General features: G+C 46.4%; 94 protein-coding genes, 1 other RNA gene, 1 pseudogene and 1 other annotated feature (1 of these 97 running past the window's edge). Of the genes and pseudogenes, 64 read left to right on the top strand and 32 right to left on the bottom strand.

The window, feature by feature from the left end; all coding sequences use genetic code 11:
- The first annotated feature begins 316 nt into the window (after nucleotides 1–316).
- From ACQKPA_RS13005 to metG, 5 genes are all read left to right on the top strand, one after another.
- On the top strand, nucleotides 317–1,306 hold the full coding sequence (locus ACQKPA_RS13005; RefSeq protein WP_071219527.1) for a 2-keto-3-deoxygluconate permease: 990 nt from the start codon (nucleotides 317–319) through the stop codon (nucleotides 1,304–1,306).
- Nucleotides 1,307–1,321: 15 nt separating this feature from the next.
- Complete coding sequence (locus ACQKPA_RS13000; protein ID WP_427492763.1) at nucleotides 1,322–2,623, top strand: four-carbon acid sugar kinase family protein; 1,302 nt, start codon at nucleotides 1,322–1,324, stop codon at nucleotides 2,621–2,623.
- Nucleotides 2,620–3,624, top strand: coding sequence for a 4-hydroxythreonine-4-phosphate dehydrogenase PdxA (gene pdxA / locus ACQKPA_RS12995; RefSeq protein WP_427492761.1), 1,005 nt, complete (start codon nucleotides 2,620–2,622; stop codon nucleotides 3,622–3,624). Before ACQKPA_RS13000 ends, pdxA begins: the two co-directional genes overlap by 4 nt.
- A 993-nt stretch (nucleotides 3,625–4,617) precedes the next feature.
- Nucleotides 4,618–8,430, top strand: a complete 3,813-nt coding sequence (locus ACQKPA_RS12990) for an Ig-like domain-containing protein (protein ID WP_427492759.1) — start codon at nucleotides 4,618–4,620, stop codon at nucleotides 8,428–8,430.
- Between the two features lie 119 nt (nucleotides 8,431–8,549).
- Nucleotides 8,550–8,819: a binding site (T-box leader), on the top strand.
- 46 nt (nucleotides 8,820–8,865) lie between these two features.
- Complete coding sequence (metG, locus tag ACQKPA_RS12985; RefSeq protein WP_427492757.1) at nucleotides 8,866–10,506, top strand: methionine--tRNA ligase; 1,641 nt, start codon at nucleotides 8,866–8,868, stop codon at nucleotides 10,504–10,506.
- Between the two features lie 1,272 nt (nucleotides 10,507–11,778).
- Here the strand turns inward: metG and ACQKPA_RS12980 are convergent.
- Both ACQKPA_RS12980 and ACQKPA_RS12975 read right to left on the bottom strand, forming a co-directional pair.
- Entirely contained in the window at nucleotides 11,779–12,633 is an 855-nt protein-coding gene (locus tag ACQKPA_RS12980; RefSeq protein ID WP_427492755.1) for an alpha/beta fold hydrolase, read from the bottom strand.
- 357 nt (nucleotides 12,634–12,990) lie between these two features.
- Nucleotides 12,991–14,109 (bottom strand): ATP-binding protein, encoded by a 1,119-nt coding sequence (locus tag ACQKPA_RS12975; RefSeq protein ID WP_427492753.1) that lies wholly within the window; start codon nucleotides 14,107–14,109, stop codon nucleotides 12,991–12,993.
- 164 nt (nucleotides 14,110–14,273) lie between these two features.
- Here ACQKPA_RS12975 and ACQKPA_RS12970 point away from each other — a divergent pair, with 164 nt between their 5' ends.
- A complete protein-coding gene (locus ACQKPA_RS12970; RefSeq protein WP_427492751.1) occupies nucleotides 14,274–15,227 on the top strand; it encodes a GNAT family N-acetyltransferase in 954 nt (317 codons plus the stop codon).
- 188 nt (nucleotides 15,228–15,415) lie between these two features.
- On the opposite strand, the gene ACQKPA_RS12965 is transcribed toward ACQKPA_RS12970, so the two are convergent.
- Together ACQKPA_RS12965 and ACQKPA_RS12960 are read right to left on the bottom strand one after the other, a co-directional pair.
- Nucleotides 15,416–16,474, bottom strand: coding sequence for a hypothetical protein (locus ACQKPA_RS12965; protein WP_427492750.1), 1,059 nt, complete (start codon nucleotides 16,472–16,474; stop codon nucleotides 15,416–15,418).
- A gap of 313 nt (nucleotides 16,475–16,787) precedes the next feature.
- Nucleotides 16,788–17,552, bottom strand: coding sequence for a DeoR/GlpR family DNA-binding transcription regulator (locus ACQKPA_RS12960; protein ID WP_427492807.1), 765 nt, complete (start codon nucleotides 17,550–17,552; stop codon nucleotides 16,788–16,790).
- Between the two features lie 252 nt (nucleotides 17,553–17,804).
- Here ACQKPA_RS12960 and ACQKPA_RS12955 point away from each other — a divergent pair, with 252 nt between their 5' ends.
- The 5 genes from ACQKPA_RS12955 (at nucleotide 17,805) to phnX (ending at nucleotide 23,356) form a co-directional block, all read left to right on the top strand.
- The gene (locus ACQKPA_RS12955; protein WP_427492748.1) at nucleotides 17,805–18,557 is read left to right on the top strand and encodes an ABC transporter ATP-binding protein; all 753 of its coding nucleotides are present in this window, start codon (nucleotides 17,805–17,807) and stop codon (nucleotides 18,555–18,557) included.
- Nucleotides 18,550–20,166: an ABC transporter permease subunit gene (locus ACQKPA_RS12950; RefSeq protein ID WP_427492746.1), complete on the top strand. Its 1,617-nt coding sequence runs from the start codon at nucleotides 18,550–18,552 to the stop codon at nucleotides 20,164–20,166. Before ACQKPA_RS12955 ends, ACQKPA_RS12950 begins: the two co-directional genes overlap by 8 nt.
- Nucleotides 20,167–20,427: 261 nt before the next feature.
- Nucleotides 20,428–21,423: an extracellular solute-binding protein gene (locus tag ACQKPA_RS12945; RefSeq protein WP_427492744.1), complete on the top strand. Its 996-nt coding sequence runs from the start codon at nucleotides 20,428–20,430 to the stop codon at nucleotides 21,421–21,423.
- A 23-nt stretch (nucleotides 21,424–21,446) separates the two neighbouring features.
- The gene (phnW, locus tag ACQKPA_RS12940) at nucleotides 21,447–22,541 is read left to right on the top strand and encodes a 2-aminoethylphosphonate--pyruvate transaminase (protein ID WP_427492742.1); all 1,095 of its coding nucleotides are present in this window, start codon (nucleotides 21,447–21,449) and stop codon (nucleotides 22,539–22,541) included.
- Nucleotides 22,538–23,356, top strand: a complete 819-nt coding sequence (gene phnX / locus ACQKPA_RS12935) for a phosphonoacetaldehyde hydrolase (protein WP_427492740.1) — start codon at nucleotides 22,538–22,540, stop codon at nucleotides 23,354–23,356. The genes phnW and phnX overlap by 4 nt, the downstream gene beginning before the upstream one ends.
- A gap of 429 nt (nucleotides 23,357–23,785) precedes the next feature.
- Here the strand turns inward: phnX and ACQKPA_RS12930 are convergent, their stop codons facing one another.
- On the bottom strand, nucleotides 23,786–24,439 hold the full coding sequence (locus tag ACQKPA_RS12930) for an alpha/beta fold hydrolase (RefSeq protein ID WP_427492738.1): 654 nt from the start codon (nucleotides 24,437–24,439) through the stop codon (nucleotides 23,786–23,788).
- 173 nt (nucleotides 24,440–24,612) lie between these two features.
- On the opposite strand from ACQKPA_RS12930, the gene ACQKPA_RS12925 reads away from it, so the two are divergent.
- On the top strand, nucleotides 24,613–25,086 hold the full coding sequence (locus tag ACQKPA_RS12925; RefSeq protein ID WP_427492736.1) for an Lrp/AsnC family transcriptional regulator: 474 nt from the start codon (nucleotides 24,613–24,615) through the stop codon (nucleotides 25,084–25,086).
- A gap of 152 nt (nucleotides 25,087–25,238) precedes the next feature.
- Here ACQKPA_RS12925 and ACQKPA_RS12920 read toward each other — a convergent pair whose 3' ends face one another.
- The gene (locus ACQKPA_RS12920) at nucleotides 25,239–26,186 is read right to left on the bottom strand and encodes an alpha/beta hydrolase (protein WP_427492734.1); all 948 of its coding nucleotides are present in this window, start codon (nucleotides 26,184–26,186) and stop codon (nucleotides 25,239–25,241) included.
- A 214-nt stretch (nucleotides 26,187–26,400) separates the two neighbouring features.
- On the opposite strand from ACQKPA_RS12920, the gene ACQKPA_RS12915 reads away from it, so the two are divergent.
- Complete coding sequence (locus tag ACQKPA_RS12915) at nucleotides 26,401–26,844, top strand: DUF3888 domain-containing protein (protein ID WP_427492732.1); 444 nt, start codon at nucleotides 26,401–26,403, stop codon at nucleotides 26,842–26,844.
- Between the two features lie 138 nt (nucleotides 26,845–26,982).
- On the opposite strand, the gene ACQKPA_RS12910 is transcribed toward ACQKPA_RS12915, so the two are convergent.
- Nucleotides 26,983–28,731: a M28 family peptidase gene (locus ACQKPA_RS12910; protein ID WP_427492730.1), complete on the bottom strand. Its 1,749-nt coding sequence runs from the start codon at nucleotides 28,729–28,731 to the stop codon at nucleotides 26,983–26,985.
- 167 nt (nucleotides 28,732–28,898) lie between these two features.
- Nucleotides 28,899–29,660, bottom strand: a complete 762-nt coding sequence (locus ACQKPA_RS12905) for a kanamycin nucleotidyltransferase C-terminal domain-containing protein (RefSeq protein ID WP_427492728.1) — start codon at nucleotides 29,658–29,660, stop codon at nucleotides 28,899–28,901.
- 192 nt (nucleotides 29,661–29,852) lie between these two features.
- Here ACQKPA_RS12905 and ACQKPA_RS12900 point away from each other — a divergent pair, with 192 nt between their 5' ends.
- Nucleotides 29,853–30,566, top strand: coding sequence for an SAM-dependent methyltransferase (locus ACQKPA_RS12900; protein WP_427492726.1), 714 nt, complete (start codon nucleotides 29,853–29,855; stop codon nucleotides 30,564–30,566).
- Nucleotides 30,567–30,664: 98 nt separating this feature from the next.
- Here the strand turns inward: ACQKPA_RS12900 and ACQKPA_RS12895 are convergent, their stop codons facing one another.
- A complete protein-coding gene (locus ACQKPA_RS12895; RefSeq protein ID WP_427492724.1) occupies nucleotides 30,665–30,844 on the bottom strand; it encodes a GyrI-like domain-containing protein in 180 nt (59 codons plus the stop codon).
- A 191-nt stretch (nucleotides 30,845–31,035) separates the two neighbouring features.
- Between ACQKPA_RS12895 and ACQKPA_RS12890 the strand changes: the two genes are divergently transcribed.
- Nucleotides 31,036–31,632 (top strand): TetR family transcriptional regulator, encoded by a 597-nt coding sequence (locus tag ACQKPA_RS12890; RefSeq protein WP_427492805.1) that lies wholly within the window; start codon nucleotides 31,036–31,038, stop codon nucleotides 31,630–31,632.
- Nucleotides 31,633–31,942: 310 nt separating this feature from the next.
- Entirely contained in the window at nucleotides 31,943–32,686 is a 744-nt protein-coding gene (locus tag ACQKPA_RS12885; protein WP_427492722.1) for an SDR family oxidoreductase, read from the top strand.
- 169 nt (nucleotides 32,687–32,855) lie between these two features.
- On the opposite strand, the gene ACQKPA_RS12880 is transcribed toward ACQKPA_RS12885, so the two are convergent.
- Nucleotides 32,856–33,434 carry a TIGR00730 family Rossman fold protein gene (locus ACQKPA_RS12880; protein ID WP_427492720.1) on the bottom strand — a complete coding sequence of 193 codons (579 nt, stop codon included), beginning with the start codon at nucleotides 33,432–33,434 and terminating at the stop codon, nucleotides 32,856–32,858.
- Between the two features lie 218 nt (nucleotides 33,435–33,652).
- On the opposite strand from ACQKPA_RS12880, the gene ACQKPA_RS12875 reads away from it, so the two are divergent.
- Entirely contained in the window at nucleotides 33,653–33,970 is a 318-nt protein-coding gene (locus ACQKPA_RS12875; RefSeq protein ID WP_127596058.1) for a MazG nucleotide pyrophosphohydrolase domain-containing protein, read from the top strand.
- Nucleotides 33,971–34,149: 179 nt separating this feature from the next.
- Here the strand turns inward: ACQKPA_RS12875 and ACQKPA_RS12870 are convergent, their stop codons facing one another.
- From ACQKPA_RS12870 to ACQKPA_RS12860, 3 genes are all read right to left on the bottom strand, one after another.
- Nucleotides 34,150–35,127 carry an electron transfer flavoprotein subunit alpha/FixB family protein gene (locus ACQKPA_RS12870; RefSeq protein ID WP_427492718.1) on the bottom strand — a complete coding sequence of 326 codons (978 nt, stop codon included), beginning with the start codon at nucleotides 35,125–35,127 and terminating at the stop codon, nucleotides 34,150–34,152.
- A 267-nt stretch (nucleotides 35,128–35,394) separates the two neighbouring features.
- Nucleotides 35,395–36,162: an electron transfer flavoprotein subunit beta/FixA family protein gene (locus ACQKPA_RS12865; RefSeq protein WP_427492716.1), complete on the bottom strand. Its 768-nt coding sequence runs from the start codon at nucleotides 36,160–36,162 to the stop codon at nucleotides 35,395–35,397.
- A gap of 37 nt (nucleotides 36,163–36,199) precedes the next feature.
- Entirely contained in the window at nucleotides 36,200–36,790 is a 591-nt protein-coding gene (locus tag ACQKPA_RS12860; protein ID WP_100539665.1) for a TetR/AcrR family transcriptional regulator, read from the bottom strand.
- A 468-nt stretch (nucleotides 36,791–37,258) separates the two neighbouring features.
- Between ACQKPA_RS12860 and ACQKPA_RS12855 the strand changes: the two genes are divergently transcribed.
- The 13 genes from ACQKPA_RS12855 to ACQKPA_RS12795 all read left to right on the top strand — a co-directional run bounded on the left by ACQKPA_RS12855 (nucleotide 37,259) and on the right by ACQKPA_RS12795 (nucleotide 57,667).
- A complete protein-coding gene (locus tag ACQKPA_RS12855) occupies nucleotides 37,259–39,439 on the top strand; it encodes a (Fe-S)-binding protein (RefSeq protein WP_427492714.1) in 2,181 nt (726 codons plus the stop codon).
- The gene (locus ACQKPA_RS12850; protein WP_427492712.1) at nucleotides 39,436–41,877 is read left to right on the top strand and encodes a 3-hydroxyacyl-CoA dehydrogenase NAD-binding domain-containing protein; all 2,442 of its coding nucleotides are present in this window, start codon (nucleotides 39,436–39,438) and stop codon (nucleotides 41,875–41,877) included. The genes ACQKPA_RS12855 and ACQKPA_RS12850 overlap by 4 nt, the downstream gene beginning before the upstream one ends.
- A gap of 231 nt (nucleotides 41,878–42,108) precedes the next feature.
- The gene (locus ACQKPA_RS12845; protein ID WP_427492803.1) at nucleotides 42,109–43,299 is read left to right on the top strand and encodes an acetyl-CoA C-acyltransferase; all 1,191 of its coding nucleotides are present in this window, start codon (nucleotides 42,109–42,111) and stop codon (nucleotides 43,297–43,299) included.
- Nucleotides 43,300–44,078: 779 nt separating this feature from the next.
- Entirely contained in the window at nucleotides 44,079–45,869 is a 1,791-nt protein-coding gene (locus ACQKPA_RS12840) for an acyl-CoA dehydrogenase family protein (RefSeq protein WP_427492711.1), read from the top strand.
- A 101-nt stretch (nucleotides 45,870–45,970) separates the two neighbouring features.
- Complete coding sequence (locus tag ACQKPA_RS12835) at nucleotides 45,971–47,647, top strand: long-chain-fatty-acid--CoA ligase (RefSeq protein ID WP_427492709.1); 1,677 nt, start codon at nucleotides 45,971–45,973, stop codon at nucleotides 47,645–47,647.
- Between the two features lie 97 nt (nucleotides 47,648–47,744).
- Nucleotides 47,745–48,194, top strand: coding sequence for a PaaI family thioesterase (locus tag ACQKPA_RS12830; RefSeq protein ID WP_216535041.1), 450 nt, complete (start codon nucleotides 47,745–47,747; stop codon nucleotides 48,192–48,194).
- 116 nt (nucleotides 48,195–48,310) lie between these two features.
- Nucleotides 48,311–48,889, top strand: coding sequence for a hypothetical protein (locus ACQKPA_RS12825; protein ID WP_427492707.1), 579 nt, complete (start codon nucleotides 48,311–48,313; stop codon nucleotides 48,887–48,889).
- Between the two features lie 146 nt (nucleotides 48,890–49,035).
- Nucleotides 49,036–49,266: a preprotein translocase subunit SecG gene (gene secG, locus ACQKPA_RS12820; protein ID WP_009593367.1), complete on the top strand. Its 231-nt coding sequence runs from the start codon at nucleotides 49,036–49,038 to the stop codon at nucleotides 49,264–49,266.
- Nucleotides 49,267–49,462: 196 nt separating this feature from the next.
- Nucleotides 49,463–52,099 carry a ribonuclease R gene (gene rnr, locus ACQKPA_RS12815; RefSeq protein WP_427492801.1) on the top strand — a complete coding sequence of 879 codons (2,637 nt, stop codon included), beginning with the start codon at nucleotides 49,463–49,465 and terminating at the stop codon, nucleotides 52,097–52,099.
- Nucleotides 52,100–52,249: 150 nt separating this feature from the next.
- On the top strand, nucleotides 52,250–52,729 hold the full coding sequence (smpB, locus tag ACQKPA_RS12810) for an SsrA-binding protein SmpB (RefSeq protein WP_023966984.1): 480 nt from the start codon (nucleotides 52,250–52,252) through the stop codon (nucleotides 52,727–52,729).
- 311 nt (nucleotides 52,730–53,040) lie between these two features.
- Nucleotides 53,041–53,405, top strand: a transfer-messenger RNA (tmRNA) gene (ssrA, locus tag ACQKPA_RS12805).
- A gap of 552 nt (nucleotides 53,406–53,957) precedes the next feature.
- On the top strand, nucleotides 53,958–55,628 hold the full coding sequence (locus ACQKPA_RS12800) for a reverse transcriptase domain-containing protein (RefSeq protein ID WP_427492704.1): 1,671 nt from the start codon (nucleotides 53,958–53,960) through the stop codon (nucleotides 55,626–55,628).
- Nucleotides 55,629–56,110: 482 nt separating this feature from the next.
- Nucleotides 56,111–57,667, top strand: a complete 1,557-nt coding sequence (locus ACQKPA_RS12795; protein WP_427492702.1) for a TIR domain-containing protein — start codon at nucleotides 56,111–56,113, stop codon at nucleotides 57,665–57,667.
- 318 nt (nucleotides 57,668–57,985) lie between these two features.
- Here ACQKPA_RS12795 and ACQKPA_RS12790 read toward each other — a convergent pair whose 3' ends face one another.
- Together ACQKPA_RS12790 and ACQKPA_RS12785 are read right to left on the bottom strand one after the other, a co-directional pair.
- Nucleotides 57,986–61,432: a restriction endonuclease gene (locus ACQKPA_RS12790; protein ID WP_427492700.1), complete on the bottom strand. Its 3,447-nt coding sequence runs from the start codon at nucleotides 61,430–61,432 to the stop codon at nucleotides 57,986–57,988.
- A gap of 98 nt (nucleotides 61,433–61,530) precedes the next feature.
- Nucleotides 61,531–61,767: a helix-turn-helix domain-containing protein gene (locus ACQKPA_RS12785; protein ID WP_012818502.1), complete on the bottom strand. Its 237-nt coding sequence runs from the start codon at nucleotides 61,765–61,767 to the stop codon at nucleotides 61,531–61,533.
- Between the two features lie 150 nt (nucleotides 61,768–61,917).
- On the opposite strand from ACQKPA_RS12785, the gene ACQKPA_RS12780 reads away from it, so the two are divergent.
- Entirely contained in the window at nucleotides 61,918–62,184 is a 267-nt protein-coding gene (locus tag ACQKPA_RS12780) for a DUF6809 family protein (protein WP_427492698.1), read from the top strand.
- Nucleotides 62,185–62,451: 267 nt separating this feature from the next.
- Here the strand turns inward: ACQKPA_RS12780 and ACQKPA_RS12775 are convergent, their stop codons facing one another.
- Entirely contained in the window at nucleotides 62,452–63,243 is a 792-nt protein-coding gene (locus tag ACQKPA_RS12775) for a nucleotidyltransferase domain-containing protein (RefSeq protein ID WP_427492696.1), read from the bottom strand.
- Nucleotides 63,244–63,500: 257 nt separating this feature from the next.
- On the opposite strand from ACQKPA_RS12775, the gene ACQKPA_RS12770 reads away from it, so the two are divergent.
- Both ACQKPA_RS12770 and ACQKPA_RS12765 read left to right on the top strand, forming a co-directional pair.
- Nucleotides 63,501–63,956: an HNH endonuclease gene (locus tag ACQKPA_RS12770; protein ID WP_427492694.1), complete on the top strand. Its 456-nt coding sequence runs from the start codon at nucleotides 63,501–63,503 to the stop codon at nucleotides 63,954–63,956.
- Between the two features lie 377 nt (nucleotides 63,957–64,333).
- Nucleotides 64,334–65,128, top strand: coding sequence for a sensor domain-containing protein (locus ACQKPA_RS12765; protein ID WP_427492692.1), 795 nt, complete (start codon nucleotides 64,334–64,336; stop codon nucleotides 65,126–65,128).
- 73 nt (nucleotides 65,129–65,201) lie between these two features.
- On the opposite strand, the gene nikE is transcribed toward ACQKPA_RS12765, so the two are convergent.
- The 7 genes from nikE to ACQKPA_RS12730 all read right to left on the bottom strand — a co-directional run bounded on the left by nikE (nucleotide 65,202) and on the right by ACQKPA_RS12730 (nucleotide 72,071).
- Nucleotides 65,202–66,002, bottom strand: a complete 801-nt coding sequence (gene nikE / locus ACQKPA_RS12760; RefSeq protein ID WP_427492799.1) for a nickel import ATP-binding protein NikE — start codon at nucleotides 66,000–66,002, stop codon at nucleotides 65,202–65,204.
- A gap of 34 nt (nucleotides 66,003–66,036) precedes the next feature.
- Nucleotides 66,037–66,870 (bottom strand): nickel import ATP-binding protein NikD, encoded by an 834-nt coding sequence (gene nikD / locus ACQKPA_RS12755; RefSeq protein WP_427492690.1) that lies wholly within the window; start codon nucleotides 66,868–66,870, stop codon nucleotides 66,037–66,039.
- 14 nt (nucleotides 66,871–66,884) lie between these two features.
- Entirely contained in the window at nucleotides 66,885–67,718 is an 834-nt protein-coding gene (gene nikC, locus ACQKPA_RS12750) for a nickel ABC transporter permease subunit NikC (protein WP_427492688.1), read from the bottom strand.
- Nucleotides 67,715–68,659 (bottom strand): nickel ABC transporter permease subunit NikB, encoded by a 945-nt coding sequence (gene nikB, locus ACQKPA_RS12745; RefSeq protein ID WP_427492686.1) that lies wholly within the window; start codon nucleotides 68,657–68,659, stop codon nucleotides 67,715–67,717. Before nikB ends, nikC begins: the two co-directional genes overlap by 4 nt.
- A gap of 16 nt (nucleotides 68,660–68,675) precedes the next feature.
- The gene (nikA, locus tag ACQKPA_RS12740) at nucleotides 68,676–70,316 is read right to left on the bottom strand and encodes a nickel ABC transporter substrate-binding protein (RefSeq protein ID WP_427492684.1); all 1,641 of its coding nucleotides are present in this window, start codon (nucleotides 70,314–70,316) and stop codon (nucleotides 68,676–68,678) included.
- A 241-nt stretch (nucleotides 70,317–70,557) separates the two neighbouring features.
- Nucleotides 70,558–70,767 carry a zincin-like metallopeptidase domain-containing protein gene (locus ACQKPA_RS12735; RefSeq protein WP_427492798.1) on the bottom strand — a complete coding sequence of 70 codons (210 nt, stop codon included), beginning with the start codon at nucleotides 70,765–70,767 and terminating at the stop codon, nucleotides 70,558–70,560.
- Between the two features lie 830 nt (nucleotides 70,768–71,597).
- Nucleotides 71,598–72,071, bottom strand: a complete 474-nt coding sequence (locus tag ACQKPA_RS12730; protein ID WP_427492682.1) for a hypothetical protein — start codon at nucleotides 72,069–72,071, stop codon at nucleotides 71,598–71,600.
- A 495-nt stretch (nucleotides 72,072–72,566) separates the two neighbouring features.
- On the opposite strand from ACQKPA_RS12730, the gene ACQKPA_RS12725 reads away from it, so the two are divergent.
- A complete protein-coding gene (locus ACQKPA_RS12725) occupies nucleotides 72,567–72,935 on the top strand; it encodes a hypothetical protein (RefSeq protein WP_427492680.1) in 369 nt (122 codons plus the stop codon).
- Nucleotides 72,936–72,982: 47 nt separating this feature from the next.
- Here ACQKPA_RS12725 and ACQKPA_RS12720 read toward each other — a convergent pair whose 3' ends face one another.
- The gene (locus tag ACQKPA_RS12720) at nucleotides 72,983–74,101 is read right to left on the bottom strand and encodes an amidase domain-containing protein (protein WP_427492678.1); all 1,119 of its coding nucleotides are present in this window, start codon (nucleotides 74,099–74,101) and stop codon (nucleotides 72,983–72,985) included.
- A gap of 994 nt (nucleotides 74,102–75,095) precedes the next feature.
- On the opposite strand from ACQKPA_RS12720, the pseudogene ACQKPA_RS12715 reads away from it, so the two are divergent.
- The 3 genes and pseudogenes from ACQKPA_RS12715 (at nucleotide 75,096) to ACQKPA_RS12705 (ending at nucleotide 78,396) form a co-directional block, all read left to right on the top strand.
- Nucleotides 75,096–76,021: pseudogene (locus tag ACQKPA_RS12715) on the top strand (DUF438 domain-containing protein).
- A gap of 421 nt (nucleotides 76,022–76,442) precedes the next feature.
- Complete coding sequence (locus tag ACQKPA_RS12710) at nucleotides 76,443–76,916, top strand: DUF5381 family protein (protein ID WP_427492676.1); 474 nt, start codon at nucleotides 76,443–76,445, stop codon at nucleotides 76,914–76,916.
- A 226-nt stretch (nucleotides 76,917–77,142) separates the two neighbouring features.
- Entirely contained in the window at nucleotides 77,143–78,396 is a 1,254-nt protein-coding gene (locus tag ACQKPA_RS12705; protein ID WP_427492674.1) for a mechanosensitive ion channel family protein, read from the top strand.
- A gap of 137 nt (nucleotides 78,397–78,533) precedes the next feature.
- Here ACQKPA_RS12705 and ACQKPA_RS12700 read toward each other — a convergent pair whose 3' ends face one another.
- From ACQKPA_RS12700 to ACQKPA_RS12690, 3 genes are all read right to left on the bottom strand, one after another.
- Nucleotides 78,534–79,082 carry a cysteine hydrolase family protein gene (locus ACQKPA_RS12700; protein WP_427492672.1) on the bottom strand — a complete coding sequence of 183 codons (549 nt, stop codon included), beginning with the start codon at nucleotides 79,080–79,082 and terminating at the stop codon, nucleotides 78,534–78,536.
- A 108-nt stretch (nucleotides 79,083–79,190) separates the two neighbouring features.
- A complete protein-coding gene (locus ACQKPA_RS12695; protein ID WP_427492670.1) occupies nucleotides 79,191–79,556 on the bottom strand; it encodes a winged helix-turn-helix transcriptional regulator in 366 nt (121 codons plus the stop codon).
- 156 nt (nucleotides 79,557–79,712) lie between these two features.
- Nucleotides 79,713–79,889, bottom strand: coding sequence for a hypothetical protein (locus ACQKPA_RS12690; protein ID WP_181469815.1), 177 nt, complete (start codon nucleotides 79,887–79,889; stop codon nucleotides 79,713–79,715).
- A gap of 317 nt (nucleotides 79,890–80,206) precedes the next feature.
- Between ACQKPA_RS12690 and ACQKPA_RS12685 the strand changes: the two genes are divergently transcribed.
- On the top strand, nucleotides 80,207–80,428 hold the full coding sequence (locus tag ACQKPA_RS12685; protein WP_427492668.1) for a hypothetical protein: 222 nt from the start codon (nucleotides 80,207–80,209) through the stop codon (nucleotides 80,426–80,428).
- A gap of 284 nt (nucleotides 80,429–80,712) precedes the next feature.
- Here ACQKPA_RS12685 and ACQKPA_RS12680 read toward each other — a convergent pair whose 3' ends face one another.
- From ACQKPA_RS12680 to ACQKPA_RS12665, 4 genes are all read right to left on the bottom strand, one after another.
- Nucleotides 80,713–81,636, bottom strand: coding sequence for an aldolase (locus ACQKPA_RS12680; protein ID WP_427492666.1), 924 nt, complete (start codon nucleotides 81,634–81,636; stop codon nucleotides 80,713–80,715).
- A gap of 102 nt (nucleotides 81,637–81,738) precedes the next feature.
- The gene (locus ACQKPA_RS12675) at nucleotides 81,739–81,864 is read right to left on the bottom strand and encodes a paeninodin family lasso peptide (RefSeq protein WP_427492664.1); all 126 of its coding nucleotides are present in this window, start codon (nucleotides 81,862–81,864) and stop codon (nucleotides 81,739–81,741) included.
- A gap of 16 nt (nucleotides 81,865–81,880) precedes the next feature.
- On the bottom strand, nucleotides 81,881–83,830 hold the full coding sequence (locus ACQKPA_RS12670) for an asparagine synthase-related protein (RefSeq protein WP_427492662.1): 1,950 nt from the start codon (nucleotides 83,828–83,830) through the stop codon (nucleotides 81,881–81,883).
- Nucleotides 83,831–83,980: 150 nt separating this feature from the next.
- Entirely contained in the window at nucleotides 83,981–84,394 is a 414-nt protein-coding gene (locus ACQKPA_RS12665) for a VanZ family protein (protein WP_427492660.1), read from the bottom strand.
- Nucleotides 84,395–84,915: 521 nt separating this feature from the next.
- On the opposite strand from ACQKPA_RS12665, the gene ACQKPA_RS12660 reads away from it, so the two are divergent.
- The 15 genes from ACQKPA_RS12660 (at nucleotide 84,916) to ACQKPA_RS12590 (ending at nucleotide 101,428) form a co-directional block, all read left to right on the top strand.
- Nucleotides 84,916–85,668, top strand: a complete 753-nt coding sequence (locus ACQKPA_RS12660) for a YveK family protein (RefSeq protein WP_427492658.1) — start codon at nucleotides 84,916–84,918, stop codon at nucleotides 85,666–85,668.
- Nucleotides 85,649–86,290 (top strand): CpsD/CapB family tyrosine-protein kinase, encoded by a 642-nt coding sequence (locus tag ACQKPA_RS12655; RefSeq protein ID WP_427492656.1) that lies wholly within the window; start codon nucleotides 85,649–85,651, stop codon nucleotides 86,288–86,290. Before ACQKPA_RS12660 ends, ACQKPA_RS12655 begins: the two co-directional genes overlap by 20 nt.
- Nucleotides 86,291–86,565: 275 nt before the next feature.
- Nucleotides 86,566–87,456 (top strand): UTP--glucose-1-phosphate uridylyltransferase GalU, encoded by an 891-nt coding sequence (gene galU / locus ACQKPA_RS12650; RefSeq protein ID WP_427492796.1) that lies wholly within the window; start codon nucleotides 86,566–86,568, stop codon nucleotides 87,454–87,456.
- 13 nt (nucleotides 87,457–87,469) lie between these two features.
- Nucleotides 87,470–88,168, top strand: a complete 699-nt coding sequence (locus ACQKPA_RS12645) for a sugar transferase (RefSeq protein ID WP_427492654.1) — start codon at nucleotides 87,470–87,472, stop codon at nucleotides 88,166–88,168.
- A 24-nt stretch (nucleotides 88,169–88,192) separates the two neighbouring features.
- Entirely contained in the window at nucleotides 88,193–89,131 is a 939-nt protein-coding gene (locus tag ACQKPA_RS12640; protein WP_427492652.1) for a GDP-L-fucose synthase family protein, read from the top strand.
- A 25-nt stretch (nucleotides 89,132–89,156) separates the two neighbouring features.
- Nucleotides 89,157–90,149 carry a GDP-mannose 4,6-dehydratase gene (gene gmd, locus ACQKPA_RS12635; protein ID WP_427492650.1) on the top strand — a complete coding sequence of 331 codons (993 nt, stop codon included), beginning with the start codon at nucleotides 89,157–89,159 and terminating at the stop codon, nucleotides 90,147–90,149.
- Nucleotides 90,150–90,212: 63 nt separating this feature from the next.
- Nucleotides 90,213–91,565 carry an oligosaccharide flippase family protein gene (locus ACQKPA_RS12630; protein WP_427492649.1) on the top strand — a complete coding sequence of 451 codons (1,353 nt, stop codon included), beginning with the start codon at nucleotides 90,213–90,215 and terminating at the stop codon, nucleotides 91,563–91,565.
- Nucleotides 91,566–91,903: 338 nt separating this feature from the next.
- On the top strand, nucleotides 91,904–93,067 hold the full coding sequence (locus tag ACQKPA_RS12625) for a hypothetical protein (protein ID WP_427492648.1): 1,164 nt from the start codon (nucleotides 91,904–91,906) through the stop codon (nucleotides 93,065–93,067).
- Between the two features lie 46 nt (nucleotides 93,068–93,113).
- Nucleotides 93,114–94,244 (top strand): glycosyltransferase family 4 protein, encoded by a 1,131-nt coding sequence (locus ACQKPA_RS12620; protein ID WP_427492647.1) that lies wholly within the window; start codon nucleotides 93,114–93,116, stop codon nucleotides 94,242–94,244.
- A 12-nt stretch (nucleotides 94,245–94,256) separates the two neighbouring features.
- Nucleotides 94,257–95,447 carry a glycosyltransferase family 4 protein gene (locus ACQKPA_RS12615; protein WP_427492644.1) on the top strand — a complete coding sequence of 397 codons (1,191 nt, stop codon included), beginning with the start codon at nucleotides 94,257–94,259 and terminating at the stop codon, nucleotides 95,445–95,447.
- On the top strand, nucleotides 95,437–96,030 hold the full coding sequence (locus ACQKPA_RS12610) for a WcaF family extracellular polysaccharide biosynthesis acetyltransferase (protein ID WP_427492642.1): 594 nt from the start codon (nucleotides 95,437–95,439) through the stop codon (nucleotides 96,028–96,030). The genes ACQKPA_RS12615 and ACQKPA_RS12610 overlap by 11 nt, the downstream gene beginning before the upstream one ends.
- On the top strand, nucleotides 96,027–97,262 hold the full coding sequence (locus ACQKPA_RS12605; protein WP_427492640.1) for a glycosyltransferase family 4 protein: 1,236 nt from the start codon (nucleotides 96,027–96,029) through the stop codon (nucleotides 97,260–97,262). Before ACQKPA_RS12610 ends, ACQKPA_RS12605 begins: the two co-directional genes overlap by 4 nt.
- 27 nt (nucleotides 97,263–97,289) lie before the next feature.
- On the top strand, nucleotides 97,290–98,675 hold the full coding sequence (locus ACQKPA_RS12600) for a sugar phosphate nucleotidyltransferase (RefSeq protein ID WP_427492638.1): 1,386 nt from the start codon (nucleotides 97,290–97,292) through the stop codon (nucleotides 98,673–98,675).
- Between the two features lie 241 nt (nucleotides 98,676–98,916).
- Complete coding sequence (locus tag ACQKPA_RS12595) at nucleotides 98,917–100,254, top strand: UDP-glucose dehydrogenase family protein (RefSeq protein WP_427492636.1); 1,338 nt, start codon at nucleotides 98,917–98,919, stop codon at nucleotides 100,252–100,254.
- Nucleotides 100,255–100,273: 19 nt separating this feature from the next.
- Nucleotides 100,274–101,428: a nucleotidyltransferase domain-containing protein gene (locus tag ACQKPA_RS12590; RefSeq protein WP_427492634.1), complete on the top strand. Its 1,155-nt coding sequence runs from the start codon at nucleotides 100,274–100,276 to the stop codon at nucleotides 101,426–101,428.
- Between the two features lie 102 nt (nucleotides 101,429–101,530).
- Here ACQKPA_RS12590 and ACQKPA_RS12585 read toward each other — a convergent pair whose 3' ends face one another.
- Complete coding sequence (locus tag ACQKPA_RS12585; RefSeq protein WP_427492632.1) at nucleotides 101,531–103,078, bottom strand: hypothetical protein; 1,548 nt, start codon at nucleotides 103,076–103,078, stop codon at nucleotides 101,531–101,533.
- 382 nt (nucleotides 103,079–103,460) lie between these two features.
- On the opposite strand from ACQKPA_RS12585, the gene ACQKPA_RS12580 reads away from it, so the two are divergent.
- From ACQKPA_RS12580 to ACQKPA_RS12530, 11 genes are all read left to right on the top strand, one after another.
- Nucleotides 103,461–103,757 (top strand): lasso peptide biosynthesis PqqD family chaperone, encoded by a 297-nt coding sequence (locus ACQKPA_RS12580; RefSeq protein WP_427492630.1) that lies wholly within the window; start codon nucleotides 103,461–103,463, stop codon nucleotides 103,755–103,757.
- A gap of 2 nt (nucleotides 103,758–103,759) precedes the next feature.
- Entirely contained in the window at nucleotides 103,760–104,263 is a 504-nt protein-coding gene (locus ACQKPA_RS12575; RefSeq protein ID WP_427492628.1) for a lasso peptide biosynthesis B2 protein, read from the top strand.
- Nucleotides 104,260–106,065, top strand: a complete 1,806-nt coding sequence (locus ACQKPA_RS12570) for an ABC transporter ATP-binding protein (RefSeq protein ID WP_427492626.1) — start codon at nucleotides 104,260–104,262, stop codon at nucleotides 106,063–106,065. Before ACQKPA_RS12575 ends, ACQKPA_RS12570 begins: the two co-directional genes overlap by 4 nt.
- Before the next feature lie 330 nt (nucleotides 106,066–106,395).
- The gene (locus ACQKPA_RS12565) at nucleotides 106,396–106,596 is read left to right on the top strand and encodes a cold-shock protein (RefSeq protein WP_127594040.1); all 201 of its coding nucleotides are present in this window, start codon (nucleotides 106,396–106,398) and stop codon (nucleotides 106,594–106,596) included.
- 100 nt (nucleotides 106,597–106,696) lie between these two features.
- A complete protein-coding gene (locus ACQKPA_RS12560; RefSeq protein WP_100539735.1) occupies nucleotides 106,697–106,939 on the top strand; it encodes a cold-shock protein in 243 nt (80 codons plus the stop codon).
- Between the two features lie 67 nt (nucleotides 106,940–107,006).
- Complete coding sequence (locus ACQKPA_RS12555; RefSeq protein WP_427492623.1) at nucleotides 107,007–107,234, top strand: helix-turn-helix domain-containing protein; 228 nt, start codon at nucleotides 107,007–107,009, stop codon at nucleotides 107,232–107,234.
- Between the two features lie 352 nt (nucleotides 107,235–107,586).
- Nucleotides 107,587–108,045, top strand: coding sequence for an Hsp20/alpha crystallin family protein (locus ACQKPA_RS12550; RefSeq protein WP_427492794.1), 459 nt, complete (start codon nucleotides 107,587–107,589; stop codon nucleotides 108,043–108,045).
- Between the two features lie 156 nt (nucleotides 108,046–108,201).
- Nucleotides 108,202–108,906, top strand: coding sequence for a PspA/IM30 family protein (locus ACQKPA_RS12545; protein WP_427492621.1), 705 nt, complete (start codon nucleotides 108,202–108,204; stop codon nucleotides 108,904–108,906).
- 27 nt (nucleotides 108,907–108,933) lie between these two features.
- The gene (locus tag ACQKPA_RS12540; RefSeq protein ID WP_427492619.1) at nucleotides 108,934–109,965 is read left to right on the top strand and encodes a TFIIB-type zinc ribbon-containing protein; all 1,032 of its coding nucleotides are present in this window, start codon (nucleotides 108,934–108,936) and stop codon (nucleotides 109,963–109,965) included.
- On the top strand, nucleotides 109,962–110,762 hold the full coding sequence (locus tag ACQKPA_RS12535; RefSeq protein ID WP_427492617.1) for a TPM domain-containing protein: 801 nt from the start codon (nucleotides 109,962–109,964) through the stop codon (nucleotides 110,760–110,762). The genes ACQKPA_RS12540 and ACQKPA_RS12535 overlap by 4 nt, the downstream gene beginning before the upstream one ends.
- 21 nt (nucleotides 110,763–110,783) lie before the next feature.
- Nucleotides 110,784–111,758, top strand: partial view of an SPFH domain-containing protein gene (locus ACQKPA_RS12530; protein WP_427492615.1) — the 5' portion only. The gene runs 75 nt beyond the window's last position; only the first 975 of its 1,050 coding nucleotides appear in the window; its start codon is at nucleotides 110,784–110,786; the stop codon falls past the right edge of the window.

Genomic DNA, 111,758 nt, shown 5'->3' with positions numbered 1-111,758 from the left:
CGGATTTGTGGTCAGGCTAGCGTCTTTAGGCGCAGTTTGGCAACAGGGGGTTATACCCCAAGAGCAAACCACCCGTTGGACGGGTGGTCATGATTTTGCGCTCAATAGTTCCCTCTGTTTCGGCAGATATTAGGATAAAGAGGGATATATTTCAATAAGCTAGAGCCAACGCAACGATAAATTGTTTAAATTTGCAACAATTAATCTTTAATTTGTTGCAAATTTAATTGTATGCACTTACAATAAACCCTGCAAGCGATTTCAATACGAAATCACTGTTTAATATTGAAACAATTATTAGAGGGGTGTTACAATAATGAAGATTAAAGCGACGTTGGATCGGATTCCTGGAGGTATGATGGTGGTGCCGTTGCTTATTGCAGCAGTCATCAATACCTTTGCACCGGATCTGCTTCGGATCGGGAATTTTACGGAGTCTTTATTTGTAAACGGTTCAAGCACATTGATCGCGCTGTTTCTTCTCTGTACGGGGGCACAGATTAACGTCAAGTCCTTTGGCGTATCCGTCGGAAAAGGGGCTACACTGCTTGTCACGAAGTGGGTGGTCGGCGCAGCATTCGGACTGATCGCTTACCTGTTTGCCGGAGAGAACGGATTGTGGCTGGGTCTGGCGCCAATTGCCGTCATTGCGGCAATGACCAACAGTAATGGGGGATTGTTCGTTGCTTTGGTAGGCCAATACGGCAGTAAGGAAGACCGTGCTGCATATTCGCTGCTTGCCCTAAATGACGGACCTTTCCTCACCATGGTTGCGTTATCGATCTTCGGTGCCATGGGATTCGTGGACGGCATGTTCTCCTTTGTGTCCTTTATCTCGGTTCTTCTTCCGATTATTGTAGGGATGGTGCTGGGTAACCTGGATGAGGAGATGCGCAAGTTTTTGGATAAAGGCAGCTCCATGCTGATCCCGTTCTTTGCCTTTGCGCTCGGGATGGGCATTGATTTCGGAGCGATCGTGGATGGCGGCTTGTCGGGTATTATTCTTGGACTGCTGACGGTTTTCGTTACAGGTACCGCAGGATACTTTGTGTTTAAAGCGTTGAAATGGAATCCGATCGTGGGGGCGGCGGAAGGTTCCACAGCCGGTAATGCCGTGGCTACGCCTGCTGCGATCGGGGCGGCGAATGCATCCTTTGCGGCATTTACCGATATCGCGACGGTTCAGGTTGCAGCGTCCGTGGTAACGACCGCCATCCTGCTTCCTTTATATGTCGGATTTTTAGTGAAGCGTCTAGAAAAGAAAGGGCACTCATTTGATACAAATACAGCAGATGCCGAATCATAGAAGGTGTGATGAAATGTGATAAAACAAATTGGAATCATCGCGGACGATCTGACCGGTGCGAATGACTCGGGTGTACAATTGGCGAAGAAGGGGCTTGTTTCCACCGTCGTCTTCGATCATCGCCATTACCGTCAGGACACCCGTGCCGAAGTGTTGATCGTGGATACGGATAGCAGGTCGAAACGCAGCGTGGACGCCTATGAAGCGGCGTATGAAGCCGCTCAATTCCTTGAAGAGCAGGGCTGCCGCCACATCTACAAGAAACTGGACTCGACCTTGCGCGGGAATGTTGCAGAGGAATTGCGGGCGGTGCAGAAGGTATTCCGGCCGGACCTAGTGCTGATCGCCCCGGCTTTTCCCAAAATGAACCGCACGACGGTACAGGGACATCACTATGTTCAAGGTGTACTGATCACCGAGACGGAGTTTGCCAAGGATCCCAAAACGCCCGTCATGGAAAGCTATATCCCGAAGCTGCTGCAGAAGGAAGGAGAGCCTGAGGCGGTACTGGTTTCATCAAGTCAAGTGCGGCAGCCCGCCGCGCAATTTCTGCCATGGCTCCAATCCAAGCTGGCCGAAGGTCAAACCTGGTTTGTATGCGATAGTGAGACGGAAGCGGATTTACAGGCGATATCGGCATTGTTTTCACAGCTGGACAAGAAGATTCTGTGGGCCGGTTCTGCCGGATTAATCGAATACTTGCCGGAGGCGCTGTCCCTGACCTCCTTGGAGGAGGGGAGCCAAGACTGGGCCCAGGCGGATAAAGCGCTGATCGTATCAGGAAGCTTGTCCCAAACGACCCGGCGGCAGCTTCGTGCCGTCGAGGACATGACCAGCTCGTTGATGCTGGAGATCGATCCGGCCGCGCTGATTCGCGAAACTTACGACACAGAAGATGTCCTGCAGCAAATCGCTCAGGATATGGACAAGCGCTACTTGGTCCTGTATGTGGACGCTTCGGAAGAAAACCGCAGACTTGCAAAAGAAGCAGGGGATGAGCGGGGATTATCTTCAACCGAGGTAAGCGAAGCGATCTCGCTGGGACTCGGAAGAATGACAAAAGCCGTTTTGCAGGCATACGCTGAGATCCAAGGGTTGGTATTAACCGGCGGGGATACGGCTAAGGCTATCTGTATGGAACTTGGCATGGGAGAAATGCAGCTGTATTCGGAAGTAGAGCCCGGCCTGCCGTTCGGAAGGCTTCAGGGCATGGGAAATAGCTACTGGACCGTCACCAAAGCCGGGGGCTTCGGGAATGATCAATCCCTGGTAGATTCCCTGCACTATATAACAAATAAGAAAAAGGTGAGAACATGAGCCAGCATAAACCGGTTATCGGGATTACAATGGGAGACGCCGCAGGCGTAGGTCCTGAAATTATACTCAAGAGCCTCATGAATGAGGAGATGTATCATATCAGTCACCCGGTTGTAATCGGGGACGTGAAGATATTGGAGCGGGCAAAGTCCTTCGTGGGCAGTGACTTGGCTATCGAAGCGATTACTGCCGATGAGTTGGAGCAGGTTGACTACCGTTTTGGCACGGTTCATGTGCTTGATCTGGATTTGCTGCCGGCGGACTTGCCGATTGGACGAGTTGCCCCCGAGGCCGGCCACGCCGCGTTCAAATTTTTGGAGACGGCCATCGAATTGGCCAAGGACCATAAAATTCAGGCCATATGTACCGCTCCGCTGAATAAGGAGGCTCTTCATAAAGGAGGCCACAAATATCCGGGCCATACGGAGATTCTGGCGGATTTGACCGGAACCACGGATTACTCCATGATGCTGTCCGCGCCGAATCTGAAGGTTATTCACGTGACGACCCATGTCGGCATCATCGATGCCGTCCGGTCCATTCATCCTGAGCGCGTGTACCATGTCATTAAGCTTGCTCATGAGACACTGCAGAAGTCCGGCATCGCCGCTCCGCGGATTGCCGTTTGCGGAATTAATCCTCATGCGGGCGAGAACGGACTGTTCGGATATGGCGAAGAGGAAGAGAAAGTCATACCGGGCGTCGAGAAGGCGCAGGCCGAAGGAATCCAGGTCGTAGGCCCGCTGCCGGCCGATACGCTGTTCTTCCGGACGGTTCGCGGTGACTTTGACATTGTAGTGGCCATGTATCACGATCAGGGACATGGTCCCGTCAAAGTGCTCGGCTTGGACGCAGGCGTCAACATTACCGTTGGCCTTCCGATTATCCGCACCAGTGTCGATCACGGTACGGCGTTCGACATTGCCGGTCAAGGCATCGCCGACGAGAAAAGCTTGATGGAAGCCATCCGTCAGGCGGCGGAACTGGCGCCTAAAGCGTAATGATGTTGTTGTTTGGCGGGGCATAGCTGCTGCCATTATCTTTTTATCGAAGTGACTGCAGAAGATTCCGCAGGAATCAGCTGTCATAACAAAAAGATGACTCCACCTGTGGGGTCATCTTTTTTATTGTTCCATTTTTCGCTAACATGAAAAACTCGATCAACAGTATGAAGGGGAAGGTTGTTTTGGTGATATTTAGGAATAGAATAGCCGGCTGCCGTGAAATAATCGTGGCTTTTAAAAAAAACAAAATCAGCATCGTGCCTGAGACTCATTGAGCTATGCATGGTCCTTTAGTCCGTTTAGCTCAACATGTATCTTTAGTAATGTTTTTTATAAATAGAAGCTTAGAGAACTAGTAGTATCGAAATGAAATGATAGGTCCCAGGAAGGGCGAGATTGGTATAATATGGCTGTTTTTTTCGTATGGGAAGGACATGTGTAGAAGGATGTCGTATTCCCAGACCATAAATCTTTCTTAGTCGGTTACCGCGGCAAGTCTTTTTTTGGAATAGCGTTTCAACAGAATGGCTTACCTATCACGGTAACTCGCTAGCTTAACTGCCAGAGGGAGAGGGGTGATCATCCGAGTACAACTAACAGCTTGAAATGAATCTAGGACATCTGCTGATGTTTTGGTTCATGGCAATTAACGCGTTACATAATGATGCTAAAGGAGACCTCGTTACATAGACAAGCGAAGTTATTCTTAAAGAGATCATGCAGAATTTTTGAAAAAGGTTAGATTGTGTAAGGAATGGGGTGAAAACGTCGAATGTGCGCAGTTTTCGTTATAACAAGAAGGCGGGAAGCTAGTTGTCTTTCTCTTAACTTGCAACCAGCAATACTTATGCCTTTGACCGCGCACCCGCCATACTGCAGCCTTCACGGTTCGCGATATGAATATGTATGTATGGTTTAATCGACGGATGAATTCATTTGACAGCATCGGAAGGGCTCCAAAGCCTTCCCATTGAAGATAGGGAGGAAACAATGAAGAGAAAACCGATAATCAATCGGCGGTTTAAGTATTTGATGGCTGTTTTCATCATTTTGTTCGGTCAGCTTCTGCCAATGTACCCTCAACAGGCTGAGGCGGCTGCGGATAACTGGCTGAATTTTAAATTTGATGAATTCTCCCAAAATACTTTCACTCAATCGTTTGCCAAGAATGGGTCAGCCGAAGTGCCCCAGGGGCAGAACTTTATTCGATTGACACCGCCGACGACAGTACAAAGCGGAGCCGTATTTACCAATACCGCGCTGTGTCCTAGAGACAATTATTCATTCAGTACAGCCTTTTCATTTAGAATGAGTAATGCAAGTTCTACTGGTCCAAGCGATGGATTGACCTTCACGCTCCAGACTGGCACAACCAGCCAGCATCGAGATGGAGGCGGCTTGGGATATTACGGCATTAGTCCGAGTTTTGCCGTTAAATATGACACGTTTCTGAACACCGTTTATAACGATCCTTCTGCGAACTCCGTTGGACTTGCATTAAATGGAGACGTAGTGAACAAGCCAGGCTGGTATACCGAATTGAACCAGTATAATTCGGTGAATAACACCAACTATGTATTATCTAACGGAACCCAGTACTATACGTGGATCGATTACAATAGTTCAGTTCAGAAGGTTCAGGTATATCTGGGCACTTCACCGGATCGGGTTAATGCCAGCAAGGTTTTAGAAGTAGATGACATCGATCTTAGTTCGATATTTGGCGGCAAATCGATTCATGCCGGTTTTACAGGATCAACTGGGGCTCCGAATTACGAGACTCATGATATCCATAGCTGGTATTTTGTGAATGCATACGCACCGATTGAAACTCTCAATCCGAATAATACTTACAAAGTGAACGAGCCGCCAACCGTGCCGGGGAATTCAAAAATCACGGCGGTAAATACACCTGTCTCGGGACAAGTGAACGGCACGGATCCGGATGGAGATCCATTGACGTACGCCAAAGGCGCGACAGCTCCTAAGAACGGAACTGTGACGGTTAATGCAGACGGAAATTGGACGTATACGCCAGCACAAGACTTTATCGGTACCGATAGCTTCACCGTTATCGCCAATGACGGCAAATGCGCCACTGCCGAAGCTACGATTGACGTTGAAGTATTGGACTTGGTTCCGCCAACGACTCCGCAACCGCCTAATGTATGCGGGCCAAGAGTTGCATTAATTAACGGTAGTTTTGAGCAGCCGGAAGCAAGAAATGTTGGCGATAAGGGTTCTCCAGGAGCCGAGCACGCTTGGATGTATTTTTACGAACACGAAGTTCCGGGCTGGCAGACTACAGCGACAGATGACTTTATACAAATTATGCAAAACTCCAATGAATTTCTGGGACCGAACTTGGGTGGGAATGGGCAAACAATTCCTGTTGTTGCCGCAGATGGAAAGCAATTTGCCGAGTTGAACGCAAATCAACCTGCCATGTTATACCAGGATGTGAAGACAAACCCGGGTCAAACCATTTATTGGAGGCTGGCTCATCGTGGTGAATTTGGTGTTGATACTATGCAGCTCCGAATCGGCTCACCCGACATATCGCCAGATGTTATGCCGATTATTCAACGGATGGACAGCACTAACAATAAATGGACATATTATACTGGCACCTATACAGTTCCGGATGGACAGACTGTAACAAGATTTGGGTTTGAAGCTGTCCAAAGTTCAAATGGGAATCTTATGTGGGGGAATTTGATTGATGACATCTTCCTCGGCACAGAGCCTTGTGGAGTTGCCACCAAATCGGTATCTCCGATCGACAATGTACAAGAAGGAGATACCTTAACTTATTCGGTGAACTTTAAAAACGAGGGCGGCGACGAAACGGGCAACACCGTATTTACGGACAACATCCCTGACGGAACCGAATACGTCCCTGGCTCTTTAGAGATTGTATCGGGTCCAAATACAGGGACGCTGACCGATGTGAGCGGCGATGACCCGGGAGAGTTTCTCGCAAGCGAAAATCAGGTAGTTGTTCGTTTAGGCAACGGAGCGAACGGAAGCCAAGCAGGCAGAATCCCCAACACTGCCGTCTTGCCTGAAGGAACTACAGTCCAATTCAAAGTAAAGGTTCTCTCGAAATACAAAACGACTGAGGTCGCCAATCAAGCGATCGTAGAATACGATAATTTGCTTTCAGGGAATCATGAAACCCGGAAATCGAATGACGTTAAGGTGAATGTGAATCGTCCACCGATTACACCGGATTACGAAGAAACGACATGGAAAAACACAACCGTAACCGGTAGCGTGTACGGAGTGGATGCAAACGGCGATTCACTGACGTTTACCAAAGGAACCGACCCTGGAAATGGTACGGTGACCGTCAATCCGGACGGAACGTGGACGTATACTCCTGATCCGGATTTTGTTGGTGAAGATACCTTTACAGTTATAGTCAGCGATGGCAAAGGTGGAACCTCCACCTCAACGGTGAAGGTGAACGTAAATGAGCCTCCGAATCAGCCGCCGGTGACCGAAAATTACGACGTAACGACGGAGAAGGATGCATCGGTAACTGGCAGCGTCTATGGGACCGATCCGGATGGGGACACGCTTACGTACGCCATCGAAAGTAATCCGAAGCATGGTTCGGTGATCGTCAATCCGGACGGAACGTGGGAGTATGTGCCGGATCCGGGATATGTCGGACCGGATATCTTTACGGTCACGGTAAGCGACGGCAAGGGAGGAGTTACGACATCAACGGTAACCGTGAACGTAACGGACAAACCGAATAAGCCTCCAATAGCATCGGATGAAAACGTAACGACGGAAAAAGATACATCCGTAACGGGTGATGTTTATGGTACGGATCCGGATGGAGATCCTCTGACGTATATTCCAGGCAAGCAGCCGGGTAACGGAACCGTCATTGTGAAGCCAGACGGAAGCTGGATCTATACCCCAGATCCAGGCTTTGTCGGCGAGGATAGATTCACTGTCATCGTGGATGACGGCAAAGGTGGTAAAACTGAGGTTGAGATTATCGTTGACGTGACCGATACAACGACTCCGCCATCAACGAATCAACCTCCAGTATCACCGGATAAAAACGTAACGACGGAAAAAGATACTTCCGTGACCGGCGATGTTTATGGTACGGACCCGGATGGAGATCCTCTGACGTATACCCCGGGCAAGCAGCCGGGTAACGGAACCGTCATTGTGAAGCCAGACGGAAGCTGGACCTATACCCCAGATCCAGGCTTTGTCGGCGAGGACAGCTTTACCGTCATCGTGGATGACGGCAAAGGCGGTACAATCGAAGTTACGGTTATCGTTGATGTGACGGAGCCTAATACGCCGCCAACAGATCCTGGTAACGGAACAGATCCGACCGATCCAGGGAGCGGCACGAACCCTACGGATCCAGGGACTGGCACAAATCCTACGAATCCAGGGACTGGTACGAACCCTACGGATCCAGGGAGCGGCACGAACCCTACAGATCCGGGGACGGGCACGAACCCTACAGATCCGGGGACGGGCACGAATCCTACCGATCCAGGGAGCAGCGCGAACCCTACGGATCCAGGGACCGGTACAACTCCTGCGGATTCCGGAGATGGGACTGGCCAGTCAGATTCTGCAAAAGATAATAACGAAATGACTGCAGGAGAATCTGCTGAAGTACCTTCGCCAGCAGATCAATCGGGTGAACCTCAAGGTAACAAACTGCCTAATACGTCCACCAACGTATATAATTTGGGGCTCCTCGGAATGATCGTTCTATTATCAGGTTGGCTTTTGCTGAGAAAAAGAAAGCTTTCTTAGCTTTAGCTGCCAGAAGAAAACACTTTTCTAAACGAAAAGTGTTTTTTCTTTTGTTATACACCCACTTGACTTCCTGAGCAGCGTTCGGGTATGATTTCCTGTAACTTGAATAACGTTAGACAAAAGCAATGAAGAGAAAGAGTACCTTGGCGACGTCTTTGAACAGAGAGCCCCGGATGGTGAAAAGGGGTAAAGAAAAAACCTGGGGAATATGGTCTCTGAGCTGTGCACCGAAACCCTGTAAGGGTTGTAGGCTGTGCCGGATCCCGCACCCGTTAACGTGCTAGGGTATACACGCGATATATGGCGTCGTACCCGAAGAGGTGAGTGCCGCAAGGCATGAATGAAATTGGGTGGTACCACGTGAGCCGCAAGCTCTCGTCCCTTTTGGGATGAGGGCTTTTTTTGTTGTCTAAAAAAGGGAGGAAGATTGACATGACGAACATTTTTATCGGCGGTGCCTGGCCTTACGCTAACGGGTCCTTACATCTGGGGAGACTTGCAAGCCTCTTGCCAGGCGACGTATTGGCACGTTATTTCCGAGCGAAAGGGGATCAAGTCCTGTACGTATCCGGTAGTGATTGTCATGGAACGCCTGTGGCGGTTCAAGCCATTCAGGAGGGCGTGGCTCCCGGGGATATTGCGGATTGGTACCATAGGGAGTTTGTGGATTGCTTCGAACGGCTGGGTTTCTCCTACGATTTGTACACGCGGACCGATCAGGCGTTTCATCATGCGGTGGTGCAGGAGTTGTTTCTGAAGCTGCTGGACAACGGACATCTGTACCGTAAAATCGTGCTGCAAACGTATTGCGAAACCGATCGACGGTTTCTGCCGGACCGCTATGTGGAAGGAGACTGCCCCGTATGCGGCAGCAGGGCCCGTGGCGATCAGTGCGACACCTGCTCCACGATACTTGATCCGTCTGATCTGACAAACAGGACCTGCAAAATTTGCGGAAACCCTCCGGTGGAGCGCCCTTCCGAGCATTTTTACGTAGCGCTGTCACATTTCCAGGCTGAGCTGGCGGATGATTTGAATAACGCCAGAGGCTGGCGGGATAATGCGGTGCAACTGACCCGCAGATATCTGGAGGAAGGCCTTCAGGACCGGGCGGCTACAAGGGATCTGACCTGGGGCGTGGATGTCCCCGTTCCGGGCTTTGAGGATAAGAAAATCTATGTCTGGATCGAAGCGGTAAGCGGCTATTTATCCGCCAGCAAGCAGTGGGCTGCGGAAACGGGAGGCGATTGGGAATCCTTTTGGCGTAAGGGGCAGGGCGAGGTGACGGCTTATTATGTTCATGGGAAGGATAATATCCCGTTTCATACGCTGATCTGGCCTGCCTTGCTGAAGGGTGCCGGGGATTTGCATTTGCCGGATCGCATTATATCTTGCGAATACATGACGCTGGAAGGGAAGAAGTTTTCGACCAGTCGGAATTGGGCCATATGGGTGCCGGACTTGTTAAGCCGTTACCAGCCGGACTCGATTCGTTATTTCCTCATAGCGAACGGCCCCGAGAAGCGGGATACGGATTTCTCCTGGAGGGAGTTCATTTACAGCCACAATGGCGAGCTGCTTGGCGCGTTTGGGAATTTGGTCAACCGTACTTTGGTGTTTGTGAATAAATCGTTTGAGGGGAAAGTGCCCGAGGGCTGCCTATCTGAAGAGTGGCAGATCAGGGTTGAGGCATTATACCGCGAGGCTGGGGCACTTATTGAGGGCGGGCGACTGAAGGAAGCGTTAGAACGGATTTTTAGCACAGTGCGCCTGGCGAACAAATATTTTGATGAACGGAAGCCGTGGATTCAGGTCAAGGAGGATCATGAAGCGTGCGCGACAACGCTGTACACCTGCGTTCAGATCATAGCCAATATGGCGAATCTGCTGCAGCCGTTTATTCCGTTCTCTTGCGATAGGATACGAAGTTTCCTCTCGCTGGAGAAGCCTGCGTGGGAGTGGTGCCACGTTCCGGCTGAAAGGTCGATTCATGGGGTGGAGCTTTTGTTTGAGCGAATTGATACCAGCCGGATTGAGGAGGAGACGCGCAGGCTGGGGGAGTTGTCCTACTAATGAAAGGGCTCTTCGTTTCTCAAACACCAAAAGGCGAGTCAGATGGAGTTGGGAGGGCGCAAGGAGCTATTGTCGTTATGATGCAAATCGTACGATACCCTGCGAGGTGAAATAGGAGCTGCATCAAGGGATCTAGTATCTGGTATCAAGGTATGGAGAGTTAAGGATAGCATTGAGGAATTAAGGGTATCAAGATACCGAGAGTGAGGGATTAAGTAATCTAGGTATCGAGAATCGAGAATTAAGGATCAAGGAGTCAAGGAATCGAGCACTGAGGATCGAGGGATCGGGAACCGAGAATTGAGGAATTAGGTGATTAATGTATCGAGAGCTGAGGATTGAGGAATCAAGAAATTAATGTATCGAAAGCTGGGGATCGAGGGATCAAGAAAATAATGTATCGAAAGCTGGGGATTGAGGAATCAAGTAATTAATGTATCGAGAGCTGAGAATTGAGGAATCAAGTAATTAGTGTATCGAGAGCTAAGGATTGAGGAATCCAAGTAATTAATGTATCGAGAGCTGAGGATTGAGGAATCCAAGTATCAAGGCACCGAGAGCGAGAATCGAGAATCAAGGAATTAAGGCATCAAGTAACCGAGAGTCGAAGTAAGGCATCAAGGGTCGAGGACTCAAAGAATCAAAACATCTAGTTTTTTTGATGGGTCTGGTTCGTGTTTTAAAGGACAGCTGTTCCGCTATTTCTGTGTTTTTAGCCATTTCGTAGTGGTTTGAGGACATAAGATCCGCTATTCGCAAATATTCCGGGATTAATCCGTGAATATGTTACATTAACGGATCCTGTGTCCGCAAGGGATCAAAAAATGATCGAATATCAGCCAATAGCGGATTCTGTGTCCGCATGATAAAAAAACAATCGAATATCAGCCAATAGCGGATCCTGTGTCCGCAAGGGATCAAAAAACGATCAAATATCAGCCAATAGCGGATCCTGTGTCCGCATGATCAAAAAACGATCGAATATCAGCCAATAGCGGATCTTACCCGCATGGACTCACAAACAGCCCGAGCTATTAGCCAATAGCGCCTCCTATGTCCGTCTGGGCCCAAAAAGATGCGGTTCTAGACGAGAAGAGCACCATTCGCATGCTTCCGCTGAAGCGGTGTGAACGAGAGTTTCAAGAGTTTACCGACTGAAACGCGCAAATAGACGTAAGAGGAGCCTACAGCAAGACGAAAAGAGGAGCCCCAAGCGGAATGCTGAGGGCTCCTCTTCATTACAGTTACGGCCATCCGCTGTATCTTTACGGGTTAGTTGTCCGTTTCATGAATCCAACCCGTCAATATGGCGTTAAACAGATCGGGCTCTTCAAACATCGGATTATGGCCACTTTTTTCAAAAATGACCTTCTTCACATGTTCCTGCGAGCCATCTACAGCATCCCAAAGCGATACGGGACTAACCAAAAAGTCGTACCGTCCAAGACCAATGAGGACGGGCTTGGCAACCTCTTTCAGCGAATCGATCAGATTGAGCCGCGCGAAGGCCTCTCCCCATAAATGATCAATTACGGGCATGCTGGTGAAGACTCCTTCCCACATCCAAGCCGCATCATAGGCATAGTCATAGAAGCTGTGCGCTCCCATTCGGATGCACATATGAGCAAACCGCCGTTCAGGCTCCCTCTGGATATCACCATCCAGCAGGGCGATATCCGCTTCAAACTGCCGTTTCCGCTCAGGACACGCCGTCTCATTGAAAAATGCAATGCTCTGCTGCTGCCGCTCCGGGCTGTTGGTCGGCGCTGTGTTCAGCAGGACTACCTTCCGGACGTGTTCCGGGTATTTTTTGGCATACTCCAGCGCCATGAAGGCGTGCCCCGAATGCCCCAATATAATAAAATCCTCCAGTTCCAGCGTTTGTCTTGCCGCTTCGATATCATCCAGAACCTTATCCAGTGTATAATCTTCCGGCTCCAGTGTCCGAGGGGGCTTAACAAAGCCTCGATGGTCCAGGAAAATCAGTTGAAATGAAGTGTAGAGTTGTTCCGAAAACAAGCGGGGGTAGTAAATACTGCTTCCCACCACCAAGATGGGCCTGCCGTTTCCACGAATGGAAACATTCATTGCAAATCCTTCGCTCATTACCGTACTCTGTATGTTCATGTTTATCGTCCTCGTTTCATTTTTTAAATTAAACGCACCATCCCCTTTCCTGTTCAGATTCCATTACATTCTCCATAGAACGTTCCAGCATCCTATTTCACCTCGATTAGCGTTCGTTCAAGCTCAGTATAGCACCAGACATGCGCTCGGTCGACAGCCATTCAAGCATGCCCCGGACCACACACCGTGCGTCTCTACACCCGGACTGGTATTCGTTCCAGGACCGTTGCTTCAGCCACGGTTTGCATAGGGAGCAGTACCCTCGATGTGGCATCTGAGCCGTATCGCTGCTGTAAAAAACGCTGCTGTAAAAAGCATGCTGCATAGGCTTCGAACTGCCTTTTTTCGTAGCTCCCTTTATTCAGCCGTATCGCGGATCGTCAGGGTGAGTCCAGGATAATCCGCGGCAATTGCGCTCTTACGTTCGATGATGCGGTTAAATTCAAAGGCAGAGCTGAATAATTCCGGCTCGGGCTTGAATGTCACGCTGGTGCCCGTCTCCTGCGTCGTGCCGACGATCAAAAGCCCGGTCTGCGGAATGCCATGCCTGTACTCCTGCCGGTATATGTTCCCGTCACGACGAATTTCCACGGTCAGATGCTTGGAGAGCGCATTGACTACGGCGATGCTGATGCCTTTCTCCGCACCGGGGACCAGAAAGTGTGCGCTGGCGTTCAACCGATGGACATCGGTTAGTATCGACTGTACGACAGGGACGTTGGAATTCGGCAGTGCTTGCACGGGAATGCCTCTCCCGTTATCGGTAACCGTCACGCTGCCATCCTCATGCAGGAATATGCCAATCTGATCGCCATACCCGCTCGTGTGTTCCAATATTGAATTTTCCACCACGGCCCAAAGCAGCTGATGAATATCGAAGCCGTGCGAGGTCCCGAAATACATCACTGCATTGTTACGGGTTTCGGTCATCTCCAGGTAATCGCTTGTATCGAGCAAATCGCCTGCAGCAGACAGCAGCAGCAGGAACGGCAGGCTTCGATGCTTGGGAAGAGCGTACCGGCCGCCCTGCTCCTGTACAAGGAGATCCGCGCCAAGCAGCGCCTTGAGATGGTGATACAGCTGGCCCGTCGTTCCCATATTCAACCGTTCTACCAGCTCGGAACCGGATAGAGGCTCTGTCATGACCGCCTTTAAAATATCCAGGCGCTGCTTGTTGCCCAGTGCTCCGAGGATTTTGGCCGCCTTCTCGGTATTCATGTCCAGCAATTGATCCATTCGCCGTTCCTGAGGCTCCCAGCGGATGCTTTGTCCGTTCAGGTGCACTTGCCCGGAATAGAAGACGGAGCCAGCTTCGGGGTTTGCTTCATTTATCGTAGGTGCTGATGCAATCTCTTGGCGGTGTTGATTTGATGCGGATGCTGGTTTTCGTTCCATAAGTGCTTGATAAACAAGCTGCTGCAGCTCCGACATTTGATTCTTTAAGGTATCCATCTCATGGGCCAGATCACGTGTCATCGGGAATCATCAACCTCACTTTATAGATATTATGTTATTACGTAATTATTATATTACGTAATTCTAATATTGTACACCATTTTAAGGAAATCATTGTCTGAAAGAAGGACTGGTTTATCTATAGTTGTTTTTTATCTATTTTTATCATTAGGGGTCGTCTTACAATGAACGCAAAGGTTGGTGACATTCATTTGGGTGAAAGAATCATTCGGAATTTTAGGCAGGGCGATATGCCTCTGCTGGGGGAGCTGTATCAGGCGGTATTCCCAGCGGATGCGCTGTTCTGGTGGGTAGGTGACCAGGAGAATTGGGGTAACGTGTTCTGTGCACTCGAAGAGGGGAAGATGGTGGCCAAGGGACAAGTCGGGATCTTTAACGTGATCCCGCCGGGATGTGCATCTAACTGCAAGCATCACATTTATGTGAATCTCAAGGCTGTACCGCAGCGGGAGCGGGATTATGATCTGTTAAGTGAAATGTATACAGTGCTCTATGAACGTGCGGTTGTGTTAAAGAGGACCTTGCCGGAGGCGTACGGGACGTTTTTGTGCGTGGGGAACTATGCCCATGAGATCGGCAATAACGCTTTTTTTACAGAGGAACTCGGATTTCAGCCGCTGGAGAAGCTGTATTCCATGAAGCGGTCGCTTAAGGAGCCTATTCCTGCCTTGGCGTTAGAAGATCGCTATCGGTACCGATTGTGGAAGATGGAATCTGCGGAAGAGGAAGTGGAGTATCTAAAGCTCGAAGCCGAGGTTTGGCCGGAAGCGCCGCTGGGGCTTGAACGATTACGTGAATATAAAGGGCATCCCAACTGGACTGCGATAAATGTCCTGGAAGGGGATACGATAATAGGCAGTACCATGGCATGGCTGGAAGAGGGGAATGTCGGCGTGATTGAAGATGTGTTTGTGAGAGAACCGTGGAGACAACGGGGAATCGCCAAATATCTGCTCTCCCGTACCATGTCTTATCTTGAGGCTCATGGATCCGCCACAGTAAAACTTCAAGTGAAGGCAGCCAACGAAACGGCATTGTCACTCTATCGGTCGGTAGGCTTTGCCAAAGACCAAGAGGAGCACCGATTTTATCTGCCTCTGCAGGAGAAAGGGTACTAGAAGATCGTTCGACGGCCATGCGTGCGTCAAGCATGTAGGACGGTCATCCAAGCATGTTGGTTGACAGCCATCGAAGCATCCCCCGTCCACGTACCGTACGCACAGGATGCCATACGCACGATGGGACAAAACAAAAACCACGCACGGATCAACCCTGGCGTGGTCTTTTTTATATGAAGTTAGGAGAGTTATGAGGTCGATTCCCGCCCACCTGTCACATTCGGATTGGCATCCAAAATGCTTTCCGTGACGCTCCACAGTTTCGGCAGGAAATGGAGAACCTCGTCTGCCCGCTGCAGCAGGTCATCGGTGGAGGTTATGCCGAGATCCGCAAGGATCGCATCAAAAGCAGGGGCGTACTGCTCTTGAAATTCAGGAGTCCCATCGACTTCCAATATGTTGTGGCAGCGAGCGAAGGTGGCCACCATCCAGAAGACGGCTTCTCGATGGCTTCCGTTTAGGATCAGCTCGCGGCTGCCGTCAATGGCAATCGGCCTGGCATCCGGCGTAATATCACTGCTGAAGAAGAAGGGGGTCTTCGCAATCGCAGCAGCGGCATCGAAGGTTCGGGCCAGACCATTAAGATGATGGAGCGCTTGTTCGGCACTCATGTCTTTACAGCCCAGCAGTCGTAACAGTTCCTCGTAGATTTCCTCTTGGTCATATTCCTTGAGCACATCGCGTACCGCCGCATAGCGGAGCCTGACCGTAGGGTTGCGAAGAGCGGCGACCAGGAGCAAATGGGTGGTTACGCCGGTAGGGAACAGCCAGGAGGTAACCTGGCGATGCCAAGGGGCAGATGGATCTATGGATCGGAGTCCGGTTATGATACGCTCGCGCACGTTCTCACAGCGGCGGTCGACCCATATCCGGTTGGCAAATTGACGTGAAACCTCCGTCTGCAGCTTGCGCAGCTGCCCAGTCGGATCGGACATCAGGGTATCTACACGGAAGCTGCCCGCAAGATGATAGGACGTTAATACCTGCTCGGGCGAGGCGAGGTCCCGCCAGGACAGATAGGTGGCTTCGATCAAAGCGTCCTGGTAGATAAACTTTCCGAGCTTTAGAGGGGGCTCCGCATCCTGGGTAACGATAACAACGTCAATGTCCGAGGACGGAGCCATCTCTGCCTCATCCGACTTTCCGACCGTGGAGCCGCTAAAATAAGCACCCATGAATCCAGGCTCCCTGCTGGCATGCTGCAAGACCCAGTCCGTTGCCGCCGCTCGTGCTGATCCAACGTTCATAACCTTTTTCCTCCTCTACCTGCATGGTGTCTCACATGATTAGAAAAAACATCCTGTTTCCCATTTCAGTATTCATTATATGGACTTCCCTTCTAATATACAACCGCTTACAAGAGGGCTTGAGCCTTCATGTAGACGGTAAAGACGGGATTAGTGAAGAAGAGAAAATGATACTGCTGCAAGAGATTCGAAAGGGCTTGGCACATATAAATTAAAAGTTAATACGGGTGTGTACCTGCGTGAAACCAAAACGGACATTCTCATCGCTAACAATTCAGCGATGGGGAACGTCCGTTTTTTTTGGTCTTTTATTCTATTCATCCGCAATGACTAGCGTTGTATTGGTTTTTTTGAACTTTGGAATGAAGCTTGCAGAGACGTTCGCATCCGTTACGATGGTATCGATTTTGTCGAGAGATGCGATGGAAATGGTGACGTCTTTGCCAAACTTGGTGCTGTCCGCCATGACAACCACCTCTTTGGACAGCTCAATCATTTTTTTGCGCGTAATGGCTTCTTCCAGATTGTAGTCGGAAATGCCTTTTTCGATGGTGATGCCGCTGCAGCAGATAAACGCCTTCAGCACATTCAGCTCATGAAAGTTGAAGATGTATTCATACGCGACGACGGATTGCTCCTCGCGCCGGATTTTGCCGCCGATCATAATCAGTTCCACATCGCTGTCCATCAGCTCAATTGCAACCGGCAGCGAATTGGTAACCACCGTCAGCTTCTTCTTATGCTTCACGTATTTGGCCATCTGATACGTAGTCGAGCCGCTGTCGATGTAGATGCAATCACCGTCATGGACGAATTCGCTGCATTTGCGGGCGATCCGGTCCTTCTCTTCCAGCTGGCTGACCATGCGCTCATCCATGGACGATTCGCCGAATCGGGACTCCACGAGCTTAACCCCGCCGTATATCTTCTCGATCCGCCCCTGCTTGGTCAGGGTGTTCAAATCCCGGCGCAAAGTATCCACCGAAACGTTCAGTTCTTCCGTTAGCTCCGTGATCTTCAGCACTTTTCGAATCGTAAGCAGCTCAAGTATTTTCTTTTGCCTCTCCAGTGGAAACATTCGCTCACCCATTCAATCCGCATTAGTAGTTGGTGCCTGCATTCATGTCTAGTTTACCGATTCGCTCGGCCATGTTCAATAGAATTACCTATATTATTCGTAAGTTAGGCATCTAATAAGGATGAATATGGTCAATAGTTGGTGTTAATTTATGAATGATATATGCATAATTTACTTACATTTAACAGTTCTCATGATTCTTATTTACATATGGTTTCTATACTGAGGATGTGTTTAAGGGAGGTGAGCCGTTTGCTGAAGCTAGAGCATATTAGCAAACAATTCGACGATAAAGTGGTTTTGGATGACATCAACGTAGAAATCGGTTCGGGCGAGATCGTGTCGCTGCTCGGTCCGAGCGGCAGCGGGAAGACCACATTACTGAATATTATTTTGGGACTCACCCGGATGGATCAGGGAAAAATCGTGTTCCAGGATCAAGATCTTACCAACGTGCCGATGAAGAAGCGGGGGTTTAATATCGTTTTTCAGGACTATGCCTTATTTCCCAATCTGAATGCCTACGACAATATCGTATACGGCCTGCGCAACAAGAAGGGGAGCGTGAGTCAGCAGGAGGTTCAGGAGTATATCGATTTCCTGGAGCTTCAGCCTCACTTGAACAAGCGGATCGGCGAATTGTCGGGGGGGCAGAAGCAGAGAGTGGCCCTGGCCAGAACGCTGGTCACGAAACCGAAAATCCTGCTGCTCGACGAGCCGCTCAGCGCGCTGGACGGCGTGATCAAGGAGTCGATCAAGCAGCGGATTCAATCGATTGCCAGAGAATTCAAATTGACCACGATCATTGTGACGCATGACCCGGAGGAGGCGCTGACGCTCTCGGACAAAATCCTGATTATCCATCAGGGACAGATTGCCCAATTCGGCACACCCCAGGAGATTGTCCATCATCCGAGCAATGATTTTGTGAAGCAGTTTATTATCAAGCAGCTGCACATCAAAAGGCAGAACATCTACAACCTGTTCGGTGAGCAGTATGCATAACGTGAAGCCGGAAATGCGGATTATCTTTACCGCCATTCTGTTATTGTTCGCCGTGTTTCTGTTCTTGCCGCTGCTCATCCTGCTAATCCGTTCCTTCGAATCCAATCAGGGGTTTACTCTCGGGCATTATGTATCCATAGGGTTGAATCGGGAATTCATCACAGCGATTGGCAACAGCGTGAAGATATCGGGCATCACGGCGGTGATCACAACCGTCCTGGGGTTTACACTCGCCTATTCCATTCATTGCACCAAAATATACCGGCCTGTTAAAGGCCTGCTGAAAACCGTCATCATCATCCCCATGCTGCTCCCGACCATTACATATGGGTTCGCCATTATGTATTCGTTCGGTAATCAGGGATTGATCACCCGGCTTGCCGGGCGCAATTTGTTTGAAATCTACGGATGGAACGGACTGCTCATAGGCTACGTCATTTACACGCTGCCTCCAGTATTCCTGCTGATCCATAACGCGTTTAAGTACATCGATAAAAAGTTCATCATCGTCTCCAAGTTAATGGGTGACGGTACGATGAGAAGTTTCCTGAATACGATTTTGCGCCCCCTCGCGGGAGCGCTTGGGGGAGCCTTTGTGCTTTCCTTTATCTTAAGCTTTACGGATTTTGGCATTCCGGCTTCGGTTGGCGGTACCTATCCGGTCGTGGCAACGCAGCTGTACCAGGTGATGCTGGGCTCCATTCCGGACTTCAACCAAGGCGCTGTCATTGCGGTGATGATGCTGATCCCCGCCGTGTTCGGCATCTGGCTGCTGAACTACCTGGAAAAATGGAATTTCCATTATGACAAGCTGTCGGATATCGTGCTGCCGCGGCAGCGCATTCGGGATATCGCCTTCGGCATAATGTCATCGGTCATTGTGCTTGGCATGCTATCGGTTTTTGCCGTGATGTTCATTGCGCCATGGCTGAGCAGCTACCCCTATGACCTGACGTTTACGCTTAAGCATGTACGGAATGTCTTTCAATCGAGCGATTTGACGGGGGTATACCGCAATTCGCTCTGGGTCGCCTTGCTGACGGCGCTGTTCGGCACCTTGATGGCATATGGATCAGCGCTGCTGAATGTGCGTACGTCGTTAAAAGCCCGGTCCACGGTGGATATGGTATCGATGATCACGAATACGGTGCCCGGCATGGTGCTGGGGATATCCTACCTGCTCTTCTTTAATGGAAGCAGCCTGAAGGGAACCTTCATCATTATCGTTCTGTGCAATATCGTTCATTTCTTTACGACGCCGTATCTGATGGCCAAGAACTCCCTGTCCAAAATGAATCCCTCATGGGAAACCACGGGAGAACTGCTCGGGGACAGCTGGTTCAAGACCGTTTACCGGGTGATCCTGCCAAACTCGGCTTCAACCGTCATTGAGATGTTCAGCTACTATTTCATCAACGCTATGGTGACGATCAGCGGCATTATCTTTCTTGTATCTGCCCAGACGTCGCTTGTAGCCAGCAAAATCAAAGAGCTGCAGCATTTCGCCAAGTTTAATGAGATCTTCGTGCTGTCGATGCTGATCTTCTTCACGAATCTGATCATCAAGCTGGTATGCGACGCATTGCAGAGGAGAACGGCGCAGCGCTAAAGCCGCCATTACGTTCAAGTCCGTTGCGATGCCGGATATGCGGCTGGTAAAAAACATACTCGAACACCGAGCGGAGAGAACGAATCGTATTGGAGAAGCGTATGCGTCCGCCTTTGTCTGTGGATTTCTACAGTGGATTCATTCCAATCAGAGAAATCCGAAGATAACAGCGATCGGAGGTACGATACGGGTATCGCAGCGGACATCAAGCACTGAACCTATTACTTAATACCAATACAAATTCAAGGAGTGGAGTTAATCATGATGAAGACGCTTAAGGGAATGCTGCTGTCATTAATCGCAATTAGTATGGTGTTTACTCTTGCTGCCTGCGGCAGCGGAAGCGCGGGGGAAGCCAAGAAGGTAGTCATCTATACTAACGGGGATGAAGAGGCCGTCGCCGCAATGGAAACATCGTTGAAGAATGCCGGTTACGAAGGACAGTATCTCGTGCAATCCATGGGTACATCCGAGCTTGGCGGGAAACTGATGGCTGAGGGGAACAAAATCGAGGCGGATCTCGTCACGATGAGCTCGTACTTTATCGAAAGCTCGCAGACCAAGCACTCCATGTTTAAGGATTTGGCTTTTGACGCGGGCGCTGTCGGAACTTATCCGAAATACTACACGCCGATTCTGGCGAATACCGGTGCCATCTTCGTGAATACGCAGGTGCTGAAAGACAAAGGGTTGCCGATGCCAACCTCCATCACGGACCTGACCAAACCGGAATTCAGCGGACTCGTATCGATTCCGAACATTATGGATTCCTCCACCGGTTGGCTGCTGGTTCAGGCGATTATTAACCAATACGGCGAAAATGCGGGACGCCAAGTGCTCCATGATCTGATTGCCAATGTGGGACCGCATCTGGAGAGCTCGGGCTCCGGTCCAATCAAAAAAGTGCAGGCTGGAGAAGTGGCTGCGGGCTTCGGACTCCGCCATCAGGCGGTAGCGGCCAAAGCTGACGGTGCACCGATTGATTACGTGGATCCGGTCGAAGGAAACTTCTCGCTGACCGAGTCGGTTGCGGTGGTGGACAAGAAGAATGCCACGACGGATTTAGCGATGAAAATGGCCGAGACCATCGTGAAGGATGCCAGAAAAGACCTGATCGTGAACTATCCGGTGGCCCTGTACGAAGGGGAGACCGTGGATGAAGTCAACAAACCTGCGTACTCGATGACCTTTGAGAAGCCGCTGACCGTCGAGCTGCTGGAAGAGCATCAGCAATTCTTCAACGGATCCAAAGAATAAGCCCAGCATAGGAGCGATGTGAAATGAATACCTACAAGCTTTTGACCCCAGGACCTTTGACGACAACCAAGACGGTGAAAGAGGAGATGCTCTTTGACCGCTGTACATGGGATGATGAATATAAATCGATTACGCAAAAAATCAGATCGCAGCTCCTGGCACTCGCCGGGGCGGATCAAGAGCGGTACACCGCCGTGCTGATGCAGGGAAGCGGCACGTTTGCCGTAGAAGCCGTCATGACGTCAACCATCTCTAAAGATGATAAAGTCCTGATCGTAACGAACGGCGCATATGGTGAGCGGATCGTGAAAATGGCAGAGTATATCGGACTGAATTATGTGGAGTACAGAGTGAATTACGACGAACATCCAAGCGAGGATGAGCTGCGAGCCATACTGGACAAGGATGTGAGCATTACGCATATCGCGATGGTACATTGCGAGACGACAACCGGGATTCTGAATCCGTTGGAGATGGTTTCGTCGTTGTCCAGAGAATACGGCAAGACCCTCATTATCGATGCGATGAGCAGTTTTGGCGGAATGGAAATCGATGTTCAGGGTCTTGGCATTGACTACCTGATCAGCAGCGCGAATAAATGCATTCAGGGCGTTCCGGGGTTTGGCTTCGTGATAGCCAAGCTGGAGAAGCTTGCAGCCTGTGAAGGAATTGCGCGCAGCCTGTCGCTCGACCTGCACGACCAATGGAAGGGCATGGACAAGGACGGCAAATGGCGTTATACCTCGCCGACCCACGTTGTGGCTGCCTTCTCCAAAGCGTTGGATGAGCTGAACGAAGAAGGCGGTGTATCGGCGAGATTCAGCCGTTACCGGAATAACAACCGTCTCTTGCGGGAGAGATTGGCGCAAATCGGCATCCAGGCTTATATTGCCGATGACAAGCAATCCCCGATCATCACCACGTTCCTATTCCCGAGTGAAGGATTTAGCTTCGAGCACTTTTACGCTTATATTAAAGAAAGAGGCTATGTGATTTACCCGGGCAAGCTGACCGACGTGGATACCTTCCGCATTGGAAATATCGGAGAAATCTATGAGCAGGATATCGAACAGTTATGTCATATTATCGAAGAATATATGGGGGTGACGGCACAATGAGCCGAATCGAAGGCGTTATATTGGACTGGGCCGGAACGGCTGTGGATTTTGGATGCTTTGCACCGGTGAATGTGTTTGTCGATATTTTTAAGAATGCGGGCATTGAAGTGACGATGGATGAAGCGAGAGCGCCGATGGGGATGCTGAAGATCGATCATATTCGTGCCATGCTGTCCATGCCGAGAGTGTCGGCGCTATGGGAAGCGACGTACGGAAGAGCTTTCGATGAGCAGGATGTGGAGCGGCTGTACGCCGAATTCGAGCCGGCCTTGATGGCTTCCTTATCCGAGTACACCGATCCGATCCCGGGTGTCATCGAGACGGTTGAAGTTTTGAAGAGTCAAGGCTTGAAGATCGGTTCCACAACAGGATATACGAGCAGTATGATGGAAGTCGTGGTCGCCAATGCCCGGCAAAAGGGCTACAGCCCGGATGTCTATTTCACGCCGGATGACACGAATTCCCAAGGAAGACCTTATCCTTACATGATTTATCGGAATATGGAGTCTCTCCGGTTATCGGCATCCTGGAAAGTCGTTAAGGTGGGGGATACCGTCTCGGACGTGAAGGAAGGCGTGAACGCAGGCGTATGGTCGGTTGGCGTTGCTATCGGCAGCTCCGAAATGGGCCTGAGCTTGGAAGAGTTCCATGCCCTGTCGGAGTCGGACCGGGAGGCCGCGATCTCGAAAACCGAAGAGACGTTTATTCGTAACGGGGCGGACTTTACGATTCGGACGATGAACGAGCTGCCGGAATTAATCGAGAGAATTAACGGTATGCTGGCTGAGGGGAAAAGACCGGGGCTTCAGCGCTAGGAAACCATTGAGGCCTATCGATATGTCGGTAAAGGATTGCGGGAACATATAACCCGAGCGCGCTGAAGGAAAGGGAACGGTGCTATAGGTTACCCCTCACCTCGCTAAAAAAGAGCAGTCCACATGGACTGCTCAGACTGTCGGGAAAGAAAGAACTCAACAGCCACCTTGTATGTGTTTGAAACGAAACGAATAGTGAATCGCCCCAGAAATGATAGAAGAACCAAGTATACGATCCCATACTTGGTTCTTTATGATATCAACGTATACCCACCTCGTAATTCACTTTATTATTCCGACTGAAAAAACTCCAACACAGTACTCAGGAATTCGGATTGATACCCCACATTCGTTAAGTGGAACAAGACGAACGTGGAATTCGGCACCGTTTTAGCGATCAATTCACCGTGGCTCGGAAGCGTCACGGTATCATACTGCCCGTCTAATGACGAGTGTTGGGCTGCTGATCAGGGAAGCCGTAAGGCGCATATCCATATCACGGATAGCAGCCCAGCTTCCTGCGATTCCATGTGGGCGTGTCGTCAGCACCATCTCCCGAAAAGAAGTAACAATCGCGTTTTCTGACTCCACCATATGTGTTGGGAACCAGTTTTTAATGAATGTATCGGCGAACTCTGGAAAGTTTTCAGGTTGCAGCGCAGATGTGATTAAACCTTGCCATTGCTCAGCCGGTCCCAGATAAGAGGACGTATTGCTTAGGACGAGCCGGTCGATCCGCTCTGGAGCGTGGATCGCAAGCCATTGTGCGACCGCACCGCCTAACGATAGCCCAAGGAAATGCACGCGGTCAATGTGAAGCGAGTCAAGCAGTTCAATGACATCCCGTCCCAGTCGGTCGAACGAATAGGGAACCTCAGGTGTATCCGATTCGCCATGTCCCCGATAGTCGTAGCGAAGCACGAGGAAATGCTCAGAAAGATCAGCTATTTGGCCGTCCCACATGTGCATTGTGGTTGCAATTGAGTTCGCCAGCATAAGTACCGGTTTACCGGCTGGACCATCAATTCGATAAGCAATTCTAACTCCATCAATGGTCGTGAAAAAGTGTAACCCATTTATCATTGTGCTCTCATGTAATTTCGTAGTCATATTCTCCATCTCCCTTGTCGGTTCATAATGAAATTATATTTGAATTATTTTACAATCGAAATGGAGTTATAAAGGAGTTTGGGGTCAAAAAACTTAATAATTACGTTGCTTACGCCATTAACTTTAAAAAATGAGGTGCATGGATTATGGATCACATAGACAATAAAATCTTATCAATCCTTCATGGAAATGCTCGAATTACGATCTCCGAGATGAGCCGATTAATCGTGATGTCCCAGCCAGCCGTGACAGAACGGCTTCGGAAGCTGGAGGAGCAGGGAGTTATAACGGGGTATCGTGCAGTGCTTGCCCCATCGAAGCTCGGCAAGTATACCACTGCGTTCGTACTGTTTAAATCGAATAACTGCAGGGAGTTCGAGGCATACGCAGAGTCGGCTTCGGAGATCGTCGATTTCTACAGGACGAGTGGAGAGTACAATTATTTATTGAAGGTCGTCACCGCAACGAGTGAAAGCTTGGAAACCTTCCTTGAAACGTGCAACACGTTTGGCCATTCATCGACGCTTGTCGTTCTGTCCACACGATTCGAGGATAAAAGTCTGGTCTCAAGCCAGGATGCATCGAACACCATTCCACGCATTAATCCGCCGGGTATTTGAGCTGCATCGTTGGAGCAGCAAGATCTCTAGAAATAGAGCAAGAATTACCAAGTAAATGATAATTCCTGCACTGCTTGTACACTATCACCTAACACAATTCCGCTAAGAAAGAGCAGTCCGCATGGACTGCTCTTTTTACCCTTCTTTCAATCTTATTGCACATACGCACCTATAAACTCCGTCACTTCGCGGTCATACCCCTCGGGATCGAACTGGCGCGCCATGCCGTGACCTGCTTCGGGGACGATGAACAGCTTCTTGTGTTCCGGACCATTCTCGTACAGCTCATACACCATCTCGGTGGGTACGAACAAATCGCCGCCGCCATGAATGAACAGCGTTGGTGTTGTGGATTTCTTGACCTGCTCCAGTGCGGATGCTTCGCCGAAGGAGTATCCGGCGCGAATCTTGGTCAACAGGCTCGTGGATTGAACCAGCGGGAAGGGCGGCAGCTTATACATGCGCTTCAGCTGATAGGTCAGCTCATCCGTGACCGAGGTATACCCGCAGTCCTCCACAATGGCTTTCACCTGGGGAGGAAGCTCTTCGCCGCTGGTCATCATGACCGTCGCACCGCCCATGGATACGCCATGAAGGACAACTTGCGTGCTTTCACCCGTATGCTCGATGACTTGATCGATCCATTTCAGATAATCCTTGCGCTCCGGCCAGCCGAAGCCGATGTAATCGCCTTCGCTTCGTCCATGACCTCGCGCGTCGGGTAGAAGCACGTTGTAACCCAGGTCCTCATGGTACATTTGGGCGAATCCGCTCATCTGCTCCGAATGACCGGAGTAGCCGTGGGCAATGATGACGGTTCTATCCGTTGATACCTTGGCAGGTAAATAATAGGCATGCAGCTTCAGACTGTCATCTGAGGTAAGATTCCATTCCTCGAAGCTCTGCTGGGCCCACCAATCCTTGCTGTCCGCAAAGGGATTGTCGATATTCGAGTTGGCTTCCAGGTCCGGGTTGCCGTTCAGAAAGACCTTGTCGGCGCGGGCAATAGCGACATTATAGAAGTAGAAGCTTGCTGCGACAATAATGAGAACTAGAAATGCGATGATAGCTGCTGACATGATTTTAATCCTTTTTTTCATGTTGATGGTTATCCTCCCTGTATCCGTAGAGCATGATGAATGAACGTGATAAGGAAAGGTATGCCGATACGATATCGTTTCTTCCACCTATCATATCGCACGTTCCCTGATTAATCTATATCGCGGAGCACGTTCGTTTCGCGGGTGTTACATCAATCCTATCGGTTGGGGTAGCCTAAAGATAAAGAGCTGTAGCAGGAGGCGAAGGAGAAATATGAACAAACCTTTCATCAGCCTAATTCTTGCCGTCGTTATGGTTATGGGTTCACCGCTGCCGTCCCATGCCGAGGGGACCTATTCCTCACCGAAGAAAGATAGTGCGGAGCTGCAATATCAGGATATGCTGATGCTATTTCTGCTTCCTCATGTCGATGAGGCGGTTCGCGGGCATTATATCCATACGTTGAAGGAGCAGCCGCTGGTCTATCCATACTTTGTGGATGTGACCGGAGTGAAGCGGGTGAACGGATTCCGCGGTTTTCATTTCATTATTACGCTTGAGGCCAGCCCAACGGTCGGTCCCCATATTTCGGTTGGAAAGGATCGGCTTGTGTTTGAAGTGGCTCCGACGATTCCCGGCGGTATGGTCAAGCTGGTGGAATACAAACATCTGGAGACGTATGAGCTACCCTCGCATTGGCAAGATATCGTGAAGTAACGACGGCGAAACCGATCCAATGTCCAAAAAACAAGCAAACGCGGTTCGCGCGTTTGCTTGTTTGGCATGGAGATCATGGTGCGTTTATCGGGTCCCACACCCTCAATCATTGAAGCACAGGTAGGGTACCTGCAATGCTTACCAGCTCTCGTAAACCGGCCGATCCGGCCCGGGTTCGGCCTGGATCCAGCCGATGGCGAGCAGAACGATGATGGCGATGAAGGCAGCCGGCAGTACCCATTTCCAGGCATATGCGAGCATTCGTATAGCTGGGGACATTAGGGCAAGAATCAGCCCGATCAGTACCACGCTGAATAGGTGAATCCCTGGCGGCAGCATGAGGAACACAATATGAAAGACCGAAGTGAACATCAGAACAGGGATCAGGGATGTTCCCAGTACGACAGCCGGATGGTTTAAGGATTCGATCGGGTCCCGGGTAAATGCCGCCCATGCCAGTGCCGCGTAATGGACCAGCAGCGGAATCGCAAATAAATAGCTTGCACCCGGCAGGAACCAGGTTGAGCCGATAAGCAGCAGCAGGAACAGGAACCCGCCCGCCAGCAGCATCTCCATTTCATTGGCTTTCCGCACGATCCAGCGGGTGAGCGCAACATGAACGATGAAGGTTACCAGGATGAAGCTGACGCTGTACAGAAGCGAATCATAAGTTGCGCCTGTGGGCTGCGTCATTTTGCCGGCCCATAACGTATCAACCAGCGACCACAGGCCAAAGCTTAGCGCTGCCGAGAGCACGATGGCTGCAATCGGGGTTATCAGGCCGAGCAAACTTCCCTTGAGGGAGAGTCTGGAGATGCGGGCAAATAGTATTGCGAAACCCAGCCATATCGCCGTGAACACCAGGGTGATCGGGATCGCCCATTTTACAGGGTAATGAACCAGCAGACCAAATAGATTGAAATAAATACGGTCGCTTGTTGAAGTTAGGTCAGTCAAGTCGAGATTGCCAAAATGTTTTGCAACGGCGAGCGCGTTCTCGCCTTGGTGCTGCATCGTCTCCAGGGAGACGTTCTCCGTGTTATCCATCGGGGTATGATAGGCCACCCACCCTTCGCCATAGGCAAAGTTCAGTCCCGGGAGACCATGCTCAAGCGCCACCGTCAGATCGGTATCGTTCGGCAGTTGTTTGTAGAGGTCCACCAACAGCGAGTTGCTGACAGGATTGGATACGGCCCGGGCGTATTCTTCAATGATCCGACTGTTGCTGTCGCTGGTCTGAAACATGAAGGACGAACCCTTTGAACCCCGGGCTTCAAAATTCGCGATCATGCCAATCTCACGATGTGCCGGGTCCTGAAAGAACACCTCAGCACCAAGCAGACCTCTCTCCTCCCCGTCTGTCAGGAGAATCCATATGTCATTCTGCGGCGCAGGTCCGGCTTGGATCGCTCTTGCCGTCTCCAGCAAAGAAGCTACGCTTACCGAAGCATCATTGGCCCCGGGTCCGGTAGGGACCGAGTCATAATGGGACATAAGCAGGAGCGGTTTGCCCGATCCGGTGCCCTTAATGACGCCCAGAATGTTCGTAAGCTGAATGTCGGCGTCGATGTACTTGGTTGTCAAGCGGCCATTAAATTCTTGAACGTCCGGGTTCAAGCCGAGCTGCTTCATCTGTTCCACCAAGTAAGCTCTGACTTCCGCATTGGCAGGCGAACCCATCGGATGGGGCTCTTGTGCGATGCGCTCGACATGCGCCATCGCGCGTTCGGCAGAGAACTCGGTTGCGGGCGCATCGATATTTCTGGCTTCCGGCGGCTTTTCGAACCACAGCATGAGGGAGATAACGAGTATGACGGTGAGGATGGTTGTAAGCGGCAGCCAATAAGGAGGTCTGTAATCCGGCGGTCTACTCAATTGAATTTGCATGATAAGTACTCACTTCCTTTTATGATCATTCAGGGGTTTCGTAAAGCGATCTTTCATCTTATGTAAGAAATCGGCTCTTACACAGCGTAGTTCCAGAATATGACATGTGTCAATATAAGATTGAGAATGATCAGCATTCCATGCATAACACAAAGCAAGAGCCTCCATCAGAATGGAAGCTCTTTTGATTTATATTCAATATTCATTTTTTCATACCACGCGTTCAGACCGGTCCAGAGCTGTTCGCAAAGCTCATACACATGATCGATCTGGAGAAGCTGACCCCGCATCACCAATTGTGCCAGCTCATCGTATCCCGAAGGCCTGGATTTCAGGGACAGCGATTCCTCCAATGTCTTGGCTCTTGTATTGTAAAACGTTCGGTTGGCAAGTCCAATCAGCTTGGCCGTCTGCCAGGTCAGGTCCTTGGCTCCAAGCGGGAGGTAGCCTAGGTTGCCGGATTGGACGTTGTTTCGTATTTTACCCATCGTTTCGTAGGGTTCCCAGATCATGAATTCCCGCATCGTTTCTTTGATGGATTCGTCCGAAACCTGGAGGGGCAGCTTCCGAATCTCAGCGAGCAGGTTCGCCGGATCGTAGATTTCCTGTAGATGGACATAAGCGCCCGCTGTAATCGCCCATGAGTCGTCCACAGACGCTGCTGCCTTGAAGATGTCCCGTTTTTGTTCCATGCCGATTTCAATTTTGAAAGGGGGGTATATGAATTCGTGCCCGGGCAGGGAGACTCCGTCCCGTGTAACAACCCGAAGCTCAATGTCCGAGTAAGGACCATCAATCCCTTGCGCAATCGAACCGTACAGGCCAATGGCCAGAATGTCATCGCCGTGCAATTGAAGCAGCCGGTCTTTGATTTGGTGAATGATGTTCATTTTCTCTTCTCTAGTCGTAGCAGCAGGATAAGGCAGCATAAGGAAATCCCCCCCCCGAAGAAAGTTAGTTATCTATATTATAGTATAAATAGAACGGTTGAAGGCGGCGTGGAGTTTGGGATTCTGTGAATAATATAATCCATCATTTCATCTTATGGTAATATATTGTTGCGGATGTGGGGAAGTAACCGTCGCACCCGTAACCACAATAAATAGCTGAGGTGAGTAGAGATGAGTAGAGCTGAGCAGAGTCAAGGCAAGACCAAACAGGAATTGGACCGGGTTGTATTCATTGGCCGCACGTTTGACGAGTACACGCAAATGTTTGATTTGGAAATGTCGGAGCTTGCCGGCAAATGGGTATTGGACTGCCCTTCCGGTGCGTGTTCGTTCACCGCTCACGGTTCGAAGCATGGAATCGATATAACAGCCAGTGATATTGCGTATGATCATAAGCTGGACGACCTGGAGACCAAGGGACTGCAGGATATCCGGCACGCGATGGAAACGATGGAGCAAGCGAAGAGCAATTATGTCTGGGACTATTATGGAGATGTGGAGGGGCTTCGTCGGCATCGCGAGCAAGCGCTCCGTGACTGCGTTCAGGATATGAGGGAGTTTCCGGAACGCTATGTCGCTGCGGTACTGCCGGAGCTGCCTTTTGAAAACGAACAGTTTCACCTGGTACTGTCCGCCCATTTTCTGTTTATGTACAGTGACCGATTGGATTATGACTTTCATGTCCAGACAATTCGGGAGCTGCTGCGGGTTGCCTCGGAAGAGGTGCGCATCTTCCCGTTGACCGATTTATCGGGGAGCCGCTACGCTCATTTGGAGCGCATGATTCATGAGCTGGAGGCAGAAGGCTTTCGGGTGGCGGAAGTTAAAGTGCCTTATGAGTTTATGAAGAACGGCAATTCGCTGCTAAGCATTCGTAAGATATAGAATGAGCGTAAAATACGGGAGGGGGCCGGCAATGCCGGCCCCCTCTTTTTGCCCGGATGTCCTTTTCAGAGAGGACGCGCTTTACTCCTCTGTCTGTTCTAATTCTTCTGTCTAACAGGTGCACGGAGAATGGTTTTCATGGAGGAGGAGGCGGCTTTTCGTGGATCGGATAAATAAATCTCATGATGCAGCCCGTCCTGGTCGTAGTGATGCTGTTTCATGTAGGCATACATTTTCGCCAGCGTATCCGGCTCTGTGCCGTAGGGGCCGATATGCATGGTATCCGGATCAATGAAGCTATTATAACCATCCCATGAGGGGGTGTGATCAAGGGATGAAGCGGGGATTTCAATTATAACAAATAACAAAAGTTCAATATTGATATTGAATGATGGTTTGTTATAATGTGTTCAACAGAGAGGGGGCGTGAAGATGGGCATTTGGACTATAATGGAAGGTCCCAGTGCTCATCGAACCTATGTCACATGATCAGCCATTAACGAAAGAAGCCATATTGGACGCTGCCGAACAGACGCTTCGGCGCTATGGCCCTGACAAGACCTCGGTTGTCGATGTTGCCAAGGCGCTTCAGGTCAGCCATGGATCACTATACCGGCATTTTCCCAGCAAGGCCGCTCTGAGGGAAGCCGTAACGGAACGATGGCTGCAGCGGATTGCGGATCCGTTACAGAAGATTGCAGACGGAACGGAAGGCAGCGCCGCCGATCGCTTGCGGTTATGGACGGATACCCTCATCCGGGCCAAACGGGCTTATGTCCTCGAGGATCCCGAGATGTTTGCCATGTATACAACCGTGACGCTGGAAGCCGTCAAGGTGATTGATACGCATGTAAAGCTGTTAATTGGACAGATTACCCAGATCATCGCTCAAGGGATGCATGCCGGTGAATTTAAGCCGGGCCAGTCGGAGTCGGTGGCAAAAGCCTTTTTCATGGCAACGTCCCTGTTTCACCATCCGGCGCATGCCTCTCAGTGGACCTCGAAGGAGATTGAAGCCGATTTTGAGTCGGTTTGGTCGCTATTGCTGTCCGGAATCACGAAATAGTAAACGGGCGAGAATAATAGTAAACGGGAACAATGCAGTGCTCGAGGCCGCCGTTATGCAATAAGGCATAGCACTTCGGGAGTTAGCACGGTGAGATCACGCCTACGTTAAAAAGATGCTATTCTTGGCGATACTCGCATGGGGTAGCGTCTTTTTTATGCTTGTTCAATTACAAATGACAAAAATATAAAATTGTCACTTGTAATTTGTTATAGACAGACATATAATCAAATTACAAAAAAACGTGCAGATCAGAGGATCCACCTGATGAGATATCCGTGCACCTAATTCCTATGCGGGAGGTTGTATCATGACAAAGAGTTTATCGGGCAAGGTAGCTATCGTAACGGGAGCATCAAGAGGCATCGGGCGTGAAATGGCGGAGAGGCTTGCGGAGAACGGGGCTAAGGTGGTTGTAAACTATGCGAGCAGCCCGGCTAAAGCCGAGGAAGTGGTAAGCGCCATTAAGCAGGGCGGCGGCGAAGCTCGGGCCATTCAAGCCGATATAAGTCAGGTAGCAGCTATTGAACGACTGTTTAGTGAAACGATCGAGGCTTATGGCGGAATCGATATCCTCGTGAACAATGCCGGCATCATGGCCACCAAGCCGATTGCGGCCATGACAGAGGAAGATTTCGATCAGCAGTTTGCGATTAACGTGAAGGGGACTTATTTCGCGATCCAGCAGGCTTTTCACCATATGAATTCGGGCGGCCGCATCATCAATTTCTCGACCTCGGTAGCTGGACAGATGTTTCCGACATACAGCGTATATGCAGGCACGAAGGGCGCTGTGGAGCAATTTACGCGTCAGTTAGCCAAAGAATTCGGGCCTAAAGGAATTACAATTAACGCGGTGGCGCCGGGGCCGATTAATACGGAACTCTTTACCGTAGGCAAATCGGAGGAACAGATTGCGGGGATCGTGAGCATGAACTCCTTCGGACGCCTAGGCGAACCGGATGATATTGCAGGGGTCGTGCTGTTCCTGGTAAGTGAAGAGTCGAAATGGATCACGGGCCAAACGCTCCGCGTGAACGGCGGGTTTGTGTAATATCACGACCATCGCTATTGCAAGATAAAAAGGCACCGGGAGTCCGGTGCCTTTCCTTGCGAATACGGTAGATCCGTGGTAGAGAGTCATAAATACGCATCATCCTACTTGTGCGTATAAGATTTCCCCTAAATGTGGGGGAATGGTCGCTATTCTCCACAAACGCCCTTTAATCCAAGTCCTTCCACTTCAAGTCCAGCGTCGGAGGCGTGTAGCTATCCATGAGCTCAAGCAGCTTGAGCGGGTCATCGGAGATGTTGATCAGGTTTAAGTGGGAGGCATTGGAGAAACCTTCCGTGATACTGTACTGAATCAGCTTCATGAACGGTTCATAATACTCCCGGACATTCAGCAGCCCGATCGGCTTCTGATGGATTCCGATTTGCGACCAGCACAATACTTCGAACAACTCTTCAAAGGTTCCAAAACCCCCCGGGATGGCGATAAAACCGTCGGACAGTTTCGCCATCGTCGCTTTGCGCTCATGCATATCCGCTACTTCAATGAGCTGGGTCAGCTCGGTATGTACAATCTCGCCTTTAAACAGTCCCCTCGGCATCACACCGATAACTTCACCGCCATGCTGCAAAACGGCGTTAGCTACTTCACCCATCAATCCGATTTTGGAGCCGCCGTATACGAGCTTGTATTGGTTGTGGGCAATATGTCTGCCGAGCTCGGCAGCGTTCGCTTTATAGTCTGGGTGTTCCCCCATGTTCGATCCTGCAAATACGCATATAGATTTCAATTCGCACACTCCTTGACAAGATGTTGATATTTCATTTGTGCAATTATACTATATATAGTGATTTATGTCATGGCATCGATGGACTATATTGTTAATGATCATCAGATGGCACCCTCTTATCTTATGGCATACATGTTAGCATTATCATGAGTTTGTTCTTGAATTATGTAAAAAGTAAAGGTTAAGTCATCCTAGGGAATCGCGGAGGTAGCACAAGCATGGATATGAATGAAGCGCAGCAATGGATCAAACAATTTTACGGGGAGCGGGGCTGGACCCAGTACGGTCCCTTTATTCGCGTTGGGTTTTTGATGGAGGAGACAGGGGAAACGGCGCGTGCCGTCCGCGCTTATGAGATCGGCAGGGACCGCCCCGACGAGGAGGTTCAATCCAGGGAACAGCTCAAGCAGGATTTGGTGGAGGAGATCGGCGACGTGCTCGGCAATATTTCGCTATTGGCGGATCTCTATGGCATTTCGCTGGAAGAAGCATTTACGGCCCATCAGCAGAAGCTGCTGAAGCGGTTTGGTTCTTAAAGGCGATACGCTAGGCCCTGTTTTGCATCCCATCAACGAGGCTGTCCCCAGGAATGATTCATAGTCGAAGGGGCATCGCTGTGGCAAAACTTACGAAGAAAAAGGCTGCCCCAGGTCCCTTGGACCTTTTGGAGCAGCCTTTTTTGACGTGTTATCGTGGGATAAACCGTTAAGAAGTCTTACGATACCAGGACCTTGCGGAATTCCTCCGTCAGCAGCGGGACGATATCGAACAGATCGCCAACGATGCCGTAATCGGCTACCTTGAAGATCGGTGCCTCAGGGTCTTTGTTAATCGCGATAATGACCCGCGATTGGCTCATGCCGGCCAGATGCTGGATAGCGCCGCTAATGCCGCAGGCAATATAGATCTCGGGCGTGACCACTTTGCCTGTCTGTCCGATCTGGAGCGCGTAATCGCAGTAGCCGGCATCACAGGCTCCGCGCGATGCGCCGACGGCCCCGCCGAGCAGATCCGCCAGCTCCTCCAGCGGCTGGAAGCCTTCTGCACTCTTCACGCCGCGACCGCCGGAAATGACGATTTTGGCCTCCGAAAGGTCGATTTTTCCCGTGGTTTTGCGGACGACGTCCTTTACCACGGAGCGGAGGGAAGGAGCCGGGTAAGCGATGTCTTCGATACTGGCGCTCGCGCCTTCGATGGCTTCGGCGGCGGGAATATTGTTCGGGCGCACCGTGACCACCCACGGTCCGTTCTGGAAGACGCGCTTCTCAAAGGCTTTACCCGCATAGAGCGGACGAGTGAACACCGCTTCTCCACCTTCCGTCTCGATCGCAGTTACGTCGGAAATTTGCCCGGCATTCAGGGAAGCGGCGACGAGCGGTGCTAAATCACGGCCGATGGCCGTATGTCCGAATAGGACGGCATCTGGCTGCGCTTGACCGATAACCGCTTCAATGGCCGCCATATAAGCTTCGGGATTATAGCTCCCCAGATCATCATGCTCAATCGTATAGATCGTATCGGCACCGTAGGTGTTCAGGGCCGATACGGCCTCGGTAATATTCGAGCCTGCGACCAGAATGCGGATGCTGTCACCGTCACCAGCAATCAAACGAGCCGCGCCAAGCGTCTCGAGGGCAACCTGGCGCAGCTTCCCATCCCGGTTCTCGGCATACACTAATATCGTTTTGCTCATATCATAACCTCCTAGAATCCATTTGAGATTGAAGAGAAGAGAGTTTGACGATTGAACCAGCCTGAGCAACCTAAGCGAATTCAGGAAATTTCTCCGACCGCTGCTGCTCCGGATTCGGGAAACGTATCAAGCGAAAAGCGTGCATGACGGACATCCCGTTAACCATACAATCAGAATACATAAGGAATGATGACATGGCTCTCTGTCGGTACTGTGTAACCGCATTCAATAGCGAGAGTCAAAGGGGCACACCCGTACACCCGTTCATTAGATCACTTTCGACTGGGTGCGGAGCAAGGATACCAGCTCATTCGCCACTTCGGCAGGATCGCCCTTCAGAATGCGTCCGGCACTTCGCTCCGGCGGTAAGGACAGCTCGCTTTGCTTCGTTGCCGGCTGGATATCGGCCTCCGATAACCCGAGATCATCCAGGGTCAACGTCTGAAATGGCTTTTTCTTTGCCTTCATGATGCCAGGCAGCGATGGATAGCGGGGTTCGTTCAATCCCTGCTGTGCCGTAAAGATGGCTGGGAGCTGAACCTCCAGCACTTCAAGATCGCCCTCGGCATCCCGATGGACTTCAGCCGTGGTACCGTTCAGCGTAAGCTTGGTAATGGAGCCGGCATGCGAAATACCGAGAAGGCTCGCCAAGCGAATGGCCACCTGACCCGAACCGCGGTCCACGGAGAAGTTGCCGCCAAGGATCAGATCCGGGCTTTCCTTGGACAAATACGCATGCAGCACCTTCGATACCGCATATTCATCGTCCGGGATTCGCTCGTCGGAGATCAGCACGGCATCATCGGCGCCCATGGCCAGCGCCGTCCGCAGGGCCTCTGCCGTACGATCCGGTCCGACGGATAGGAGTGTCACGCTGCCGCCGTGGTCATCCCGCAGCTTCACAGCTTCCTCCACCGCATACTCGTCATACGGATTGATGACAAATTTCACCCCATCCTCGGCAATCGATCCGTTCTCAATCGTAATTTTTTCCTCCGTGTCAAAGGTCTGTTTAAGCAATACCACAATCTTCATCGGTTAAACGCTCCCTTCAATATGAATATCAGCGGACTTATTGACCGCCGGAAACACCGTTCAGGAAAAAGCTAAGCGTCTCATCCGCCTGATCGGACAGAGAATACTTGCGGCCGGAGATCAGCCAAGAGGTTACCGCTTCGTCCATCGCGCCAAAAATCAGGTTGCGCACCAGCTTGACGTTCAGATCGGAACGGAATTTCTGTTCTTTGATGCCCTGTTCCAGAATATTCTCGATCAGCACAATATATGGCTTCAATGCGCTGCCGATTTCCTTGCGCAGCTCCAGATCGCTCTGCCGCAGCTCAATCTGCGTGACATAAGCAAGCTCGGGATTGCTCTCCAGCTCCGAGAAATGGATGCTGCACACCGTTCGCAGCGCTTCCACGGCGTCCGTGGTTCCTTCCACGCTTTCGTGGAATTTGCCGACCAGCTCACCAAGCTTCTCCTGGAACAGGCGGATCAGGATATCCTCCTTCCTCTTAAAGTACAAATAGATGGTGCCGTCAGCCACGCCGGCGGCCTTGGCAATCTTGGAAACCTGGGACCGATGGTAGCCGTTCTCGGCGAATACTTTCAGGGCGCCCTGGAGGATAAGGTGGTATTTTTCATTTTTTTTACTTGTCATATGCTCACCCCGGTGTTAGAATACAGTTAAAATTATGAATGAATACTCATTCATTTCTTGTATCCATCATAAAATACGTTCATGTCGTTGTCAACGATGGGTTATGAAGAAGCGCGAAATGGATGAAGCAGTTGGATCAGAGCAGCAGAATAAGGCGTTCATATCAGAGCAATAGACGGCAGTTCAACCGGAAGAAACAAGTCACTGGGTATCCGCAGGGAAGTACAGATGAGAGCGATGTACGGATGAAGAGATGCAGCCAGAAACGATGAAGTTCGGTTTAGCGTGGTCGGCACGGCACGATGTGGAGGTCTATTTTCGTTCCTCTAATGAAAGCGCTTCATATATTGTCCCGACATGAACACATGACAAGAGGTTTTGGAAGGAGTGACAGGAGCTTCGGAAAATGGGACGCTGCACCAGACTACCAGAAGAAAGAAGGATATTTAACGCAAGGGGCTGAGAGAGATGATTCTAACATTAATCAACGCGCTGCTCTTTGTCTTGATCACCGGGTGGGCGGTGTATATGTTTGCCACCGTGGTGTATCGCCGGTACCTGTATATCCGTTTGGGCAAGCCAGCGAATCTGAAGAAGGATCTGAAGGAACGCCTGAGCCAGTTCGCCATCCAGGTATTCGGACAAAGCAAGCTGTTTAAGGATCGCAAGAGCGGCATCATGCACTTTATCGTGTTTTACGGATTTATCATTTTGCAGTTCGGAGCGCTCGACATCATCTGGAAAGGGTTGTTCGGTCACAGCCTGCCGATACCGGGCCACGCGGGCTTTATCCTCATGCAGGAGATTACGGTTGCGCTGATCCTGCTCGCTATCGGTTATGCGGCCTATCGCCGCTATGGCGAGAAGCTGAAACGGCTCAAGCGGGGATGGAAGCCAAGCATTGTCGTATTTTTCATCACCACGCTGATGGCTTCGGTGCTGCTGACGATGGCTTTTGAACGGCTCATGGAAGGACTGGCGTGGTCGGCAATGGCCCCGATCTCATCAAGTATTGCGGCCGTGTTTGCCTGGATGCCGCCGGTGGCGGTGACGGTGTGTTATTACGCGTTCTGGTGGCTGCATCTGTTGATTCTGCTGTCATTCCTCATCTATGTGCCGCAATCGAAGCATTTTCACCTCATTACAGCGCCGATTAACATTCTGGTACGCCGCACCGATCCCCCGGGCAAGCTCAGCAAGCTGGATCTGGAGGATGAGGAGGCCGAGGAATTTGGGGTCGGCAAAATCGAGGACTTCACGCAGAAACAGATGCTGGATTTCTATGCCTGCGTCGAGTGCGGAAGGTGCACCAACGTGTGCCCGGCATCGAATACAGGCAAGCTGCTGTCGCCGATGCACATGATTGTGAAGCTGAGGGATCATCTCACGGAAAAAGGGGCCGCGCTCACCTCCAAATCAGCATGGATGCCTGCCTCGGTGTTTGGATCGCCCGGCTCCCACACGATGGCTGCGACGGATCTGGCGCTTGTCGGCTGGAAGGGCGAGGGCATCACCGATATCGGACCGACGATGGATGTGCAGAAGCGCTCTTGGCACCAAGTCGAGGGAGTAGACCCGAAGGACATTCAATTGATCGGCGGCGTCATGACGGAAGAAGAGATTTGGGCGTGCACGACCTGCCGCAACTGCGAGGATCAATGTCCGGTCGCGAATGAACATGTCGATAAAATCGTGGACCTCCGGCGTCATCTCGTTCTGATGGAGGGCAGCGTGCCGCAGGAAGGCCAGCGCGCCATGCAAAACATCGAGCGACAAGGCAACCCTTGGGGAATCAGCCGCGCGGACCGGAGCAAGTGGGTGAAGGAGGTCGATCCGGAAGGGACTTTGGATCTGAAGATTCCGACCGTGAAGGAAAATCCGGATTTCGATGTGCTGTTCTTTGTCGGCTCCATGGGCTCTTACGATAATCGAAGCCGCAAGATCACCAAGGCCTTTGTCCGGCTTATGAATGAAGCGGGTGTCAATTTCGCCATTCTAGGCAACGAGGAGAAGAATTCGGGCGATACGCCGCGCCGGATGGGCAATGAATTTCTGTTCCAGCAGCTGTGCACGGAGAACATCGAGACATTCCAGAAGTATGATGTGAAACGAATCGTGACGGCTTGTCCGCATACCTTCAATATTTTGAAGAACGAGTACCCGGAGTTTGGGCTTGAAGCCGAGGTCATTCATCATACGGAGCTGCTGGACCAGCTCGTGAAGGAAGGGCGTCTTAAGCCTAAATACCAGGTTCAGGAGAAAATCACCTATCATGACTCCTGCTACCTGGGACGGTATAACGACGTGTATGATCAGCCGCGCAGTGTGCTGCGCGCCATTCCTGGCGTTGAGCTCCTGGAGATGGAGCGAAATCGCGAGAACGGGATGTGCTGCGGTGCAGGCGGCGGGCAGATGTGGATGGAGGAGGACGCGGGCAAACGCGTGAATCTGGCGCGTACCGAGCAGGCGCTGGCCGTATCTCCGACGATGATCAGTTCAGCCTGTCCGTTCTGCCTGACGATGCTGGAGGACGGCACGAAGCTGAAGGAAGTGGAAGAAAGCGTCAAAACGCGAGATATCGCAGAAATCCTGGAGTTATCCGTATTCGGTCTATCCGAAATCCATGAACAGGAGGTCGTTGTGCAATGAGTAATACCATTACCAAGGAATCCGTCAGCGGTTCCGGTGTCGCAAGTCGAAACATAACCAAAGCCGCCGTGATCGGCTCTGGCGTCATGGGGTCGGGGATCGCCGCCCATCTCGCCAATGCCGGCATTCCCTGCCTGCTGCTCGACATCGTTCCGAAATCCTTAACCGCCGAAGAGGAAAAAGCCGGATTGTCGCTGGATCATCCGAAGGTACGAAACCGGCTTGCGGACAAAGCCATTGCGGCTCTGCCTAAATCAAGCACAGCTCCGCTGTATAGCGCCGATTTTGTGGGCCGGATCACCCCGGGTAATACCGAGGATCATCTGAGCCAGCTGAAGGACGTGGACTGGATCATTGAGGTGGTCACGGAGCGCCTGGAAATCAAGAAAAGCATCTTCAAGCAGATTGAGGGCGTGCGTAAGGAAGGATCGATCGTCAGCACGAATACCTCCGGCATTTCCGTTAATGCGATGGTCGAGGACTGCAGCGAGGAATTCCGCAGCCACTTCCTGGGGACCCATTTCTTCAATCCGCCGCGTCATATGAAGCTGCTGGAGATTATCCCGTGCTTTGATACGGATCCGGACATTACGAAGTTTATGGTTGATTTCTGCACGAAGCGCCTTGGTAAAGGGGTTGTGCTTGCGAAGGATACGCCCAATTTCATCTCGAACCGGATCGGCACCTACGGTCTCCTGGTGACGTTGCAAGAGATGGTGAAGAACAGCTATACCGTTGAGGAAGTGGATGCGGCCACCGGGCCCGTTCTGGGGCGTCCGAAGAGCGCGACCTTCCGTACGCTGGATTTGGTCGGCATTGATACCTTTGTCCATGTGGCTAGAAACGTGTACGACTCCGTACCGGACGGGAACGAGAAGGACGTGTTCACAGTTCCCGATGTCATGAATGAACTTGTCACCCGCGGCTGGATCGGTGAGAAGGGCGGCCAGGGATTCTATAAAAAAGTAAAGAGCGAACAAGGCAGCAAAATTTTATCGCTTAACCTGTCCACGATGGAGTACAATCCGAGCGCCAAAGTGAGCTCCGCTTCCATCGAAGCGGCCAAAGCGGTTAAGGGAGCCAAGCGGAAGATCAAGGCATTCCTCGGTACGCAGGACCGTTACTCTGAACTGGCTTGGAATGTATTGAAGCAAGTGCTTGTCTATGCGGCCGACAAGCTGGGAGAGATCGCCGATTCCATTCAGGACATCGACAACGCGATGAAATGGGGCTTCAACTGGGAGCTCGGTCCATTCGAGACCTGGGATCTGATCGGACTGCCGGAATCCGTGCAGCGCATGGAAGCGGAGGGTATGACGGTTCCGGCTTGGGTGAAGGATTGGATTGCCGCCGGGAACAAGTCCTTCTATCAGCAGAAGGACGGCGAGGTGTTCCATTATTTCAAAGGCGAGTATAAGGGTGTAGAGGTTCAGCCTGAGCTGATCTCGCTGCAAGCGCTCAAATCGCAAAACCGGATCATCCGCTCAAACACGGGGGCGAACCTGATCGATATTGGGGATGGTGTAGCTTGTCTTGAATTCACTTCCCCGAACAACGCGATCGGCGCCGATATTCTGGTCATGATTCAGCAGAGCGTGGAAGAGGTCAGGGCCAATTACCGGGGGCTGGTACTGGCGAACGAAGGCCGGAACTTCTGCGTCGGCGCCAACCTGATGCTCATGCTGATGGAAGCGCAGAGCGGCGATTGGGATGAGGTGGATGACATCATCCGTCTGTTCCAGGGCAGCATGATGAAGCTGAAGGGGTTGGAGAAGCCGGTTGTGGCTGCGCCTCACCGGATGACGCTGGGCGGCGGTGTGGAAGCGTGCCTGCCGGCTGACCGGATCATTTTCTCGGCGGAGACCTATTTCGGTCTCGTAGAAACGGGGGTCGGCCTCATTCCGGCAGGCGGCGGCTGTAAGGAGCTGGCGCTCATGACCAGCAACCGTCATCCCGACAAGGAGAGCGACCTCCAGCCGGAGATTAACAAAATCTTCGAGATGGTGGCGATGGCGAAGGCATCGACCAGCGGACATGAAGCAATCCGCATGGGTTATGGGCGCAGCGGGGATACGGTGGTCATGAATCAGGACTACCGGATCTATGAAGCGAAGCAGGCGGTACTTGCGATGGACCGGGCAGGTTATGTTCCCCCGCAGCCGGGCAAAGCCCGCGTTGTCGGCCGCGACGGCCGGGCCGTGCTCCAGATGGGCGCCATCGACATGAAGCGCAGCGGTTATATCAGCGATCACGATCTGTTGATCGCGAAGAAGCTGGCGCACATCCTGACGGGCGGCGATGTTCCTGCGGGAACCGTGGTGAGCGAGCAGCATCTGCTCGACCTAGAGCGCGAAGCGTTCCTCAGCCTGCTCGGCGAGGTCAAAACCCAGCAGCGCATGCAGCATATGCTGGCGAAAGGCAAGCCGCTCCGGAATTAGGGTGATTAGTGCTTTAGAGCCAAGAAGCTCGCTATCAATCGCAACGTTCGATTCGCCAAATAGACGCTGCATACAGTACATGGTGGCAGGTTGTCCATGCTGGCGAAGTTTGGTGATGGCAACTCTTTAATCAGTTCCACCCGTTACGAATTCATTTCACGGCCGATTAGCGGCCTGCGCAATTATAAACGGTATTGGATCCAACCATTTCAAGTTGATGAGGTGAATGGCATGAGAGAAGCAGTCATAGTATCCCTTGCCCGCACTCCGGTGGGGAAGGCGAAGAAGGGTAGTTTTGCCCAGACACGCGTGGAGGATCTCGGGAAAGCCGTACTGGAAGCCGTCATTGAACGTGCACCGGGCTTGAAAAAAGAGGACGTTGAGGACATCATCCTCGGCTGCGCGATGCCGGAAGGCGAGCAGGGGCTGAATGTTGCGCGGATTATCTCGTTATATGCGGGATATCCCGTGACGGTACCTGCGCTAACCGTCAATCGTTTCTGTTCCTCGGGACTTCAGGCGATCGCTTTTGCGGCAGAACGCATTATGCTCGGTCATGCCGAGGTCATCGTCGCCGGCGGCGTCGAGAGCATGAGCCATGTGCCGATGACCGGCTTCAAGCCGGCACCGCATCCGACGATCGTGGAAGAGATGCCTGCGGTATACATCGGCATGGGTCATACCGCGGAAGAGGTGGCCCGTCGCTTCGGTATCACCCGCGAGGCGCAGGATGCCTTCGCGGCCAGCAGTCACCGCAAAGCGGCCGCTGCCATCGCGGAAGGCAAGTTCCGGGACGAGATCGTACCGGTGAACGTAACGCTGGCTGCCGCCGACGAGCAGGGCAAGGTGCGCAGCAAAACCTTTGCCTTCGATACGGATGAAGGGGTCCGGCCGGACACGACCCCGGATGTGCTGGCCAAACTGAAGCCGGCCTTTGCCCTTGGCGGCTCGGTTACCGCGGGCAACGCGTCGCAGACGAGTGACGGCGCAGCAGCTGTAGCCGTCATGAGCCGCGAGAAAGCGGAGCAGCTGGGCCTTACCCCGCTGGCTACCTTCAAATCCTTTGCTCTGGCAGGCGTGGAGCCAGAAATTATGGGGGTCGGCCCTGTTGAAGCGATTCCGAAGGCGCTGCGCATGGCGGGCATCGAGCTGGATCAAGTGGATGTGTTCGAGATTAACGAAGCGTTCGCTTCGCAATGCCTCCACATCATCCGCGCGCTGGGTATCGACGAGAGCAAGGTCAACGTTAACGGCGGCGCCATTGCACTCGGCCATCCGCTCGGCTGTACCGGTGCGAAGCTGACCGTCAGCCTTGTCTCCGAGCTGGCCCGCCGCGGCGGCGGATACGGCGTCGTGAGCATGTGCATTGGAGGCGGTATGGGCGCCGCGGGGGTGTTCGAGGTGCATGCAGCCGGGGCGTAAACGTTGTAGCAAAGCTCGCTTCCAAGCCCCCAGAAGGCCATGGGGTGGGATTCTCGCATTAGTCTCTGCAGGTGCTCATTGTGGTTCGATTCGCGTTTGTCCTCAAGGGGACTGAGAAGTGCTCAGCGAGTTGAACTCACGCTATAAGTCCCTCTCAGGTTCTTGGAGCTGATCAGTAGTTGTGAATTCCTTCTATTAATTCCTCCCGGGCCTAGGAGTCACCAAGCAGGTGTGAGTTCATCTATAAGTCCTCAAGGGGCTAGTAGCTCCCAAGCAAGGACTATGGAAAGTTAGCTTAAAAATGTTTCTGAATTGTATTCGATGAACATATCTAGGTTTTCGATATCAAGTCTACTGATCTTCTATTAATGCATGACCAGCCTATTCACTCTGTAATGTAGTCTCAGTGCGGTGTCCGCTCCGTACACGGACCGGACACCGCACCACTCACTCCACCCACAGGGGAGTGCAATGATAGCCGGAGGCAGGGGTCGGGACCTGAGTGCTCTAGCCCAGCGGAGAGGGCGGAATTGTACTGGAGAAGCGGCAGCGGTCGCCTTTGAGTTTGGATTTCTACTATTGAGGGGTCCAATCCCGGAAATCCAAACTCAACAGCGATCGGAAGTACAATCCGCACGCGGAGCGGCCACTATCGCGTCACTATTGCGCCACAGTCACGCACGCACCATCTATGTTCAACCAGCAAATTCGCAACCTAGTAACACCAAGGCCACCATTGTACTCCACCTTATTCCACATTCCGAAAGGGGAAACCAATCATGAGCGATAACCAAACCAAAGAACCGAAAATCAAAGGAGGCAGCTTTGTCATCGATAATCCCGATATGCAGCGCATCCTGACACCGGAGGATTTCACGGAAGAGCATCGCATGATCGGCGAGACGGTGCGCGATTTTATCGACGGGGAAGTCGTACCGCACGATGAAGAGCTGGAGAAGCTGAATTACGAGATGACGGTAGACCTGCTTCGCAAAGCAGGGGAGCTGGGCCTGCTTGGGGCCGATGTGCCGGAGCCGTTCGGCGGGATCGGCTTGGATAAGGTCAGCTCCACGATTATTAACGAAGCGTTGGCGAAGGGTTCGTCCTTCGCGCTTTCCTTCGGGGCTCATGTCGGGATCGGAACGCTGCCGATCGTGTTCTTTGGTACGACCGAGCAGAAACAGAAGTACCTGCCGGATCTCTCAACCGGCGCCAAAATCGCGGCGTATTGCTTGACGGAGCCGACCTCCGGCTCGGATGCGCTGGGTGCCAAAACAACGGCACGCTTGTCGGATGATGGAGACTATTATATTTTGAACGGATCGAAGCTATATATAACTAACGCCGGATTTGCGGATATCTTTATCGTCTACGCCAAGATTGACGGGGAGCATTTCACCGCGTTCATTGTCGAGAAGGAGATGGAGGGCTTCACGCTCGGACCGGAGGAGAAGAAAATGGGCATCAAGGGCTCGTCGACGCGTCCGCTCTTCTTCGAAGATGTGAAGGTGCCGAAGGAGAACCTGCTCGGCGAGATTGGCAAAGGCCACCGGATCGCCTTCAACATCCTGAACATCGGCAGGTATAAATTGGCAGCCGGCACGGTCGGTGCGGCGAAGGAATCGATCGAGCTGAGCGCGAAGTATGCTAACACACGTAAACAGTTCGATACGCCCATCTCGCAGTTCCCGCTCATGCGCAAGAAGCTGGCCGAGATGAACATCACCACCTTCGTGATGGAGAGCATGGTGTACCGTACGGCAGGATTGCTGGACGAAGCGATGCAGGACATCGATTACAACAGCGTGGATGCAGGCATCCATTCCGCCGCCGCGATTTCCGACTATGCCATTGAGTGTTCGATCAACAAGGTGTTCTGTTCGGAAGGTCTGGATAACGTGGCAGACGAAGCGGTACAGATTCACGGGGGCTATGGATATATCCAAGAGTATAAAGTGGAACGCATCTATCGGGACTCCCGCATTAACCGCATCTTCGAAGGCACGAACGAGATCAACCGGCTCCTGATTCCGGGCACGCTTGTGAAGAAGGCCATGAAAGGTGAAATTGCACTCCTGCAAAAAGCGCAAAGCCTCCAGGGTGAGCTGCTGCAGCTGGTACCTGGTCAAACCTTCGAAGGCACACTGGAACAGGAAGCGCACTTCCTGGACATGAGCAAGAAGATTTTCCTCCTCGCAGGCGGTTTGGCGGTACAGAAGTTCGGCACGAAGCTGGAGAAAGAGCAGGAGACCTTGTCCAATCTGGCGGATATGATGATTGATATTTATGCCCTCGAGAGTGCGCTGCTGCGTACCCGCAAGCAAATCGAACGTACCTCCGAGGAAAAAGCAGCCAGCATGATCGAGATGACGCAGGTGTTTGCATACGAGGCGTTCCAGCGCATTGAAGCACTCGCGAAAGAGACGCTGGCCTCAGTGGAAACCGGGGATATGCTGCGGATGCAGCTGTCGGTGCTCAAGAAACTGACACGTTGCACGCCGGTTGATACGGTGGCCCTCAAGCGCAGCATCGCAGCCCGCGTGGTCAAGAACGAGCGGTACACGGTGTAACACGCATCAACGCCAATACGATGCGTAAGTAACCTCAAAAGAGAGAGATTTTTCTTGGAGTAGGAAAGAAGGAGCATTCCTTAGGAAAGGGTTGGTTTTGTATGGATACAAAGCCTTGGCTGCCGTTTTATCCGCCCGAAGTAGCCCCCGCTTTTGATTATCCGAAACAGAATTTGGCATCATTTCTCGTGACGTCGGCACAGAAGTTTCCGAATCGGCCGGCCATGTATTTCATGGGCAAGACGATCAACTATAGGAGTCTGCTGGAGTCGTCCTATCGTATGGCAAACGCGCTCCGCAGCAAAGGGATTAAGAAGGGCGACCGGGTAGCGATTATGCTGCCCAACTGCCCGCAGGTGGTTATGTCGTATTATGGCGTGCTGCTGGCCGGAGCCGTAGCCGTCATGACCAACCCGCTCTATATGGAGCGGGAAATTGCGCATCAGATGAAGGATTCCGGTGCCAAGATCATCATCACGATGGATTTGTTTGTGTCCCGTGTTGAGAAAGTCATCGAGGAAACGGACCTGGAGCATATGATTGTCACGTCTGTGGCGGATTACCTGCCGTTCCCCAAGAACCTTCTCTACCCGATCAAAGCCAAGAAGGAGGGTCCCCTTCCGGTCGTTAACTATGGAAGCCGTGTCCATGCCTTCAAAAAGCTGCTTGCGAGCGCGCCGAATGACCCGATCTGCGAATCCGTGAAGGCGGAGACGGACCTGGCACTGCTCCAGTATACCGGTGGCACGACCGGTGTCCCCAAAGGCGTCATGCTGACGCATATGAATCTAATTGCCAACACCGTGCAATCCGCCAACTGGTGCTTTCAGGTGGAAGATGGGAAGGAGCGGTATTTGGCGGTTCTGCCCTGTTTTCACGTATTCGGGTTGACCGTGCTGCTGAACCAGGCGATCTATCGTGCCGGCATGCTAATATTGGTACCGAAATTCGAAGTGACAATGATCCTGATCCTGATCAAAAAAATGAAGCCGACGCTCTTCCCGGGTGCGCCGACCATGTATATCGCGCTGATTAATCACCCCCGGATCAAGGAATATGATCTGTCGTCGATCAATGCCTGCGTCAGCGGCTCTGCCGGGCTTCCGGTCGAGGTGCAGGATAAGTTCGAGGAGCTGACCAAAGGGCGGCTGATCGAGGGCTACGGCTTGACCGAAGCTTCGCCGGTTACCCATGTGAATCCGATCTGGGGAAGACGCAAAATCGGTACCATCGGCTTACCTGTCCCGGATACGGATGCCAAGGTGGTCGATCCCGATACGGGTGAAGAAATGCCGGTCGGCGAGCCTGGCGAGCTGATCGTGAAAGGACCGCAGGTGATGATGGGTTACTGGAACCGCCCGGAGGAGACGTTCGACACCCTAAGAAACGGCTGGCTGTTCACGGGGGATATGGCAACGATGGACGAAGAGGGGTATTTTACGATCATCGACCGCAAGAAAGATATGATCATTGCAAGCGGTTTCAATATCTACCCTCGGGAGATCGAGGAAGTGCTGTATGAGCATCCTTCCGTGAAGGAAGCTGTTGTTGTTGGAACGAAGGACGAATATCGCGGCGAAACCGTCAAAGCTTATATTGTTCTGAAGGATGGGGCAGCACCGGACCCTTCGGGCCTTGAGAAGTTTTGTCGCAGTCAGCTTGCCGCATATAAAGTGCCTCGCCAGTTCGTGTTCCGCGATTCGCTGCCGAAGACGATGGTAGGCAAGGTGCTGCGCCGCAAGCTGCTGGAGGAAGAAGAGGAAGGCAAAACAGGCTAAGCGCAGAATAGCGGAGTCGGCAGGATAGGCGATTCATGGTATCCCGCTGAAATGGATACAGTACTAACGACGTCATAAGAAAAAAGGAGGCGGCCTGATGAATCATACCAATGCCAATCCGGATACGAAGGCCGGACAGCCGGAATTCGACCGGGAGGCGTACATTGAGGCCATGACACGAGCGGCGGAGCCCACCTTCTGGGGATATCTCGGCTGTAAGCTTGCGTCTGCCAGCTCGGAGGCGGTTGTTGTAACGCTGGATGCCCAGCCTCATCATATGAATATGATGGGCATCGTGCATGGCGGCGTACTCTCCTCATTGATGGATAACGCGATGGGCATTGCCGTCATGCTGGAGCGCCCCGGCGAATCAACGGTGACGAGCAATCTGAACGTGCATTTTGTCATGCCGGCCAGAGCGGGTCTCCTCACCGTAACGGCAAGCATTGTGCATCAGACGCACCGTTCGGTAACGACGGAATGCCGAATTGCGAACGAGAAGGGCGAGCTTGTGGCGATCAGCACAGGATCCTTCCGAGTGAAATAAAGCAGCCTTGGCTGCTATGAAACAGGTGGTCTGCCAACGCTGGAGGGGCAGACCATTTATTTTTTGGTGAGCTGCAGCTACTCTAAAGGGAATGCAGAAGAAAAAGGTGAATGACTTTGAGAATAAAATTAATCATCTCATTATTAGCCTTATTATTCGTGTTCGGTATCTTTCTTCAATTCATTATCTACGACAGCAAATCTATTGAAACAAAGATTGTTGAACAGCTTACTATTCAAGATAATACGTTTAAAGAATTGGTTCATTATGACATGAAAAACAATAATATGTATGCCTTTTATACAAATACAGTATATAACACTTACCCTGGACTTGGATTAGGTGTATTAGAGAACAATAGAATGATGAAAGCGCACATAGTAGGAGGTATACCGATTGCTTCAAATAAAGGTTTTACATATGAAGTTGCTGAGTCCAAACAATTTAGCGTTGTTTATGGGACAATTACCAACCATCAAATAACAACAATAGAGGTAAATGGGCAAAAGGGTAATTTAGTAAGAGAAAGCGATTTTGCTCTATGGTATTATATCTGGGAAGATCCTCCACTAAGCCTTTCAATTCAAGCTAAGGATCAGGCCGGTAAGGTTTTGTCAGACGAAAATTGTTCTAACGATCCGGAATGCACACTGATTGATTTAGTTGCTGTGACTTATAACCGAGAAATCGGATGACATGATTCTGGTTGGAGTGATTCACCCATACTCCTTGTCAGGTCGATAAAGCTGTGGTACAATAAAAATGCTGTTTTTCATGTAGAATCTAGAATGTCTCTTCAGATAACAAATTCAGATGTTTACATACGTAGGAGGTGGAAGTCATGGTTGTATTTTTTGAAGTGTTGCTTGTTATTTTCTCCATCGGGTTGATTACTGTCGTTCTTCTCCAAAAAGGGAAAAGCGCAGGTCTTGCCGGTGCCATCTCCGGCGGTGCGGAACATCTTTTTGGTAAAACAAAGGCTCGCGGTATGGATCTCGTACTGCAGCGTACAACGGTAGGTCTTGCAGCAGGATTTATGATTTTGGCCATCGTTGTTGCTATGTTGAAATAACAATTAATGTTACCCTCGCTTTTTCACTCTTGGAAGAGCGGGGGTTTTTTATTTGCCTGAATTTCGGAATACATAGGTTAAGACGGTGTTCGGAAGGATACCGGAGATTAAATTCGTGTATACTAGGGTATGAGTATATGAAGGTAAAGAATGGATAGCGGAACGATGAAATTGCAGGTTCCCCGAGGTGATAATGATGATAACTGAAGAAATATTACTGAATTTTATGCGGGAAACTGCATACAAACCGATGACGTACCAGGAATTGGAGCAGCATTTTGCCATTAAGGATGCCCATGAATTCAGGGAATTCTTGAAGCTGCTGAATGAGCTTGAACAATCCGGAAAAATCATTCTGACCAGCACCGAGCGATATGGCGTGCCGGAACGGATGAATTTGCTGCGCGGACGTCTGCAGGCACATGCGAAGGGATTTGCCTTTCTGATTCCCGATGATCGCGAGCACCCGGATGTGTACATTCATGCCAATGATTTGAAAAGTGCAATGAATGGAGATATCGTGCTCATTCGGATCAGTTCCAAAAGCAACGATGGCGGCAAAATGGAAGGCGAAGTGGTCCGTATCGTGACGCGCGCCGTCACCCAAGTCGTGGGTGTATTCCAGAACCATGAAGCCTATGGCTTCGTGCTGCCGGATGACAAGCGGATTAACCGGGATATTTTTATTCCGAAGCATGCGATGAACGGAGCCGTTGATGGCGTGAAGGTCGTGGTGAAGCTGGTCAGCTATCCGGAAGGAAGAGCTGCGGCAGAGGGCGAAGTAGTGGAGATTCTGGGTCACAAGGATGATCCGGGTGTCGACATCCTGTCCATTATCCGCAAGCATCAGCTGCCGGAAGGCTTTCCGGAGGAAGTACTGGCTGAAGCGGATGCAGCGCCGGATTCCATTACGGAAGATGAGATTGTACAGCAGGGACGCCGGGATTTGCGCGGCTTGAACATCGTGACGATTGATGGCGAAGATGCCAAGGATCTCGATGATGCAGTGAACGTGGAGCGTCTGCCGAACGGGAACTACCGTCTGGGCGTCCATATTGCCGATGTCAGCTATTACGTCCGCGAGCGCTCCGAGCTGGATAAGGAAGCATACAATCGCGGCTGCAGCGTGTATTTGGTGGACCGGGTGATCCCGATGCTGCCGCACCGCCTGTCTAACGGCATATGCAGCTTGAATCCGCAGGTGGATCGTCTGACGATGTCCTGTGAGATGGAATTCAACGATCAAATGAAAGTTGTAAAGCACGATATCTTTACGAGTGTTATCCGTACGAAAGAACGGATGACGTATAACAATGTGAGAAAAATCCTGGTGGATGAGGATCCGGAGCTGATCGAGCGCTATAGTGACCTCGTTGAGGATTTCCGCTTGATGCGCGAGCTGGCGCTTAAGCTGCGGAACCGCCGGATGCGCCGTGGCGCGGTGGATTTTGATTTTGTGGAATCCAAGGTCATTGTGGACGAGAACGGCAAAGCCGTGGATATCGTCAAAAGAGAACGCTCGATCGCGGAGCAGATCATTGAAGAATTCATGCTGGCGGCCAACGAAACCGTGGCGGAGCATTTCCACTGGCTGAAAGTACCGTTCATCTACCGGATCCATGAGGATCCGGATCAGGAGAAGCTGCAGAACTTTATGGCGTTCGCGGCCAATTTCGGGCATCAGGTGAAGGGACGGGGCAACTCGATCCATCCACGCGCCCTGCAAAACCTGCTTGAGGCCATTCAAGGCACGAAGGAGCAGACGGTGCTCAGCACGATGATGCTCCGTTCGATGAAGCAGGCGAAATATGACGCGGAGAGCACGGGCCACTTCGGCCTTGCTGCGGAATATTACTCTCACTTTACGTCACCGATCCGGCGTTATCCGGATCTGGTCATTCACCGGGTCATCCGGGAAGTGCTGGAGAACGGCGGCGCACTTGATGAGAAGCGTCATGAGCAGCTGGCGGGCCGGATGGCGGACATCGCTCAGCAATCCTCGGAGCGCGAGCGTGTGGCCGTGGATGCGGAGCGCGATACGGAAGCGCTCAAGAAGGCCGAGTTCATGCTGGATAAGGTCGGCGAAGAGTTCGAAGGCATTATCAGCAGCGTGACCAGCTTCGGTATGTTCATTGAGCTGGAGAATACGGTCGAAGGCTTGATTCGCCTCAGCGCGATGACCGACGATTATTATCACTTCGATGAAGGCCATATGGCGCTGATCGGGGAGCGGACCTCGAAGGTATACCGCATCGGTGATGATGTGAAGGTTCGCGTGGCGAAGGTGAACATGGACGATCACACCATCGATTTTGAGATGGTGGATATGAAGCCGCGCCGCCAAGGGCGCGGCGAAGGCGAACGCGGCGGCAACGGCGGCCGCGGATTCGGTACCCGCGATGGCGCAGCCCGCGGGGGTAAGGGCCGCGGCGGTAAGCGCGGCGCGGTTGAAGGCGGCGCGCCAGGCGGACGCCGCAGTGACAGCGCCGGCGGCCAGGGCGGCCGCGGCGATGCCCCGCCGAGCGGGCGTGGTGCGCGCGGTGGCGGTGAAGCAGCTGCTGGAGCTGGCGAGCAGCAGGCGTCGAACTTCGCCTTTGGCTCCGGCAAAGGCGGCTACAGCTCGGCAGGCGGCGGCGCGCTCGGCTTCGACCGCAATGCCCGCAGCTCCGGTGGTGCTGGCGGTAAGAACCGACGCAAGAAGACGTCGGGCAGCGGCATTTTCATCGGCGAAGGTCCAACACCAGGCGGCAATGCTGGTGGCGGCGGTGGCCGCAAACGGAAGAGCAAGGGCGGAAACGGCACAGCCGCTTTTGTCCGCAAGAAGAAAAAGTAAGCTTCTCCCCTGATCTAACGCAGGAGGTGCTTGCCCCACCTTGCTTTTAGAGGCTGACGTTTGATACAATGGACTTCTGGTGAGATTGCAATTGGCGGTCTGCCGGAAGTCCTTTTTCCATTATCATTGTTGATGACAAGGGGTGAGACCATGGGTAAGAAAAGTGACGGGAAGGTTCTGGCCCAGAACAAAAAAGCTTCCCATGATTATTTCATCGAGGATACGTATGAAGCCGGGATGGTCCTGACCGGAACGGAGATCAAATCCATACGGAACGGCCGTGCCAATATTGGAGATGCGTTCGCAACCATTCGGAATGGCGAGATTCATATCCATAACATGCATATCAGCCCGTTCGAGCAGGGGAACCGCAACAACCCGACGGACCCTACGCGGACACGGAAGCTGCTGCTGCACAAGGAGCAGATCCGCAAGCTGCTGGGCCTGTCCAAGCAGGATGGCTACGCGATTGTACCGCTGAAAGTCTACATCCGTAACGGCTATGCGAAGTTATTGCTGGGCCTCGGTAAAGGTAAGCGTCAGTACGACAAGCGTGCCGATGCCGCGAAGAAGGATGCACAACGCGATATCCAGCGTGCGCTGCGCGAGAAGCAGAAGATTGCAAGGTAATTACGGTTGTCCGTGGCATGTCGTTTAAGAAATCGGCATCATATTTAATGCATGTTGAGGGATGGCAGCTTTTAGCTGTGTTACCTGCATTGTATATATCATTTTGATGTAAAGTGTGATATACTAAGTGATGTAAGAGAGATCAATAAGATCTTTGACAATCAGCATACAGTTGGCGCATTCTTCTTTCTTGGAGGGAAAGAGTGTGCGGCATCAATCGACTGCTATGGCTGAATATTCTTTGATTTAATCCGATAGCCCTTTTTGGCAGGAACGCCAAGGTGCCAAGCACCGGCATTTCTCCAACTTAAGGGGGCGTTTTTGGATTCGACGGGGATAGTTCGGGCATGAGTAGCGGGTAGTGGGGACGCGTCCACTTCATCAACGCTAAAGCCAATTAAACGGCAAACAACAAAACAACTACGCTTTCGCAGCTTAATAACCTGTGAGCGTGCTCTCGCTCTGTATCGCCCATGTACCGGGATGAGGGCTCAACTTTAGTGGGATACGCTGCCTAGTCTCCGCCTGGGGCTAGCTGAAGAAGACAATCAGGCTGACCTGAAGGGAATCCGGTGACAGGGAGTCTCTAGGGTGACATCAAATCTGTCACTACACCCGTAGAAGCTTGTGTTGTCGTTATCTTCGGACAGGGGTTCGACTCCCCTCGCCTCCATACATACTATAAAAAAGCGACCGTAATGGTCGCTTTTTTGCGGGGTTCATACTCGAAGAGGTTGGGGAAACCGCTTCGACTCTAAGGTTTTGGGCTTCTCTTTAGCCTCCTTTTCATCAACGACAGCTAGAGATGGGATGGGTATCCATCCGATTTTCATGTGAAAGAGTCGGCTAATGATCTTAAATCTACGGGATATTTTATAAGAGAATAAGCTGTTTAAGTGTTGATGCTGATGAAACAAAGACAAGTAGGTATCGGCTGTAGTATAATAATATTATTAGGCAAACAAGGTGCAGTTGAACTTTTGATGGTGATAATCGCTATCTTATAATTTAATGTATCTACACATCTCCACGCTCTATTCTCGTTGTTTATCCAATTGTCTCATATGGTATCAACGGTATGATTTAGAAAGGTAGAACTGTACTTGTTTGCCTACTTCTTTAATAGAGGTGAGTTTCTATCAGTATTTTAATCGAACCTTCACTACATAGCTCAGATGAAGAAATAAAAAATAAATTTAAAAGGTTAGTTGATTTCGAAGATGTCGCATTGCTTCTGGAGATTCCTACTGAATTTCTTTGGAAGATTCTTATAAGAGACAAACAGATTAACTATAAATCATTTCCCTTGGGTAAAAAGAGTGGTGGTTATCGTACAATTCATTCTCCCTCCAAAAACCTCGCAATTCTCCAAACAAAGCTTGCCTATATCCTCTCTCTAAACTTTACTCCCCATAATCGAGCACATGGTTTTATAGAAAAGCGAAGTATTGTTACTAATGCTTCAGAGCATCTAAAAAAATCTTTTGTATTAAATATAGACTTGGAAAACTTCTTTGAGAGTATATCTTTTGCAAGGGTGAGGAGTATGTTTACTTCTTACTTTAAGTTGGGTAAAACAGTCGCCACAACTCTTGCAAATATATGTATTCATCCTGAGGGGTTTTTACCGCAAGGGGCGGCAACATCTCCAATAATTTCTAATATCCTCGCTAAAAGTTTGGATAAAGAACTAAAACAGCTCTCTATTGAAAGTAAATGGGTTAAATACACACGATATGCAGATGATATTACATTTTCTACAAATAAGAGAGTTTTTCCTAGAAGTATCGCATTTCTGAATGAGGATGGGCAGGTAGAGTTAAGTGAGAGATTAATGCAAATCATTAAGAAGAATGGTTTCAATGTGAACAGACAAAAAGTAAGATTGCAAGATAGTAAAAATAATCAATCTGTAACAGGGATAACAGTGAATGAGAAATTAAACATAAGCAGGACATATATTCGTAGAATTCGTTCCATACTGAATTGTATAGAAAAGAACATTGATGATCTTGATGTTGCGAAGGAAGTTTTTGAACGTAAATATCCATTTCGACAAAGAGCGAATGAAAATTATCCGGAAATGTTCTCAGTATTACGGGGTATGATTAATCATGTGGGACATGTAAAAGGTAAGAGCGACCCAGTTTATTTAAAGTTAGCTAATCGTTTTAATGGTATCTCTCCAGAACACAAAGTTATAAAATCTGTAGATGAACAAAGTAGCAAACGAAAAATGTATGAAGATTATACTTATGTGATTGAGCAGGAAAGTCCTGTTGTAGCGTTTACTTCTGAACAAAGAAATGAATTTGAACTTATATACCATAATCAAGGCACTGGATTCTTATTAAAAGGATTTGGGCTCGTTACCAATGCCCACGTTCTAAAAGATATAGTCGATGCAATTGAACTCGGAATGCCGATCCTAGAACCTTATTATGTGAGAGTTTTTAACTCTAATGATATTAACGTGCATATGATGCGAATTGAATGTTATGATATTGAAAAAGACATTGCAATTTTAAGATCTAATAGCTTAGATCATAATGCAGAAGGATTTAATTATAATGAACTTATACAAAACGATCAACTTATTGATTTAGTTGGTTATCCGGACTATAGAAGGGGTCAGGAAATAAGAGTAGATAATGGTTTTGTAAGGGGCATAAGGATGCATACTGATAGCAGTGACAAAACAGTTGCACATAAACGTTATGAAATAACTCCTACCATTTATGGCGGAAACAGTGGTGGGCCTATAGTTAACGACAAAAGTGAAGTCATTGCAGTTGCTGTAAAAGGAGCAACAATGAACGGGGTCGTGCCAAACGAAGTTATACCAATATCTGAAGTGATAGAATTAGCTAAAAGACAATTGTTTTCGCATTCATTTTAATAAATGCGAGAGAGCTTAATAATCTGTGAGCGTGCTTCAACCTCGTATCGTCTATGTTCCGGGATGAGGGCTTAACTTTAGCTGAAGAAGATAATTAGACTGACTTAATGGAAAGCCGGTTCCGGACTTTTGGTTAGGTGACCGCCTACACCGCTCCATACATATAATCCACAACCTAATTCGGTTGTGGATTTTTGCTTATTTGATCGAATTAATTTAATCGTTCTGGGCAACCGAAGCAAATCTTAAGTGGCTACGCAGATCAGTTATACAGGAAGACACGGGAAAAGAGATATTAACCGTGGGCAGTTAGTAATATCCTATCTAGGGAAGGAATCTAAGAATTGGATTCTGTATTGCGTATTATCCTTTCATGCATCTGTAAACAAAACAAGGAAAATGTTTAGAAATCCACATATTGCCATCTATAATTTTGAATAGTATTATTGTCATATATATAATGAAAGATTGGGTGAGTCAGCATGGCAATGCCTTACTTACATGAGGTTTATAAGGATTCCGGAGTGCCAACATATACTTTTGTTAAACCGATGAAATATAGAAAGTTGCTTGTATCTTTGCGAACCCCAGGAAAAGGGCTTGTAGTTGAGGGGCCGTCAGGAATCGGTAAGACTTCTAGTATTACAAAAGGCCTTGAAGAATTGGGCATAGAAACAAAAATCACAAAGCTTACTGCAAGAAAAGCTAAGGACTTGAAAATCATTAAGACTATACCTGGTGATAGTTTAGATGGGATAATAATAATCGATGACTTTCACAGGCTTGAACCAGAAACTAAAAGTTCTATTGCAGATTATATGAAAACGCTTGCTGATGAAGAATCGGCTACTACTAAACTAGTTGTTGTGGGAATAAATAAAGCGGGAGATTCATTGGTGAAATTCGCTAGGGATCTGAATAATAGGATTGACACAATTAGATTTGAATCTAATCCTGAGGAAAAAATTGTTGAACTTATAGAAAATGGAGAAAAAGCCCTTAACATTAAGATAAATATTAAGGGTGATATTGTTAAAGAGGCACAGGGTAGCTTTCATATTGCCCAAATGTTATGTAAGGAAATTTGTATCCATGGAGATGTTCTTGAGGCATGTAAAAATACGACAGTTATAACTACTAGTTTGGAGTTGATTAAACAAAAAGTTTTTGATGACTTAAGCAGGGCATTTAATGAAATAGCTAGAGCATTTGCTACAGGACCAAAATTGAGAAAAGATGGTAGAGCCCCATACTTACATATTTTATTTTGGCTTGCAATCAGTAATGAATGGGCTTTAGATCTTAATCAGGCAATAAGGAAATACCCTGAGCATAGAAGTAGCGTTAATACTGTAATGGAGCAGGGATATTTGGAAAGTTTTTTAAATGGAGAGCATGCTGAATTATTTGCCGAGTGTATTCATTACGAGGCTAATACTAATGTAATAAGTGTTGAAGATCCTAAATTCGTTTACTATATACGAAATATTCAATGGAAGAAGTTTGTTCGAGAAGTTGGATACAAAACAATTAATTTTAAGTCTATTTATGATTTTGCTCTTTCCTTTGCTGGAAGTGACAGAGATGTGGCAGAAGGTTTATTTACAAGATTATGCGAAGAAGAGGTCTCTGTATTTTACGATAAAAACGAGCAACATAGGATATTAGCAGAGAATGTGGAAGAGTACTTAGGTCCAATTTATAGAAGCGAGGCACAGTATGTTGTAGTTTTATTAGGTTCTAATTATCCTAGAAGGATTTGGACCCAGTTTGAATCTCAGCAATTCAAGGACCGCTTTGGTGAAAGTAGTGTTATACCCATCTGGTTTAAGGATGCTCCTGTTGGATCATTTGATTCAACTGCGAAAATTGGAGGCATAGAGTTTGATCGTGATGGTGATTTTACATTACAAATAAACTATATCACGGAAACGCTCATGAAAAAATTGGCCGATAATAGAATTTCTTCTAATGTAGGCAAAATTACTAAGTCTAAAAATAATAAAGATGATATAGGAGTACAACTCACCCTCTTTTAAAATGAGAGACTTCATTCGCGTTATGAGGAATTTTTTGGTTGGGGAGCCTGAGTGATGACATTGAATTTGTCACTACACCCGTAGACAGGTTATCTTCGGACAGAAGTTAGACTCCCCTTACCACAATTATAATCAAACAAAAAGCGACCGTGTCGGTCGCTCTTTATTTTTCAGTTAATGTTGAAACTATGCATAGTTACTATGACACTAAGTTTTAGATGATAACAAATAACTCATTAATCTTAAAGGTGAATTTAGCCACAATGCTCTCTCTGAACTGTTTTGTTTCTCCTAAAGAAAAAATTCATCAGTATCGATTCACAGAATCGATGAATAATCTCCCGAAGAAAATTTTGCATGGACTTTCTCTAATTCTTGTATTATCTCTAGCGCTTCTTCGTAGGCCCCAAGCTCTCTCAGTAATTCAACGTCCTTAATTTTATATACTAGAATTGACCAATTCTCATTATGTTCAGTGCATATATCTTTATTTTTCTTCAATTCATTAAATCTTTTTTTACTTAGCTGTTTAGGATATGGAGCCCAATCTTTAGTGATGTTTAAATGCTCAAACATCGATAGCTCGTCAGAAATAGAAGCAATTGAAGAATGAGGGGCTCCAAAATCTTCGTAATAAAATTGATATTCACAGATGGAAAGAAAGTTTAATACTTTGGTTTCATCATTCTCATAACCTAGCTGATATAGAAATTCTTTAATTCTAGGACCAACGTATAGACGATTAAATTGAAAAGGATCTAGTTCTTCGTACATTCTGTACAATTTCCTTTCCCAACCATAATTTTTAAAATAGTAGGTTCCGAAGTCAGCATAATAAATGCCTTTTTCAGTTCTTTTATCGTCATTAATAGTACGTTTTAATTTGTCAGAGTTACTTCCCAATTGTTCTTTCCAATATTCTTGAATGAATTCATTGGAATCGTCTTCGCTCCTGAACTCAATACATGTTATAAAAGCATGACAGAAAGTGTAAATAGGAGTGTGAAGGAAACGGACCCATTGTGAATCTTGAAGGATCAGATTGTCAAAGACAACTTCATAAAGAGCAGGATCGTTTTTTAAATAGTGATTATATATGTCGCTTGACAAAAATTCGGATGCACGTATCACAGGTTCATCTCGATACATAAATAATAAAAAAGCCTCATCACAGAAACCGATTAGGTTAGTATGCTGTGAATTAGTATTTTGTTGGTGTATATGTTCGATTAGAATTATGCATAAACTACTTTCTTGTTCGGGCAGACGTTCAAGATCGCGTATTGCTGCAAAGAGTAGTTGTATTGATTCTCTAGTTTCTAAATAGTCATGAATATAATGGGAATGGTTACTTGTTAATATCTCCTTTAACTCTTTTTTTAGAGGAGCTCGAAGATCAGACCAAGTTATGAGTTCTGAGATCTGTTTATCTTCAAGTTCGATCTCATTAGGTCCAAAAAGCCAATTTTCAGCATCCTGTTTAACAACTTCTAATGACTGTTCTTTTTCATCATTATAAATACTGTAATCTTTCGTAACTCCAACCTGCTTTTCTATTAATAACGGCTCTCGTCCACACAAAGGGGCAACCTTCTCTCCGAATTGGTCGGTGTAACGAAGGCCGAAATGGTGGAGTATTTCTGGAATATTATCTACAAGAAGATCAAGTTCCATGTCCTTACCTAAATGATCTAGTAATTCTATTTCGGCCAATAGTATAGTTTTTAGTTCTTTTTTTATCTTTTTATAATAAGTGTCGTGGTAAGTACTATACGCTCCTGGAAATACTTCTTGAAACTTTTCCATGGCCATATAATGATATACACTAAATGCTTCCTTATAAAATTGATTCAGAATATCTTTTCCTATAAACGACATACCTTTATTAGTACACCTAACTATAATATCAGGTAAGTTATGAAGATCTATATACTGTGCTTCTATATTTCCATGCCCCATAGTTGAACAGTAAATCTTTATTTCACTTTCTAAAAAATTTAAAAGTGAGGAATGTAGATGCGGATCACAACAACGGAGCAAATGAAAGAACCTATGAAGCTCTTCTTCCCCTCTAGGTAGATCATCTACCAAGTCAGGTCCCCAATTCCAACTACTATCTGACTCATTATGATAGCTATAAGGATAGTCTTCGTAATGTAATATACATTGCCGCTCTATCATTTCAATGACTTGTTTACTGGAGCCCTTAGAAAAATGCTCTAACAGAAACTGAAGTTGATTGTAGTAAGCACAGCATTGTAAAAGTTCAGGAATAAATTGTTCAGTATGTTCTTCGATATATGAATACAGAAAATCCTGCACAGAGGGCATGCTGAATTTTAATAAAACTTCGTCTTCTTCATCACTATAAAAAGACTTAATCATAGTTCTTTCAAGTTCAGAGATACTGTCACTTAGCTTTTTTATCCCCATTCGGTTTGTACTAGTATCTATATACTTTGCGTAGCAGCACTTCATATCTTCGAGGTACATGGGTGTTGAAGAGATTAGCAATAGCATGGCTACAATCTGTGCCTCTTGAGAAAGCTCCAAAAAGATATCCTCCCAGAATGCACCAGGATTATCGAAGTAATCACAAAGATCAATAAAATAGTCTTCTGGGGCAGATTCTTTGTCTGGTACCTTGTTTAGGTAGAGGGCAAGTACACGGGGATTATAATTCTCATGATTTATTATTCGACTGCAGTTTTGAAATAAATAGGTAACATATTCATAGTGTAAATTTGATGAATATAGGTGTTGAAACAAGATACTGGCCTTTTCAATATTGCTATATTCCTCCACAGTACAAATTAGAGCATACTGCTCTAATTTTTCCTTCAACATAGGTTGTCTTTGTAGACCTTGACGAAGAACGTATTCTCTTGTCGTTAAGATAAGGCGTTTGTTTCCACCAAAGTCAATTATACGTTGAATGAGTTTATTAAGCTGATTTTCATCATTTCTACGAGTGCTTTCATTGTGAAAAATACTCCCCCAGAAATCATCTAGTATAATGACTTGTTTTTTATCATCCTCTAGCATATTATAGACATCTTTAATAGAGTACGCCCATATAAACCCATCTAGATCGTCTGGCTGAAGGTATGCCAATGCTAAAAGATATGCTATCGTTGTTTTTCCAACACCGGGTTCTCCTGAAATAACAATTACATGATTATGAGACCATCTTTGTAACGCTTCACGATAGATTCGAGTGGGGGCGAATGTGTTAGATGCTTTCAATGCCTCTTTAAGTTCTTCAGCCGATTCTTTGTATAGTGCGCGGTGTGTGGACTCTTTAAGGAATTTTTGAAACACATTAATGCTTGGTAACCAAAGTTTAGGATGAGCTAACTCTACCCATTTGTAGTTTGGTTCTTCCAACAGCCTATTAATATCTATTTTGCTTAAGATATCATTAGTACTAGTTATAAACCCCTCAAATAATTCTATAATTTGTTCTTTTTCACCTGGTTGAAAAGTAATTGAAACACCCAAGATATATCTGTCAGGTTTTAACTTGCGCACTTTAGGCAGTTCAATGTCTTTTAAGCTATTGTAAAGTTGTTTGAAATTTTGTTTATAGCGTTTTGCTTGAATAACGGTTTTTTTGCCGTGGAATATATAAGAACCATCAATACCAGAATCACGACCTTCTTTATACATTTCTACAAAATAACCTTCTCTTACTTGAACAATATCACAAATTAGTTTTTCAAATTCGAGGGGCTCTAGTAAATCATGAAAGTTATAGTTAGGCATATATAAACCTCCATTCTTTTGAGGAAATAGCTATAGTCTAATTCGAAATTTGACATAGGTCAGCGATTTTACGGGCTAACTATTTTAAATACTTGTCGTTATAGATGTGAATACCTTCCCTCATCATCCACCAACTCAATAATCTCCCGAATATCGCTTATATTTAAAGCCTCAGCAATTCTTTCGATATGACTAAAGCTGATACTTTCCCGTTTTCCATTGGCAAGTTCACTTAATGCAGCGTGCCGTACATCGGATATTCGGGATAATTCCCGCAAAGAAATATTATGTGCCTTGGTCAATTCCGAGATTTTAACGACAACTTTTTTCCTCATTATAATCACCTCTCAAAGATCGATATCAACTTGACTATACGCATAAGCGTACCGTATAATAATTTCAATACTGGTACTTATATGCGTAACAGTTATGAATTTGTCATTGTTTATCGATCTGTATATCATCTGTTAAAGAAGGAGAATCCCATGCCAAGCTTCCTGGAATCCCTATATTACGGGCAGTTGAATCCTGTAGAGAAGGCTGCTTCTACCGACCCTCAGTATCGCCAATTGAGCCGGCAAATATCCGAGTCCATGGATGCTTGGAAGAAGAGGCTTTCCGATGATGAGTTTCATGAGCTTGAGGAGTTATTAGATTTGTATCGACAAGTCCAAGGACTGGAAATGTCGGCTTCTTTTACTGAAGGTTTCAGGCTGGGAGCGACGATGATCATCGAGGTGTACTCTGAGTAATGTGATCAGTAAGGACACTCATAGAACTGCCGTAAAGACACGAACTGTGTCTTTTTTAATGCCGTAAAATACTGACTATCAGCCCCTACTTCGGATATCACAATTGGGTACATCCGTAGAAGCTTGTGTTGTCGTTATCTTCGGACAGGGGTTCGACTCCCCTCGCCTCCACCAATACCTTGAAAAACCCGACCTCGTGAGGTCGGGTTTTTGCTGTAGAATAGTTGATAAGTGTGAATAATAAATTTCACTGTCTTGTAGATGTTTTTATTTATGGATAGTAGAATATACGGTTTCTAGATATGCAATTGAATTGCGTTCGGCTTCTTCTTTGCGTATCCAACCATCAGAAGCCTGGCGTAAACGTTGATATAGCTTGATAGTGGCCTTTAACGCACGGTAACAACTTTCGTAGCTGTGGAGTGGAATCGTGTCCCGAAGCTCAGCCATCTCCATTTCAGCAAATTGCTCTAGCCGTCGGACTCCCGCGGGAAGATGGCCGTAACGCATGAGTATCAACGGTCCTAATACTGCATTGCGAATAAACGTAATATGTTGGATGAGCTCGAACAACTCGCCTCTTCCTAATTTCGCCGCACCATAATGCACCCAAACCCAGAACCGATCCTCCATCCATTGCATAGAGGGCGATGGATAGGCAGGGGATGTCTCGGCAAGGATCGTTCTGATCTCTTCGTCTCTCTCCCAAAGCACAATCGGATTCTCCGTTCGTATTCTAAGCTCCGATTTCGAAATGAATTTTAGATCCACGTGAAGCAACGGTGGGCCGTATAGGCAAATAACCAGACGTGGTTCGCCGACATGCTCACCTGTGAATGCCGACAGTAAGTGTTCGAGCTCTTCCGCGAGCTGAATCCGTTGCTCCATAATTTCATTGCGATACGCGTTATCGTACACGATGACTAAATCTAGATCGCTATACTCGTCCATGGCTCCGTGGATCATGGAGCCGCCTGCAAGGAGGCCCGTAAGTCGGTTATCTCGACTGATTTTCTTTTTTGCCTGCTTAATGAAGCGTTCGTGAACGGGTAACATCATGCTATGCACTCCTTAAAGATAGGACCCATATATAAATGGGTATTACGCCAATATATCATTGTGGTTAATTCGTTGTCAATCGGGTGATACTCAGGTGACACCAAAATCTAGACTACACCCGTAAAAGCTTATCTTCGGACAGGAGTTCGACTCCCCCTCGGTTCCATCATAATGAACACCATCCGCATGAGGATGGTGTTTTTGTTTTATATTAATACTACAGGGTTAGAACATGTCGTGCAGATGGAGTGAAATCGATGAATCATAGTCATGATGGAGAGGAACCATTGATAACGGTACTCAATATGGATGGTCAACAACTAACACCATGTTTACCCCATCGGGCTTGGCGGGAAGTTGAGCGATCGCGAGCTGTCTGGGTTGATGAGCAGACGATCCAATTGCTTTATAATCCGTTCTTATTTCGGGACTATCGAAAAGCTGCACTGAAACGAGATCATCACACTTGTTTGTGGTGCGGACGACACGCCACGACCGTGGACCATATTATCCCCTCAAGCAAAGGCGGCTCGGATCTTCCGCAAAACCTGATCGCTTCATGCAGCGAATGCAATACGAAACGAGGAAACCGTTCTGCATTGTCCTATCTTAAAGAAAACGCACACTCTGTTCCAAATCTTATGAAGCTTTGCTGGCGTATCTTTATAGCTAAATACAGACATCGTCAAATGAAAAAAGGGACACTTGAGTAAAGGCATAGATTTATGATTTGGGAATCGTGGTGCAGTGAGCTTCAATGATCGCAGCCGTTTGTTGACGATCGAATTGATGGTTAACCATATCCACTGTAAAATTTTCGGCTTTCTTGCATCCATCTTGAAGTGCAGGCCATTAAAGCGTAGGAGTACAACCAGTAGAGAAGCCTGCATGTCCAGACAAAAAAATGTCGTTCGGCGAGTTGGTAATATTGTCTTCGCTTCAATAAGTTCATCAGAGCTAGGCCCATTCCTAGTCTAAAGTCTAGGTTCAGATACCCCCTAAGACGGTTATGTCAGCCAAATAACGCGGATATAATGGATTTATATCTCAGAGCGTGCGTGACTTATGAAGCCATAAGGGGTGTTTGAATATGAAGGCAACAGAAGCGACTGCAATGTCGCGGGCAGGCAAGGTGAATTGGGTGCTTTTTAATCCGAAAACCTATGCAACGATTCTCTATTTATTGCTATCTCTTCCGTTAGGGATTATTTATTTTACAGTAGCGATAACGGGACTTACATTATCCATCGGTTTGACTCCGATATTTATCGGAATACCGCTGTTTTTTGGAGTAGCTAAGCTGTTGAATGGGATTGTGATTTTTGAACAAAGCATGATTAGACAAATTTTGGGTTTACCTACGCCTTCCGTTGCGTATTCCTACAATCAACAGTCTGAAGCAGGGCAAAACTGGTTGAAGCGAATGGTGAGCGGTTTTGACGGAGCGCTATTTATTCGAAACCTGCTACTCGTATTACTAAGATTTGTTACTGGCATCGTATTCTTTGTTATTATGGTAACGGTGATTTCACTGGGACTCGGGTTGATTGCTCTTCCGGTCGTGCATATCATTTTGATGAATGAACTGAAGCTTGATATTTTGGAGAATAGCTTGTTTAGTTATTTTCATATCAATTGGACTTATAATCAGCAATACCTGCTGTACGTAGGCGTTGGCCTTATCCTTTTCTGGGTCGCGCTGCGCATCGTGAATGGGCTCATGCAAATTCAGCGTAGAATCATGTATGTGGATGAACCCTATCAGCAGCCGTCAGTGCCGCCAATGGAAGCACCAATACATGCGTCCGTTCAGTCGCAATATTACGAGTACCCGGAGGATCACCCCACTCAAGGGATGATGCAGCCAGCCCATAGAGAGCTTTAGAAGCTCTCTTTTTTTTTGCCCTTTTTTGATGTAATCCATTACAACCAGGAATTCTCAACCTTTACATATATGCTTATACACCTGAGCGGAAGCGGGGGTGTTCCGGGAGCATCGATTGAACAAGTTTTTGTACGCTTAGGTGCTGCAGCCCAATAAACTGCTCTTTATTCTCGGAATGCACGACCAGTCTGCCGTGATCCATGACGGCCAATGCATCGGAAATGTGATAAGCGGCCTTAATATCATGCGTTATAAATAAATACGAAAGGCCAAAATTCGCCTTTAAATCAAGTAATAACTTGAGGATAGCAGATTGCGTTACCATATCGAGGCTGCTGACGGCTTCGTCCAATACGATCATTTTGGGCTTCAATGCAATCGCTCTCGCAATATTGATCCGCTGCAGCTGTCCGCCGCTAAATTGATGAGGGTATTTTTTTCGATCATCCGGATGCAGCCCGACGATTTCCAGCAGCTCTTCCACCCTTCGTGTTTGTTCTTGCGCTGATAACTTCTCATAGTTCATCAGCGGTTCCCCGATAATTTGCTCCGCATTCATTTTCGGATTAACCGATGAATAGCAGTCTTGAAAAACAACCTGCAGATCGCGGCGAAGCTTTTTGCGGTCGTATGCATTCGAAGCATACAGGTCGACTCCTTGAAACAGAATTTGTCCTTTCTGCGGTCTTTCCAAGCCAAGGATGACTTTGCCGAGCGTGCTTTTACCCGCTCCGCTCGCTCCAAGAAGGCCCAGGCATTGGCCGGGCTCGATCGATAGGGAGATGTCGGAAAGCACGATTGAACGCTTAGCTTTTCTAAATAGACTACTTGCGGCGTATTCATGAGTAACATGGCTTACTCTCAGCAGACTCATCATCGGACCCCCGATCCTAAACAATTTGTGACGATCATGCCAGTATAAACCCCTTGGATTGTTGGTTTATGGAGAACGATCGCCTTGCGTTCAACAACTTTTGCGTATATTCGTGCTGCGGATGATCGAATAGCCGAAAGACATCCGCTTGCTCGACAATACGCCCTTGCTGCATGACGGCGACTTCGTCGGCTATTTCCGCAATGACTCCCAAATCGTGAGTAATGAGCAAAATGGACGTGCCGTACTCCGAACGAAGACGATCTAGCTGCCGCAATACGCGCATCTGATTGTCCGCATCTAATGCGGTGGTCGGTTCGTCGGCAATGAGGACGGAGGGGCGGAGGCAGATGGCCGTCGCAATCATGATCCGCTGCAGCATACCGCCGCTCAATTGAAAAGGGTACTGCTTCATAATGGTCGACGGGTCCGGTAAGTTCACGTCATGCAGCGAAGATACGGCCAGCTCATAGGCTTGTTTTTTCGATAGGGAAGTATGCGTACGGATCGTTTCGATACATTGGTTGCCAATAGTCAGAACAGGACTGAAAGCATTCATCGGATTTTGCATGATAAGCGAAATTTCTTTGCCGCGAATGGCACGCATCGAATCTGAACGAATTCCGTTCAGCTCGCGCCCATTCAGCCGGATACTGCCTTCAATTTTTGTCGTTCTCCGGTCCAGCAGCTGCAGCACGGACATGCTGGTCATCGTTTTGCCGCATCCGCTTTCCCCAATTAGGCCAAGCACGCGGCCGGGCCGGAGCTCCAAATCGACGGCATGGACGAGCGTCGTCTCGCCTTGAGCCATCTTCGCCGTTACGCGCAGGCCGCTTATCTGCAATACAGTATTAGATTGTGCCGTCACATGGCCTCATCCTTTCAAAAACGTCGTTTTACGCCGAAGCGCTCCGATAATGCTTCTCCTAAAATATTGAAGGTCACGACGATGATTAAGATCATAATGCCCGGATACAGCATAAGCTCGGGATTGCTTCGAATATAGGATTTGCCCTCATGAATCATGGAACCCCACTCCGGCGAAGGCGGCTGGACGCCTAGCCCGAGAAACGACATGGCGGCGATGTCCATGATCGCCCATCCGATCTCTAGCGTTCCCATGACGACGATTGGCGGAAGCACATTCGGAATGATATGACGCCTAATGATCGTCCACTGTGAGGAGCCGCTTATTTTTGCTGCCGTAATGAAATTTCGTTCCCGTAAACTGAGCACCATGCCTCGAAACATTCGGGCGTAATAGACCCACTGCACCATAATCATCGCCAAGATCACCTGCGGCAATCCGGGGCCGAATATACCGACAAGTCCCAGCACGAGCACAAGCGTCGGAAATGCCATGACTCCTTCGCAAAAACGCATCAACACTTGATCGATGATTCCGCCTTTATATCCGGCAAACGTCCCGATCAGCAAACCAATCAGGAGCGAGGATATAAAGATTAAGGATGCGAAGCCGAGGGAGATGCGCGATCCGTACAGCAGGCGGGATAGATTGCATCGTCCGAGCTGATCGGTGCCAAGCGGATAATCCCATGAAGGGGGCTGCAGCTTGACCGCCAAGTTGACCTGAACCGGGTCATGCGGCGCGATCCACGGAGCCATAATGGAAAGCAGAAAAAGGACGGCCAGAATGACCGAGCATACCGCTGCGGTCTTCTGGCTCCTAAGGCCGGTACGTATACTCGCTATCATTGGTCGGTCCGTCCTTTCCATGAGATTCGAGGATCCAAAGCCATTTGCAGAAGATCGACAATCAAGTTGCATACGATAAACAGGCAAGCGGAAATGAGCACGTAAGCTTGGATAACGGGTATGTCCCGATTAAAAATCGCTTCAATAAAATAACGGCCGAAGCCTGGCCAGGAGAAAACCTCCTCGACAATGATCGTCCCGGCGAGAAGTTTTCCTAAATTCATGCCAAGGCCGGTCAGCATCGGAGATATAGCAATTTTCAACACATGCTTGCCCAGAATAACCTTCTCTTTGATCCCTCTGGTTCGCGCATACAGGACGTATGGCTCTTGCAACTGTTCGAGAACGCCGGTACGCAGCAGGCGGGAATAAATGGCGATGAGCCCTAGCGCGAGTGAAATGGACGGCAGGACAAGATGCGCGAATGAACCTCTGCCCTGCACCGGCAGCAGGTCCAACTTGACCGAAAAGAAAAAGATCAACAAATAGCCGAGCCAAAATTGCGGAATCGATGCGCCGAAATAGGCAAGCACGCGGCTAAGATGATCAAACACGCTATTTTTGTATATGGCGGCCAAAAAACCGATTGGAATGCTGATGATGACAGCCAGTACAATACTGCTGAAGGCGAGCTGAAGCGTCGCCGGCATCCGAAGGACAATTTCGTTCCAAACCGGCTCGTTCGAAACATAAGATGTGCCGAAATCGAGCCGGCACATCTTCATTAAGGATTGAGTGTATTGAACGAGCAGCGGCTGGTCCAAGCCGAATTCCTGTCTTTTCTGTTCGAGTAGCTCCTCTGTCGGATGAATATGTGCCGCCGTCAAATAGACTTCGGCTGGATCGACTGGGGAGAGATGAATCAGCAAAAACGTCAGAAGCGTGGCAAACAGGAAAATGGGGATGACGGCCAAAAGCCGTTTTCCGATAAAGCTGCCCATGATACGCCTCCCTGTATTACGGATTTAAGCTAATGCTGGAGAATGGGTTGTCGTCCCGGCTTCCAGGAAATTCAAAACTGCTGATTTTATCGTTGTATACCACATTCTTCCTGATGTAGGAGATGGGCACAAGCGCACCTTCTTCGTGAAGCGTCGTCTGAATGGCGTCATACAATTCTTTGCGTTTATTCTCATCCGTCGTAGCGAGTGCTTCCTGCACCTGCAGGTCGAGTTGTTCCTTCACCGGCAGGTTAGCGAGCGCCTCCGCAATGCCGAAGCTCTTCTCCGATACGATATGGATGAACGAGCTCGGATCGTACGGTGCGCCGTAATTGCTGAAGAAGTACAGATCGAATTGCCCCGCGCGGAACCGTTTTATTTGCTCCGTAAGCTCAATGCCCGTAATGTTCAATTTCACGCCGATAGCCGCCCATTCCGCTTGCAGCGTTTCGGCCATTGGCTTGATCACTTGATCCGACTTCTCGTAAATCAACTCCACTTCCAGCTGCTTGCCGTCCTTTTCCCGTACCGCCTTGCCCTCCGGCAGCGTCCAGCCGGCTTCGTCCAAATAAGCTCTCGCTTTCTCAAGATCGTAGCCAAGCGGGGCTGGGTTCTTCTGCGCATATGGGAAGTTGGAGGATAGCAAGCTGTCCGCGGTCTCTTCCAATCCAGAAGTGACGCCTTGCACCATTGCATCTTTATTGAAGCCGTGCTGCAGAGCCAAACGCACTTTTTTATCCGACAGTGCCGTGTTCGTCGTATTCATAACCAGCTGCCTTGTTGCAACCGGACTGGAAATTTGCGTGGAATAATCATCGTTAGCTTGCAATTGCATAAATGCGTCCATGCTGATGGCGCCTTCTCCGTAGATCAGGTCCAATTCGCCTTTTTCGAAGGCAAGAACGCGGGTATCGCCATCCGGTATGATTTTAAATACGACTTTATCGATTTTAGGCTGCTCACCCCAATAATGAGGATTGCGCGTGAACTCCGCATACTCATCCGTTTTGTAATCCGTCAGCATCCACGGGCCGGTTCCAACAGGCTGCTTCACGCCTTTGGAGGTATCGCCGTCATCCGGGAAGCCGGCATCACCGAGAAAACGCACCGGACGAATAACCGACAGCTCCTGTAAAGTCGGATAATAGGCTTGTTTCAAAACGATGTTGAACGTATATTCGTCTACCGCTTCAGTTTTGTCCAGCAAGCTGATGAAACCGAGCCAGCTGTGATTATCCGTATGTATCATAATGGCATCGAAATTTTTCTTGGCACTTGCTGCGTTGAACGGAGTGCCGTCTGAATATTTAACATTCTGGCGAATTTTAAACGAATAGGTTTTGCCGTCCTCCGAAATCGTCCACGATTCGGCCAAGAATGGCACAACCTCGCCGCCTTCGTTATAGTTGACCAACGGCTCGTAGATCATCGATTGCGCGATTAACTGGGACGGATTATAAAGATGAGGATTCATCGGTCCGATGTCCCGCGGCCACGATACCGTGATCGTTTTATTGTCAGGCGTTATGGTTTCTGAATTTTCCTTTGCGGCAGCATTGTCGTCGGCATTATTGTTGTTAGTGCCGGAGCAGGCTGCAAGCGTAATGGAGATTAAAAGCAGTATGAGCAGCAGCGTTTGGGTTTTCGATGTAAACATCGGAGTAGTACTCCTCTCAGATCCAGCTATTTTTATTGAGATTGATAATTATTATCAATTCACTATAGCAGATTATAATATTCAAGGTCATACTGTCAATAACTAAAATGCGCTAGACTCTACAGAATATATTGATATGTATCAAGAAAGAAGGACGAAAATTGAAGGGAGTTCTATCCGCTTGAACGAAGCACGACCATTATCTATTAAAATGCTTCCATTATTTGTGTTAACCGTTCTCTTAAAACATATATTCTGAAATATGCCTTGCTGCAAGTTCGGTAACTCCTGAACGATTTAAGCGGCTTTCGTGGCCTGTACTGTGTACATGCTCGTGGAATAACGTGCTGTAGTATTCTTCTGGCTTGCTGTAATCACAGATAGGCGGCACGCTCACAATATCATCAGCTGGACGATAGAACGCACGTCCGGAAGCAAACCGGACAGGCAGAGCAAATATGGTAAGGCTGCACGCAGGATACTGCGAACGGGCCTTGTCTTTACTTCTTCGATCTTGCCCACAAGGTTTTATCTTCGAAGGGTCTACCCGAATAAGTTTTGGAACGATGAAGGAATGGAGCGGAGCGTAATGGATTCATGGTTCCCTTTGCTTCGTAGTACATGATGGGATGTGTGGAGTGGAGTGAAACGGAGCGGAGCAATCCCATGATGTATGAGCATTGCCCCAGAGTCTTTAGCTTCCCTGCTAGGCCCGTTAAGAATCCCAATGGAACCCGGGTGGTTTTTCCGGGGTCGCTTGGGATTTAGGGCCGATGAACCGGGGGATTAAACACCTGTTTGCTTCACCTTTTTTGGTTACAGCCGTAAATGTGAATGGGATGTATATATTTTGCAACATACATCCATGAGGGAGTGAGCCAGCTATGTTAAATGAAAGTATCATTGTACGGGTCAACGATCAAGTACCTGGTTATGAAGGGAAGACCGTTGGGGTTGCCAGGCAAGGTGATATTTTTATTTTCCGGAATCCAATAGGTCATTTGAGTGATGCTGGATACCTGACATGTATAAGCTTGGCAGAAGTGACTTTGTAGAGCCGTTCAAGCGCTCTACAGAGCGTCAGTGGATCGAACAGGAAAAAGTGCCAGATATACTTCAATGAGCTTTCTGAGCGATTTATGCCCATTATAGAAGCCTATTGGCAAGAGGATGGGGCAGATGTAGAACTATATTGGTTTGTTATGGAGAAACAAGGTATAGAAAGCCACTGCGCGGATCTGATGGTATATACGATATTTTTGTAATTGGAAAGAATAACAATTATTCCATATATTTTCTTTTGTGAACCGGTGTACCTTTAGTAACTTCACCTGTCGCTGTGTTGATCTCGAAAGGTTCTACCAGAACCTTCCACCCATTGTCACTTTTGAAAACTTTATAAGGGAGCGGTGGTGACTGTTCGTAGCTTTGTCCTGCATATTTTTCGATCACTGAAATCTCAAATTCATTGCTGTTGATTTGTTTGCTTCCCACAATTTCATATCCTGTAGTAGGATTGGTTTTAAAATCCTTTACATATCCTTTTTCACGACTTTTCTCATCCAAATAGTTTATATCTTTTGAATAGAACATCATTCCCTCTGCATCCCTAGCAATGTAAGCATCAAAGTACTCGGTTGCTGCTTCCATCGGATTTTGTGCAACGACTCTTTCCGCGGTTGTTGTGGATGCTACTAAAATTGATCCAGCAACAACTCCAGCAAGTAAAAGCGATACTAATTTTTTTCCCCTCATGGATCGAGACTCCTTTTCAATGTTATATTCCTAAAGAGTGGAATCTTTAGGTCTACTAAGTATAACGTGTTCGATTATTGGAAGGTTATAATTCTGAGAAATATATTCAGAAGGAGGACATAACTACTGATGGATAAATTTCGAGTTGTTGTTTCAGTACTACTGGTACTAATCATCGTCTTACTGGGCCTTATTTTTTTTGAAATGAGGTATAGCAACGAGCTACAGAATATAATTATTGAGTATTTGTATAATCACGATTAAAGCATAATCCAACTAAAGGTACCAGGATCGGACCGATCAGAAACTGGATGAGATTGCTTCCAGGGGTAATACTAGCGTCGCTGGTACTTCTCGAATGGGAGTGGTCCGGGTTCCCTACTGACGAAATATAGACTTTACTGTTTTTGCTTTATTTTTTTTCTTGGTAACTATGTGATGCCCAGTTCCGTTTAAATAATAAGTGGAAATCTTATTTTATTGGGGGGGGAACGGATGAAGAAAAAATGGAAGATTATTTTATTTAGCTTTATTGGGGTAATTATTCTTTTAGTCATATTAGGAGCAACATACATCAACAACGTTTGTTATAACAATGTAAAGCTTATGTATAAGTTAAATACAACGGATGTATCCATTGTTCAGATGGAGGAAGAGGGACATTATCTTGCATTAAGGATGAACGGTAATCAACTTCTTAAAGATCGAATGGAGAGGGAAGGCTGGCAGTTCAAGCAGCAGGAAGGGGCTGCATTTTTCTTTACGAAAGACAATCAAGAAACTGTTATTTCTACGGAAATATGGAATAGTAATTATGTCCTTTATCGTGTAGATGATAATGTCGTCAATCTTGCCGACAAATAAGGCAAAAAAACCAGCCTGTCCACTTATATGTGGGGGCTGGTTTCTTTTTAATTCGTGGCTTTGTCTATTTCATAGCCATACACGCCATAACCTGAGCTGAACATATCGGCAAGTGTTCTTTGTTCCATATGATCCCAAGTATGCTGTGTTATATACTTGTTGGCACTACTATTACCCGTGTTTTTCGTGATGATAACTGTATGTTCGATGTCAGAATCAGTGTCAGTATTTAAGCTTACTGCATCTCCGGTTTGCAAATCAGATACAGTAGAAGCTACTCCTGCTCGGGTTTTCCAATGTTTATAAAAGTTATGGGCACCGCCCCATGTATACGAGGGGATAAGCGAACCAAAATGCCAAGACTCATCGCTCGCATAACTAGCTCCGTATTTAAATTTCATTCCTCCAGTGTATAGTGCTTGTGATACAAAGTTTGCACAATCGTTCCATTTGTTCCAACAACTTAGACCATCAGAAAGTTTACAACCGTAATATTCAGCGTAATAAGTCGAATAAACGGGGTTTCTTCCATTCCACCAATCGTAAGCATAATCACGGGCTGCAATGTTATTATACCCATTTGCTGATACAGCGAAGGTAGACGCAATTTCTTCTTCAGTTGATGATGTTGTGGATATAAGCCCATCATCAACAGTAGTCGGTGCATTGTCTTCTATCGGAAGGAGTCCGTCTAAATCAATTATTTCTTCAGTTGAAAGCTGTGCTCTCTGGCTATGCTTTTTTTCATAATCTTTTATCTTTTCATTTTTTCCGTAATTCTCGTACCAATCCATAAACTTGGCAAATTTAACAACCTTTTTCATGTCTTCATCATTAAAATCAAAGGCAAATGCCAAAGAAATAACATACTTTTGATAGTCAACATTATCAAAATCTGTTTCTATTAAACTATTATGCTTCTCCATATGTTGATTTACCAGTTCAATAGCTTCTTTATGCTCAAGTAGCCCTTTTTCCTTTTCTTCTTCAGGTGTACCAGATAGTGTTTCATAGTACCGAATTTCGTTAGGCTGTATTTGAAAATCTTTTGTCGTCTCTGAATTAGTTTCAGCAGACGCACTCCCCATTAAACTAAAACTTAGAGCAAGCGTACCAACAATTAGCCAAGTCTTCTTAAAGAACGTAAGGGGATCAAACAGGCGCAAGCTGAAGGGATTGCTGAAGCAAAAAAGAACATGAGGAGATAAAAGTCTTTTTGATGTGTACGATTTTTTGTCTTGGTGCTTTCTGCAGCTGATACAATGTACACAGAAACTATCATGGCCGCGGATCTGCAGCCGATAATATGTGTACAGGACTGAATCTCTTACATAATGGGTATAATATTACTAGAAGGGAGCGTGAAGATATGGCAACAGTATTTACTATAGCCATCTTGTCTTTTGTAGCGGGCTTCATGCGGCAATCCTGCGGATCAGCACGAGCAAAGAGGAATACAACAAATACGTTTTCGTATCCGCAATACTTATGTATTTATCCTGCAACTATATTCAAGCACAAACTTTTGAGCATAAGACAATATTCAATTTAGCATTTATCGTTTACTCGTTAGTATCAATTCCGATCCATATTTGGCTTATAACATCACGGACAAAATCGAGACGAAATGCTACACATTAGCTCACATAAAAGACGAAAGGCCACCTGCATTTTGCAAGTGGCCTTTGATTTACCCGTTAACACCGTGATTAAATGTAGAAATCGTTGAATTTGAAGGTGGAGAGGAAACCGGAATCACAATACTAAGAAATGTCATCAGCATAAATGTAGCTACTAATGCTTTTTTCATAATGTACCCCCTGTAAGATATTTTGATACTTCATAAGTTGCTCCGTGGTAGCGAGTGTACGAACGTTTTCAAACATCCCTATAGTTGTAATAAATTCCCTGTACAAGTCCATTGTCACTATAGGGTTGTTACGTATATATGGCTGAGCGGGCTTCGTTCAGTCGTGCGGCTATTTCGCCAAGCGGGCAAAGATTTTTCGAAGAAGACGGATCCCCTTTTTTTGTTCAATGAATCTTCATTACCTTTGTGCTTTTAATCACAAGTGTAAGGAGCATGAGAATGCTAGTTTAGAGATGTAAACAGAATCGAACTTCATTTTTATATATTGAAACAAAACAGAGGTGATGAACATGAGTGAATTAATTAATAACCGTGAGGAAGGAATTTCTGCTCATCGAACGGCCCGTATACATTTGCTCAAGGAAATCATTAAAGAGCTGCACCATGGAAAAAGCGTGGAGGAAGTAAAGTCAAAATTTAACCAAGCTGTAGGCGAAATATCGGTTGATGAAATTTCGGAGCTGGAGCAAGTGCTGATGCAGGAGGAAGGAATCCCGGTAACCGAAGTACAGCGACTGTGGAGCGTGCATGCTGCGGTATTCAAAGGTTCCATCCAAGACATTCACAGAGCTCATAAACCCGAAGAGCAGCCTGGACATCCTGTGTTTACCTTTAAGATGGAGAACCAAGAGATCGATCGACTGGCAAATTTCAAAATCGCGCTGCATCTGGATCAATTTCTGAAGGATCAGGTGGAGGCAAATCGCCTCAAATTGCTGCCCAAAGCGAAGAAGTCGGTTATTGCTTGATTGCGCCCGATCAACAATGGAATCCTGAAAGAGCAGCTGAGCCTGGCGCAGATCAAGGATTGGCGTCTCCTCCGCTGCAAGAGGGATATATCCGAATGAGTACAGGTATTTTATCGGTCAAACAGATGGAATCCATTTTGAATCATTTACCAGTCGACCTAACCTTTATTGATGAACATGATATCGTTCGATATTTTTCACAGGGAAAAGAACGAATCTTCGTTCGTACCAAAGCGGTTATCGGCCGAAGTGTTCAGAACTGCCATCCTCCGCAAAGCGTTCACGTCGTTAATCAGCTGCTTGCTGATTTCAAAGCAGGTGTCAAAGATGCAGAAGATTTCTGGATTCCGGTTAAAGATAAATTTGTTTACATTCGTTATTTTGCCGTAAGGGATGAAGAAGGGAACTATTTAGGCACGCTGGAATTCACTCAAAACATTAAGCCGATTCAGGAGCTCACCGGTTAAAAACGGATACTCTCTCCGTAAGTTTATAGAAGACATCCTGATCAACGCGATCCGGCGAATTGTGGTTTCGAGCAGCCACGCTTCGCCTTCATACATACTAATAGGGGCTGTCCCAAAAGTCATCGTAGATGACTGAGACACGGCCCCCTTTTTTCATTTAGTCCAACAAAAAGAAACCGCTCTTTGATAAAATGGAGGTATCACCCAACCATAAACCGAAACGAGACGGTTTCTTTGTAAATGTACCATGGACCAACTTTGCCGGCCAATGGATTTGGAAGAAGATATTCCACAAAGTCATCTGGTTTGCGTCGTTGTACGGTTGGAGCCTTTTGTCGGTGATAGTTGCAGCTAAAGTGGTCGAAAGTGGAGTTGGCTGGATTCGCGGACTGTTCAAATAATTTCAGAAAGGCGTTAGATCATGAACGCGATATCTTATCGGAAATCCGTGGCATGGGGCAAAGCGCTTGGCAGTTTACTGTTTGTGCTGGCCTGCCTGTTTCTGCTATACGCTGCTTTTTTTATGGATACTTCCTTTATGCGCAAGTTTTTTTGCATCACATCAGCTATAATAGGGATTCCGTTTTTTGGAGGATATTTGGTTGTCAGCTTGCCTAAGGCGCTGAAATTAGACACACAGCTCATCACCTACGATCAAAATTCCATTTCAGATGGAACGCGGACCGTAGTCTGGACGGAGATTACAAGCATCAGCTACAGCGGCCCTTCCATTCGAAAGTGGCTGCTTCCGAAATTCCCCAAGCTGATTTTTCATTTGAAAAACAGAGAGACCTGGACCGTGAACACGTATTATTTGTTGACCGATACCGAGGTTCATTCTGTTCTGAAGCGCCTGCGGGGGTTGATCAGCCGTAACGGAAAGGAAATGAAATGAGCGAGCATACCTATATATTTTCATTAGAAGAGCTGGGCTACGCCTTCGGCCCTATCGAATCAGACTAAAAGAGCACCCATTTCAGTGCTCTTTTTTGTTTTTCAGTCTTATAGCCTTATCAAGCTTCTCCCAAATCTACCCAGCGATGTCTTATCTTGAACTTTGCGTAGTACTAGAATCTCCTCTATAATAATAGGCTAATCTTAAACTGCGTCAGGAGGAAACAATGGACTTTATCAAACATCAACTAGACGGATATGGCATGAGCGAACAAACCATTGGATATCTTTCGAACATGATCATGGTGGTTTTTATCGCGGTGGTCTCCATACTGGCCAATTTTATTACCAAAAAAATCGTGCTGAAGACGATTATTCATATCGTCAACAACAATCGGTACACGTGGGATAATATCATCGTGGAGAAAAAAGTGTTCCACAAGCTGTCGCATCTCGTGCCGGCAATCATTATCTATTTTTCGGCGTCCATCTTTCCGGCTTATCAAGTTTTGATTGAAAAAGCTGCAGCAACGTACATGATTATCGTAACGATCACGGTATTGAATGCGCTGCTAGATGCTTTTGATGACATTTATCGTTCGTTTGAGGTCTCCAAGATCAGACCGATTAAGGGATACATTCAGGTGGTGAAGATCGTTCTCTTCATCATCGGCGGCATTGTGGTCATCTCGAACCTCATCGGTCAGAATCCTTTGATCATTCTCAGTGGGCTTGGTGCTTTATCGGCTGTTCTGATGTTGGTTTTCAAGGACTCCATATTGGGCCTGGTAGCAGGCGTTCAATTATCATCCAATGATATGGTCCGTGTCGGCGACTGGATTGAAATGCCGAAATATCATGCGGATGGCGATGTCATCGATATTACATTGAATACGGTAAAAGTAATGAATTTCGATAAAACGATCACGATGATTCCCAGCTACGCCCTCATCTCGGACTCGTTCAAGAATTGGAGAGGCATGCAGGTATCCGGCGGCAGAAGAATTAAGCGAAGCTTCTATGTCGATACGAGCAGCATCTGCTTTTGCACCAGGGAAATGATTGAGGAATTTCAGAAGATTCACTACCTTACCGATTACGTCACGACAAGAGTAAATGAAATTAACGCCTACAACATCGAACACCAGATTAATACGGAAAGCAAAGTGAACGGCAGGCAGCTTACGAATGTGGGCGTATTCAGAGAATACATCCATCAATATCTGCGGAATCATCCGAAAATTCATAAGGATATGACGCTGATTGTCAGACAGTTAGCGCCGGGAGATAACGGACTCCCATTGGAAATCTATGCTTTCAGCAATGATACCAACTGGGGAGTATATGAATCGATTCAAGCGGATATTTTTGATCACATTTTTGCCGTTGCGCCGACCTTCGGGCTTCGTGCCTTCCAGAATCCAACCGGTCATGATATCGTCCATCTCAAAGAAAACCCGGAATATTCCCGAGGATATTAGATCGGCTTTACGGGAATGTATATTACAAAAAGGTACCCGTAGTCCGAACCTTTAAAAATGTTCAGATCAGGGGTACCATTTTTAATAAGAGGCGGCTCTTATCCATCTGTTGTTTTTAGTTTAAGTAATGGAAAAAGTCAGATCAAGTCGTAAAGTCTGCTCGTGTCGACTACTTGAGCAAAGGTATCTTGTAACGATGCCATAAATGTATCATGGACGGTTTTTGCAGGAATCACCGTATCATTCCATACTAAATCTCGGGTGGTGCACGCTTCACTGAGCAATAGGACTTCATAGCCCAGGCGACTTGCCGTTCTCACGGTCGAATCGATACATATGTGGCTCATCATGCCGCCAATGACCAACCGCGTGACTTTAATGGATTCAAGATATTCTTGCAGTTCCGTTTGAAAAAAGCTGTCTGGCGTGTGCTTAACGATCACTTTTTCGTCGGATTGGGGTTTTACGCCTTCATGAATGTGGATCCCTTCGGTATCGGGGAGAAAAAATGCAGCGTTATTCTCCAGAAGAATACACTGAATGTGGACAATAGGTAAATTCTTATCCCGGAATAGCGACAAAGCTTCTTGAGCATGGGTTAAGGCTTGATCGGTATGGAATAGCTCATTTCTACCTCCTGGAAAATAATCATTCTGAATGTCTACTAATAGTAACGCTGTATTCATAGTTCATGGCTCCTCTACTCGTAGTAAAAGCGGTTTCTACAAGTATTATAATTTCGGTCCCGTGAACGGTGAATTACCCACTTTTTTGTGGGTATGGTGAACATGACATCATTTTTTATAACGAATGCCTTTGCGTTCGAGAAGCTCGGTTTGACCCCGTTCCACCATATATTCAATGCCGATCTCTTGCATAATCAGTACCGCATCCAACAGCTTCCTCCCGCGTTCCGTAAGATAGTATTCTACGTGTAACGGATACCCTTCCGTTTTCATTTTATCCACGATCCCGCAGGAAATAAGTTCTCTTAAATGCTGTAACAACATCTTTTGGGTGATCTGGTCAATATCCCGCTCCAGTTGGGCTAAGGACGTGTTCCCATTTTTCAATTGATATATGATCATGGTTTTCCATTTGCCTTTTATAATGTCATGAGCAATCTCCAATGGGCAGGTACATTTTTCTCGAATTATCATCGAACTCACCTCTATGCCATCATAACAAAAGTAATAAAATCCTTACACATGAACATAAAAAAGTAGCAAGTATACCATAAGAAAAGCGACCGCTAAGGGTCACTTTTTACATTACTCATTGGGAAGGAAGATCATAAAGGTTTGTTACTGAGGCTCCTAATGATAGTTCTTGGATTCATTTTCTTTGTATTTGTCATCGCTGTTATGCAGCGCTTGTTTCCGGCGATCGTTGCGGGCTTGTTGCTGTTGCTGGGCCTCTTGGCTGTTTACAGGTGTTTCTGCCAGTTGTTCCACTGTGTTGATCAGGTTCTTGTCCGGTTGGTTCGTGCTCAATGGAAAGCACCTCCTTGTTTGCTTTTTTTGGTTATGAAGTTTATTATGTGCTGGCTTAGGAAGGGCTATTCGTAGGCCGCATAAAGGTATTCACGATTTCAAACGAACGTTAACGACGGCTGATGGATCAGATAGAAGCTTGTCAAAGTGGGGCTGAAAGCGGGTTATTATGAGATGAAGCTGGGTTTCGTCAAGCCCTGCTTACTGATCGACTGATTGAACTCGTTTACATGTGACGAATGTCATCGAAAAAATATTTAAAATTCGAATAATAAGGATGATGCAAGAACTTAAAAACTTGAAAGGGTGTGAGGCGTTTGGCAGCATCGATCCGTGAATGTGTGGAACAAGACTATGTTATTGAGCATGTGAAGCAGCGATTTCATTGCACGGTATTATGGTGTGAAGGGCGTGCATGCCTGGAATATAACAGTGAGGAAGAGCTAGCGCGAATATCGGAATACGTAAAACAAACGTTTGACAAAGAGCTGCTGGACGTATTTTTTACCGCTATTGAGAGGATTCCGCTGGACGACTAAAGGGTGATGATACATACACCTACCGAAATAAGCAAAACTTCGCTCTCCACTTCAGTTGAAGCCGATGCCTCATATTTTGATTGCCCCAGAATACTTGCCATCATGAGCACGCAGCGAAAGGGTGTAACGCACACGAGGCTTTGACTTGTCGAGGTTGAGCTGTGGAATAGTGAAATGATCCCCAAACCTGTCGTTTGGGGATTCTTAATAGAGGGGACAAATGTAATCGAGGGTGTTTGAGGGATGAAGGATATGATTCAAGAAACGACCCATGCGGTCCATCTTTATTGACGGATGGCATCTAAAACCATGGCCGTTAGCTCGTGCACGGTATGTTCGTTTAATGGACGCTGAATCTGGTACATAGCCATACTCCCGGACATGCGCGCTGTGATGTCAAAATGCCACTTCGTTAATCCGCTGCCGGATAGAAGTTGGTTTCGATAGGTATGTCGATGCAACAGCGGCAGCTTCTCTAATTTATCAATCTCACGTATATGTAGTTGACAGCAATCCGTCTTAACGAGCTCAAAAATGCCAGCCAGCGGCAGGGGATCATTGGAGAATTGAGATGTGACAGGGACGGCGTACTTGGTTTCACGCTCGAACAAAGGCCGAAAATGCCTGGAATCCATACCGAAGACTTCAAGGCTTTCCTGCCAAAGCTTTTGTTGAGGATAAGCTGGCGTTGCGTAAGGAATATTTTGTTGATCCAGCGTCACAGCGATAATGTCATCCGTTAATAACTGGTATCCTTTCTGCAGAAAGGCAGAGGCCAGCGTCGACTTCCCGTGTCCGGAATGGCCGATGAAGGCGTAGGCTTTATGGTCAATCACTACCGCGCTGCCGTGCAGGGGGAGTATTCTACGCTGCAATAAAAGGGCACCCATACAAGATCCCAGCACGTACAGCCGGATTTTATCCTCCGCGGCCCCCTTCTCTGGGGAGACAGAGATGGTCGTCCCGTTCTCTATTGCAAAAACAGCGAGTTCAGGCACTCTGAACATGACCATATCTTCAGTACATACCCATGTTTTATTCGATTTATCAGATCTTCCAAGCCATTTTTCGGTCAGATCGGCATAACGGACGACAATATCGGCAAAATCATCCGGGAGGACGACGGGCTGTAACTCAGGCATGGGAATGTCACTATGAATGGAAAACCCGAAAGCCTTATATGCAGTTGGCTTAAACGTTTGAAGCATGGTCCTCACTCCAATGATTAATATGCGAATAAAAAAAGATAGCCCATATACCCGATCAGGCGTATAGGGGCTCTTTTTATCAGAAAATGATGACTTTATATGTTAGCTGGTGTGAACTATTTCGTCCGGATCCGGTTGCACTCCATCCGGAATTGCACTACCAGGACCAGCCATGGTCATTTTGATGTCAAGAACCTCCAAAGCAGGTACGCTCCATTCCTTTTTCATATAGATTCACCTCCTTTCAAAAGTTTTTTTGAAGAAATCGATACAGAATGAGGCTGCGCATTAGGAGTTTAATGGACGGGCAATAGGCTTGATTTGGATCCATTCCCTGACGGGCCTCCGATAGAGCTTCTTCGAGAACAGGCATGTTAATGAACTGCTGCATTCTAGAATCACGACTCAGATGATCCAGTTCATCGATAAATGCTGGCCAGTCACTTCGCATACGATGGATAGAATCGGCTGCCTGGATGCCTCTTGTTCTCTGGTTAAGCCGGATGGAATCGGGGAGCCAGCCTGAAGTAGAGCGTCTAATTAAAGCCCGATCCATGCCATTATGAACGAATTGCTCCATTGGCGTTGACAGGCAGAATCGAATAACGCGCAGATCATTGGTCGGATCGTGACTCCATACGGAATAACGAAGGGACAGTTTGCAGCCGCTTGACCCGGTGGCGCTCCACATGTTAACCCGGTTGAAATGCTGAGTTCTTGCTTCCAGTGGATCATCTGGAAGATCGTCTGTTGAACCAATTCCGGTAAACGCGCGATCCTGCAGCTTGTCGTAGATCCCTGTGCGTTCAGCAAAGTCAGAATGGATGAGCTGCGGCAACTCAGCTGATGATCCGGATGGCCTTATCCTTGTAAGGGAAGGCAATGCTCTACGGCAAAGGATGGAGTATAGCCGCTTACGTCCAACTCCAACGTTCCTGCTATACTGATTGATCTCGCGGGATAGATGGAGCCAGTTGAATTTTTTCATAAGTCGCGTGTAATACTCCATCGCGGGTCCCCAAGAGATGCTGTAATTCCCCCTTGCTCCATTCAACAGAATTCCGATCCCGCGCTGCTGCGCCTGCGCATAAATTCCTCTTAGCCAGAACGAATTATCAAAGAACTTATAAGGAGATTCCAGGATGTCAATCCAGTCGTCGATTTCCGTAAAGGGACTGTGACCTTTGAAATCCAAGTAATGATCATGGATGTTGCCCACAAACTGTACGGTTTGCTTGATGAGAGGCCTCTCGTCAGCGAATCTGTGTTTTGGCGTCCAATCTATGAATTCATCTTCCGGTATGTAGCTGAAGGTATGAAGCATCCGGTTTTCCTGCTGAAGCGCTCTGGCTGCAAAGCTTGCAACAGAGCCCGAATCCAAACCACCACTAAGATGAGCGCCGATTTGCAGGCTTGAACGACGAAGCCTTGAGGTTACGGCTTTATGAAATACCTCACGAAAGGCTTCTTCATACTCCTCGGACGAACGGAGCTGCAAAGGCTGCACATTAGCCAGGCTGTCATATCGGCTGATCAATAACCGGTTATGTGTAACGATGAAGGAGTGGGAAGGCGGGATCTGATAAATATGATTGTACACAGTGGTTGAAGCATCCGGGGGTTCGAACACACCGCGGATCGCCAGAAACTCGGCTAGCCAACGCTCGTTAAGCTCTTTATGTATATAAGGTAAAGTGAGCAAGGGAGTCATCATCGTACAGAAGGAGAATTGCTGCTCATCGTGATGATAATATAGCGTTCTTGCGCCTGAGAAATCCCTTGCTCCGAACAGCAGCTGCTTGCGTGCATCCCATATGGCAAAAGCAAAATCTCCGACCAGTCGCTCTGGCATCCGTTCGGACCATTTCTCATAAGCCTGCAGCAGAATTTCACTGTCTGTCATGTGCGGCCTGTGGACATGCGACACATGCAGCTGTTCCATGAGCTCATCCCGATTGTCTAAGATGGCGTCGGCCGTGATGGCAAGCCCGCGCTGCGGATCGTAATAAGGCAGTATTTCTTGTACGGCTTGCTCCGTAATCCATTGGGAATGAGACCCCATCATTATGTAATCCTGTTGCCAAACGGCGCTTTGATCGGCAGGATACTTGCTTAATGCCGACATGATGAGTTCGCTGTTATCCGTTGGAATCGGCTCTCCATGAAAACGATAAATACCCGCAAGTGCGCCCATTCGATCTTCCTTTCGTTGCAACTCATTACGACTAAGTAAGCATCTCATTGATACATTCCGTATCGTCATCATTATAATACAAGTATACAAAATGTATCAATACTTTTTTTAACCTTTTTGGTGGGTAGAATTGGGCGGCTTTAAATGGCTTCACCTTCTTGTGCGCCTTGAACTTTTGCGGAATAGGATCATACAGAGTAGGTAAGCAAGGAGAATGCCGAGTGAATCATTGATCACATCGTAGATTCGACCGCCTCGGAAGAAGAAGAGCTGGAGAATTTCAGTTAGCGCTGCATAGGCGACTGACCAGAAAAAGGCGGTCCTTCTCCTGCCAAAGTCGGATGCGAGAAGGGCAAGAATGAAGAACCCGATAAAATGCCCGATTTTTCGCAGAATCCAATCGCTGCTGTACCATTGGAAATCCAGTTTTGTAAGCTCGGACCAGTCGGGGGAGGGGTTGAACTGAAAATTTACAATATGGTACTGGATCAGGAGCTGGAAATTTAGAGAGCAAGTGAAGACGAACAAGGCCAGGGCCCATATTACGGTAATAATGATGCGCATAATATAACTCCTTTTTAAGAAAAGCTCTCAGTTTGGAATATATGTGTGATGGAAAATTAATTTAGATACAAAACGTATCTACAGGTGGATATCATATATCAGTATTTGTATGAGTTCAAGTTAAAGATAAACTGCTTCCGCACTCGGTAACGAGTTCGTAATTTGAAATGTATGAACTAGGGACGAGAGCAAGTCAAGTTTTTTACAAAACTCAGTAATGTGCTAGAGGTAATCATAAAGTTAGGTACGGACAGTTGAATTTATTTCTTATATATAAGTAAGCGTTAACATATTATCCACATCAACCGTTGCGTTACAAAACGTGTCTTTTTATAGAGAAAGAAAAGAAAGTTCTCCTTGACATGATACAAACTGTATCGTAAATTATGGAATATAAATTATACAAATTGTATCGAAGAGTTGCAAATTATGAACGATGCATGAATGTATAACCGGTAATTAAATAAAAAAACGAGATCAAAGTATTGTAGAAACTTGAATCCTACGGGGGGCAAACGCAGATGGAACTCAAACAGTATTTTGGAGTCATACAGAAAAAATGGTGGTTAATCGCGATTATTGTGATCGTTGCAATGGCTGCAACCGGAGTGAAAAGCTACTTCTTTACAACACCGATCTATGCTGCCAATGCCAAGCTGATCGTGAACCAGTCATCTGGAGAAGGGGGAGGAACACTTAATACGAGTACAATTCAAACAAGTATATTCCTTATAAATTCTTACAAAGAAATTATCAAATCCTCAGCTATTATGAACAAGGTTGTTGAGAAATTTCCTGATCTGGGACAGACTGCGGGGCAATTATCCGCTAGGATTTCCGTTACATCGGCAAATAATTCACAAGTTATGAACTTGGTGTACGAGGATACATCCTATGCCAAAGCCGCTGAAGTCGTAAATGCGGTCTCGACCGTGTTTAAGGAACAAATCCCTCATATTATGAAGGTTGATAATATCACTATTCTAAGCGAAGCGGATATGACAGCCACCCCTGGACCTATCAATTTCAACCCAATCATGAATCTGTTAATCAGCTTTGTTGTTTCGTTGATGGTGGCAATCGGACTGATTTTTCTTTTAGATTATCTGGACGATACGTTAAAAACAGAAGCTGATATTACCGAGATGCTGGACGTACCCGTACTTGCGGTCGTAGGTAGAATCACGAAAAGTGACCTGAAAAAAAACGCCAGAATGAAAGCATTACAAAACTCAAAAGTAGGTGACGGTCAGCATGCGACGCTCAACCAATGACAGCAGTTTAATTGTATCTACGAATCCGAAATCCCCTATATCAGAAGTGTATAGGCTACTTCGAACAAAAATCCCTTTTTCCTCAAAGGATATGGAATTAAAGACGATTATGGTGACTTCATCCCAGACTGGGGAAGGAAAAAGTACAACAATCAGCAATTTGGCCGTGACTTATGCACAGGAGGGGAAGAGAGTCCTTCTTATCGATGCCGATTTGCGCAAGCCTTCTTTGCACCGTATTTTCTCACGTTTAAACTACCAAGGCCTAAGCACACTATTAGCAGGGCAAGCGAATACAGATGAAGTCATTCAGGAGACATCGGTCAACCAACTTTCACTACTTCCTTCCGGGCCAGTACCTTCGAATCCGTCGGAGCTTATGGATTCCATCGCGATGCGTAATCTTCTGGATCAAATGAAAGAGCAATATGACGTTATTCTCATGGATACGCCCTCTGTACTATCTGTTTCAGATAGTGTCATAGTTAGCGCCTTATGCGATGGCATTATTATGGTTGTTGCTGCAGGCAAAGTGAAGAGGGAAAGGTTGAAGAAAGCCCAAGAACAATTAACACATGTAAACGCCCGAATGCTTGGCATTGTAATTAATCGGGTAGTGTGAAAATTTCCAAAAAGTCAATAGAGCTAACGGAAGTAGTAATAAGGTAATGTCTACTGCACCTTTTTCACTGTAGACACTCGGTCATGCTGTGGGTCTTAAAGACCTTAGACATTATTGTCGATGGTGTGATGTGAGGATGGGTTAAATGCCCTTTTTAGAGAGTTTAGCTATGTTCTCTTCCTGATTGAAGAGTGTATAGCTAGGCTGTTCTACTACATAGACATTCATATTGATAAATGTATAAAGAATAAACAGAGATGGGTAGTGAATGAATGATGAAGAAAGTGAAAAAAGCGATTATCCCTGCAGCAGGTCTGGGTACTCGTTTCTTGCCTGCAACAAAAGCCATGCCAAAGGAGATGCTTCCAATTGTTGACAAACCCACTATTCAATATATTGTGGAGGAAGCAATAGCTTCTGGAATTGAGGACATTATTATTGTGACTGGTAAAGGGAAACGTGCCATCGAAGATCATTTTGACCATGCGTTTGAGTTGGAAAACAATTTGTTTAGCAAAGGGAAATTTGAATTGCTTGATGAAGTGCGCCGTTCATCCAACGTGGATATTCATTATATTCGTCAGAAAGAAGCGAAAGGACTTGGCCATGCTGTATGGTGTGCCCGCAACTTCATAGGAGATGAACCGTTCGCTGTGCTCCTTGGGGATGATATCGTACAGTCCCAGAAACCCTGTATTCGGCAGTTGGCAGAACAGTTTGAACAATTACAAAAATCCGTGATTGGAGTCCAAACTGTGGCGTATGACCAAACGCATCGTTATGGCATCGTAGCTCCCCTGGACAAAATGAACCGTTTATATAAGGTGAATTATTTTGTAGAGAAACCTCCTACAGGCCAAGCCCCATCCCAGTTGGCAATTATGGGAAGATACATATTAACTCCTGAAATATTTGAATTTCTCGAAGATCAGGAGGAAGGTGCCGGTGGGGAAATTCAGTTGACGGATGCAATACAAAAGCTGAACGAGGCCCAGGGCGTATTTGCATATGATTTCGAAGGGGTCCGTTATGATGTTGGTGAAAAGCTTGGATTTATAATGACAACAGTTGACTTTGCCCTTCAAAATGAGGACTTGCGTAAACCATTACTGCACAGTTTGGAAACTATTCTCGAACGAGAACATCTGGGTAAAATAAATCGCTAATGAGGTGAACGAAGTGTCTCCCACTCCTCAACGAAATGATATAGAAGTTGTTCTCGAGGGGAACTCGATATATACAAATTATGCTCAAGAGAAGCAAAAAGGCAAAGTTTTATATCGTATGATAAAGCGGACTATGGATTTCATTTTTGCCCTGATGGGGCTTGTTCTATTGTCACCACTCTTTCTAATCATATCCATACTAATTAAGTTAGAGGATCCGAAAGGATCTATTTTTTTTTATCAGACCCGTATCGGTAAGGATGAAAAGGCATTCCGAATGTACAAATTTCGCTCTATGGTTTCAAATGCAGAAGAATTGTTGGGGGAATTACTGGACCAGAATGAGATAAGTGGCGCTATGTTCAAGATGAAAGAAGATCCGCGTATTACAAAAATCGGGAAATTTATTCGCAGAACCAGCATAGATGAACTTCCGCAGTTATGGAATGTAATTCGGGGTGAGATGTCACTTGTAGGACCACGACCAGCATTGCCTAGAGAAGTTGATCAATATAGCAGCTATGACAAGCTGCGTTTGAGCGTTATTCCTGGGTGCACTGGTTTGTGGCAGGTAAGTGGGAGAAATAATTTGAGTTTTTATGAAATGGTAGAGCTGGATCTAAAGTATATCGAACAAAGAGGAGTCATTACAGATATAAAAATTATTTTAAACACAGTAAGGGTCTTATTTGGAACTAAAGATGCATTTTAATGAAAGGTAGGAGTTGATCATAATATGGAGTTAGATTCAAAAATTTATGTTGCAGGACATAATGGTTTGGTGGGGTCTGCCATTCTAAGAGCATTACAAAGTAGTGGGTACCATAATTTGGTGTACCGTAACAGTTCCGAATTGGACTTAAGGGATAGAGGAGAGGTCCTTAACCTGTTCCAGCAAGAGAAGATTGATTATGTGTTTCTAGCGGCAGCTAGGGTGGGCGGAATTGCAGCAAATAATGACTATCCTGCCGATTTCATAAGAGATAACTTATTTATTCAAACTAATGTTATTGATGCAGCCTATCAATTTAATGTCAAGAAACTCTTGTTCCTAGGTTCTACGTGTATATATCCTAAATTTGCTCCACAGCCACTTAGAGAGGAATATTTACTTACTGGTGAATTAGAACCAACGAATCAGCCCTATGCCATTGCTAAGATAGCGGGCATTAACATGTGTCAGTCTTATAATCGTCAATATGGAACAAAGTATATATCCGTAATGCCTACCAATATGTATGGTCCGCGTGACAACTTCGACTTGAAGACTTCTCATGTGTTACCAGCATTGATACGAAAGTTTCATGATGCAAAAGAAAATAACATCCCTGAAGTAGAAGTGTGGGGGACAGGAAACCCTAGGCGTGAGTTTCTTCATTCAGATGATTTGGCAGAGGCGTGTTTATTTCTAATGGAGCATTATAACGAAAGCGAAATAATTAATGTAGGCGTTGGTCAAGATATCTCCATTCGAGAACTGGCCGAACTCATTCGGTCCACTGTCGGTTATGACGGAGGAATTATGTTCAATAGCACTATACCTGACGGGACTCCGAGAAAATTGGTAGATGTGACGAGGATAAACAATCTTGGGTGGAAAGCCAAGATTTCTTTGGAGAGCGGATTACGGTCCGTGTATCAAGCGTTTCAGAAGGAATATTTAATCAAACAATAACCGTAGTCCGTGGGAGGGAACATACATGAAAAGAGCGTTAATCACCGGTGTTACAGGGCAAGATGGTTCTTATTTAGCTGAGCTTTTATTAGAAAAAGGATACGAAGTATACGGTTTGCGAAGACGCACAAGTACCCCCAATTATGAGAATGTTAATCATATCAAAGATGAAATCAGATGGATCTCTGGAGATTTGACTGATATGGCATCTCTAATTGAAGCGGTAAAAATTTCAGATCCGGATGAAGTGTACAATCTGGCTGCTCAATCATTTGTAGCAGCATCCTGGCCGCAACCTATAGCTACTGGACAATATACGGCCATCGCAGTTACGAATATGTTAGAGGCTGTTCGAATCATGAAGCCGGAGGCTAGATTTTATCAAGCATCTAGTTCTGAAATGTTCGGGAAAGTAGTAGAAACCCCGCAGAAAGAGACGACCCCCTTCTATCCGCGCAGCCCATATGGTGTGGCAAAAGTCTATGGCCACTGGATTACTGTAAACTACCGTGAGAGCTTTAATATGTTCGCTTGTTCGGGCATTCTGTTTAATCATGAATCTCCAAGACGTGGGCTAGAATTTGTCACAAGAAAAGTCACTGACGGTGTAGCCAGGATAAAGCTCGGACTTCAAAATGAGCTCCGTATGGGAAACTTGGATTCTCTTCGTGACTGGGGATTCGCGGGGGATTATGTGAGAGCAATGTGGTTAATGTTACAGCAGGATGAGCCAGATGACTACGTAATTTCTACTGGTGAAATGCATACGGTTAAAGAACTTCTCGAGGTAGCATTTTCTTATGTCGGATTGGATTATAGAGATTATGTTGTAATAGATCCCGAATTTGTACGCCCAGCTGAAGTAGACCTTTTGCTCGGTGATTGTTCAAAGGCGAAAGAAAAATTAGGTTGGGAACTTGAAATTGGATTTGAAGAGCTGATTCAAATGATGGTTGATGTGGACATGAGAAGAGTTCACACACAGATAACGAATAAGGAGAGACTGTTATCTATCTAGACGTTTATCAAATTTACCGGTTAGTTGCAAGTTGTATAAAATTTAGAGTGGAGCACTCATTTTATGAAACTAATAGATAGAATAGCATCTATTAAAAAAAATAGGGATTTTAATAATGTGCTATTTAGTATTTCATCCTATTTTATAACGCCCATCGTAATCATCATAACAACACCAATGCTTTTAAAAAACCTAGGAAGTGCCAATTACGGAATATGGGTGCTGATTAACTCGCTGATTAATATACTTGGCATATCTAATTTCGGTTTAGGTAATGCATTCATTAAGATTGGATCGGAATACGAGTCGTCTGAAAATGATTCAATGTTTAATCAATTATTTTCTGTAGCGTTCACACTCTCAATAATTTTGTCGCTTGTCATAATTACACTAACACTGTTATTCGATACTTTCGTATTCCCAATGTTTTTTGGAACTTCTGATGTGAATTCAATCCTTCCAGTCATTCATTTAATAGGCGGTGTTGTAGGGCTAAGAATTATTAATAGCGTAATCTCTGGGTCTTATATGGCAAAGCAAAGGTATGATATCAACAGCAAGGTAAATATTGTCTACAACGTATTAACATCTATTCTTTTTACAGGACTTGCACTTATTTATAAAGATATTAAATTACTGGTTATATTTTTATTCATTTCAACCGTGTTGCTTTTGCTTATCAATGCCTTTATAGCAAAAAAAGTTAACTCCAACCTACTCTTCAGACTTCGATTAAACCGATCCATATTTATGGAAATTTTCAAGTATGGGATTTATTCGTGGCTTCAAATGATAATCAGTGCATTAAATAATCAAGCTGATAAACTTGTCATCGGCTCATTATTAGGTCCTAGCGTATTAGGGTATTATGCGGTTTGTATGCAACTTGTTATAAAGATACATGAAATCCCAGCTGCTGCATCCGCATTTTTATTTGCGAAATTTAGTTCATTATATGAGAGTAAGCAAACCGCACAGATAAGGAAAGTTTACTCAATAGCATTTATGTGCAAATCAATATTCATTATTATTGCATCCCTCGTTGCTTATGTGTTTGCACATTCAATCTTAACGTTATGGATTAGTTTGGAATTTGCCAATCTTCATACTGATCTTTTCCGCTTGCTAGTTCTTTCAGTAGCTATCGGAGCTTTTGCCATAATTCCAAATTATTATTTGAATGGAACAGGGTTCATCAAAATTAACACAGCACTTTCGTTATCAACATCGGTATCCATTTTCACCATAATGTCTATACTCATTCCTTATTTTGGGGATTCTGCTGCAGGCTTATCAAGATTTGTTGCAATACCACTTGTTGTATTCTCAATTATTTTTGTTAACAGGAAAATATCGAATGGGAGTGTGAATACAGAAGAAGGCGGTGTTATCAAACAATCCTCATTGCTTGGATAATTAAGTGCTCATAAGATATAAATCAATGATACACTGCAATAATTTATATGATGGATTGGTGAAAAATGATGAGAATTTCCTTACCCGCCAGAACAGATTCATCTTATTTGTATAAATCACAATTAAAGGTCATTTATTTGCTAGTTTTGTTTGCAGTCATCGTGCACTCGATTATTTTTATTCAATACGATCTGTATTTAAAGACAAATCTGCTGATGTCTTACATTATGTACATAATTATTGGGTTATCCAATATTATCGTTACATCAAAAGGTATAACCTGGGACAAAATAGTGGGATGGTCATTTTTCGCATATTCTGTAGGTGTGCCGTTATACTTGTTAACCGATGGTGGATTGGAAGGGTTTATCGGCACAAAAATACACTTCAATGAAGTTTATACATTTGCTACCGTATCAGAATCACTGTACTATAATTGTTTATTTCTTTCTTTATTTTACTTCTCCTATTTCTTATTTAATAAAAAATCAACTAAGGATATAGAAGATACTACACATGAGAAAGTTGACCTGGCTGCAAAAAAATATAATTATTTCCATTCGAGGTTTTTCATTCACTATTGGCTGTTAGCAGCGATGGGTTTGTTCTTTTTTGGCTTATACAAAATAGATTATCTTAGTGCAATTAGCGCAGGATATAGTTTAAAGAATGTTGGATACGTATATTTGTTTACTGCAGTATTTGCTATCGACATAGGGACATTAATTCTAATACGAGTGACAGGTTTCCAAAAAAAATATTTACTGTTTGCTGGATTATTTCATTTATTATTGTTTCCTCTAGGAATAAGGCAATTAACATTCACCTTTATATTCCAGATCGTATTATTGTATAAGTTGGTAAATTACAAAAGGAAATTTAAAGCCAAGGAAATTATTTTTGGGATCTCGTTATTGTTATTTCTAGGCTTGATCGGGATGATAAGAAAATCAGGGGGGGAACAAGCCTTTACTTTCCTTTCTCTACTGAAGGCTCCGATCCGATTTTTCTTTTACGAAACAACTTTTAACTATATTAGTTTTCTGAAGTGTATAGAGCTGTTTAAGGAGCATACAATAAGTTTTTTATACGGAAAAACGTTACTGGATCCTATCGTGGAACAGGTCCCATCCTTTATCTTGAACAACAAAAATAACTATCAGTTTTTTGAACGGTTTATTATGGAGAATGAAGCGTTAGAAAATTTAAAACCGGTCGGTACCGCTCATTTACTTACAGAGCTTTTTGTGAACGGTGGAATGACTTTTATCGTAATTTTTTCATTCGTCATCGGATATGTCTCCAATGCGCTAAATAATAAGATGAGGAAGGTTCTGGAATCAAATCATTATATTGGGCAGATTTTATTTGCTGCTGTTATTCCTTTCGTCATTATCCAACTAAATAGAGGTGGACTATCCGTATTAACGAAGCTTTCTTTTCAATTTGCAATACTTCCTGTGATAATATTCCTGCTTTTTCGCAGAAGGATTAGGCCATAGTTCTTCCGGTCGCTTAAGGGAAGAGATATTATATTGAGGTGAGCATATGATCAAAACTCTTATCCTTACGAATACGATTGCTCCTTACAGGATTCCAGTCCTTAATAAGCTAAAAGAGAATAAGGAAATTAAGTTAAAGGTTTGGTATTTGGAAGAGCGTGAAAGAAATCGGCAATGGAATATAAACCATCAAGAAATTAAATACGATTATCAATGTTTACCTGGAGTTCATACATATATTCAGAAATTGGATATGGGTGTGCACATTAATCCGGGTATTTTTTTTAAGTTGATTCGAGAAAATCCGGATGTAATTATTACTTCCGGATATGACTCGCTTGGATATTGGTCTGCTCTCGTATATTGTCGACTATTCAGAAAAAAATTTATTGTATGGTGGGGGAGTACTCTAGATAGTAGCAGGGTGCAGAACACCATTGTAAATCGGGTTCGAAAGTTCTTTTTTAAGTCAGCGGATTCCTTTGTAACTTACGGTACTGAATCTGCAAAATGCCTGAAACATTATGGCGTAGAAGAAAGGAAAATAGTTGTCGGCTACAATACGGTGGATGTGAGATATTATCGTAACAAATATTATGAGAGCCTAGTTAATGAAGGAATGGACTTCGTTCAGAGCGATAAGATCAAGATGCTATTTATTGGTCAACTTATTGAGCGTAAAGGATTAGATCAAATTATAGATGCTCTTCGATTGCTGAATAATTCACAATGGGAATTAAGAATTGTGGGTTCTGGCCCCGATGAACAGAAACTGAAACAAAAAGTTAGGGAGTTTGGTTTAGAAAAACAAATCTACTTTGAAGGATATAAGCAAAAGGAAGAACTGACGAATTATTTAGTTCAGAGTCATTGTTTGCTGTTTCCTTCATTAATTGAAGTTTGGGGCTTGGTTGTAAATGAAGCACTAGCTTCAAATACATTTGTACTCGCATCTAAATATGCTGGAGCAACAAAAGATATTATTCTGGATCAACAGAACGGTTTAATCATTGATCCGATGGATGAGAATGACTTGCTGAGGGCTTTTCATTGGTTGATGGATCATCAAGATTATGTACGTACTGGTTGGAAAATGAGCTTAGGTTTATGGAGAAAATTACATCCTGATTCTTATGCTAAAGCTGTTTCAACAGCGATTAAAAAGGTCATTTCGTGAGGTGTGAGAAAAATGAATAACATACTTTACATTCAGCCTTATGCTAGTCACGTTGGCGGAGTGGATACTGTACTGCTTCAACTGGTTCAAGGATTGGATAAAAAAAAGTTTAAACCTTATGTCGTATTACCTTCCCCAAGTCCGTATGTTGAAAAGTATGAGGCTGCCGGTGCAGAGGTGATTTTTACTACATTAGCTGTTTTTGGCAAACCGACGGATTCCACGTACTACATTCGTAATGCAATAAATTTGTTTCGATCCATGAAAGCCCTTAGAGTCATTATCCAAAAGAATAAAATTCATATTATTCATTCTCATAAGATGGAACTGATGGGGGGGAATATTGTTGGAAAGCTTCTAGGCGTTCCGACCCTCCAAACCGTTCATGAATTGCCTAGAAAGCCTCTATTTGCTTATAAATGTGTAGCCTACCTGAATCATTTGTTTAATGACAAAGTAATCGTTTTATGCGACAGAAGTAAAGTAATGTTTAAGTGGGGAAAAGGCTATTCGAAGAAGCTTATTAAAATTTATAATGGCATTGAAATCAAGAAGAATTCTGAGAATAAGCTTGAAACCAATAGAGTGAAGCAGGAATTAGCATTAAATAGTGGAGATAAGATTGCTGTTACTGTGGCAAGACTTTCTCCTATGAAGGGAATAGAATACTTACTTAAAGCAGCGCACATTACTAAACAAACAAACCCAGATATAAAGTACCTGATTATAGGTGACGTAGCATTTGAATCAGAGAAGGGGTATAAAGAACAATTACAAACTTTAGCCAAGGAATTAGATTTGAATAATGTTTACTTTTTAGGGCTTCGCAGAGATGTTCCTGAGTTATTGTTGCAAGCAGATTTGTTTGTACTTCCTTCTGTATACGATATATTCCCAACCGTTATTCTTGAAGCGATGGCAGCATCATTGCCGATTGTAGCCACAGATGTTGGAGGCGTTCCCGAAATGGTTACTCCCGATATAGGGTGTTTGGTGCCTCCGAAGAATGAAGAAGCTCTTGCTGAGGCAATTATGCATATCTTTAAAAATGTGGATAGGAATCAATATGGTATTCATAGTAAATCGCGAGTTCTAGAGCAGTTTACTCACGAACAATATTTGAATTCAACATTAAAAGTGTACAATACTTTGTTAAACAGAGAAACCATTTCTAATGGGAGAAAGATAGCCCATGAAAAATAACAGGATTAGATTAGATCAGTATAATCAAGATGGCTACTCAAGAGGAAAGAGTGGGTGGTTTATATTACTTTGGTGGCTTGTTCAAGGGAGCCTATTTCGATTCTCGTTACATCCTATGTATCAATGGCGTAATTTTCTTTTACGTTTATTTGGTGCTCGTATAGGGAAAGGAGTTCAAGTAAGACCCACAGCAAGATTTACATATCCATGGAAGGTAACTATTGGTGATTATTCCTGGGTTGGTGATCATGTCGAATTCTATAGCCTGGATCATATTGAAGTGGGTGAGCATTGCATAGTATCTCAAAATTCTTATCTGTGTACGGGAACTCATAATATTCATGATGTTAAATTCGGATTAATTACAAAACCCATAAAAATTTGTGATGGTGCTTGGATTGCAAGTGATGTATTTGTTAATCCCGGTATAACAATTGGTGTAATGTCGATAGTAGCCGCAAGAAGCACGGTCACCCGTGATGTACCCTCAAATGAAATTCATGCTGGATTACCCGCGCGGTTCGTTAAGAATAGATTCGAAGTGACGGAAGAGATACAACGATTGAAAGAGGTTCTAATATGAAGCAAAAAATGGTTTTCGTAATCAATTATTTTTATCCTGACTATGCATCCACCGGGCAACTTTTAACAGAACTTTGCCTTCATTTACAACATGATTTTGAAATAACCGTTATTGCGGCTCAGCCGGAAGAAGTTACGGGGGAACAACACATAAGGAATAGGTTCGTGAAAGATAAATTGGAGAATATTGAAATTATAAGAATTCGGCTTCCCAAGCAAGACAAGCGGAGTAAATGGAGTAGGTTGCGATATATTGCGGCTTATTTTTTTTATGCAAATTTATGTGTTTTTAAGCAAAAGGATATTCAGATTCTCTATACGATCTCTACACCCCCGATATTAGGTGGGCTGATAGGATCCATAGGTAAATTATTCAAACGGGCCAAACATATTTACAATATTCAGGATTTTAACCCTGAACAAGCGGAGGCAGTAAGCTATATAAAAAACAAGTCCCTTTACCGAGTTGCGAGATGGCTGGATACAATGAATTGTAAATATGCGGATCATATAATTACTGTAGGCCACGATATGCAAGAAACATTGTATAAAAGATTTGCTAACCAGGCAATTACCAATAGCACGGTTATTAATAATTGGACGGATGAGCAAGAGATTGTTCCTCTGACGAAAGATCATCCTAAAGTCCACGAATTCATAAAGAGTAACGGTTGGGAAGATAAGTTCATTATTATGTATTCGGGAAATATGGGCTTGTATTACGATTTAGAAAACTTGATAAGGATAGCAAAGGATTTATCCAATTTTGATGATATTGTCTTTTCTTTTATAGGAGATGGGGCAGTGAAATCCAAAATGGAGTCCTATGTAAGACAAAATAAATTAAGAAATGTTTTCTTTTTACCATTTCAACCGAAATCAGAGATTAAATATACATTGAATGCGGCAGATGTGCATTTGGTAGTAAACCAAAAAGGAATTAAAGGGGTTTCGGTGCCCAGTAAGATTTATGGTGTCATGGCTGCAGGTAAGCCGATCTTAGGGGTTCTTGAAAAAGGTAGTGAAGCAAGTTTATTAATTAAAAAAAGTGGGTGTGGTGTTGTTGTGGAACCACAAAACTATTCGATGATAGTGAAGGAAATAAGATCTTTCTATGAACTTGAACGTAATGTGTTAGAGAGCACAGGCTTACAAGGAAGAGAATATTTAGAAGAGCATTTAAGAAAAGAACAATCGTTGGATAAGTATCGTAGTCTCTTGATATCAATATAAAAATGAGGAATATAAGGAGGCGCGAAAATGAAATTAGTTCTGTTGTCCGGGGGATCCGGTAAAAGATTATGGCCCCTATCTAACGATGCGAGATCCAAACAGTTTCTTAAAGTGCTCGAAAATGGAAACAACCAGCTTGTTTCCATGGTTCAACGTGTATGGGGACAAATAGAAGGAAATGGTCTGGCAGATTCCTGCTTCATCGCCACCAGTAGCTCTCAAATTGAAATTATGCGAAGTCAAATCGGAAATGATATTCCTCTTATTGTAGAACCTGAGCGGAGAGACACATTTGCGGCTATTATGTTGGCATCAACTTTTTTGTATTCTCATGCAACAGTTGGGCTGGATGAAGTGATTGTCATATTGCCGGTTGATCCTTATGTAGAGAATCATTTTTTTGAATCGATAAAGCAACTAGAGGAGGTACTGAATTGCTCTAATGCTGACATAGCACTTATTGGAGTACAACCAACGTATCCTTCTACGAAGTATGGATACATCATTCCTACAAAAACCGATGAATATAATGAGAAAAGATTAAACGACACATATATGTCAGTTAGTCACTTTCAAGAGAAGCCAACGGAAGCAATGGCAGAACGTTTGATAAGTCAAAATGCACTTTGGAACTGTGGGGTATTTGCGTTTAAGCTTGGATATGTTATTGAGTTGCTGGAGCGAAAAGGACTGCCTATTCAATTCGAAGAGTTATCCAAGCAATACAATAAGCTTCCCCAAATTAGCTTTGATTACGAAGTGCTGGAGAATGCGTCTGAATTAGTGGTTCTTCCTTATGAAGGTTATTGGAAAGACCTTGGCACATGGAACACACTAACTGAAGAAATGCAAAACCATCAAATTGGTAAGGGAATCATAAGTGAAGACTGTTCTAATACACATCTTATTAATGAAATTGACATTCCGGTTTCAATACTTGGGTTATCCAATATAGTTGTAGCAGTAAGTCCAGACGGTATTTTAGTATCCGACAAAAGTGCAAGCCCTCGTCTAAAAGACTTTATCAATTTCGACCAGGGCCCGATGTACGAGGAGCGGCAGTGGGGATCCATTCGGATTTTAGACGATAATCAGTACGAAGACGGACGTTGTGTAACAACCAAACGGGTAAGCATTCAAAAGGGCAAAAATTTGAGTTATCGAATGCATACAAGTCGGGAAGAGGTATGGACTATTGTAAAAGGCAAGGGGGAATTTATCCAAAATGGAAATTTTATGGAGGTAAATGTTGGAAATGTCCTTCATACTCCTATGAAAACCCTGCACAGTATTAGGGCTCTATCTGAATTGGAAATCATCGTGGTTCAGAGTGGAGTCAAACAAGAGGAGAATCAAGTCGTTGAGCTATACCATACTTGGGATGAAATAGCACAACATTGCATTAAGATTTAGTCATGACAGCGTTGGGCAATTTAATTGCAGCTTGTTGATCAGGTAGTTGTTTGTAAAATTCAATAGTATTTATCTATTGGTATGAGTATTCAAGCCTTTAATCTTGATTCTGAAAAGATGAGGCAGGGGAATTCATGCTTTTTTGTCGTGTCTCGCAATAGAAGCATAAGTAGCTATAATGCTTATATTTTGACTTGTGAAAATAGTGCTACAGCTAATTATTTTAGGAGGGGCTGGTAGAATGAAACTGGCTGTGATTGGTACGGGATATGTCGGATTGGTATCGGGAGTGTGCTTTTCAGAACTCGGAAATGATGTTATATGTGTCGATAAGGTGGAAGCTAAAATTGAGATGCTCAATCAGGGAGAAGTACCCATATATGAACCAGGTCTGAAACAACTCATAGATAAAAATAGAACTCAGGGGCGTCTGCGTTTCACGACAGATCTAACTGAAGCTGTCCAAACATCAGATATCATTTTAATTGCGGTAGGAACCCCTTCGCTAGCTAGTGGGCAAGCAGATTTAAGTTATATTGAGCAAGCCGCTAAGGAAATTGGTAATTCACTAAATGGTTTTAAAATCATTGTCACCAAGAGTACAGTACCCGTGGGTACAAATGAGAAGATACAGAACATTATCTCTACACACTCACTTTTCCCATTTGAGGTTGCCTCTGTTCCTGAATTTTTACGGGAAGGAACAGCGGTTCAAGATACCCTTTTTCCGGACAGAATTATTATTGGTACTTCTGATGAATGTACAAAATTAAGGTTAATTGAACTCCATGCCCCTTTAACAAGTAATATATTTGTAACGGATATTCGAAGTGCGGAGATGATTAAATATGCTTCGAATGCGTTTCTTGCCACCAAAATTTCATTTATTAATGAAATCGCTAATATATGCGAAAAGGTGGGAGCTGACGTTACAGAGGTTGCCACTGGAATGGGACACGATAAACGAATCGGCACTTCATTTTTGAAGGCTGGTATTGGTTATGGCGGATCATGCTTTCCGAAAGATACTCAAGCATTAATTCAGATTGCAGGGCAGATGGATTACGATTTTAAGTTATTGAAATCGGTTGTAGAAGTGAATCGTGATCAACGATTTAATATGATTAGAAAACTCGAATCAGTTTTAGGGGAGCTAGCAGGAAAGACGATTGCTTTGTGGGGGCTTGCTTTTAAACCGGAAACAGACGATGTAAGGGACGCACCTGCTTTTGAAATAATAACTTCTCTTTTAGAGAGAGGAGTAAATGTAAAAACTTACGATCCGATTGCAACAGATAACTTTATCAAAAGCTATAATATTGCAAACATAAAATATTGCCAAGATGCACGTGAAGCAGCTAAAGACGCAGATGCATTATGCATACTAACAGAATGGGGGGAATTTCAAAAAATTGCGCCTTCTCTTATTCAGTCATGGTTGAAACAACCTTATTTAATTGATGGTCGAAATATTTATAGCGAAGAAGAACTTGCAGAAACCCAACTGAACTACTATTCCGTAGGAAGACCAAATATGAACAAAGGTGTTAAGGAAATGAGTCCTATTTTATTAATGTAATTAGAGAGAGGTTCTTTCTATGCTTAGTGTTATGAGTGTTGGTAAAAGTGATCTGTCAGCTGAACTGTCTTTCATGCTCTATATATTACGCGAAGACGTAACCTTGGAAGAAGGGAAGATGCAAACGTATATTTCCGATATCGATTGGAGTAAGTTCCTAAATTTAGTGATGCATCATCGCGTGTATCCTTTGGTATATATCAAATTGAGTAATAATGGTTCAAGATTAATTCATGAAAACGTTATGTTAACGCTTCAACAACTATATAGGAAAAACACAATAAAGATGTTACAGTTAACGCGAGAATTAGGAACAGCTTGTAAAGCGCTTCAAGACAATGGAATTCGATCAATGGTGTTAAAGGGTCCTGTGCTTACTCTTCAACTGTATGGAGAGTTATCTCACAGAACCTCTAAGGATTTAGATATCCTCATTGATTCCAGTGATGTTGAGAAAAGCAAAGAAGTATTAACTCAACTCGGGTATCGTCCGGACAATACAGATGCTCACTTATTTTGGAAAAAGAAATCGCATCATATTTCCTTCATTCATTCAGAACATGCTACTCAAATAGAAGTTCATTGGCGACTTAATCCCGAAATAATAAAATCACCTTCATTTGAAGAGCTTTGGCAGAACAAAAAAACAATGATGATTTATAGCCAGCAATTTAACCAATTAGGGAATGAAGATTTATTGGCTTATCTTGCTGATCATGGTGCTAGACATGGATGGTTTCGCCTTCGCTGGTTGGTCGATATGGATCGATTGTTTCACAATCAAATAGATCCCTTCAGACTGCATAACTACTTCAAGCTATATGGAGGGAGAATTTATGTAGAACAAGCCGCTCTATTGAGCAAATTGTTGTTATCGTCTAAAGTTCCTATAGAAATAAAATCGTTAGTAGTGAGTGAGAAAGCAGTCGAACTGGCTCAAATGGCTTTGGAGGGAATAAAAAATAGTACTGATCTACCACAGGCATCTAATCCTAAATACAAACGAAGCATGGTTTCAGCATTGACCGGAAAACAGAAATTGCACCTCTTAATGAAGAGGCTTCTCCCAAGTTCCTTGGACGCAGAAATGCTTCCTTTATCCAAGCCATTTTATTTTCTATACATTCCACTTCGGCCTTTCTTATGGTTTTGGAGGCTATTGAGAAAGACTTAATTTAAATCTAGCGAGTCCCTAATTAGAAAAAGTCTCTTTATGGGCACCATGAATCGCATTTTGATTATTGCCATGCTAATTTGCTCATCGTGCCCTTTTTCTTTATAAATCCAGACCGAGTAATGGAGTAAATGTAGCTCCTGCTGCTGCTACGTTTCCTGGACAGTTAAAGATAATTGTGATTTTTGTGTTGGTTGATGATTGTGCTTGATCTCTACTCCCCGTTTCACCTACTCCCCAATGCACAGAGGTAATATCACATGTTTCAGAGAAATTTTGCCCTCCAGGTATAGAGTCTTTTATAACATAGTTGAGGCGCTTTATTACGCGGGACTGTTCACTTCCACCAACACATGTAATCAAGGCAGTGGATATGCATTTATATCCCGTATTGCTAGATGATCCAGGGGCAGTTGTAATAACCATCATGGCAAATCCGAGTTGTCTCTGCTGTTCGAGTGTATTACCGGTAAGTTGCTCAATATCAATGGTTATCATTGCTTTTCCATTTGTTGATTTTGAAGGTATTAATTGTCTCTCACTTATGCCGAAAGTACGCCTGAACTTACGATAACCACTAGAAAAGAAGCGTTCTAATCGGGAATCGAGCCTTTTATAACCTAGTGTTTGGTAGACAGAGTCATCGAAGTCAATCGATATATAGGGGGTATATGGTAACAGATCGGGATTAAACGAAGGTGCGCATGATACAATTCCGTTTAGCAAATCAGTGAATCCAAAACAATTTTTAATGCTAATTCTATTAGGGAGGTTAAATAAAATAATATTGGAATCCCTTGATCCTGATGCTGAAGAAAGTAAACAATTCTGTATAGAAATCACATTACCTTCGTTCTTTGCTAAATCAAGGACAGGGGGCATGAAATTATATACAATTGGATATCCTCCTCCTCCTTCAGCTCCAAAGCGTGCCCCATCAATGAATAAACCACTATGTTGTCCTGAACTTTCATAGCAATCGATCCACCTAGGATTCGATTCAGATTGTGGTGGGAGTGGTACGAAAATACCCCCTCTAATGTTAAGTAACCCATCGTTATAGATAGCTGCTCCATCTGAGCCATTATGAGTAATCCAGCAATCATTCATTGAAGCCATGTCACAATAGTTTTTTAAGAAAACGGATGTTTTCCAGGATCTGCAATCATTTATTGTTAATATAGTACTCCGACTTGATTTGAAACTCCCTGTATCAACTCCAACGTTGCACATGTGAAAGTATAGGCCTTCCAGTTGGATATTAGATACATCAACGTTACCTGTAGTAATATGAAGTGCAGTGTTGTAACCAATAAAGCTAAGATTTTTTGCTCTGAATTGGGTTGCTTGATTCGTTGCATCGATACAATCAACTGAGTTATCGCTGGGGCTGGCTACCAAGTAGGTTTGCCCTTCTGACACAAGGTAGATGCCTTTGTATACCTTAATAGGTGCGCTTGTTATATACTTCGCCGCTTTAAATACGACCGATATGGCATTACTGTAATATGCACTTCCTCCAATGGAATTCTCTCCAGTAATTTGTTTCTTGGCATAATCAATCGCTCGTTGAATTCTTTGCGTATCGTCGTTCTCATTTACGTCCCTGGGGAAATTTTCAACATAAACATTACCTGGCACACTATTCATATCTTTACCAACCCCTCACTAATTGTTGTTATCGTAAGCTGGGTAAGTACATTGAATTTTGTAATGAATGAACAAATAATTATTTATATTGAATTACATTAGTGTATTACTGATGAGGTTAATTAGTGTTAACTGATAAATAGGCAATTAACGATTTACTGTTAGTAATTAGCCGTGATAATGGATATGTCGAATCCAAGAATATAGTATTTTTTTATATATAAAGTAAGAAGTGCATTTTAATAACCGTAAAAATATCTAGTTATATTGATTTGTTAATTGATTGTTGTTATAAAGTAGGATTTTAATAGCAGGTTGTATACAAATTGGTATGCCGTTGTTATAATTGATACAAATTGTATCTTTCATAATTAAGGAGGACATGTCCATGAGCGTTGATTTCATAACGTCTGAAGATTTGATCGTGCAATCCGAAGGTTTCCTCGTCAGTGATATGGATGGCGAGAAGGTGATGCTGAGCATCGAAAACGGCAAGTATTATAATCTGGGACGGATTGGTGGGCGGATATGGGAACTTATTTCGTCTCCTGTTACGATCTCCAACATGGTGGACCAATTGGTAATGGAGTATGAGATCGAGCCAGAGCTCTGTGAGCAGCAGGTACGATTATTCCTCAAGCAATTAGCCACGGAAGGTCTTGTTCAGGTGGATAAATAGCAATGAGCCTTTACCGGAAAGCACGCCGATTCATGTCTTATCCTGTTAGCATGAAGCTTATGTTGGCAGAAGCTTATGTTTATCTGGCCTGGGGAAGGGTGTTTAAGATGTTTCCTTTTCAAAAGGTATCCCCTTCTCTGGGAGAACATATGAAGGAGACGCCGTATGTTGGCTATACGGAGCAGGAGCTTTCGCTTGTCCGCCAAATCTCAAGAGCCGTCCATACCATGAGCCGTGTCACATGGTGGGAGAGCCAGTGCCTGGTTAAAGCCGTTGCCGCGATGAAGATGCTGGAGCGAAGAGGGATTCCGAGCACGCTTTATCTGGGAAGCGGCCGGGACGACAAAGGAATGATGGTGGCCCATGCCTGGCTCCGCTGCGGCTCTTATATTGTAACGGGGAGAGAAGGGCACGAACGGTATGCCGTCGTCGGTATATTCGGTAAGGATATGAGGGCCGGAGACTTGAACTTGAAGCGGTCATCCGATAAGGAGTTTTTACATTGAAGGATCTCTTATATTTTATCCGTAAAATGCATGGGATGGCCGGGTTTAAGCTCTACCTCAATATGAGTATGATCCTGGTCATCAGTGTCCTGGACGGCATCGGCATCTATTTGATCGTCCCGCTTCTCGGTGTCATTGGCGTATTCGAGACCGATTTGAGCGGGGTGCCGCTCGTTTCAACCTTGATGGACCTTGCGGGTTCATGGTCATTGCAGCTCAATTTGCCGATGGTGCTGGCCCTCTATGTTGTGATTGTAGGCGGGCAGGCCTTGCTCCAGCGCAGCCAGAACCTGTTAAATGCAAAAATACTGCAGCGATTCATTCGCAAACTGCGCATGGAAACGTATCAAGGGCTGCTGCATGCCAAATGGGAATTTTTCCTTCGCCACCGCAGGTCGGACTTCAACCATGTCATGACCAATGAGCTCGGGCGCGTGAATCAGGGCACGTTCCTGTTCTTACAGATGGTCTCGTCTTTCTTGTTCACGGTTATTCAGATCGGCCTTGCCCTATGGCTGGCTCCGCTGCTGACTCTCATCGTCCTGTTGAGCGGCGGGCTCCTTGCCCTGTTCGGACGCAGATTCATCCGGCGATCGAAGCGGATCGGCGAGCAGACCACAGAGCTGTCAAAATATTATTTTGCGGGCATCAGCGAACATTTCAACGGCATCAAGGATATCAAGAGCAACCGGTTGGAGCCGTTTCATATGAACTGGTTTGACAGGCTGTCGCGAAAGATGGAGCATAACTTCATCCAATTTGGCAAAATCAATTCTTTGTCCCAGCTGATTTATCGGCTCTCGTCCGTCTTGCTGGTAGCCGGGTTTGTGTATTTGGCGCTGGAAGTGCTGCGTACGCCTGCCGAGCAGCTGCTGATGATCGTTCTTATCTTTTCGCGCCTATGGCCTAGATTTATCAGCATTCAATCGAGCACCGAGCAGCTCGTGTCGAATTTCCCGGCCTTCCGGGCGATTCGCGAGCTGCAAGCGGAATACGAGGAAGACAGGGAGATCGCCGAATCGGTTCCGATGACCGGCGGTGAGCGACTTCAGCTGCAGCGTGGAATCGATTGTCGTCATGTAGACTATCGGTACGATGCCTCTAGCCCTGTCTATGCTTTACGAGATATCAACTTACATATTCCGGCCAATCGCATGACGGCCATCGTCGGCAAATCAGGCGCGGGCAAGAGCACGCTTATCGATCTTCTTATGGGACTGATCCAACCGGAGAGCGGGCAGGTTCTTGTGGACGGCGTTTCCATGGAAGACGAACGTCAACTGATGTCGCTCCGAGGGGGGATCGGATATGTGGCGCAGGATCCTTTTCTGTTCAATGAGAGCATTCGGGATAACCTGAAACTGGTTGCTCCCGATGCCTCGGATAACGAGCTGTGGGAAGCGCTGAGGTTTTCAGCCTCCGACGAATTCGTGCACGGGCTTCCGCTAGGCCTCGATACCGTCATCGGTGACCGAGGTATCCGGCTGTCCGGGGGAGAACGTCAGCGGATTGTGCTGGCGAGAGCTATCTTGAAAAAGCCTTCGATTCTGGTGTTGGACGAAGCAACAAGCGCGCTCGACAGTGAGAACGAGCAGCGGATTCAGGAAGCGTTGGAACAGCTGAAAGGGAGCATGACGATCATCGTGATCGCTCACCGGCTCTCCACCATTCGCCATGCGGACCAGGTCATCGTGATGGAGCAAGGGCGGGTTATCCAGCAGGGAGGTTATCAGCAGCTGTCCCAGGATCACAAAGGCACTTTCCGGCAGCTGCTCAGTTATCAGACAGGTGCTCAGATGTAACCACTGATGGGATCGCATAACTATGCTGGATTCATAATACGTGTATAAAGCTGCAATCTTCGGCCATTTCCCGGTATTCTGCCGGGGAATGGCCTTTTTTGCGCGGAAACTTTTGTTTGGATGGCAGGAAAAATTCATTCGCGTTGTAAGAATGAAATAAGACGTTTGCTATTTCAGATCGAATGGGGTATAATAAGTTTATTGGGATTTTGACCTGAGATTCACATATTGCAGAGGGTTATTATTTTGATTAGGAACCTTGTGCAATATGTGAATTTTTTGTTTTTTAACCAAAAATGAGAAAATCATATAAATTTAGGAGGTGTTTCTATGCAAACAGGAACAGTAAAATGGTTTAACGCAGAAAAAGGCTTTGGTTTCATCGAGGTTCAAGGTGGCGAAGATGTATTCGTACACTTCAGTGCAATCACTGGTGACGGCTTCAAGTCGCTTGATGAAGGACAACGTGTTGAATTTAACGTAGTTCAAGGCAACCGCGGACAGCAAGCCGAGAACGTTGTAAAACTGTAGATTCGAGAAAAAATCCCCAAACGTACCGTTTGGGGTTTTTTTTATAATAGAGCTCAACCAGCATGAAGGCGTTAAAAATGTAGCTAAAGGGGGAAGTTCATTGTCTTATTCTTGGAATAAACCACTGGAAAATCTGCCGGAAGAGATGACCGCGATCTGGTCTTGTACGAAGGAAGGGTGTAACGGTTGGATTCGAGATAGCTTTTCGTTCAAGGAAGTTCCCGTTTGTTCACAATGCGCGTCATCCATGGTCAGCAGCAATAAAATCCTGCCGATCCTTGTTTCGTCGGATCAGCAGATCAAGCTTTACCGTAAGAACCAGCGCAAGGATACCAAATCGTAGGGAGCAGCTCTCACGGCTCCTTCACCATTTTGTTTTATTCGTTGCGTTAAAGAAAGGTTGAGATCTCATGCAGGTGTTCGAAGATTGGAATTTAAAGGTGAAAAAAACGTTTAATGCAACCAGTAATGAAGAAGTATTAACCGTTTCTGAGGCAGGTCAATTGTTAGGTTTGTCCAAAGATCAAATGAAAAGCTATGTCGATCAGAATAAGCTGACCAAAGTTCCGATCATGAGAAGCGTGCATCGATACCTTTTGTTGAAAAGTGAAATCGAACGTATTGTGAATAAACGGTAACCTCAGCTGTTTGCCGCTCTTGCAAAAGACGGTGTCGAGGCTATCTTCCATGATGTATCGAATTTCCTCAGTCTCCCATATATATAATGTGTAAGGCACCCTTTAGGGTGCCTTTTTCTTGATCTAAAGATTCGCCACGATCTCGGGCTGCTTGATGACGGTAGGTACCATATAGTCCAAAGGTCAAAAAAGGTCAAATCGAAAGATCGAAACGAATTCATTCGGAAAATCAGTGGAAAACACGCTATTTTAGTCCTATTTTCTTCGTAATCGGTTTTGGCATATATTCGTTCAAGGCATATAATAAAGGCGTAAGGTCAAATAAGGTCAAATTAGAAAGGGGAAATCTATGATGTTTGATTTGATGCCGTTTGGAAAGCGCAGAGAGGATGCATTCGGACAGTTGGTGAAGTCATTTCACGATGTCTTTAACGATGCGTTTCAAGACGAGGTGTTTGCACCGTTCAAAGGTTCGATGATGTCTTTCAAAACAGACGTTAAAGAGACGGAGCGCGCTTATCTGGTTGAGGCGGAGCTTCCAGGATTTCAAAAAGACGACATCGAAATCAGCTACGCTGACCCTTACTTAACGATCAAAGCCGTTCGCAAGGAAGATCACAGCGTAGAGGATACGAAGCAGCAGATCGTCCGGAAGGAACGCCGTTATGGCGAGTATGTGCGCAGATTTTACGTGCAGAACATAGCCGAGGACCAAATTGCTGCTTCCCTGAAGGATGGAGTCCTTAAGCTTGAAATACCGAAGCAGCCGAATCCCGGTAAGAAGCGTATCCAGATTCGGGATGATATCTAATATATACACCCTCCGATCATTAGGTCGGAGGGTATTTTTTGGTTATACATAGCAATAAATTTACATATATTCCATCGAATTTCGGCAATTGAAACCTTTTGTCGGTATATAGGGTATTATAGTTTAAATGTAAACTTTTCGAGGGGGACACTCATTGTGGGAATCTTATCGAGGTTTAAGGATGTTATGAAGGTGAATGTGATCGCGCTGTTGGATCGGACGGAAGATCCAGAGAAAACAGTTGATACTTATATGCGCAGCTTAAATACGGACTTGGGTAAGGTGAAAGCGGAGACGGCTTCCGTGCTCTCGGAAGAGCGAAGAGCGAAGCGGGCGCTTGATGAGTGCAGTAGCGAGATCAAGAAGCTGCAGCGATATGCGGAGAAGGCCGTGGAAGCGGGAAATGAAGGCGATGCCCTGAAGTTCCTGGAACGAAAAGCGGCTCAGGCCGAGAAGCTGAGCGAACTGCAGGCAGCCTACGAATCGGCTTCCGCAAACGCCGTCAGGATGAAACAAATGCAGGATAAACTGGTGTCGGACATGAGTCAGCTGGAAGCTCGCTATGCGGAGTTGAAAGGGAAGATAGCGGCTGCCAAAGTCCAGCAGAATATAAACGCCGGCCATGCATCCTCAGGCGGTGCGAATGCGGCATTTAACAAGCTGGAAGAGAAGGCAAACCGTGCATTGGATGAAGCGCTGGCCCTGGCCGAGCTTCGCGCCGGAGCCAAGGTAGACGATCTGGACGATCTGATCGCTGAATTGGAGAAGAACATGGGGAAGGACGGAGCTGTTCCAATGGAGACTCCCTCTGCCGAGGATGAACTGGAGGCAATCAAAGTCAAGCTGAAAAAGAAGGAATAATCATTTCATTGTTATCGAGGTGAAGAAATGCCGGTTATCGAATACAAATGCCCGAACTGTGGCAGCAGCATGGTTTTTGACGGCGATACAGGAATGTTGTCTTGCCCGAGCTGCGGAAGAAAAGATAATATCGAAGAAATTCCCGACCCGCTGAAAAAGCAGGTTTTTGTTGAAAACGAAGTGAAGGAGTATCACTGCAACAGCTGCGGGGCCGTCATCGTGACGGAGCCTGAGACCAGCGCCACGACCTGCAGCTTCTGCGGATCCGCCGTTGTACTCAGCGACCGACTGAGCGGGGATCTGGCACCGGTCATGGTCATCCCTTTTTCGATTACCAAGGAAGAAGCGATGAAGGCTTTCAAGAAATGGTGCAGGAATGGCCTCCTGACACCAAGCGGATTTATGACAGCGAACCGGATCAAGGAAATGACCGGGATTTATGTGCCCTTTTGGCTATATGAGTTACATAATCGGGTTGAAGTTCATGGCCACGGCACCAAGGTGAGAACCTATACGCAAGGAGATTACCAGTACACGGAGACCCAGCATTTCGACATCTACCGGAAGATTCGCTTAAACTATGTAAAGGTGCCGATCGATGCTTCGGAAAAAATGAACGATGAGCTGATGGATAAGCTGGAGCCTTTTCCCTATCAGCAGCTGAAGGAATTCAAGACGCCTTATCTCGCCGGGTATATTGCCGAAAAATACAGTCATGATGAGGAGCAGCTTCTTCCGCGTGCCAAGGAAAAGATCAGCTCCTACATTGATTCGTATATTTCGTCAGCGGTGTCAGGATACACAACCGTGAATTATACCAACAAGCAGATCGATACCACCTTGAAACAGGCCGATTATGTCCTCCTTCCGGTATGGATGGTGCATTATGATTACAATAAATCGGAGCATACCTTTGCGATGAACGGCCAGACGGGAAAAGTGGTCGGCAAGCCGCCGATTAGCAAAGCGAAAGTAGCTGCGTGGTTTGCAGGCATTTCGGGCGTCTCGTTACTGTCATTGAAGCTGATTTCCTGGGCGATGGGAGGAGGTTTCCTGTGAGAAGACGATATGTATTAGGGGCTGTTCTGTTCTTCCTGGTTGCCTACCTGATGGTTCCGGCCGGGATGGTCAAAGCTGCTGATGATAAGCCATTGATCTTTGATGAGGCCAATCTGCTGAGTCCGGAAGAACGAGCTGAGCTGAATGCGATGGCGAATGAGTACGGTGCCGAACGCGAAACGGACTTTATGATCCTTACGGTTGACCGTGTCGAGAATGACGATTATGAGACATGGACGGAAAACTTTTACGATGAGTATGCACCCGGGTATGATAAGCCGCACGGCAATACCGTTATTTTGACCATAGTAATGAGTGCTCGTGACGGTTCTCGTAACGTGCATTTGGAAGGTTATTATAAGGCCGAGAAGTATCTGGATCCAGGTAGGCTGACTAAAATACGTCACAAGATTACGCCGGACTTGTCCAGCGGCGATTATAAAAAGGCTTTTGAAAAATACATTAAAACCGCTCATCGGTATATGGGCTTCGAGCCTGACGTGAACCCGGATAATATTCTGTTTAATATTTGGTTTCAACTGGGAGCTTCCGCTGCCATCGGCGCGATCGCCGTGGGTGTGATGGCTTACCGTTCCGGTGGACGGGTGACGGTCAATTCTCGCACCTATGAGGATACCAGCACATCGGGGATACTGAACCAGCAGGACCGTTATATTAGAACAACTGTAACGAAGCAGAAGATCGAGCGAAATACGAGCAGCGGCTCGGGCGGAGGCGGCGGAGGTGGCGTCAGCAGTGGCGGCCATTCGCATAGCAGCAGCAGCGGGAAATTTTAAGGGAAGGGATGGATAACATCGATGGGATTTTTCAAGAACCAATTTTCTAATGTCGTGGAATGGGAAGAGTTTAGGGACGATATGATTTTCTGGAAATGGAGCAACCGGGAGATTAAAAAAGGGAGTAAGCTGGTCATCCGCTCCGGTCAGGACGCGATTTTTGTCAATAATGGCAAGATCGAGGGGATTTTTGAGGATGAAGGCGTATATAACATCGACTCGGATATCATTCCGTTCCTTTCTACTTTAAAGGGATTTAAATTCGGATTTAACAGCGGGATGCGCGTAGAAGTCCTGTTCGTTAACACGAAGGAATTCACTGTCCGATGGGGGACGCAGAATCCGATCCTCATTCCGACGCCTCAGCTTCCGGGCGGTATGCCGATCCGTGCCAACGGCACGTTCAATTTTAAAGTGAATGATTATGTGACGCTGATCGATAAAATAGCCGGGATGAAAGAAAGCTACTTAGTTGAGGACGTTAAGATCCGGATCACTTCGGTGCTCGATCAATTGTTGATGAAATGGATCAGCCACGAAGGCAAGGACATGTTCAATCTGCAGGCCAACGCCTCCGATATCGCGAGAGGGATTCAAGAAGACCTTGACATGGAAGTGATGGACAACGGGATAACGATCACCGGCTTCCAGGTGATGAGCTTCAATTATCCGAAGGAAATTCAGGATATGATCACCAAGACGGCTTCCCATGAAATGATCGGCAATCTGCAAAAATACCAGCAAGTGAGCATGACGGATGGGATCGCATCCGGCAAGGTGCAAGGCGGCGGCGCGGCTTCGGATATGGCAGGCATGATGATGGGGATGAACATGGCTAATGAAATGATGAAAAACATGAATCAGAACCAGAATCAGAATAATCCAAACCAGAACAATCAGAACCGGAACAATCCGAATCAAAGCCAACAACCTCCGGCCGAGCAGGAGCCAGCCGCTCCTGCTGCACCATCCCCATCTGAAGGAAACAAGAAACCT

The organism is Paenibacillus sp. NPDC093718 (assembly GCF_050279985.1).
Taxonomy (GTDB): Bacteria; Bacillota; Bacilli; order Paenibacillales; family Paenibacillaceae; genus Paenibacillus_AQ.
This window is presented reverse-complemented; position numbering and strand designations above follow the sequence as displayed.

Excerpts from the sequence above, each read along its gene's own strand:
- ACQKPA_RS13005 (WP_071219527.1), top strand. The coding sequence starts at position 317 with ATGAAGATTAAAGCGACGTTGGATCGGATTCCTGGAGGTATGATGGTG.
- pdxA (WP_427492761.1), top strand. The coding sequence starts at position 2,620 with ATGAGCCAGCATAAACCGGTTATCGGGATTACAATGGGAGACGCCGCA.
- ACQKPA_RS12990 (WP_427492759.1), top strand. The coding sequence starts at position 4,618 with ATGAAGAGAAAACCGATAATCAATCGGCGGTTTAAGTATTTGATGGCT.
- metG (WP_427492757.1), top strand. The coding sequence starts at position 8,866 with ATGACGAACATTTTTATCGGCGGTGCCTGGCCTTACGCTAACGGGTCC.
- ACQKPA_RS12980 (WP_427492755.1), bottom strand. The coding sequence starts at position 12,633 with ATGAACATACAGAGTACGGTAATGAGCGAAGGATTTGCAATGAATGTT.
- ACQKPA_RS12975 (WP_427492753.1), bottom strand. The coding sequence starts at position 14,109 with ATGACACGTGATCTGGCCCATGAGATGGATACCTTAAAGAATCAAATG.
- ACQKPA_RS12970 (WP_427492751.1), top strand. The coding sequence starts at position 14,274 with ATGAACGCAAAGGTTGGTGACATTCATTTGGGTGAAAGAATCATTCGG.
- ACQKPA_RS12965 (WP_427492750.1), bottom strand. The coding sequence starts at position 16,474 with ATGAACGTTGGATCAGCACGAGCGGCGGCAACGGACTGGGTCTTGCAG.
- ACQKPA_RS12960 (WP_427492807.1), bottom strand. The coding sequence starts at position 17,552 with ATGTTTCCACTGGAGAGGCAAAAGAAAATACTTGAGCTGCTTACGATT.
- ACQKPA_RS12950 (WP_427492746.1), top strand. The coding sequence starts at position 18,550 with ATGCATAACGTGAAGCCGGAAATGCGGATTATCTTTACCGCCATTCTG.
- ACQKPA_RS12945 (WP_427492744.1), top strand. The coding sequence starts at position 20,428 with ATGATGAAGACGCTTAAGGGAATGCTGCTGTCATTAATCGCAATTAGT.
- phnW (WP_427492742.1), top strand. The coding sequence starts at position 21,447 with ATGAATACCTACAAGCTTTTGACCCCAGGACCTTTGACGACAACCAAG.
- phnX (WP_427492740.1), top strand. The coding sequence starts at position 22,538 with ATGAGCCGAATCGAAGGCGTTATATTGGACTGGGCCGGAACGGCTGTG.
- ACQKPA_RS12930 (WP_427492738.1), bottom strand. The coding sequence starts at position 24,439 with ATGATAAATGGGTTACACTTTTTCACGACCATTGATGGAGTTAGAATT.
- ACQKPA_RS12925 (WP_427492736.1), top strand. The coding sequence starts at position 24,613 with ATGGATCACATAGACAATAAAATCTTATCAATCCTTCATGGAAATGCT.
- ACQKPA_RS12920 (WP_427492734.1), bottom strand. The coding sequence starts at position 26,186 with ATGAAAAAAAGGATTAAAATCATGTCAGCAGCTATCATCGCATTTCTA.
- ACQKPA_RS12915 (WP_427492732.1), top strand. The coding sequence starts at position 26,401 with ATGAACAAACCTTTCATCAGCCTAATTCTTGCCGTCGTTATGGTTATG.
- ACQKPA_RS12910 (WP_427492730.1), bottom strand. The coding sequence starts at position 28,731 with ATGCAAATTCAATTGAGTAGACCGCCGGATTACAGACCTCCTTATTGG.
- ACQKPA_RS12905 (WP_427492728.1), bottom strand. The coding sequence starts at position 29,660 with ATGCTGCCTTATCCTGCTGCTACGACTAGAGAAGAGAAAATGAACATC.
- ACQKPA_RS12900 (WP_427492726.1), top strand. The coding sequence starts at position 29,853 with ATGAGTAGAGCTGAGCAGAGTCAAGGCAAGACCAAACAGGAATTGGAC.
- ACQKPA_RS12895 (WP_427492724.1), bottom strand. The coding sequence starts at position 30,844 with ATGCATATCGGCCCCTACGGCACAGAGCCGGATACGCTGGCGAAAATG.
- ACQKPA_RS12885 (WP_427492722.1), top strand. The coding sequence starts at position 31,943 with ATGACAAAGAGTTTATCGGGCAAGGTAGCTATCGTAACGGGAGCATCA.
- ACQKPA_RS12875 (WP_127596058.1), top strand. The coding sequence starts at position 33,653 with ATGGATATGAATGAAGCGCAGCAATGGATCAAACAATTTTACGGGGAG.
- ACQKPA_RS12870 (WP_427492718.1), bottom strand. The coding sequence starts at position 35,127 with ATGAGCAAAACGATATTAGTGTATGCCGAGAACCGGGATGGGAAGCTG.
- ACQKPA_RS12865 (WP_427492716.1), bottom strand. The coding sequence starts at position 36,162 with ATGAAGATTGTGGTATTGCTTAAACAGACCTTTGACACGGAGGAAAAA.
- ACQKPA_RS12860 (WP_100539665.1), bottom strand. The coding sequence starts at position 36,790 with ATGACAAGTAAAAAAAATGAAAAATACCACCTTATCCTCCAGGGCGCC.
- ACQKPA_RS12855 (WP_427492714.1), top strand. The coding sequence starts at position 37,259 with ATGATTCTAACATTAATCAACGCGCTGCTCTTTGTCTTGATCACCGGG.
- ACQKPA_RS12850 (WP_427492712.1), top strand. The coding sequence starts at position 39,436 with ATGAGTAATACCATTACCAAGGAATCCGTCAGCGGTTCCGGTGTCGCA.
- ACQKPA_RS12845 (WP_427492803.1), top strand. The coding sequence starts at position 42,109 with ATGAGAGAAGCAGTCATAGTATCCCTTGCCCGCACTCCGGTGGGGAAG.
- ACQKPA_RS12840 (WP_427492711.1), top strand. The coding sequence starts at position 44,079 with ATGAGCGATAACCAAACCAAAGAACCGAAAATCAAAGGAGGCAGCTTT.
- ACQKPA_RS12835 (WP_427492709.1), top strand. The coding sequence starts at position 45,971 with ATGGATACAAAGCCTTGGCTGCCGTTTTATCCGCCCGAAGTAGCCCCC.
- ACQKPA_RS12830 (WP_216535041.1), top strand. The coding sequence starts at position 47,745 with ATGAATCATACCAATGCCAATCCGGATACGAAGGCCGGACAGCCGGAA.
- secG (WP_009593367.1), top strand. The coding sequence starts at position 49,036 with ATGGTTGTATTTTTTGAAGTGTTGCTTGTTATTTTCTCCATCGGGTTG.
- rnr (WP_427492801.1), top strand. The coding sequence starts at position 49,463 with ATGATAACTGAAGAAATATTACTGAATTTTATGCGGGAAACTGCATAC.
- smpB (WP_023966984.1), top strand. The coding sequence starts at position 52,250 with ATGGGTAAGAAAAGTGACGGGAAGGTTCTGGCCCAGAACAAAAAAGCT.
- ACQKPA_RS12795 (WP_427492702.1), top strand. The coding sequence starts at position 56,111 with ATGGCAATGCCTTACTTACATGAGGTTTATAAGGATTCCGGAGTGCCA.
- ACQKPA_RS12790 (WP_427492700.1), bottom strand. The coding sequence starts at position 61,432 with ATGCCTAACTATAACTTTCATGATTTACTAGAGCCCCTCGAATTTGAA.
- ACQKPA_RS12785 (WP_012818502.1), bottom strand. The coding sequence starts at position 61,767 with ATGAGGAAAAAAGTTGTCGTTAAAATCTCGGAATTGACCAAGGCACAT.
- ACQKPA_RS12780 (WP_427492698.1), top strand. The coding sequence starts at position 61,918 with ATGCCAAGCTTCCTGGAATCCCTATATTACGGGCAGTTGAATCCTGTA.
- ACQKPA_RS12775 (WP_427492696.1), bottom strand. The coding sequence starts at position 63,243 with ATGATGTTACCCGTTCACGAACGCTTCATTAAGCAGGCAAAAAAGAAA.
- ACQKPA_RS12770 (WP_427492694.1), top strand. The coding sequence starts at position 63,501 with ATGAATCATAGTCATGATGGAGAGGAACCATTGATAACGGTACTCAAT.
- ACQKPA_RS12765 (WP_427492692.1), top strand. The coding sequence starts at position 64,334 with ATGAAGGCAACAGAAGCGACTGCAATGTCGCGGGCAGGCAAGGTGAAT.
- nikE (WP_427492799.1), bottom strand. The coding sequence starts at position 66,002 with ATGAGTCTGCTGAGAGTAAGCCATGTTACTCATGAATACGCCGCAAGT.
- nikC (WP_427492688.1), bottom strand. The coding sequence starts at position 67,718 with ATGATAGCGAGTATACGTACCGGCCTTAGGAGCCAGAAGACCGCAGCG.
- nikB (WP_427492686.1), bottom strand. The coding sequence starts at position 68,659 with ATGGGCAGCTTTATCGGAAAACGGCTTTTGGCCGTCATCCCCATTTTC.
- nikA (WP_427492684.1), bottom strand. The coding sequence starts at position 70,316 with ATGTTTACATCGAAAACCCAAACGCTGCTGCTCATACTGCTTTTAATC.
- ACQKPA_RS12730 (WP_427492682.1), bottom strand. The coding sequence starts at position 72,071 with ATGAGGGGAAAAAAATTAGTATCGCTTTTACTTGCTGGAGTTGTTGCT.
- ACQKPA_RS12725 (WP_427492680.1), top strand. The coding sequence starts at position 72,567 with ATGAAGAAAAAATGGAAGATTATTTTATTTAGCTTTATTGGGGTAATT.
- ACQKPA_RS12710 (WP_427492676.1), top strand. The coding sequence starts at position 76,443 with ATGAACGCGATATCTTATCGGAAATCCGTGGCATGGGGCAAAGCGCTT.
- ACQKPA_RS12705 (WP_427492674.1), top strand. The coding sequence starts at position 77,143 with ATGGACTTTATCAAACATCAACTAGACGGATATGGCATGAGCGAACAA.
- ACQKPA_RS12700 (WP_427492672.1), bottom strand. The coding sequence starts at position 79,082 with ATGAATACAGCGTTACTATTAGTAGACATTCAGAATGATTATTTTCCA.
- ACQKPA_RS12695 (WP_427492670.1), bottom strand. The coding sequence starts at position 79,556 with ATGATAATTCGAGAAAAATGTACCTGCCCATTGGAGATTGCTCATGAC.
- ACQKPA_RS12680 (WP_427492666.1), bottom strand. The coding sequence starts at position 81,636 with ATGCTTCAAACGTTTAAGCCAACTGCATATAAGGCTTTCGGGTTTTCC.
- ACQKPA_RS12675 (WP_427492664.1), bottom strand. The coding sequence starts at position 81,864 with ATGAAAAAGGAATGGAGCGTACCTGCTTTGGAGGTTCTTGACATCAAA.
- ACQKPA_RS12670 (WP_427492662.1), bottom strand. The coding sequence starts at position 83,830 with ATGGGCGCACTTGCGGGTATTTATCGTTTTCATGGAGAGCCGATTCCA.
- ACQKPA_RS12665 (WP_427492660.1), bottom strand. The coding sequence starts at position 84,394 with ATGCGCATCATTATTACCGTAATATGGGCCCTGGCCTTGTTCGTCTTC.
- ACQKPA_RS12660 (WP_427492658.1), top strand. The coding sequence starts at position 84,916 with ATGGAACTCAAACAGTATTTTGGAGTCATACAGAAAAAATGGTGGTTA.
- ACQKPA_RS12655 (WP_427492656.1), top strand. The coding sequence starts at position 85,649 with ATGCGACGCTCAACCAATGACAGCAGTTTAATTGTATCTACGAATCCG.
- galU (WP_427492796.1), top strand. The coding sequence starts at position 86,566 with ATGAAGAAAGTGAAAAAAGCGATTATCCCTGCAGCAGGTCTGGGTACT.
- ACQKPA_RS12640 (WP_427492652.1), top strand. The coding sequence starts at position 88,193 with ATGGAGTTAGATTCAAAAATTTATGTTGCAGGACATAATGGTTTGGTG.
- gmd (WP_427492650.1), top strand. The coding sequence starts at position 89,157 with ATGAAAAGAGCGTTAATCACCGGTGTTACAGGGCAAGATGGTTCTTAT.
- ACQKPA_RS12630 (WP_427492649.1), top strand. The coding sequence starts at position 90,213 with ATGAAACTAATAGATAGAATAGCATCTATTAAAAAAAATAGGGATTTT.
- ACQKPA_RS12620 (WP_427492647.1), top strand. The coding sequence starts at position 93,114 with ATGATCAAAACTCTTATCCTTACGAATACGATTGCTCCTTACAGGATT.
- ACQKPA_RS12615 (WP_427492644.1), top strand. The coding sequence starts at position 94,257 with ATGAATAACATACTTTACATTCAGCCTTATGCTAGTCACGTTGGCGGA.
- ACQKPA_RS12610 (WP_427492642.1), top strand. The coding sequence starts at position 95,437 with ATGAAAAATAACAGGATTAGATTAGATCAGTATAATCAAGATGGCTAC.
- ACQKPA_RS12605 (WP_427492640.1), top strand. The coding sequence starts at position 96,027 with ATGAAGCAAAAAATGGTTTTCGTAATCAATTATTTTTATCCTGACTAT.
- ACQKPA_RS12600 (WP_427492638.1), top strand. The coding sequence starts at position 97,290 with ATGAAATTAGTTCTGTTGTCCGGGGGATCCGGTAAAAGATTATGGCCC.
- ACQKPA_RS12595 (WP_427492636.1), top strand. The coding sequence starts at position 98,917 with ATGAAACTGGCTGTGATTGGTACGGGATATGTCGGATTGGTATCGGGA.
- ACQKPA_RS12590 (WP_427492634.1), top strand. The coding sequence starts at position 100,274 with ATGCTTAGTGTTATGAGTGTTGGTAAAAGTGATCTGTCAGCTGAACTG.
- ACQKPA_RS12585 (WP_427492632.1), bottom strand. The coding sequence starts at position 103,078 with ATGAATAGTGTGCCAGGTAATGTTTATGTTGAAAATTTCCCCAGGGAC.
- ACQKPA_RS12580 (WP_427492630.1), top strand. The coding sequence starts at position 103,461 with ATGTCCATGAGCGTTGATTTCATAACGTCTGAAGATTTGATCGTGCAA.
- ACQKPA_RS12575 (WP_427492628.1), top strand. The coding sequence starts at position 103,760 with ATGAGCCTTTACCGGAAAGCACGCCGATTCATGTCTTATCCTGTTAGC.
- ACQKPA_RS12565 (WP_127594040.1), top strand. The coding sequence starts at position 106,396 with ATGCAAACAGGAACAGTAAAATGGTTTAACGCAGAAAAAGGCTTTGGT.
- ACQKPA_RS12555 (WP_427492623.1), top strand. The coding sequence starts at position 107,007 with ATGCAGGTGTTCGAAGATTGGAATTTAAAGGTGAAAAAAACGTTTAAT.
- ACQKPA_RS12550 (WP_427492794.1), top strand. The coding sequence starts at position 107,587 with ATGTTTGATTTGATGCCGTTTGGAAAGCGCAGAGAGGATGCATTCGGA.
- ACQKPA_RS12540 (WP_427492619.1), top strand. The coding sequence starts at position 108,934 with ATGCCGGTTATCGAATACAAATGCCCGAACTGTGGCAGCAGCATGGTT.